Raw genomic sequence first — 111,838 nt, 5'->3', positions numbered from 1 at the left:
GGGCCTCTTCGGGGTTGTGTGGCGTGCGGCAGCCCCGCAGTTCCAGCACCAGCTCGTCGATGAAGGCGATGGCCAGCACGGCTGTGCCTATGGCCATGCCCAGTTGCGGAATCCACAATGGCGTGGCGTCGCTGCCCGTGGAAATGTCGTTAAAAACATGGGACTGCCACGCCAGCCGAGCGCTGTAGAAGGCAAACAGCAGGGTCAGAAAACTGGCTGCGCCCAAGGCCCATATCTCCAGCGCCTTGCGCCCGCCGCCGCGCAGGGCGTTGAGCAAAAGCGTGACGCGGATATGTTCGCCCCGCTTGAGCGTGTGCGCCAGCGCCAGGAACCCGGCGCCCGCCATCAGATAGCCGGCGTAGGCGTCGGTACCGGGTACGTGAAAGTGCAGTTGTCGGCTGGCAATCGACAACAGCACCATCCCCAGCAGCGCAACCATGAAAAGCGCCGCCAGGGCGGCGGCGCCGTTGTACAGGGCGTCTAGCAGACGGCGCATCGGCAGGCCGTGTGCTTACTTGCGGTAAGCGTCCACCAGGGCCTTGCCTTCGGGGCCGGCCTTTTCCTGCCATTCCTTGAGCATGGTCTCGCCCACCTTGGCCAGGTCGGCCTTGAGCTGGGGCGAGGGCGGCAGCACCTGCATGCCATTGGCCTTGAGCTTGGCCAGCGTATCGGCGTTGACCTTTTCGGCAGCGACCCAGCCGCGTGCTTCCGCGTCCATGCCGGCCTTGAGCAGGGCCTCTTGCGATCCCTTGTTCAGGCCATCGAACGCCTTGCGGTTCACGATGACGACATTCTTGGGCAGCCAGGCCTGCAGGTCGTAGTAGTACTTGAGGTGCTCGTACAGCTTGCTGTCCACGCCGGTGGCGCCCGAGGTCATGGTCGATTCGACCACGCCCGTGGCAAGCGCCTGCGAGAACTCAGCCGCCTGCACAGTGACAGGCTGTGCACCCACCAGTTCGGCGATACGCGCCGTGGCCGGGCTGTAGGCGCGCCACTTGATGCCCTTGAGGTCGGCCGCCGACTCGATAGGCTTCTTGGTATACAGGCCCTGGGGTGGCCATGGCACGGCGTACAACAACAGCATGCCTTGCTCAGCCAGCTTCTTCTCCAGCAGCGGCTTTTGGGCCTGGTAGAGCTTCTTTGACTCGGCAAAGCTGGTGGCCAGGAAGGGCAGGCCATCGGCGCCGAAAAGCGGCCATTCGTTCTGGAAGTTGGCGAGCAGGATCTCACCCATCTGCGCTTGCCCGCCCTGCACCGCGCGCTTGATCTCGGGTGCCTTGAACAGCGAGGCATTGGCGTGCAGCGTAATCTTGAATACACCGCCGGTGGTCTTGTCCATGTCAGCGACCAGCTGGGCCATGTTTTCCGTGTGGAAGTTGCCGGCGGGGTAGGCCGCGGCCAAGTCCCACTTGGTCTGGGCCATGGCAGGGGCGACAGACAGGCCGCAGGCCAGGGCCAGGCCAAGAGCTGTGGCGGTGAAGTTTCTACGCTGCATGGAAGGACTCCGCAAGGTGGTTGAACGAGGTAAAGAGGCTCTGGCACTGTAGCGGAAGGTGGCCGCGTCCACCTAGGTGTTTGTACTAAACGTTGACAAATTGTCGGCAAATTATTGTCTTGGTGCCTACAATCCAGACGGCCTTGCCGGCCTTTTTCGGCTGGGCCATCTTCGGAGCCCATCCCCATGAAACCTGCTTCCACAGCAAAGCCAGAGCATGCCCCCATTGTCTCGTCGGCGCACCTGGTGTCGGCGCACAGCGCCGAGATGAGCGAGTTCGAGTTCGGGCTCATCGTGGCGGGCAATGCGTTTCACCGCTGGGTGGTGCATTGCATGGCTGCTGCGGGTCTGAAGGAGCTGACACCGCTCGATGTGCTGGTGCTGCACCATGTCACGCACCGCGCCCGCAACAAGCGCCTGGCGGACATCTGTTTCATCATGAACGTGGAGGACACGCACCTGGTGAACTATGCGCTCAAGAAGCTGCAGGGCCTGGGCGTGGTGGCTTCGCAGAAAAATGGCAAAGAAGTGACCTATGCCGCCACCGAAGAAGGCCGCGCCCATGTGCAGCGTTACCGCGAAATCCGCGAGAGCTGCCTGATCGACGCCCTGAACGCCGACGACGCGCTCAACCGCGATATTGGCGAGCTGGCGCGCCTGCTGCGCGTGCTCTCGGGCATGTACGACCAGGCGGCGCGTGCGGCGGCATCACTCTGATAATTAAAGTAAAAATAGCTTCTAGCGCTTAATGGGTAAGCGCTAGAAGCTATAAAATATATAGCATACAATGACCATCTCACAGGTTTTGCAACCCACCCGCTGGCAGTTCTGGATCGACCGGGGCGGCACCTTCACCGACGTGGTGGGCAAGCGGCCCGACGGCCAGCTCGTCACGCACAAGCTGCTGTCGGACAATCCCGAGCAGTACCGCGACGCGGCGGTCGCTGGTATCCGCCACCTGCTGGGGCTGGCGCCCGGGGCGCCGGTCACGCCCGACCTAGTCGAGTGCGTGAAGATGGGCACCACCGTGGCCACCAATGCCTTGCTCGAACGCAAGGGCGAGCCCACGTTGCTGGTGACCACGCAGGGCTTTCGTGATGCGCTGCGCATCGCCTACCAGAACCGCCCGCGCATTTTCGACCGCCATATCGTGCTGCCCGAGCTGCTCTACAGCCGCGTCATCGAGGCGCAGGAGCGCATTGGCGCGCATGGCGATGTGATCGAACCCATCGACGAGGAGCACCTCAAGGAGCGTCTATGGGCCGCGTTTGATGCGGGCTTGCGCAGCGTGGCCATTGTCTTCATGCACGGCTACCGCTATACGCAGCACGAGCAGGTGGCTGCCCGCCTGGCGCGCCAGGCGGGATTCACGCAGATCAGCACCTCGCACGAGACCAGCCCGATGATGAAGTTCGTGGGCCGGGGTGACACGACCGTGGTGGACGCCTATCTCTCGCCCATCCTGCGCCGCTATGTCGAGCAGGTGGCGGGCGAGATGCCGGGCGTCAAGCTGTTCTTCATGCAGTCTTCGGGCGGCTTGACCGACGCCCAGGTGTTCCAGGGCAAGGACGCCATCCTGTCCGGCCCGGCCGGCGGCATCGTGGGCATGGCGCGCACCGCAGAGCTGGCAGGCCATGGGCGCGTGATTGGTTTCGACATGGGCGGCACATCGACCGACGTCAGCCACTATGCCGGCACGTTCGAGCGCGAGTTCGAGACCCAGGTGGCTGGCGTGCGCATGCGCGCGCCCATGATGAGCATCCACACGGTGGCGGCGGGTGGCGGTTCGCTGCTGGGTTTTGACGGGGCGCGCTTTCGCGTGGGCCCTGAGAGTGCGGGTGCCAACCCGGGCCCCGCCAGCTACCGGCGCGGCGGTCCGTTGGCCGTGACCGACGCCAACGTGATGGTGGGCAAGCTCCAGCCGGCGCATTTTCCGCGTGTTTTTGGGCATGCGGCCAACGAGCCGCTCGACAGCGATGTGGTCGCGCAGCAGTTTGGCGTCCTGGCGCAGCAAACGGGCCGCAAGCCCGAGGACGTGGCCCACGGTTTCATCGAGATCGCCGTGCAGCAGATGGCCAACGCCATCAAGAAGATTTCGGTGGCGCGCGGCTACGACGTCACGCGCTACACGCTGCAGTGCTTTGGCGGTGCCGGTGGCCAGCATGCCTGCCTGGTGGCCGACGCGCTGGGGATGCAGCAGGTGCTGGTGCACCCGCTGGCGGGGGTGCTGTCAGCCTATGGCATGGGCTTGGCAGACCAGAACGCCATCCGCGAGCAGGCGGTGGAGAGCCCGCTCACCGAGGCAGCGTTGCCCGCCGTGCAGGCCGCGCTGGATGCACTGGCCGCCGCCGCCCGCGCCGACCTGGTACGCCAGCAGGCCAGCGGCGGCGCAGTGACGGTGCTTCGCCGTGTGCATGTGCGCTACGAAGGCTCGGACGCCGCCCTGGTGGTCGGTTGCCCTGGCGACCTGTGCGCCCCTGCCGCCCAAGGCGTGGTGGACCTGGTGGCCGGGTTTGAGGCGGCCTACCGGCAGCGCTATGCTTTTTTGATGCAGGGCAAGGACTTGGTGGTGGAAGCTGTATCGGTGGAGGCGGTGGTGGCGGGGGATGCCCCTGACGAGCCGCGCCATGCGCTGAACCCGGTGCGCGAAGTGCCGCACCGGGGCATTGTGCGCATCTACAGCGCAGGGGTCGACGGGCGGGCCGCCTGGCACGATGCAGCCTTGGTCGCGCGCGAAGAAATGCGTCCGGGCGATGTGCTGCCCGGTCCCGCCATCATTGCCGAAAAGAACGCCACGACCATCGTCGAACCCGGATGGGAGGCGCAGCTGACCGCGCTCGACCACTTGCTGCTCGAACGCCGCGTGCCACGCCCGGTGCGCCATGCGGTGGGCACCACGGTCGATCCGGTGCTGCTCGAGGTGTTCAACAACCTGTTCATGAACATTGCCGAGCAGATGGGCCTGCAACTGCAGAACACGGCCTATTCGGTCAACATTAAGGAGCGGCTCGATTTTTCGTGCGCGCTGTTCGACGCCGAAGGCCATCTCATCGCCAACGCGCCGCACATGCCGGTGCATCTGGGGAGCATGGGCGAGAGCATCAAGACCGTGATCCTCGACAATGCGGGCCGCATGCAGCCGGGCGACGTATACGTGCTCAACGACCCCTACCACGGCGGCACGCACCTGCCCGACATCACCGTCATCACGCCGGTGTATGTGCAAGGCACGGCACAGCCCACCTTCTATGTGGGCAGCCGGGGGCACCACGCCGATGTGGGGGGCACCACACCGGGGTCGATGCCGCCGTTCTCTACGCGCATCGAAGAAGAGGGAGTGCAGATCCATAACTTCAAGCTGGTCGATGCGGGGGTGCTGCGGGAGGCGGAAATTTTGGCGTTGCTGGGTTCGGGTGAATATCCTTCGCGCAACCCGCAGCAGAATCTGGCCGACCTGAAGGCCCAGATCGCCGCCAACGAAAAAGGCGTGCAGGAACTGCGCCGCATGGTGCAGCAGTTTGGCCTGGAGGTGGTGCGCGCCTACATGGGCCATGTGCAGGACAACGCCGAAGAGTCGGTGCGCCGGGCCATCACGCGCCTGGCAGCGCGGCTGAAGGACGGGCGCTTCACGCTGCCGCTGGACAACGGCGCACAGATCCAGGTGGCGGTGCACATCAACGCGCAGCAGCGCAGCGCCGTGGTGGATTTCACGGGCACTTCGCCCCAGCAGCAGAACAACTTCAACGCACCCACAGCCGTGTGCATGGCTGCCGTGCTGTACGTTTTCCGCTGCCTGGTGGATGACGACATCCCTCTCAATGCCGGTTGCCTCAAGCCCATTGAGGTCATCATTCCGCCCGGCTCCATGCTCAACCCCAACCCACCGGCCTCGGTGGTGGCGGGCAATGTGGAAACCTCTACCTGCATCACCAATGCGCTGTTCGGGGCCCTGGGGGTGATGGCGGGCAGCCAGCCCACCATGAACAACTTCACCTTTGGCAACGCGCAGTACCAGTACTACGAAACCATTTCTGGCGGCAGTGGTGCGGGCGGGGTGTTTGACGACAGTGGTGCGCTGGTCGGTGGTTTCAGCGGCACCAGCGTGGTGCAGACGCACATGACCAACTCGCGCCTGACCGACCCCGAGGTGCTGGAGTTCCGTTTCCCGGTGCGGCTCGAGAGCTACGCCATCCGCCAGGGTTCGGGCGGCGCGGGGCGCTGGCAGGGGGGCAATGGCGGGGTGCGGCGTGTGCGCTTTCTGGAGCCGATGACGGCCAGCATCCTCTCGAATGGCCGTGTGCATGGCGCTTTCGGCATGGCCGGAGGGCAGGCTGGGCTACCGGGCATGAACCGTGTAGTGCGGGCCCAGGGCAGGGTGGAGAAGATCGCCCACCTGGGCCAGGCCGATATGCAGCCGGGGGATATTTTTGAAATCCATACGCCGGGTGGCGGTGGGTTTGGTGAGGCCTGATTTTTTAGGCGTGACGATCATGCCTTGTCCATTTCTGGAGTGATGGATTGGGGCCGCCTTCTTTTGCCTTGTTTTCTTGGCGAGACAAGAAAAGAAGGTGCCCCGCCGGGGGCACATCTCGGCCTCCACACTTGGTGCAAGCACTACATCCCGCACCCACAGCGGGCCGCCGCCTGCACTGTGCCGGCCGCAGGTAAGAACGACGTTTACGCCAGTTGTTCGAGGGGGAGAAAAATAAGCAAAACTGGCTTCAAGCGCTTACTGGATAAGCGCAAGCAGCTCTCGTTTCAGGAGTGATCTATCTGTGGTTCAACAGTTTGGGGAATCGTCTGGCTCACGCTGGCCGGTACGTTCTGTCCTGAGCGGCGGGCGCGGAACAGCGCGGCGCGCATCAGGAAAATATTGGTGACGGGTACCGTGATGGCCACGAACACGGCGATCAGCAGCGGATAGGCGGCAAAACCGTGGCCTTGCAGCGAGAAGAACAGCACCGACGCATGCATGATGCTCCAGCACCCCATGGTGGCGATCATGGCGGGCGCGTGCACCCGTTCGTAATAGTCTTTCAGGCGCAGCAGGCCCATCGAACCGATCAGCGCAATGACGGCGCCCAGCAGCACCAGGGCGGCAATGGTGATCTCGGCCCACAGGGCCAGGGGTTGATCGGTCATTCAATCACCTCCCCGCGCAACAAGAATTTAGCCATGGCCGTGGAGCCGACGAAGCCAAACAAGGCCACCAGCAGCGCTGCCTCGAAATAGTTGCTGCTGCCATTCACAATGCCCAGCACCAGCATGAGCAGCATGCCGTTGAGGTACATGCAGTCCAGCGCCAGCACGCGGTCTTGCGCGGTAGGCCCCTTGAGCAGGCGCACCAGCGTCAGCAGCATGGCCAGGGCCAGGATGACCAGGGCGAGGGGGAGCGCCCAGGCAAGGATGGGGTTCATTCAAAAATCTCCATCAAGGGCTTTTCATAGCACTGTTGCACATGGGCGATCAGGCTTTGCGGATCACCCACTTCCAGCACATGCAGCAGCAGCACGGAACGGTCCAGAGACAACTCTGCCCAGGATGTACCGGGCGTGATGCAGACGATCATGGCCAGCACGGCCAGGGCATTGGGGTCGCGCAGCTGCAGCGGAATGTGTACAAAACCCGAGGGGTGGCGCCGCAGGGACGGAAACACCAGAAGGCGTGCGGCGCCCAGGTTGGACTCCACCGTGTCCACCATCACCCGCAGCCCCAGACGCAGCACCGCCGTCGGTTTGCGTATACGCACGGGCAGCGGGCGCAGCCCCCGGGTGAGCACGGGCACGGCCAGGGCCAGGACCGTGGCCAGGAGCAGGTGGCCAGCGCTGAGTGAACGGGTGAGCAGCAGCCACAAAAAGAACAGGGCCAGCGACAGCAGCGGCGCAGGCAGCAGACGCTTCATGGGGCCTCCGGGAGTGGTGTGGCCGCGTTGGGCCGGGCGGGGTTGGGAACGGGCATGGCGGACAGCACGGCCTGCACATAGCGCGCGGGCTGGTGTAGCCCCTGGGCAGTGCGGTGGGCATAGTCCATTGCCGGTTGGGCCTGCAGCGTCAGGACTACGCAGCCGCCCAGCAGCAAGGCAATGGGCAGGCCCTCAAGCACACGCAACCGGGGCGCAGAGCGGCCGTAGCTGGCCCAGAAATGGCGAATACCTGTGCGCGTGAGCGTGATGAGTGCCAGCAGGCCGGTACCCACCATCAGGGCCAGCAGGGTCCAGCTCCAGGCGCTGAGAGGGGTATCGGCCGAGGCGCCCAGGCCCAGCGGGTTGAGCAGTGCGGTCAGCATGGCGAACTTGCCCACAAAACCCGACAGCGGCGGCAGGCCGGTGATGACCAGCGTGCACAGCAGGAACGACAGGCCGAGCAAGGCCGTGGCGGCGGGAATCACGCGGCCAATGAGTGCTTCTTCGTCATCGTCGGGCTTCAACCTTTCGGTGGGAACCAGTTCCGGGTTGAGAAACGGGGCATCGTCCCCCTGCTCGTGCGGAGCCTGGTGGGCGCCGTCGTTACGCCAGCGGTCGATCGGGTCGGCCAGCAGGAAAAGTGCGCTGACAGCCAGCGTGGAACTGGGCAGGTAGTACAGCAGCCCGGCGGTCAGCTGGGGCTGCCCAAAACCACCGGCAGCCAGCAGCGTGCCCGATGACAAAATGGCCGCAAACCCCGCCAGGTGGGTCAAGCGCTGGGCCCCCAGCATGCCGATGGCACCAAACGCCATGGTCACCATGCCGCCGCCTACCAGCCACAGGCTGCCATACAGGGCTGAAGGCCCCGCATCTACGCCAAACAGCAGCGTCCACAGGCGCAGCAGGGTGTAGACCCCCACCTTGGTCATCAGCGCGAACAGGGCGCCCACGGGCGCCGTGGCGGCACTGTAGGCGGGCACCAACCAGAAGTTTAGGGGCCAGACGGCGGCTTTGATGAGGAAGGCCGTGGCAAGAATGGCCGCTGCCGAGTGCAGCAGCCCGCGGTCGGCCGCTGCCACCGTGGGAATGCTGCGGGCCAGGTCGGCCATGTTCAGCGTGCCGGTGATGCCGTACAGCATGGACACACCAATCAGGAACAGCGACGAAGCGGCCAGGTTGATGGCGATGTAATGCAGGCCCGCCTTGATCCGCTGGCGACCCGAGCCGTGCAGCAACAGCCCATAGGACGCTGCCAACATGATTTCGAAAAACACAAACAGGTTGAACAGATCGGCCGTGAGGAATGCCCCGGCCAGCCCCATGAGCTGGAACTGGAACAGCGGGTGAAAGTGCACGCCTGCGCGGTGCCAGTGTGTGGCCGCAAAAAGGATGGATGCCAGCGCCACGCTGCTGGTCAGTACCAGCATCATGGCGGACAGGTGGTCGAGCACCAGCACGATCCCGAATGGCGCCGGCCAGTTGCCCGGCAGGTACACCCCCAGGGGAGCGGGTTCACCGCTGTGGTGCACCCATGCCAGCAGCAGCACCGCCACGACCAGCCCCAGCAGTGTGGAGAACAGGTTGACTGTGACTTTCAATCGTTGCTGATCCTCGCGCAGCAGCAGCATCAGTGCGGCGGTGAGCAAGGGCAGCGCAATGGGGGCCAGCAACAGGTGCGGCATGAGCAGCATCGCGAGCGTGTGCAAGGCGGTCATGGCATCTCCTGCACATCACGCGATGCGCTGCCATCCACATGGTCAGTTCCCGCAATGCCGCGCGACGCCAGCAGCACCACAAGGAACAGGGCCGTCATGGCAAAGCCGATGACGATGGCGGTCAACACCAGGGCTTGCGGCAGGGGGTCGGCATAGTGCAGCAGGTCTTGCGGCACGCCGGGCTGCAGTACGGGTTCCTTGTCGATGGCCAGGCCCAGGCGCCCCATGCTGAAGATGAACAGGTTGACGGCATACGACAGCAGCGACAGCCCCATGATGACCTGGAAAGTGCGCGGGCGCAGCAGCAGCCACACGCCCGAACCGGTCAGTACCCCAATGGCCAGGACGAGAACGATTTCCATCAGGAAGCCTCTTGGGGGATGGGTGCCTGGTGCGCGGCCGCTTCTTCGGCCAGGCGGGCGTGGTGGCGGTGGCCGCGCACCGACTGGTGGGCAATGGCCGTCAGAATGAGCAGGGTGGAACCCACCACGAGGGCAAACACGCCCATGTCAAAGAACGTGGCGCTGGCCACATGGATTTCGCCCACGACGGGCAGATGCAGGTGGGCGGTGTGGCTGGTGAGGAAAGGGTAGCCCAAGGTGACCGCGCCCAGGCCGGTAGCCAGCGCGCACAGCAGACCGAAGGCGATCCAGCGGCGCGGGCTGAGCGGTAAGTGGGCTTCAAACCACTGGGTGCCAGAAATGATGTACTGCAGCAGCAGTGCGACGGAGAGCACCAGCCCGGCCACGAAGCCGCCACCGGGTTCGTTGTGTCCACGCACGAACATGTGGGCCGCCACCACCACCGCAAACGGCAGCAGCAGGCGCACCAGCACGGCGGGCACCATGAGGTAGCCGACCGCCGTATCGCTGGCGTGGCGCGGGTTGATCAGGTCAGTCTGCAGGTCGGCGGGCCGGGCACGTTGTTGTGCGGGCAGGTCCATGGCCTCGTGCGCCGGGCGAAAGCGCCGCAGCAGCGCATACACCGTCAGTGCCACGATGCCCAGCACCACGATTTCACCGAAGGTGTCGAATCCGCGGAAATCCACCAGCATCACGTTGACGACGTTGGTGCCGCCCCCTTCGGTCAGTGCGCGCTCCAGGAAGAAGGTGGAGGTGCTTTGCGCAAAGGGGCGGCTCATCATGGCAAAGGCGAGCCAGGCCATGCCGCCGCCTGCCAGAACCGCTAGCGCCATGTCGCGCATGCGGCGCAGCCGGGTGCCGCGCTGCTCTGCACGGGTAGGCACGCGCAGGCTTTCGTCGCGCATGGGCAGCCAGCGCAAACCCAGCAGGATGAGGATGGTGGTCACCAGCTCCACCACGATCTGCGTGAGGGCCAGATCCGGGGCCGAGAACCACAGAAACGTTATGCACGTGGCCAGGCCAGCACCGCCTAGCAGCGTCAGCGCCGCCAGACGGTGGTATTTGGCCTGCCAGGCGGCCGCAATGGCACACACACCGCCCACGACCCAGAGCATTGCGAACGCCGGTGACAGTGGCAGCGGCAAGCGGTCTCCCCGTTGCAGGCCGTGCGTCCACAGGGGCATGAAACCGGCGACCAGGGCCGCCACGACCAGCCAGAGCATCTGCCATTGCAGCCGGTCCGTACCCAGCCAGTGCCGACCCTTGCGGCCGACTTGCGAGAGCAAGGCCAACGCGGCTTCGAACAACCGTTGGCCATCGACATGGTGTGAGAGCCAGGGGAAATCGAGGCGCCCCGCATTGCGCCAGCGGCGCAGCAGGGCATACAGCACAACCCCGCCGATCAGGGCCACCACGCTCATCAGGAAGGGGGTGTTCAGCCCGTGCCAGATCGCCAGGCTGAACACAGGCATGGACCCGCCGACCACAGGGCGTGCTGCGGCATTCAGGAAAAGCCCCACAGACCAGGCGGGCAGCATGCCTACCACCAGGCAGGTCAGCACCAGTAGTTCCACCGGCACGCGCATCCAGTGGGGCGGCTCGTGCGGCTGACGGGGCAGGTCGGTGGCGGGGGGGCCAAAGAACACATCCACGGTAAAGCGCAGCGAATACGCCACGCCAAACATGCCTGCCAGCGTGGCGGCAATGGGCAGGCCGACGCGCACCAGGGGTGCAGCATCGAGAAAAATGGTTTCAGCAAAGAACATTTCCTTGGACAGAAACCCATTGAGCAGCGGCACCCCCGCCATGGCTGCACTGGCCACCATGGCCAGCGTGGCAGTGATCGGCATCATGCTGCGCAGGCCCGACAGGCGCCGGATGTCCCGGGTGCCGGTTTCATGGTCCATGATGCCCGCCGCCATGAACAGCGAAGCCTTGAAGGTGGCGTGGTTCATGATGTGAAAAACGGCGGCCACGGCGGCCAGCGGGCTGTTCAGACCAAGCAGCAGGGTGATGAGCCCCAGGTGCGAAATGGTGGAATAAGCCAGCAGCCCCTTGAGATCGCTCTGGAACATGGCCAGGAAGCCACCCAACAGCAAGGTGCACACACCGGCCCCACCGACGAGCCAGAACCACTGTTCCGTGCCTCCCAGCACGGGCCAAAAGCGCGCCAGTAAAAAGACGCCTGCCTTGACCATGGTGGCCGAATGCAGGTAGGCGGAGACTGGTGTGGGCGCCGCCATGGCATGGGGCAGCCAGAAATGGAAAGGAAATTGTGCGCTCTTGGTCAGGGCGCCCAGCAGCACCAGCACGAGGGCTGTGAAATACAGCGGGTGCGCGCGCACTTGCAGACCGGCTGCCAGCACCTGGTCCAGGTCGTAGCTGCCCACGATGTGGCCGATGACCAGCATGCCCGCCAGCATGCACAGTCCGCCCGTGCCGGTGACAGTGAGCGCCATGCGCGCGCCGCGCCGTGCATCCTTGCGGTGGTGCCAGTAACCGATCAGCAGGAACGAGAACAGGCTGGTCAGCTCCCAGAAGAAGGCCAACTGGATGATGTTGCCCGAAAGCACCACCCCCACCATGGAGCCCATGAAGGCCAGCAGGAAGGAGAAAAAACGAGGTACCGGGTCTGACGGCGACATGTAGTAGCGTGCGTACAGCACCACCAGCGCGCCGATGCCCAGGATCAGCATGCAGAACATCCAGGCAAAACCGTCCATGCGCACCACAAAGTTCAGGCCCAGTGTGGGCAGCCATGCAATCTCTTCACGCAGCACGCTACCGTCGGCAATAGCGGGAAAACACAGTGCCGTTTGCACAGCACAGAAAAGAGCTATCAGACCCGCGAGGGTCGATTCCGCATTGCGCGCATTGGCGGGCATGACGGCCGCTAACAGGCTGCCGATGAAGGGCAGGAGCACGAGATACATCAGGGGCATGCGCGGAGGATCCTCAGGGTGGCCGTGGAATGCTGCTGACAGTGGTACAGGGGAGGAGGCCGACGAAAAAGCGGCCCCAAGCGACGCCAGACCGCGGGAATATTAGCGGCCTGTTGCAGGTTTGATTCTACGGGGCGCGTCTGGCGCTGGCGTCCCGTGCTTTCGGATGCCCTTGCAAAACCAGCGTCAGCGGGTGTCTTGCGCCGGTGCCGTGCCGCCCGGCTCAAAGGCGTGGCCGCCGACAGTCAGTCCAGCGGCGGACAATCTTGCGGCGCTGCCTTTGCCCACGCCGTTCACGCGCCTGATCAGATCAGCCCAGTCCTGGAAGGGGGTTTTCTGCCGTTCATGGAGGATTTTTTCGGTGGTGGCCGGGCCCAGGCCCTTGATGCTATCGAGCTCGGCCTCGGTGGCCTGGTTCACATCGATGGCGGCGCAGGAGAGAGCCATGCCGAACAGGGCTGCAAAGACCAAGGCTTGCTTGTGCATGGGGGTGCTCCGGTGAAGAATCCTTGCGGGTCTATCGTTGCGCGTTACTCACAACTCTTCCACGCGCCGTGCCGGGTAGCTGTCCCAGGTCTGGCAGCCAGGGCATTGCCAGAAATGCTGGCGCGCCTCGAAGCCGCAGGCCGCGCAGCGGTAGCGCATGAGGGGTTGCGCAGCATGGTCGAGGGCGCGCTGTACCAGCGTGTGGTGTTGCTCGTGCTCCAGCCGTTCTTGGGCCATCCATTTGGCTGCAGCCACCAGGGACGGTTCGGTCTCCAGGTGCCGCAGGTACCACTGGCGGCCCTGTGTCGCCTGTGATTCGGTCGGGGAGGTCAATGCGACGATGGCATCGAGCACATCCAGGGACGGCGCTGCCACGTAGTGCCGCTGCAGCACTTCTAGCGCCTGCGCTGTTTTTCCACTGGCCTGTGCGGTCTTGACCAGCAGGGTGGCCGCCAAGGGCAAGGCGGCGGGGGCCTCGGTTGCCAGGGCTTTGAGTGTTGCGATGGCGATGTCCGGCTGGCCCTGGGCCTGTGCCAGTCGGGCCAGTTCGATGCGTGGGCGAGGGGCTTCCGGCGCAATGGCGCGGGCCTTGTCCAGTAGCGCGCTCGCCTTGTCGATGTCGCCGTGTGCCACATGCTCCAGGGCTTGCTCGCACAGGTAGTGGGCCTGCCGTGTGCTGAAGTTGCCCTGGCCTGCGGCCTGCATCTGGCTGGCAATGGTGGCTGCACGGTGCCAGTCCCGCGAACGTTCGTAAATGGCGAGCAGCGCCAACCGCGCCTGCTCTTCGAAGGGCGTGCCTTCCAGGCGTGCCAGGGCGTCTTCGGCACGGTCCAGCAGCCCCGCTTTCAGGAAATCAAGCGCCAGGGCGTGCTGGGCGCGTTCGCGGTCCCGGGGGCCGAGGTCGCCGCGCGAGAGCAGGTGCTCGTGCACGCGCACGGCACGGTCGTATTCGCCACGGCGCCTGAAGAGGTTGCCCAGCGCGAAGTGCAGTTCCGAGGTATCGGGGTCGTTCTGCACGGCCTCGATGAAGACATCGATCGCTTTGTCTTGCTGTTCGTTGAGCAGGAAGTTCAAGCCCTTGAAATACGCCTTCGGGACGTTGCGGTTTTCAGCGCGCAACTGGCGCAGGTCCAGGCGCGATGCACCCCATCCCAGCACAAAGGCCAGCGGCAAACCCAGCAGCAGCCAGACGAGATCAAATTCCATGGGGCGGCTGGCTATCAACGTCCGGCGAAGGCGCGGCTGCTGCGGGTGCTGCAGTGGGTGCCGGCTTGGGCGTATGGCGGGCTGCTACGCGGTGCTTCCACCAGCGCGGCACCATGCCAAGCACGCCGGTCACCAACCCGGCTGCAAAAGCGGTCAGCACGACCAGCACCAGCGGCGCACGCCACTGGGTGCCAAAGAAGAAATGCACGGTGGCATCCTGCTGGTTGTTCAGCGCGAAAGCGAACAGGGTAAAAAAAAGGGCTGCCTTGAGCAGCCACAGGAGGTATTTCATGTGTCTCCCCGGTGGTGACGCCATTCTAAGAGGCGCAGTGTGCTGGGCCGGGTGGATGGAGAAAATTGAAAAAAATGGCCAAGCCGCAGATAGGTAAAGCGCTGCAAGCTATTGATTAAATAGCGCCAATCAACCCGTGCCTTCCAGCTCTGCGGTGCGTTTGTCTACGGCTTCGCGCAAGGCCTTGCCTGGCTTGAAATGGGGTACGCGCTTGGCGGGAATAGCCACGGCCTCGCCGCTGCGGGGATTGCGCCCCATGCGTGGGGGGCGGTGGTTGATGGAGAAGCTGCCAAAGCCGCGCACCTCAATGCGGTGCCCGCGTACCAGGGCTTCGCCGACAGCGTCGAGCAATGTCTTGACGGCGAATTCGGCATCGCGGTGCGTGAGCTGGCTAAAGCGGGCGGCAAGCTCTTCAACGAGATCGGATCGTGTCATAACAAAATGTTTCAATAAAAAAACCGGGTGGGCGCATTGTGCACCCACCCGGCCTTGCTTCAAACCGTTACGGGTTTTTTACTTCTCGGAATTGTCCAGTTTGGCACGCAACAGGGCGCCCAGGCTGGTCGTGCCAGCGCTTTCGCGGCTCGACTGCTGGCTCAGGTTGGCCATGGCACCTTGCTCGTCGATCATGTCCTTTTGCTTGATGGACAGCTGGATGTTGCGGGTCTTGCGATCCACGTTGACCACCACGGCCGTGACTTCGTCGCCTTCCTTGAGCACGTTGCGGGCGTCTTCCACGCGGTCGCGGGAGATTTCCGAAGCACGCAGGTAGCCGATGATGTCGTCACCGAGGTCGATTTCAGCGCCGCGGGCGTCCACGGTCTTGACCTTTCCGGTCACCGTCTGGCCCTTGTCGTTCACGGTCACGAAGGTCGTGAACGGATCGCCGTCGAGCTGCTTGATGCCCAGGGAGATGCGCTCGCGGTCCACGTCCACGGCCAGCACGATGGCTTCGACTTCCTGGCCCTTCTTGTAGTTGCGCACGGCGGCCTCGCCGGTTTCGTTCCAGGAGAGGTCAGACAGGTGCACCAGGCCGTCGATACCGGCAGCCAGGCCCACGAACACGCCGAAGTCGGTGATCGACTTGATGGGGCCCTTGACGCGGTCGCCACGCTTGGTGTCCTGTGCGAACTCTTGCCAGGGGTTGGCCTTGCACTGCTTCATGCCCAGGCTGATGCGGCGCTTGTCTTCGTCGATCTCGAGGACCATGACTTCGACTTCGTCGCCCAGGGTGACGAGCTTGGAAGGAGCGATGTTCTTGTTCGTCCAGTCCATCTCGGAGACGTGCACCAGGCCTTCGATGCCGGGCTCGAGTTCGACGAACGCGCCGTAGTCGGCAATGTTCGTGATCTTGCCGAACAGGCGGGTGCTTTGTGGGTAGCGGCGCGAAACACCCATCCATGGGTCGTCGCCCATTTGCTTGAGACCCAGCGAGACACGGTTCTTTTCGGTGTCGAACTTGAGGATCTTGGCCATGATTTCCTGGCCGGCGGTGACCACCTCAGAGGGGTGGCGCACACGGCGCCACGCCATGTCGGTGATGTGCAGCAGGCCGTCGATGCCGCCCAGGTCCACAAAGGCACCGTATTCGGTGATGTTCTTGACCACGCCTTGAACGATGGAGCCTTCTTTCAGGGTTTCCATCAGCTTGGCGCGCTCTTCGCCCATGGAGGCTTCCACCACGGCGCGGCGGCTCAGCACCACGTTGTTGCGTTTGCGGTCGAGCTTGATGACCTTGAATTCCATGGTCTTGTTTTCGTACGGCGTCAGATCCTTGATCGGACGGGTATCGATCAGCGAGCCGGGCAGGAAGGCGCGGATGCCGTTGACCAGAACGGTCAGACCGCCCTTGACCTTGCCGCTGGTGGTGCCGGTGACGAATTCGCCGGACTCCAGGGCCTTTTCCAGGCTCATCCACGAAGCGAGGCGCTTGGCGGTGTCGCGCGACAGGATGGTGTCGCCGTAGCCGTTTTCGATCGAGCCGATGGCGACCGAAACGAAGTCGCCTACCTGGACTTCAACTTCGCCCTTGTCGTTCTTGAACTCTTCCAGCGGCACGTAGGCTTCAGACTTGAGGCCGGCGTTGACCACGACGAAGCTGTGTTCCACGCGCACGACTTCGGCGGTGATGACTTCGCCTGGGCGCATTTCGGTGCGTTGCAGGGATTCTTCAAAAAGGGCGGCAAAAGATTCAGACATGTATTTCCTTGCCACGAACAGGTTTACGGCAACACGATTGCTGCGGTTTCAAAGACTGCGCGTGGCGGCTGGTGGTGCGGAAGAACCGCGGGTTCGTTAAAGAACCATACTGCCGGTGCGCTGCTGCGCGGGGCTGGCGGTATGGGCCGGTGTGAGGCACGAGGCCCCGTTTCAGTCTTGCGCGCTGGACGCGAAAGGCTGGCGCTGTTGCCACCAGCCAAGCACCTGATCCACGGCCTGTTCGATCGTGAGTTCGGAGTTGTCCAGTACCAGAGCGTCCTGCGCGGGCTTCAAGGGGGCGACGCGGCGGGACATGTCCCGGGCGTCGCGCGCCTCCAAGTCTGCGCGAAGGTCGGCTATTGTAGCGGCTAAGCCCTTGGCAATCAATTGCTGGTAGCGTCGCTCGGCACGGCACGCGGCACTGGCTGTCAGGTAAACCTTCAGCGGAGCATCTGGAAAAATGACCGTGCCCATGTCGCGCCCATCGGCGACCAGGCCGGGCAGGCGGCGAAAGCTGTGTTGCAGATCGACCAATGCAGTGCGCACGGCGGGCAGGGCTGACACACGCGAGGCGTTCATACCTGCTTCTTCGGTGCGGATGGCGTCGGTCACGTCGTCGTTGCCCAGCCACACCTGTCCGCCCTCGAAGCGCACCGGGAGTTGGCGGGCCAGGGTGGCGATTTGCGCTTCATGGCCGGCGTCGATGGGCAGTCCGGCGCGCGTGGCGGCCAGGGCCGTGATGCGGTACATCGCGCCCGAATCGAGAAACCGATAACCCAGGCGCTGTGCCACGGCAGCGGCCACGGTACCTTTACCCGAGGCTGTGGGGCCATCAATGCAGATCACGGGAATCTGCGCAGGCAGCGCCTGAGTGATGGAGAACAGGGCTTCAAAGTAGTCCGGAAAAGTCTTGGCAACGCACTGGGGGTCTTGGATGCGCACGGGCAGACCCGCCGGGTTGAAAGCCGCCAGCGAGAAGCACATGGCGACGCGGTGGTCGTCATAGGTGTGGATGCTGGCGGCGCGCCAGTCGCCCGGGGTGGCGGGCGGCGTGATGTGGATGGAGTCAGCTGTTTCCTCCACGGTGGCACCCAGCTTGCGCAGCTCGGTGGCCATGGCGGCGATGCGGTCGGTTTCCTTGACGCGCCAGCTGGCGATGTTGCGCAAGCTGGTGGTGCCTTGTGCATACAGCGCCATCACGGACAGCGTCATGGCGGCATCGGGGATGTGGTTGCAGTCCAGGTCGATGGCCTTGAGCGGCCAGGCGCCGCGCCCAATTTGCAGCCAGTTGGGACCGCCAGTAATGTGTGCGCCCATGGCCTGGGCCGCTTCGACAAAGCGGATGTCACCCTGGATGGAGTCGAGTCCTACGCCCAGAATTTTTATGCCATTTTGCATTCCACCGCCCGCTGCAATTGCGCCAGCAGCTATGAAATAGCTAGCGGAAGAGGCATCCGCCTCGACATGGATGCTGCTCGGTGAGCGGTAGCTGCTGCCCGCTGCTATGGTGAAACGCTGCCAGTTTTCGTGGTGCACCGTGATGCCAAAGCGTTCCAGCAGCTGCAGGGTGATGTGGATGTAGGGCTTGGAGATCAGCTCGCCCACCACCTCGATGACCACATCCTGGTGTGTAGCCGCCAGGGGCAGGGCCATGAGCAGTGCGGTCAGGAACTGGCTGGAAACGTCGCCACGCACGCGGATCGGGGTGGACAGTGCCAGGGCGGGCACGCCATCAGGCTGCGCAATGCGCAGCGGCGGGTAGCCGTCATTGCCCAGGTAGTCGATGTGGCAACCCAGCTGGCGCAAGGCGTCCACCAGGTCGCCAATCGGGCGCTCATGCATGCGTGCAATGCCGCTGAGTTCAAACACACCGCCCAGCAGGGCCAGTGCCGCCGTGAGGGGGCGCATGGCCGTGCCTGCGTTGCCCAGAAACAAGGTGGCGGGGGATGTGGGCTGGCGGCCACCCAGCCCGGTGATACGCGCCTGCGCGCCGTCTTCTTCAACGCCACAGCCCAGTTGGCGCAGGGCATCGAGCATGACGCGGGTATCGTCGGATGCCAGCAGGTCGTGCACCGTGGTGGTGCCCTGGCTCAGCGCTGCCAGCAGCAGTACGCGGTTGGAGATGCTTTTAGAGCCTGGCAGCTGCACGCTGCCCTGGGCCGACTGGAGCGCGGGGAGATCAAGAAAAGCGGTGGAATACATCGAAAGCTGTCCGGGGCAATGGCATACCGGTCGGCCGTTGGCCGGCCGCCAGGCGCCGGGTTAGCGGTTTTTGAGGGAGCGCTGTGCGCCCATGCGCCAGTGTGCACGGGTTTCGCTGGCCAGGGTGAGCATGTCCTCAATGGTCTGGGCGTTGTTGCTGAGCATGGCTTGCTCGAGGCGCTGCAAGGTTTGCTGGAACAGGCTGGATTGGGCCAGCAGCTCCTCGCGGTTGGACAGGAAGATGTCACGCCACATCTTGGGGTCGCTCGCCGCAATGCGGGTGAAATCCCGAAAGCCCGGGCCTGCCAGCGACAGGAAGGTGTCGGCATGTTCCTGTCCCGTGATGCTATTGACCATTGCGAAGGCCAGCAGGTGCGGCAGATGGCTGACGGCAGCAAAGGCGTTGTCGTGCGCCTCAGGCGACATGCTGGTGACGCGGCAGCCCAAGGCCGTCCAGACGTCCTGCGCGCGTTGCAGCTGCACCGTGAGAGTGCGTTCTGTAGGCGTCAGGATGACTTGGCGGCCGGTGTAAAGCTCGGCTTCGGCGTGCTCCACGCCCGAGACTTCGCGCCCCGTAATCGGGTGTGCCGGCACAAACGAGCCGACCTTGTCGCGCAAGGACCGCTCGGCGGCCTGCACCACATCGGCCTTGGTGGAGCCCACGTCCATCACCAGCATCTGGGGAGTCACCAGGTGCTTGATGGCCTTGAGGGTGGCTTCCGTGGCCGATACCGGGACTGCCAGCAGCACGATGTCGGCGCCGGCCACTGCCAGCAGAGCAGAAGGGGCTTCCACGTCGATCACGCCGAGCTGGCGGGCGCGATCCGTGGTGGAGGGGGATTTGCTATAGCCCACTACGCGCTGCACCAAGCCTGCACGCTTGAGGGCCAGAGCAAAAGAGCCGCCCATGAGGCCACAGCCGATCAGACCCAATTGTTCAAACATGGGGAGTCCTGGCTGTGTCGGGCGCTGCACGCGGCGCAATGAGGTGGGCAGGGCTGTGCAAGATCATGGCGTCACCGGGTAGGTGCCCAGCACTTTGTAGAAGGCGCACAAACTGCGCAATTCGAGGAGCGCGGCACTGACATGGGGCTGGCTCGGGTGGCCGTCGATGTCGATGTAAAAATAGTATTCCCACTGGCCGGTGCGTGCCGGGCGCGACTCGAAGCGCGTCATGGATACGCCGTGCTTTTTGAGCGGGACCAGCAGATCGTGCACGGCGCCGGGTTCGTTGGGTACGGAGACGATCAGGCTGGTGCAGTCGCGCGCCGACGGCGGCGGCGTGTCCAGCGTATGCGGCAAGCAGATGATGGCAAACCGTGTGCGGTTGTAGGCATCGTCCTGGATGGCGTGTGCCACGATATGCAGGCCAAACTGCGTTGCGGCGCGATCGCTGGCCAGGGCTGCCCAGGCCGGGTTGGTTGCAGCCAGACGTGCGCCTTCGGCATTGCTGGAGACAGGGCGGCGCTCGACATGCGGCAGGTGCTTGGACAGCCAGGCCTGGCATTGGGCCAGGGCCTGCGGGTGGGCCAAAACGGCCTCGATACCGTCGACGGAGGGGCTGGTGCGCAGCAGATTGTGCCGGACCAGCAGGCTGACTTCTCCCACGACATGCGTGGGGGTGTGCAAAAACAGGTCGAGCGAGCGCGTAACAACGCCTTCCACCGAGTTTTCAACACCGACCACGCCAAATTGGGCGCTTCCCGATGCTGTAGCGTGAAACACTTCATCAAAGTTGGCGCAATAAACGATGTCGGCAGCGCCGCCAAAGAATTCGATGGCGGCTTGCTCGCAGAACGTGCCTTCTGGTCCCAAGACGGCCACGCGCTGGGGCGATTCAAGTGCCAGACAGGCGGACATGATTTCGCGCCAGATAGCGGTGACATGGGCGCTTTTGAGCGGCCCAGGGTTGGCGGCCTGGATTTTTTCGATGACCTGCGCCACGCGGTCGGGGCGGAAGAAGGGCGTGCCCTCGCGCTTCTTGACTTCGCCGACGCGCTCGGCCACCAAGGCGCGCTGGTTCAGCAAAGTCAGCAACTGCTGGTCAATGTTGTCGATCTGGACGCGCAGGCTGGACAGGTCGGGGGAAGATTGCAGTGTATTCATTGAAGGGTGCGTGGGTCAGGCGTGCTGCTGCTCAAATTCTCGCATGTAGTCAACCAGCGCCTGCACGCCTGCCAAGGGCATGGCGTTGTAGATGCTGGCGCGCATGCCTCCCACGGACTTGTGGCCCTTGAGCTGCAGCAGGCCGCGCTGTTTTGCACCAGCCAGGAAAGCGTCGTTGCGGGTTTCGTCGCGCAGAAAGAAAGGGATGTTCATGCGCGAACGGCAGTTGGCGGCGACCTTGTTGACGTAGAAGCCAGAATTGTCGATCGCCTCATACAGCAACTGGGCCTTGGCAATATTGCGCAGCTCCATGGCGGCGATGCCATTGGCCGTGCCTTCGCGCTGGCGCTTGAGCCATTGAAAGGTCAGGCCCGCCATGTAGATGCCCCACGTGGGCGGGGTGTTGTACATGGACTGGTTGTCGGCCACGATTTTGTAATCAAACGCGCTCGGGCAGGTGGGCAGGGCATGGCCGAGCAGGTCTTCGCGCACCACCACCAGGGTGAGGCCCGCAGGGCCCAGGTTTTTTTGCGCACCGCCGAAGGCCAGGCCGATGCGCGACCAGTCCACCGGGCGCGATGCCACGTGCGAAGAAAAATCAATCACCAGGGGGGTGTCTACACCCAGGGCGCGCAGGTCGGGCAACTCGTGGAACTCCACGCCGTTGATGGTTTCGTTGCTGCACAGGTGCAAATAGCTGGCCCCTTTGCTGGGGCGCCATTGCGAGGGGTCTGGCAAGGTGGTGAAGCCCCTGTCTTCGCCCGACGCGATGATGTTTGCCTCGGCAGCGTATTTGCGCGCCTCTTTCTGCGACTTCTGGCTCCAGCTTCCGGTGACCACGAAGTCGACCGTGGCTGCGCGCGAGAGGTTGAGTGGCACGATGGCGTTTTCTGCCAAACCGCCCCCTTGCATGAACAAAATCTTGAAATGTGCGGGCACCGCCAGCAATTCGCGCAGATCGGCCTCGGCCTGTTCGTAGATGGAGATGAATTCCTTGCCCCGGTGGCTCATCTCCATGACGCCCATGCCGCTGCCATGCCAGTTCAGCATTTCAGCCGCAGCCTGTTCCAGAACTTCGGCAGGAATGGCCGCCGGACCGGCAGAAAAATTGTACGGACGTTGCATGGTTATTGGGCTCAAAAGTGGCTAAAACGCTTTATGAGTAAGCGCATCAAGCTATTGAATTAATAGCTATCAGGTGCCGTTCCGGGCTGCCGCCTCTCAGGCGTCGGCAGCCGGCGGTGTGGCATCTGGTGCGGAAGTGGGTTCGTCGTCCGTGGATTCGGAATCTGCAGGGTTGGCATCGTTTTCCACAATGCGCTGCAGTCCGCTGAGCTTGGAGCCTTCGTCCAGGGCAATCAATGTCACGCCTTGCGTGGCGCGGCCGAGTTCGCGGATTTCGCTGACGCGCGTGCGCACCAGAACGCCCTTGTCGGTGATGAGCATGATCTCGTCATCGGCATGCACCAGGGTGGCTGCCACGACCTTGCCGTTGCGCTCGGTTTGCTGGATGGCGATCATGCCCTTGGTGCCACGGCCGTGGCGGGTGTACTCGGTGATGCTGGTGCGTTTGCCGTAGCCGTTTTCGGTGGCGGTCAGTACGCTTTGGCTCTCGTCCTCGGCCACCAGCATGGCAATCACGCTCTGGCCTTCTTCCAGCATCATGCCGCGCACGCCACGGGCTTGGCGGCCCAGCGGCCGCACATCGTTTTCGTCAAAACGCACAGCTTTGCCGCCATCGGAGAACAGCATCACGTCGTGTTGGCCGTCCGTGAGGGCGGCGCCAATCAGGTAGTCGCCTTCGTCCAGATTTACGGCAATGATGCCGCCCTTGCGCGGGTTGGAGAACTCGTCCAGCGCAGTCTTCTTGACCGTACCCATGCTGGTGGACATGAAGACATACTGGTCGGCGGGAAAGCTGCGCTTTTCGCCGGTGAGTGCCAGCACGACGTTGATTTTCTCGCCTTCTTGCAAAGGGAACATGTTGACGATGGGGCGTCCGCGCGAGCCGCGCGAGCCGGCCGGTACTTCCCATACCTTGAGCCAGTACAAGCGCCCACGGTTGGAGAAGCACAGAATGTAGTCGTGCGTGTTGGCGATGAAGAGCTGGTCGATCCAGTCGTCTTCCTTGGTGGCCGTTGCCTGTTTACCGCGCCCACCGCGCTTTTGCGCGCGGTATTCAGACAGTGGCTGGCTTTTGATGTAACCCGTGTGGCTGAGTGTGACCACCATATCGGTGGGTGTGATCAGGTCTTCGGTGGAAAGGTCTTGGGCGCTGTATTCGACCAGGCTGCGGCGTGCGCCGAGCTTGCTTTGGCCAAACTCTGTCTTGATGGTGGTGAGTTCTTCGCCAATGATGGTCGAGACGCGTTCGGGTGTGGCCAGGATGTCGAGCAGGTCTTCGATGACTGCCATGACCTCTTTGTATTCAGCCACGATTTTGTCCTGCTCCAGGCCCGTGAGGCGCTGCAGGCGCATCTGCAGAATTTCCTGGGCCTGCGTTTCCGACAGGCGGTACAGGCCATCCTGGCCCATGCCAAACTCTTTTTCCAGGCCGTCGGGGCGGTAATCATCGGCATTGATGACACCGCCATCGGTGCGGGTGCGGGTGAGCATTTCACGCACCAGCTTGCTGTCCCATGAGCGGGTCATCAGCTCGGCCTTGGCCACCGGTGGAGTGGGCGCGTTGCGAATGATGGCGATGAAGTCGTCAATATTGGCCAATGCCACAGCCAAACCTTCGAGCACGTGGCCCCGCTCACGTGCCTTGCGCAACTCGAACACCGTGCGGCGGGTGACCACTTCGCGGCGGTGCTGCAAGAAGACGCTGACCAAATCCTTGAGGTTGCACAAACGGGGCTGACCATCGATCAGCGCCACCATGTTCATGCCGAAGGTATCCTGTAACTGGGTCTGCTTGTACAGGTTGTTCAGAACCACTTCGGGCACTTCACCGCGCTTGAGTTCAATGACGAGGCGCATGCCCGACTTGTCGGATTCGTCCTGGATATGGCTGATGCCTTCGAGTTTTTTCTCGTGCACCAACTCGGCCATGCGTTCCTGCAGCGTCTTCTTATTGACCTGGTAGGGCAGTTCGTCAACGATGATGGCTTGGCGCTGCCCCTTGTCGATGTCCTCGAAATGGCACTTGGCGCGCATGATCACGCGACCCCGGCCTGTGCGGTAACCGTCCTTGACACCGTTGATGCCGTAGATGATGCCTGCGGTCGGAAAATCTGGCGCAGGAATGATTTCCATCAAATCGTCGATCGTCGATTCGGGGTTGCGCAGCATATGCAGGCAGGCGTCCACCACCTCGTTCAGGTTATGGGGCGGAATATTGGTGGCCATGCCAACGGCGATACCTGCTGAGCCGTTGACTAACAAGTTGGGCAGTTTGCTGGGCAAAACCAGCGGTTCCTTTTCGCTGCCATCGTAGTTGGGGCCGAAATCGACGGTTTCCTTATCAATATCGCCCAGCATTTCGTGGGCAATTTTTGCCAGGCGGATTTCGGTGTAGCGCATGGCCGCGGCGTTGTCGCCGTCCACCGAACCGAAGTTGCCCTGGCCATCCACCAGCATGTGGCGCAACGAGAAATCCTGCGCCATACGCACAATGGTGTCGTAGACCGCGCTGTCGCCGTGCGGGTGGTACTTACCAATGACGTCACCGACGATACGCGCTGACTTCTTGTATGGGCGGTTCCAATCGTTGTTCAATTCGTGCATGGCGAACAACACGCGCCGGTGCACAGGCTTGAGGCCATCGCGCGCATCCGGCAGCGCCCGGCCTACGATCACGCTCATGGCGTAATCGAGATAACTGCGGCGCATCTCCTCTTCAAGGCTGATGGGCAGGGTTTCTTTGGCGAACTGGGTCATGGGATGGCGGTGAGACAGCAAAGGAGAGCCATTTTAGGCTCAAGCGCTTGTCGCAGTTATGCAACAGATTGGTGTGATTGCGCAATTGTCCTACGGGCACGGCAAACCTGGGGCGGTCACCCGTCGGTTACGTATGGCACAATCGATTTCAACGTTTTTGGTGATGGTCACCACAGACGTCCAAATTACGCAGCGCGGCTGCGGCTTTTTCGCCCCAGAGGAGAACCATGAAGAAACTGAACAAAGTGGCAATGTTGATTGCCTCCGCAGCGCTCGCAACTGCCGCCGGCGCACAAACCGTCGACAACTGGAAGAACGGCACCAACGAGCTGGTCTGGAAGAACGGCACCAACGAACTGTGCTGGCGCGATGCCTCGTGGACGCCTGCTACTGCAGCTCCCGACTGCGATGGCGCGTTGGCAGCTCCTGCTGCAGCTCCCGCTGCCGCTCCTGCGCCTGCAGCTCCCGCCGCCGCTGCACCTGCTGCACCAGCACCAGCACCAGCCATGGCCACCAAGGTGACCTACGCTGCCGACGCCTTCTTCGACTTCGACAAGTCGGTCCTGAAGCCAGAAGGCAAGGCCAAGCTGGACGACTTGGTATCCAAGGTCAAGGGCATTAACCTGGAAGTCATCATTGCCGTGGGTCACACCGACTCCGTCGGCTCTGATGCTTACAACCAGAAGCTGTCGGTGCGTCGCTCTGAAGCTGTGAAGGCTTACTTGGTGTCCAAGGGCATCGAGAAGAACCGTGTTTACACCGAAGGCAAGGGCGAAAAGCAGCCTGTGGCTGATAACAAGACCAAAGAAGGTCGCGCCAAGAACCGCCGTGTTGAAATCGAAGTGGTCGGCACCCGTGCCAACTGATCTTCTGTGATCGACAAAAAAGCCCCGGTAACGGGGCTTTTTTTATTGGGCATGCAGAAAGCTTGTCGGACAATACACCTCCATGAATAACACCTTGAATGTCGATCCAGCTGAGCTGGCCAAATTTTCAGAGCTAGCCCATCGGTGGTGGGATCAGGAAAGTGAGTTTCGGCCTTTGCACGAAATAAACCCGTTACGGCTGGACTGGATCAATACTTTGTCGCCATTGGATGGCCAAAGGGTGTTGGACGTCGGATGCGGCGGGGGAATTCTGGCGGATGCCATGGCCCGCAAAGGTGCGCAAGTGCTGGGCATTGATCTGGCGGGCAAGTCCTTGCGGGTCGCGCAGTTGCACGCCCTGGAAGCGCAGACACCCCGTGTTCAATACCGAGAAGTGAGCGTGGAGGCGTTAGCCGTCGAACAGCCTGCAAGTTTTGATACGGTGACCTGCATGGAAATGCTGGAGCACGTCCCCAACCCGGCATCGGTGATTCAGGCATGTGCTCAGCTGGTCAAGCCGGGAGGATGGGTCTTCTTTTCCACCATCAACCGCAATGCCAAAGCCTTCATGCTGGCTATTGTGGGTGCTGAATATGTGCTGAATATGTTGCCGCGCGGAACGCACGAATATGCTCGCCTCATTCGTCCAAGCGAGCTGGCTGCCAGCTGCCGGGCTGCCGGGCTGGACGTGAATGAAGCCCGGGGACTGGCCTATAACCCGTTGACACGCCGCTATTGGATGAATACCGACACCAGCGTAAATTACCTTTTGGCTGCACGCCGCCCTGCCTGAAAAGTTACCGCATGTTTCAAAATATCCAGGCCGTGCTCTTCGATCTGGACGGCACACTGATCGATAGTGCGCCCGACCTTGGCGCGGCTGCAGACAAAATGCGCACCGACCGGGGACTTCCATCGCTTCCATTGGAGCGCTACCGCCCCCTGGCGGGCGCTGGCGCACGTGGAATGCTGAGCGAAGCCTTTGGTATGACGCCAGAACACCCCGACTTTGCCTCCTATCGCGAGGAATTTTTCACCAATTACCAGAATTGCATGACATGTCGCACCCAAGTGTTCGATGGCGTGCATGCGCTGCTGGAAAGCCTTGTTGGCCGGGGATTGGCGTGGGGTGTAGTGACCAACAAGTCCATGCGCTTCACCGACCCGTTGACCCGTGCGATGCCACTATTCGCCAGTGCCGGTGCCGTGGTCAGCGGCGACACGACGCCACATGCCAAGCCTCATCCAGCACCGCTGCTCGAAGCCGCTAGGCTGCTGCATCTTGATCCTAGGCATTGTGTGTATGTGGGTGATGATGAACGCGACATCGTTGCGGGTCTGGCTGCTGGCATGGGCACGGTTGCCGCCACCTATGGGTATCTGGGTAGCGTGACCAACGTGCGGCAGTGGGGTGCCCATGCGGAGATTAATTTTCCGCTCGATCTCTTGCAATTGCTGAACCTGGCCTAAAATGACTTTTGAGGGGCTGTCCTGGTTTCGACGTGGGTTCGGAATCGGTGTGGTGCATGTCGAGCTTGAGTCACGCTCGTAAATCTCGATTTAAAAAACTAACTGCAAACGACGAACGTTTCGCACTCGCTGCTTAATTGTCAGTGAGCCTTGCAACAGTTGGCCGATGGGCTGGGCAAGGGGGTATCGAGCAATCGATGCCTCCCGGCTGCAAGGATAATTACATGGGCTGGTCCTGATCCGGGTACCTTGGGTTGGGGCGAGAAAATAGGGTGCTGGCGGCCGGTGTAGCGTGCGACTGCGCGACAACGGTGGCGAGACTCAAATCAGATCGCTAAACATGTAGATCTGCCCGATGAAGGCTTGCGGACGCGGGTTCAATTCCCGCCAGCTCCACCATTACGACGTCCAAGGGCGTTCACCAACATCCGGTGAACGCCCTTTTTCTTTGGTAAATCAATGGGTTACGGTGTGGTAGCGTCCGGAGCGATCTCCTGGCAGCCAGGCTGAGGCGGGGGAACAGACGGGGGAACAAAACCCGAAAAGGGTAGGCTGGCGGCATTTGTTCCCCCGTTTCAGAGGGGAAATCCTAGTGAAACCTGTGGAGGTGTTCCCCCATGTTGACCGACGCACAGTGCCGCAACGCCGTCTGTTCCCCTGCATCGAAGCGGGAGCGTTTATCGGACTCGGGAGGCTTGTATCTGGAAGTCGCTCCCGGGGGATCGAGGCGCTGGTTCTGGAAGTATCGGCATGAGGGCAAGGAAGGGCGTATGGCTCTGGGCAGCTATCCCTCGGTCAGCCTGACGGCAGCTCGCAAGGCTCGTGATACCGCCAGGCTGCAGAAATCGACAGGAATAAATCCTGTGCATGCCAGAAAGATGGAAAGGCTGAAGGCTTCTGCCAGTGCCGGGGATACCTTCAAAGCTGTCGCTCTGGAGTGGTACGACAAACAGAAGCCTCTATGGAGTGATTCTCATGCTGAGCGCTCGCTGCGCCAGTTCGAACGTGATCTCTTTCCTTGGCTAGGGGGGGCGTCGCCTAGCTGAGATTGAGCCGGTGGAACTGCTGGCAACCCTGCGCAAGGTGGAAGAGCGTGGGGCTGTAGAGACGGCCGATCGTGGATTGATGCTGGCTCGCCAGGTATGGCGTTACGGGGTCGCGACAGGCCGGGTAGGGCGGGACATCACGGGAGATCTCAAAGGCGCGTTGTCCCCGTACCGCGGCAAGCACTTCGCTGCCATTACCGAACCGGCCAAGCTGAGTGAGCTACTGCGTGCTATCCAGGCGTACAAGGGCGGGCCTATCGTGCGGGCGGCACTTCAGTTGGCGCCTTTGTTGTTTCAGCGTCCTGGCGAATTGAATCGCCCCGGGTTTCGCGGAGGCTCAACACTCTGAGAGGATTGAGCCATGAAGAAGACGAACAAGTTCTCGCCCGAGGTCCGTGAGCGCGCAGTGAGGATGGTGCAGGAGCAGCGCGGGGAGTACCCATCACTGTGGACAGCCATCGAATCCATTGCCCTCAAGATTGGCTGCGTGCCGCAGACCTTGAACGAGTGGATCAAGCGTGCCGAAGTTGATGCAGGCAAGCGCGAAGGCATCACCACAGCCGAAGCCCAACGCGTCAAGGAATTGGAGCGCGAGGTCAAGGAATTGCGCCGGGCCAACGAGATACTCAAGCTGGCCAGTGCGTTTTTCGCCCAGGCGGAGCTCGACCGCCGTCTGAAGTCCTGAAGAGCTTCATTGACCAGCATCGTCAGGCCTATGGGGTCGAGTCGATCTGCAGGGTGCTGCAGATCGCCCCGTCGGGCTATTGGCGCCATGCTGCCCATCAACGCAACCCCCAACTGCGCTGCACGCGCGCTCAACGTGACGACACCTTGGTGCCGCACATCGAGCGTGTCTGGCACGCCAACATGCGCGTCTACGGGGCCGAGAAGGTCTGGAGGCAAATCAACCGCGAGGGTTTCTCCATTGCCCGATGCACAGTCGAGCGGTTGATGAAACGCCTGGGCTATCTCAGCCCGATGCAGTTCGAGCAACGTTGGTACGACGCACAGCGCAAAAAGGCCGCGTGAATCGTGGGCTAAGAACTACATCAAACGAGGGCAAGGTCACGGCACGGAGTACCGGTCATCTCGTCTATCTTCCGACTTGTGCAGCAAAGCCATAGCTAAGCATTCTCTCGCAGTAGCGGGCTATCAGATCGATTTCTAGATTCACCTTGGAGCCAGTGCGCAGGTGGCCCAGCGCCGTGTTCTGCACGGTGTGCGGGATCAGGTTGATGCTGGCCTCGCAGCCACCGGCAAGGTCGGCGATGCGGTTCACGGTCAGGCTTACGCCGTTGATGGTGATCGAACCCTTGTAGGCCAGGTAGCGTGCAAGGTCACGCGGGGCCAGCACGCGCAGTTCCCAGCTCTCGCCCACCTGGGCAAAGTGCGTAACTTCGCCGATGCCATCCACATGGCCTGACACCATGTGTCCGCCCAGGCGGTCGTTGGCGCGCAGGGCTTTTTCCAGGTTGATGGGGCCGGGGGTGTCTAGCCCGGTGGTCTTGAGCAGAGACTCGGCCGAGATGTCGATGGTGAACTGCGGCGCGGCCGCGTCCATACTGGTGACCGTCATGCAGGCGCCATTGAGCGCAATGCTGTCGCCCAAACCGACATCGTCCAGATAGCCCGCAGGAGGGATGATGACCAGGCGTTTGCCATGCGCGGCCGTATCGCCAAGGGGTTGCACGGCGGCAATCTGCCCCATGCCGGTGATGATTCCTGTAAACATGGCGTGGATTGTGGCAGGGTTTGGGCCCAGGCCGCGTCGCACGCGGGCCTTAGAATTGGTCGTGCCCTTGCACCCGGGCGAGCACGCGCAGATCGGGGCCCACCTGTTCGATGCTATGAAAATCCAGTGCCAGCCCCTGCGCAAGGTCATTGAGCGGCGCTAGGTCGGCCATGCCCCGGCCCGGGCCCAGCAGGCGGGGGGCCAGATAGAGCAGCAACTCATCCACCAGCCCCGCACGCAGCAAGGCACCGTTCAGGCGGTGCCCCGCCTCGACATGCAGCTCGTTGATGCCGCGCTGGGCCAGGCTGTGCAGCAGGGCGGGCAAGTCCACCTGGCCGCCTGCACCGGGCAATTGCACTACTGTGGCGTCACGGGCCTCCAAAGCCGCTTTGCGGGTTGCAAAGCAAGTATTAAAATTGCCTGCAGCGTATATGGTGCAAGCGCGGCCAGCTATGAAAAGTGAAGCATTCAGCGGCGTTTGTAAACGGCTGTCCACCACCACCACCTGGGGCTGGCGCGGTGTGGCAAGTTCGCGCACGTCCATGCGCGGGTTGTCTGCCAGCACGGTGCCAATGCCCGTCAGCACCGCGCAGGCGCGCGCTCGCCAGGCATGGCCGTCGGCCCGGGCCGCGGGCGATGTAATCCACTGGCTGGCACCGTTGTGCAGCGCCGTGGTGCCATCGAGTGATGCCGCCACCTTGAGCCGCACCCAGGGCGTGCTACGCACCATGCGGCTGAAAAACCCAATGTTCAGCTCCCGTGATGCAGCAGCACCCGGCCCCACCTCCACGGTCACTCCGGCTGCGCGCAGCCGGGCAAAGCCCTGGCCTGCGACCAGGGGGTTAGGGTCTTCAAGCGATGCCACCACCTTGCCAATGCCAGCAGCGACAAGCGCGTCGCAACACGGTCCCGTGCGCCCCTGGTGGGCGCAGGGCTCAAGCGTCACATAAGCGATGGCGCCACGCACATCCTGTCCGGCCGCCGCAGCGTCGCGCAGCGCCATCACTTCGGCGTGCGGCCCGCCTGCCTGTTGGGTAAAACCCTGGCCCAGTACCCGGCCATCAGGCGCCGTAATTACGCAGCCGACACGGGGGTTGGGGCTAGAAAGAAAAAGCGCCTGGGCGGCGAGCCCAAGCGCTTGGTCGATAGGGTGGGGCGCAGTGGTTGTCATAGCGCCCGGGATGGTAACGCAGACGCTACTTGCCCCAACATTCGGTCACGATGTCACCGGTGGTGACTCCCTTAGCGCCACGTAGACCGGTGTTGGCCAGCGTGTAGTTGCCGCATTTGTCGCCCACTTGCGCGCCTTTGGGGGTGGCGGTCAGGGTGAAAGTGGCGCCATCCGCCGATGCGATAGAAACGTCGTACCGGTTATTGGGCACGGTTTTCAGTGCGGCTGGAAAGTCCGCCGCCAGTGGGTAAGTGCCTTTGGCCGTGGCCGCCCGCTCCATCCATTGGGCCGCTTGCAGCAACCCGGCCCGGGCCTCTGCCCGGTGACCGCGCCGGATGTACTCTGCATAGCTCGGGTAGGCCACTGCTGCAAGGATGCCGACGATGGCGACCACGATCATCAGCTCGATGAGCGTAAAGCCCTGGTGTTGGTGTCTCATGGTCCGTTGGTTCATTCAAGTTCTCCGGCGTTATTTCAGCTGGCGCCAGCTGGGGCGCAGGGATTGTTCGGGCATGCGGTTGAGCTCTTCGGCGCACTGCGTGGGATCCGTTTTGCACTTGCTCAGATCCTTGCCTGTGGCATCCAAAATCCGCTTGCCTTTGGTGATCAGCATGGGCGTACCCGTACTCACGGCTGCACGGGCAACTTTTTTGTCGTCGCCATCGTATATGTGATCACCGTTGATATCCACAAGCTGTACCTTGGGAATCTTCCCATCCATGATGTTGACCAAGGTACGGTATTGTGCGCCGGGTGCTGTGGCAATGGTGGAGGGCGAGCAGCTTTCATTGCTGGCACCGCCGCCACCTTCTGTCGTGCCGGTGGGGCTTTCGGAATACACCGCCAGGATGTTGCTGCCATCAAAGAACTGCATGGGTTTGAGCAGACGCTCGCCGGAGGCGGGTAAATCCAGGTACCAGCCGTTGTAGTCCTTCCAGGTGGAGGTTTTCAGTTCCTCTGTGGCGTTGACCGTGGCGTAGCTGCCGCTCACTGTTGCAATGGTTTGCTTGGCCAGCTTGGCCGCGGCTACACCTGCGCCCAGTGCGGCTGGGACAGGCACGCAATCCGGGCCGGTGGGGCAGGTGCCGCCGCCAGGGTGCACTTCTAAGTGGGTGCCATTTTTGCGGTAACGGGTGTTGTCCAAAACGGAATATAGGGTCTGGATGTTGGTGTTGGTGGTTTTGCGGTCGTCTTCCGTCAGGTTGCGGCCGGTGCCAAAGGCCACCATCAGCCCGCCTACGGCCACATCCTTGGCCGAGGCGCCGCTGCCGATCGTTTTTTGGCGGTCGTTCGCAGCCACAATGGGCGGTGCGGTAATGGGCTGGACTAGGTTGCGTGTGCCACCGATGGTGGCGGGGCCGCTGGCGGTGAACAGCGGCGTGTTGGTGCCAAAGGCCACCTTCCAGTCGGTGTCCACATCGCTGGTCAAGTCAAATTTCCACAGGTTGCCCAGGTTGTCGCCGGCGTACACCACGTCGGCGCGGCCATCGCCATTCACATCGACCACGGCAGGTGCGGCTAGGCCGTTGTCATTGGCATTGCCTGAGCCTGTGACGATGGTGCTGGGTATGGCATGGATGCGTTTGAGTTCCATGGCGCCATCCAGGTATTGCACCAGAAGCACCGGACGCTGGTTGGTGCTGTTGTACCCGTTGCCCATGATGACGGCCCAGCGGTCGTTGTTCATGCGCGTAATTTGGGTGGTTTGTTGCTGATTGCTGGCATTGCGCACCGGCGATGCCACGATATTGCCAATGTCTTCGTCCTCTTGCACGGTCACAAGGCAGGCGGCTTTTTCTGTGGCATCGCTCATGGCGCTGCAATTGGGCGCTACTTCGCTGTTGCCGCGGGTGCGGTCGCGTTTGATGAGATCGGCGGGACTGGCCGAGGCAAAATTGGCCGGATCGGTGACGTTGAGCACGAAATAACCTTTGCCCCCCGCACCCAGGGTGCCTACCAGCATGGTAGACCAGGTACCGGAGACGCTGACATCGCCCGTCATAGGGGAGCCATCCACATAGTATTGGTGGTTGTAGATGGGATCAGATAGGCTCTTGAGCTTTCCAATGAGTCCCCGTGGCACATAAGCGATTTTTTCGGTGCCATCGGTGGCAGAAAAGCCGTGCAACATGCCGTCGTTGCCGCCCACATAGAGCATGGGGGTGCGGGATTTGTGGGTGTTGGCAAAAGCCCCATAGCCGCTGAGCGAATAATTGCTGGTGGGCGTTCCGGTGTACCAAATTTCGGAGTTGACGATGTCCCCCTGGCGGCTCTTGCGCTCGCGGAAGGGGTCGGCGTCGGTATAACCCGAGGGGTCTACGCCTTCCAGGTCGCGCTCACCCCGGATGAAGTTCAAAACGTTCAGTCCCTTTTGCTTGGGTTTGGCGGTAGCAACACTGCTTTCCACCCCCAACAGGGCTTTTTGGTCTGCGCTGAGGTTGCTGTCGTCATCGGCCCACTTGAAGGGAACGCCGCCTTTGGGTTTGGTGGAGGCCCATTTATCGCTCCAGCTCAGAACCAGGCGGTTGGTCACACTGAAGCCCGGGGCGTCCAGCAGATCGGCGGTGGTTTTATTGTTCCAACCCGAGGTGGGGTCGGGGAACTTAGGGCAGGTTTTGCTGGGGTTTGCGGGCGTGGGGCAGGGCACGTTCTCCGGTTCGCGCACGGGCGATGCTTGCACCCAACCTTTCCAGGCCTGTTTGGGGCTGTAGACGGAATAAAAGGTGGCTACGTTGTTTTGCGAAACATTGGAACCGCTATTACCACCATTGCCGTTGACCGTGTCTGGCAAGGGGGCCGTTTCTTCGTTGATTTTTCCGATGATTTCCTTGAAAGCGTTCTTCAAATCATCTGCTGCTGTGACGGCATAGAACCGACCGCGGCCATTCAGTGCGGAATGCCAAAGATCCAATGCCCGGCGATCTTCATCATTCATTTCTGGCCATGTTTTTTTTCCAGTGACAAGACCTGGAAAATCACCATCGTACCCAAACGGATTTTGCGCGGTAGGGGAATTGATATTGTATTTTGTGTTGGTTCCAGTGAAATTTTTCTTCCAGGTCACAGCCTCTGTGCTGAAGCCAATGGTGTATGTCACCATATGTGGCCAGGTGGCTGGGTTGTATTCAGGGTTCCAGAATTTTTCCAGGGCGACAGTTTTGCCGCCATATGAGAAGGATTTCGTGGCAGGCGCTTCTTGGTATGATTTTGGGGTCTGGATTATGTCTGTTCCCGTTGCAAAACCAGTGGTCTTTAAAGGTTTGGCCCAGCTGTAGAACGCCCAGTCGGCCAGGGTATTCGTATTATTACTGTCGGAGCTGGTGTCGCGGTAGAGCGCGGTTTGCTCAATACCCGCAGCGGTGCCGCCATAAGTGGGTGCGCTGTTGGGTAAGGTGAGGTTGGTGGAGTTGTCGCGGTAATTCAAATCTGGAATGGCTACTGCGGTATTGTCGTTCCAGCGCCCGTCCGTCATCATGATGTGGTAGTTGCGGCGGCAGCCCAAAAAGGGTGCGCCCGTTGTGCCAGGTACGGAAGCCCAAGGGCTGTTGTCATCCATTGCGCCATCCCGCATGTATGTGTCGGCCTGGGCAAACATGGGGTGGGATGGCGTGCCATTTTGCGGTAGCAAATAGCTGACAAAGGATAGGAAATTGGCCCGGTGCGTGTCGTCGAGAATGCGCAATTTGTTTTTGTTGCCCGTTGTTGCTGTATTAAAATCGTTTGCGCCGGGGGTTTTTCCTTTGCCTGGATTGGAACCAGATCCATACCAATAATTTAAATCTTGATATTTTGATATGTTGTTTCCGTTATTGTGCATGGCTTGCCAGGCAATGCGCAGTTTTCCATTTTCTGTTAATGTGGTGTCGCTAAAAACCTGCGTCAGCGCATGTTTTAGAATATTCATGCGACGGCTGGTTGTAGGCCAGGCGCCAGCCACCGGGGCAGTTTCATTGGTTGCGCCACTGGTATTGGCTTGGTCCAAACGGAATCCCATACTGCCGGAGTCGTCGATGGAAATCAGCAGGTTGGGCGCAACAAACCCTGGTTTTGATGTGGGCAGCGGGGGGGCGTCCGCCAAATCGAGCGCCCAAACACCTTGGGGGATAAGTGCTGCGCTGGCAGCAAGGGCCAGAAGGCTTTTGGGGAAGCGCGGGGCATGGGTGCGGGGCATGGTGTGCTCCTTGGTTTGGGGCTAAATGGTATGGAATGGGAAAAGCGGCAAAATACGCAGAACGCGGTTTCAGTCTTTTAGGCGCTGGCGGGCATAGGTTTCTTGCAAAACCACTTGGGTGCCTGGTTTGCGTCCAAAGGCCAAGGCAGTAATGCGGTACACCACGTACACGTCCAAATTAAGCTTGAGCTGGTTGGAGGCGGCATCCACTACCAGGTTTTTGGTTTTGGCCGCGTCGCTGTAGGGCATGATTTCAATCCAGTACCAGCCGCCTTTGTCGTCGGCGCTGCGGTCGGCCAGAATCGGGTTGGCGGGGTTGCTGGTGTCGCCCAGCTTGGCCCCGGTGTATTGGCCAAAACGGGCGCCAATACCAGCTTTGGTCAGGTCTTCCAGGGGGACTTCGCCAGGTTGCGGGTTGCTGGGGGCCGGGCTGGTGGCGTTGGTGTAGTTCCAGAAGTCTTGCCGCCCGGTGCGTCGGGCGCACAGACCACTGCGGCATTTGGTGGGTTGCGCGTCCAGGGTGTTGATCACGGCGGTGATTTCCTTGGCTTCCAGGGGGAACCGGTCAGCAGCAAAGCTGCGGCAGATGTCGCCCCCTGCGCTGCAGTCCAGGTTGTCCATGGTTTTGCTGGTGGCGGTGTCGTAGTCGGCGGCGCGGATGTCGAGTTCGGCGTCTTGCAGCAGTGCCTGGGCGGCTTCAAAGGCGCGCTGGTAGTCGGCGTCGTTGCCCACCACCATTTCGTTGAACAGCGATGTGCGCGAGGCCCACAGCGCCAGCAGCATGGACAGCATGACGAAAACAAGAACCACGAACAGGGCCACGCCTTGTTGGCGCTGCGGCTGTGGTGCAAAGAGGGGGGGGGTGCGGGGCATGAAAAACCTCTTGGGGTGTTGTGCTGTCAGATCAGCCCTTGGCTGCGCAACTGGAAGGTGTTGCGAAACACCATGTGCATGCGTTTGGCGCGTTGGGCGCCAATGGCTTGGTTGTTCATGTCTTTGGAGGCAGCGTTGGACATGTCCACCTGTGTTGTGCCGTCGCAATCGGTGTATGTGGTGTTTGCGGGCATGTCGATAGGTTCGCTGCCGTAGAGCACCAGGCAGATTTCTACGCCTTGTACGGCGCGCCAGTTGGTGACGCTGCCTGCCGCCACGGGTTTAATCAGGCTGCCTTTGGCGCCCAGCGTTTGTTCCAGGTACGTAACGCGGAACTGCCCTACGTTTTGGATGATGGCCTGGGCTGCGGCGCCGTTGCCACCGCATTCCAACTGGGTGCCATTGAGTTGGAAGATGTTTTCAATTGCTTCGTCTGTGTTGGGGGTGGCGCCGTCGTCGTCGGGGCCGCCCAGGCAGTTGCGTACCAGGGATTGGGGGGTGGCGGCTGCGTACACCGCGTCTTTGTAACGGCGGTAGGTGGTGGTGAGGGATTTGGCGGCATCGTCACCTTTGATGGTGCTGTCTTGCGAAAAACTGAGGCCGACACCGCTGGTGGCATCGGTTTCAAAGGCAACGGCAGTCAAGGGGTCGGTGCCCACGGAGCCCACCACGGGGGTGGGGTTGAGGTAGAGCGACCCGGCCTGGCGCATTTGCTGGCCCATGACGCGCATGGCGTAGGCAGCTTGCTGCTGGATGGCACTGGCGTCGCTGACTGTGCCCGAGATGCCGCGTGAGACCATGAGTGAGCCTGTGGCCACGGCGACTACGAGCAGGCCGATGGCCAGGCCCACTAGCAGCTCGATCAAGGTCACACCTTGCTGCCGCTGGCAGGTCTTTGTACGGTGTTTGAACGCGGATTCGCCTGCAGGCAAAGCATGTGCAACGACGTTGTTGGATGTCATGGGGGCCACCATCACGAGCAATAAAACGAGGGAATGCCTGAGCCGTCGTCATACGGGGCGCAGCGGGCAGATACGGGGATGTACTGCAGGTGGCAGGTGCGGTCGGTAGGACAGGTGGCTGCCGTACCCGCACCGCCGCTGGCCGTGCCTTTGGTGGCGTCGATGGCATCGGTTTTGGTGCCAGCGCGCTCGTTTTCACGCCAGCTGACCATCACGCCGAGCTGGCGCCGGTTGGGGTCTGCAGCGGAGGAGCCTTCACCCATGGCCCAGAAGATGTTGGCCTGGCCTAGGGGGAGTGTGCTGGCCACGTTGGTTTTCCATTTTGCTAGGTCGAATTCGGCCAGGGCTTTGGCTTCGCAGCCGCTGTCGCAGGCGGAGGGGGTGAAGCTTGGTGTGGTACTGAAATCGGCCTTGAAGCTGTCTACCGCAGTCATTGCATTGGGATTGACTTTCATGCGCTCGCTCAAGTCTTCAATGAGGCGGATGGCCTGCGCCCGGCGGACTGTGGTGGAGGTATCGGTCAGGGTGCGCATTTGCACGCCCAATACTCCCATGATGCCCAGCGCCGTAACGACGATGGCAATCAGGGATTCAATGAGCGTTATGCCGCGCTGGAATTCTTGAGGGGACGAAGAGAGGGTTTTCATGACGTTCAACCAGTGCACGGAATATCTTGGGGGGGAATCACGCGGATGCGGCCACCGGAGGTCATGCAGACGCCGCGTGCGCCGGGGTGGGTGGTGGGTTTGTCGAGTGGCACCAGACTGAAACCCGGCCAGGCGCCATCCACCAGCCCCCAGCGGTTGAGCTTGATGCTGGCGCCGCCGCCGGTGCGGGACACTTGTACTTTGCTGGGGGTATCAATGCGTTGCAGTGCAGGCTCGCCGGCGTTGCACCTACCATTGCCGTTGGTGTCTTCGCACACCAACCAGCCACAATCCCAATCGCGTTTGCCGGAGGCGGTGGTGCAGCCATTGGTGTTGTTGGGGATTTTTTCTATGGCCACGCGCCCGCCGCGTTTGATGGCTTCCGAGCGGGCGTAGTGAAGGGTGGATTGCAATTGTTCGGTAGCCTGCCGCACGCGCCAGCTTTCGATCAGGGGAGTGAAGCTTGGGGCTGCCAGGGCGGCAAGAATGGCAATAATGGAAACCGCCACCATGAGCTCAATGGCCGTAAAGCCGACCATTGAGCGCGTGGACGCTTTGCAGGTGGGGCGTGGTGCGTGCATGGCAGGGTTCCTTGTGCGCTCAGGTCGGGCAGGCGGCGCCTTGCTGCTTTTGCAGAACGCGCCCACTGCTAGTCAGGCAAAGCCGGATGGCGCTGGCGTCGGTATCGGTTTTGCCTGCCGGGTAGATGGGAAAGCTCATGCCCATTGGGGCACCGCCACTGGTTTCGGAAAGCATGCCCCAACGGTCGATGTAGAGTACCGTTTTGCCATTGACTTGGGTGAGGGTGGTTTTTGTGGGGGCCGAATTTACTTGCAGATCGGTGGTGGTGCTGTTCTGGGTGTGGGTGACCTTCCAGCCCGTGCTCCAGCCACCCGAGGCGTCAATGGCCACGCCGCCGCCCCGTTTTATAGCTTCAGACCGCGCGTAGTAGATGGTGGAAGTGAGATTTTCAGCCGCCTGGCGCACACGCCAACGTTCAATCAGCGGAGTAAAGCTGGGCGCTGCCAGTGCCGCCAGAATGGCGATGATGGACACCACCACCATGAGTTCGATGGCGGTAAACCCAGTCTGGCGCGGAAAATACAGTGGTTTCAACGATGGCATGGAGTCATCCTAGGGGTATGGGCGCGCAAAGCGCGCTAGGCCCGGATGAGTGGCATTGTGGCCCGGATGGGCGGTAGCGTACGGCGGGCCTTGGGCTGTGGATGTCTTGCCACAACCCTATTTGCGCGTATACCCCCGGCAGGCACCCGCGTTGTGCATGCCTTTGCATTCGCGGTACATGCGGCGGTCGCGCTCGGCGGTGGTTTCTTCGGAGCTGCTGCGCTGGTAGGTGATTTTGGTCACGCCTTTCTTTTTGGCGCTGTCGTGGGTGCTGGATGCCGATCGCTTGGCGTTGGCGAGGTCCGGGCTGGCGAGCAGGGTCAATGCCAGGCAGGCGGCCAGCAGTGTCGTGATGGGTGTCCTGGCGCGGTGGTGGACGGAGGGGGAGCGTTGCATGGTGCGGTCTTTCTGGTTTTGCGCGTTGATCCTGCCATGCCCAGGGGCGGCTTTGTATGCGCGAAATCCCGCAGAACCGGGGCCATGTACAATTGAGGGGTTTTGCATGGTGCAAGACGCACGCCGGTGGCCCTTCCAGCTTCCGGCGCAAGTAAAACCAGTGCCCGCAGTGCTTCATGAGCGGCTGTAGGCCATATTCAGGAAAAATTCGAATGATCGCATCTTCAATCAAGGCCGAAGTTGTCAAGGCCAACGCCCGTGCTGCCAACGATACCGGTAGCCCGGAAGTGCAGGTGGCTTTGCTCACGGCACGCATCAATGAACTGATGCCCCACTTCAAACAGCACGCCAAGGATCACCATGGTCGCCGCGGTTTGCTGCGCATGGTGAGCCGCCGCCGCAAGCTGCTGGACTACCTCAAGGCCAAGGATGGCGAGCGTTACACCGCGCTGATTGCCAAGCTGGGTCTGCGCAAATAAACGCTGTTTGCATGCAAAAACGCCTGGGTTAGCGCGCTAGCTCAGGCGTTTTTTACTTTGCCGGTGTGCCAAACAGATCGAAGCTGTGTCATTCCACTGAACTCCGCGTGCGGTTTCAATGGAATGGCATCGACATCTAAATCGGCCTCTGGCGCTTTCTGGTAGTGCGCTGCCAGCTATTAAAATAGGAGCAATTATGAGCATTTTCAATAAAGTGACCAAGTCTTTCCAGTGGGGCGACAAGACTGTCGTCATGGAAACGGGCGAATTCGCACGCCAGGCCTCGGGCGCTGTGCTGGTGAACATTGACGATACCGTGGTGCTGGCCACCGTGGTGGCGTCCAAGGGCGCCAAGCCCGGCCAGGATTTCTTCCCGCTGACGGTGGACTACATCGAGAAGACGTACGCTGCGGGCAAGATCCCCGGCAGCTTCTTCAAGCGCGAAGCCAAGCCCAGCGAGCATGAAACGCTGACCAGCCGCCTGATCGACCGCCCGATCCGTCCGCTGTTCCCGGAAGGCTTCTTCAACGAAGTGCATGTGGTGATCCACACCGTTTCTTTGAATCCTGAAGTAGACGCCGACATCGCAGCGCTGATTGCATCGAGCGCCGCGCTGGCCATCTCGGGTATCCCGTTCAGTGGCCCCATTGGTGCAGCGCGCGTGGGCTACATCAACGGCGAATACGTGCTCAATCCCGGTCAGACGGCGCGTAAGAACAGCCAGATGGACCTGGTGGTGGCGGGTACCGAAGCGGCCGTGCTGATGGTTGAGTCCGAAGCGCAGCAACTGTCCGAAGACGTGATGCTGGGCGCCGTGGTGTTTGGTCACGAAGCAGGCAAGGTCGCGATCAACGCCATCCATGAACTGGTGCGCGATGCCGGCAAGCCCGTGTGGGACTGGCAGGCTCCTGCCAAGGACGAAGGTCTGATTGCCAAAGTGGGTGCATTGGCCGAGGAAAAGCTGCGCGCCGCTTACCAGATCCGCAATAAGCAGGCCCGTACGCACGCTTGCCGCGAAGCCTATGCCGTGGTGATGGCCGACCTGAAAGAGGCCGGTGTCGTGTTCGACGCGGTCAAGGTCGAAGGCATGCTGTTCGACATTGAAGCGCGTATCGTGCGCAGCCAGATTCTGGCGGGCGAGCCCCGCATTGATGGCCGTGACACGCGCACTGTGCGTCCCATTGAGATCCGCAATTCGGTTCTGCCCCGCACCCATGGCTCCGCCTTGTTCACGCGCGGCGAAACGCAGGCGCTGGTCGTGACCACGCTGGGCACCGAGCGCGATGCACAGCGCATCGACGCGCTGGCGGGCGAGTATGAAGACCGCTTCATGATGCACTACAACATGCCTCCCTTTGCCACCGGCGAAGTGGGCCGCATGGGTTCGACCAAGCGCCGCGAAATCGGCCACGGTCGCTTGGCCAAGCGTGCGTTGATTGCCGTTTTGCCCAGCAAGGAGGAGTTTCCCTACACCATGCGTGTGGTGTCCGAGATCACTGAATCGAACGGTTCGTCGTCGATGGCTTCGGTCTGCGGTGGCTGCCTGTCGATGATGGACGCTGGCGTGCCCATGAAGGCACACGTGGCCGGTATTGCCATGGGCCTGATCAAGGAAGACAACCGTTTTGCCGTGCTGACCGATATCCTGGGCGATGAAGACCACCTGGGTGACATGGACTTCAAGGTGGCAGGCACCACCAACGGCATCACCGCGCTGCAGATGGATATCAAGATCCAGGGCATCACCAAGGAAATCATGCAGGTCGCATTGGCCCAGGCCAAGGAAGCCCGCATGCACATTCTGGGCAAGATGCAGGAGGCCATGGGCGAAGCCAAGACCGAAGTGTCGAACTTCGCTCCCAAGCTGTACACCATGAAGATCAATCCCGAAAAGATCCGCGATGTGATCGGCAAGGGCGGCGCGGTCATTCGTGCGCTCACTGAAGAAACCGGCTGCCAGATCAATATCGAGGAAGACGGCACCATCACCATTGCGGCAACCGACAACGCCAAGGCTGACGAAGCCAAGCGCCGTATTGAGCAGATCACGGCGGAAGTCGAAATCGGCAAGGTGTACGAAGGCCCGGTCACCAAGATCCTGGACTTCGGCGCGCTGATCAACCTGTTGCCCGGCAAGGATGGTTTGCTGCATATCAGCCAGATCGCCCATGAGCGCGTGGAGAAGGTCAGCGACTACCTGCAGGAGGGCCAGATCGTGAAGGTCAAGGTCTTGGAGACCGACGAAAAGGGCCGCATCAAGCTGTCCATGAAGGCTCTGTCTGATCGTCCTGCCCATGGTGGAAGCGATCGTCCTGCACCCGCCGAGCGCCGCGAACCCCGTGAGCACCGCGAAACGGCGGCCGGTGAGCAGCAGCAACAGCAGGCCTTGCCCCTGGATGGGCAGGTGCAGGCCAACGGCTGATCTTTGAATGCTATTTGTTTTGTAGCTTCTCGCGCCCTATTGACGGGCGTTAGAGGCAAAAACAATGCTAATTCAACCCGCCTTATCCGAGACTGCCATGCAAGCCATTGAAATCACCGAATTTGGTGCACCTGAAGTGTTGCGCCTGGGTGAGCGTGCGCAGCCCGTGGCGGGCGTGGGTGAGGTGCTGATCCGCGTGAGCGCCAGTGGTATCAACCGCCCCGATGTCTTGCAGCGCAAAGGCCACTACGCACCGCCTCCGGGCGCCAGTGATGTGCCCGGGCTGGAGGTGGCCGGGGTCGTGCAGGGGGGGGATGCGGCTGCCATGGCGCAGGTGGGCCTGCGTGTGGGTGACCGGGTGTGCGCCTTGTTGGCCGGTGGTGGATATGCGCAGTGGTGTGTGGCTCCGGTGGAGCAGTGTCTGCCGGTACCCGCAGGGCTGAGCGACATCGAGGCGGCCTCTCTTCCCGAAACCTTTTTTACGGTGTGGAGCAATGTGTTTGACCGGGCGCGGCTGCAGCCCGGGGAAGCCCTGCTCGTGCAAGGTGGTGGTAGCGGCATTGGTGTCACGGCCATCCAGCTGGGGCGGGCTTTTGGTGCGACGGTCATCGTCACGGCGGGCAGTGACGAGAAGTGCGCGGCCTGTCTGGCGCTGGGTGCCCGCCATGCCATCAACTATCAAACGCAGGATTTTGTGGCCGAGGTGCAGCGCATCACGGCGGGCAAGGGCGTTGATGTGGTGCTGGACATGGTGGCTGGCAGCTATGTGGCGCGTGAGGTGGAGTGCCTTGCCGAAGATGGGCGCCTGGTCATCATTGCGGTGCAAGGTGGCGTGCAGGCTGCATTCAACGCGGGTCTGGTGCTGCGCAAGCGTCTGACCATCACGGGTTCGACGCTGCGGGCCAGGCCGGTCGCCTTCAAGGGGGCCATCGCCCGGGCTTTGCGTGAGCGGGTGTGGCCGCTGCTGGCATCGGGTGCGGTGCGTCCGGTGGTGCACAGCAGCTTTGCGGCCGCCGATGCGGCGCAGGCCCACGCTTTGATGGAATCGAATCAGCATACGGGCAAAATTGTTTTGACGTGGTGAACATGAACAAGAAACTCATTGCAGGCAACTGGAAAATGAATGGCAGCCTGGCTGCCAACGAGGCTTTGGTGCAGGCGTTGGTTGCTGGTCTGGGGGCGCAGCCGGGTTGCGACGTTGCCGTCGCTGTGCCCGCGCCGTATCTCGCGCAGGTGCAGGCGCTGGCGGCAGGCTCGCCTTTAGCGCTGGCGGCGCAGGATGTGTCGCAGCACGAAGCAGGGGCCTACACCGGAGAAAACTCTGCGGCCATGTTGCGTGAATTTGGTGTGCGCTATGTGTTGGTGGGACATTCGGAGCGGCGCCAGTACCACGGCGAGACCGATGTGCAGGTGGCGGTCAAGGCGCAGCGTGCGCTTGCGGCGGGCATCACTCCCATCGTTTGTGTGGGCGAGACGTTGGCGGAGCGTGAAGCGGGCGACACTGAGATGGTGGTGCGGCGCCAGTTGGCGGCTGTCATTCACTTCAATGGCCACTGCATTAGCGAGGTGGTGGTGGCCTACGAACCCGTCTGGGCTATTGGTACAGGCAAGACCGCTTCACCCGCACAAGCGCAGCAGGTACATGCCGTGCTGCGTGCGCAACTGGCAGCGGCCAGTCCGCGTGCGGGCAGCATTCGCTTGTTGTATGGCGGCAGCATGAATGCTGCGAATGCCGCGCAATTGCTGGGCCAGCCCGACATTGACGGCGGTCTGGTGGGTGGTGCATCGCTTAAGGCGGCAGAATTTCAACAAATTATCGCAGCAGCCCAATAAATACGGGCGCTACTAGCTATTAAATCAGGAGTATTAAAAGAATGGGAATGCTTGTAAACGTAATCTTGACGGTGCAGATAATGACCGCTCTGGGCATGATTGGACTGATCTTGATCCAGCACGGAAAAGGTGCCGACATGGGGGCTGCATTTGGCAGCGGTAGTTCCGGCAGCCTGTTTGGTGCCAGCGGCAGCGCCAACTTTCTCTCGCGTACGACCGCCGTGCTGGCAGTGATTTTCTTTGTCAGCACCCTGGCGCTGGCTTACTTTGGTAACGCACGACCTGCCAGCACCGGCAGTGTGCTGGAAGGCCCTGTGGCCACGACTGCGCCAGTGGCTCCGGCACCTGAAGCGGGTTCGGCTGCCACCATTCCCGGCAATGCAGCGCCCGCTGCGGCTGAGAGCCCAGCCCCAGCGGTTGCGGCCTCTGGTGCAGGGCAGATTCCTGCGAAGTGAGTGACTGCGGCAGCGTGGCGTTGGGGTCGAAAACACCGCGTTGCTGCTCCTTTGGATTCCAGTCTTTCGTGGGTCTGACAAAGAGCAGGGAGAGTCGCCCCAGTCAACGCCAGCAATGTGCGTGCCAAGCGACGAAATGATCAATAAATCCTCTGCAGAGCCCGGTAACAGGGTTTTTCCGGAGTAGAATCTTGGATTGTCTGGGAAGCCAAAACCAAATGGTTCCTCATGCCACCCAGACATGACAAAGCCGTCGTGGTGAAATTGGTAGACACGCTATCTTGAGGGGGTAGTGGCGAAAGCTGTGCGAGTTCGAGTCTCGCCGACGGCACCAGACAAAAACAGGCCAGCCCGCATGTTCCGCTTGCGGTCATGATGGGCGAGGCCTCAGCGATGAGCGCATCCTAAAGATGAACCTCGATCAATATCTCCCCGTCCTCCTGTTCATCTTGGTCGGTATTGGGGTCGGTATCGTTCCCATAGCGCTGGGATACATCCTGGGCCCCAATCGGCCTGATCCCGCAAAAAATTCCCCCTACGAATGTGGCTTCGAAGCCTTCGAGGATGCGCGCATGAAGTTCGACGTGCGCTATTACCTCATCGCGATCCTGTTTATTCTTTTCGATCTGGAGATCGCCTTTCTGTTTCCCTGGGCTGTGACGCTGCAGGACGTGGGACTGACGGGTTTCGTCGCCGTCGTCATTTTCCTGACGGTTCTGCTTGTGGGCTTTGTCTACGAGTGGAAAAAGGGCGCCCTGGAGTGGGAATGAGCGGCTTGAACAAGGATTGACGCAATGATTGAAGGCGTAATGAAGGAAGGCTTTATCACCACGAGTTACGACTCGGTGGTGAACTGGGCCAAGACAGGTTCGCTTTGGCCCATGACCTTTGGTTTGGCCTGCTGTGCGGTCGAGATGATGCATGCGGCGGCTGCGCGCTATGACATTGGCCGTTTTGGCGCTGAAGTGTTTCGTGCCAGTCCCCGCCAGTCCGACCTGATGATTGTGGCCGGTACCCTGTGCAACAAGATGGCGCCTGCGCTGCGCAAGGTGTACGACCAGATGAGCGAGCCACGGTGGGTGCTCTCCATGGGTTCATGCGCCAATGGTGGTGGCTACTACCACTACAGCTATTCGGTGGTGCGCGGTTGTGATCGCATTGTTCCGGTGGATGTGTATGTGCCGGGCTGCCCGCCTACGGCAGAGGCCCTGATTTACGGCATCATCCAGCTGCAGCAGAAGATTCGCCGCACCAATACTATTGCGCGTGCCTGAAGGGGGTTTCATGACAACTTTTGCCATTCGCCCCGAAGAGCTCAAAGACGCCATCATGGCGGTGCTGGGTGACAGAATCCGCGAAGCGCACATTGCGCTGGGCGAGCTCACGGTGGTGGTTCCTGCTGCCAATTACCTCGAAGCCATGCAGTTGCTGCGCGATGCGCCCGGTTGTCGTTTTGAGCAACTGGTGGATTTGTGCGGTTTGGATTATTCAACCTATGGCGACCGTGAGGCCGAAGGCGCACGCTATTGCGTTGTAAACCATTTGTTGTCGGTCAGCCTGAACCAGCGCGTGCGCGTCAAGGTGTTCTGCCCTGAGGATGATTTCCCTGTGGTGCCTTCGGTGACCGGGCTGTGGGCATCGGCCAACTGGTATGAGCGCGAGGCGTTCGACTTGTACGGCATCGTGTTCGACGGTCACAATGATCTGCGCCGTATCTTGACCGACTACGGCTTTATCGGCCATCCGTTCCGCAAGGATTTCCCTCTCTCGGGCCATGTCGAGATGCGTTATGACGCAGACCAGCGCCGAGTGGTCTATGAGCCGGTCAGCATCGAGCCGCGCGAGATCACTCCGCGCATCATTCGCGAAGATAAATACGGAGGACTGCACTGAGACCTGACGGTCTTCTGCGGTGAACCATGGCCGAAATCAAGAACTATTCCCTGAATCTGGGGCCGCAACACCCTGCAGCCCACGGTGTATTGCGCCTTGTGTTGGAGCTCGATGGCGAGGTTGTGCAGCGCGCCGATCCGCACATTGGATTGCTGCACCGCGCCACTGAAAAGTTGGCCGAGCACAAAACCTACATTCAGTCGCTTCCGTATATGGATCGACTGGATTACGTGTCCATGATGTCCAACGAGCATGCGTACTGCCTGGCCATCGAAAAGCTTTTGGGTCTTGAAGTGCCTATTCGGGCGCAGTACATCCGGGTGATGTTTTCCGAAATCACGCGCCTGCTGAACCACCTGATGTGGCTGGGTTCGCACGGTAATGACTGTGGTAGCTCGACCATTCTGATCTACACCTTTCGCGAACGTGAAGACCTGTTCGATATGTACGAGGCTGTGTCGGGTGCGCGCATGCACGCGGCGTATTTCCGTCCGGGCGGCGTGTACCGCGACCTGCCCGAGAGCATGCCGCAGTACAAGGCGAGTAAGGTGCGCAATGCCAAGTCGTTGGAGCAGCGCAACCAGAACCGCCAGGGCTCCCTGCTTGATTTTATTGAGGACTTCACCCGCCGTTTTCCCGGCTACGTGGATGAATACGAAACGCTGCTGACAGACAACCGGATCTGGAAACAGCGTACCGTGGGGGTGGGTGTGGTTACGCCAGAGCGCGCACTCAATCTCGGTATGACCGGCCCCATGCTGCGTGGCTCCGGTATTGCTTGGGATCTGCGCAAAACCCAGCCTTACGAAGTGTACGACCGGGTCGATTTCGATGTGCCTGTGGGCAAGACGGGTGATTGCTACGATCGGTATTTGGTGCGCGTGCAGGAAATGCGCGAGTCCAATCGCATTATTCAGCAATGTATTGCCTGGCTGCGTGCCAACCCCGGCCCGGTGATTACTGATAACCACAAGGTCGCACCACCGAGCCGCGAGATGATGAAGACAGGTATGGAAGACCTGATCCACCATTTCAAGCTGTTTTCGGAGGGGATGCATGTGCCTGAAGGTGAGGCTTATGCCGCCGTGGAGCACCCCAAGGGAGAATTTGGTATTTACCTTGTGAGCGACGGTGCCAACAAGCCATACCGCCTGAAGATCCGCGCACCAGGGTTTGCACACCTGGCAACCATGGATGAAATGGCCCGAGGCCACATGCTGGCCGACGTGGTTGCCATCATTGGCACCATGGATATCGTGTTCGGAGAAATTGACCGATGATTTCTGAAGCGACCAAGGCGCGTTTTGCGCGTGAAGTGGCCAAATACCCGGCCGACCAGAAGCAGTCCGCCGTGATGGCCTGCCTTGCCATTGTCCAGCAGGAGCAGGGCTATGTCAGCGAGGCCAGCGAGGCGGTAGTTGCCGACTACCTGGGTATGCCGCAGATTGCCGTCCACGAAGTGACGACCTTCTACAACATGTACAACCAGCATGCAGTGGGCAAGTACAAACTCAACGTCTGCACCAATCTGCCATGCCTGCTGCGCGAAGGCGGCAAGGCGCTGGAGTATCTGGAGCACAAGCTGGGGATCTCGATGGGTGAGACCACACAGGACGGCTTGTTCACCCTGCAACAATGCGAATGCCTTGGCGCCTGTGCCGATGCGCCTGTGATGCTGGTGAACGACCGCCACATGTGTAGCTTCATGGGCAACGATAAGCTCGATCAGCTGGTCGATAGCCTGCGCGCAGCGGAGGGCAAGTGATGACCACGGCAACCCAGGTGCTTTTGCAATTTCAGGCCGCCGGTATTGAGACCTGTTTTCATGACCGCCATATCGAGCCCCAGATCTATGCGGGCCTCAATGGTTCGAACTGGAGTATCAAGGACTACGAGGCGCGCGGTGGCTATCAAGCCCTGCGCACGATGCTCGGCAAAAACGGCGGCGAAGCGCTGACGCAGGACCAGGTCATTGCGACCGTCAAGGAATCAGGCCTGCGCGGTCGCGGCGGTGCCGGTTTCCCCACGGGTTTGAAGTGGAGCTTCATGCCCCGCCAGTTTCCTGGTCAGAAGTACCTGGTGTGCAATTCCGATGAGGGAGAACCGGGCACCTGCAAGGACCGCGACATCCTGATGTACAACCCGCACTCCGTCATCGAGGGCATGATCATTGCGGCCTACGCGATGGGCATCACGGTGGGGTACAACTACATCCACGGAGAAATTTTCCAGGTATACGAGCGCTTCGAGGCGGCCTTGGAAGAGGCCCGTGCGGCCGGTTATCTGGGTGACAACATTCTCGGCAGCAGCTTTACGTTCCAACTGCATGCACACCATGGTTTTGGTGCCTACATTTGCGGCGAGGAAACAGCTTTGCTGGAGTCGCTGGAAGGCAAGAAGGGTCAACCCCGCTTCAAGCCGCCGTTTCCGGCCAGTTTTGGCCTCTACGGCAAGCCGACCACGATCAACAACACCGAAACCTTTGCGGCCGTGCCGTGGATCATTCGCAATGGTGGCGCTGCCTACCTTGCCTGTGGCAAGCCCAATAACGGTGGAACCAAGATTTTCTCGGTGAGCGGTGATGTGGAGTGCCCAGGCAACTACGAGGTTCCGATGGGTACGCCGTTTTCTCGGTTGCTGGAGCTCGCTGGTGGCGTGCGTAAAGGTAGGCAGCTCAAGGCGGTGATCCCTGGCGGTTCTTCTTCGCCCGTGCTGCCCGCGTCGATCATCATGGAATGCACCATGGACTACGACTCGATCGCCAAGGCTGGCTCGATGCTTGGTTCAGGCGCGGTCATTGTCATGGACGACAGCCGTTGCATGGTCGAGTCGCTCAAGCGTCTTTCCTATTTTTACATGCACGAGTCCTGCGGTCAGTGCACACCCTGCCGTGAGGGTACAGGGTGGCTGTGGCGCCTCGTGGATCGCATTCACCGTGGCGACGGACGACCCGCCGACATGGACGTGCTCGACTCCGTGGCGAGCAACATCATGGGACGCACCATCTGCGCCCTGGGGGATGCGGCAGCGATGCCTGTACGAGCCATGCTCAAGCATTACCGGCCGGAGTTCGCTGCAATGATCCGGAAACCGAATCCTCAGGCCGCAACTTCTGCCTGATCGCGAGAAAAGCATATGGTTGAAATTGAACTTGACGGTCAGAAAGTGGAAATTGCCGAAGGCAGCATGGTGATGCATGCAGCCGAGAAGGCAGGCACTTACATTCCCCACTTCTGCTACCACAAGAAACTGTCCATCGCCGCCAACTGCCGTATGTGCCTGGTGGATGTGGAGAAGGCGCCCAAGCCCATGCCAGCATGCGCGACCCCTGTCACCCAGGGCATGATCGTGCGTACCAAGAGCGACAAGGCCATCCAGGCCCAGAAGTCGGTCATGGAGTTTTTGCTGATCAACCATCCCTTGGATTGCCCCATCTGCGATCAAGGTGGCGAGTGCCAGCTGCAAGATCTGGCCGTGGGCTACGGCGCATCTTCTACGCGCTACGAAGAAGAAAAGCGCGTAGTGCACTTCAAGGATGTCGGTCCGCTCATTTCCATGCAGGAAATGACCCGTTGCATCCATTGCACACGTTGCGTACGTTTTGGCCAGGAAGTCGCCGGCGTCATGGAGCTGGGCATGATCCATCGGGGTGAGCACTCCGAGATCACCACGGTGGCGGGCGACACCATTGATTCGGAGTTGTCGGGCAACATGATCGATATTTGCCCAGTCGGTGCGCTGACCAGCAAGCCTTTCCGCTACAGCGCCCGCACCTGGGAGCTTTCGCGTCGGAAGTCTGTCAGTCCGCACGACTCCACAGGCGCCAATCTGATCGTTCAGGTCAAGAACCATAAGGTCATGCGTGTCCTGCCGTTCGAGAATGAAGACGTCAACGAATGCTGGATCGCCGATCGGGACCGTTTTTCGTACGAGGCTCTTGCCAGCGAAGAACGCCTGATGCACCCCATGCTCAAGCAGGGTGGCGAGTGGGCCGAGGTGGATTGGCAGACGGCCCTGGAATATGTGGCCAATGGCCTGCGGTGCATACAGAAAGAGCAGGGCGCCCAGAGCATCGGTGCACTGGTGAGTCCGCACAGTACGCTGGAAGAGTTGTACCTGGCCGGTGCGCTGGTGCGCGGCCTGGGAAGCAGCAATATCGACCACCGTCTTCGCCATGCCGACTTCACCGCGCCCGAGGGTGTGCGCTGGTTGGGCCGGTCGATTGCGTCGCTGTCCACACTTCAATCGGTGCTGGTCGTGGGTTCTTCTCTGCGCAAAGACCATCCTTTGTTTGCGCAGCGCATTCGCCAGGCAGCCCGTAAGGGTTGTACGGTCATGGCTATTGATGCAGTAGCGCGTGACTGGGCTATGCCCGTTGCGCAGACACTGTTGGCCGCGCCCGGCGCTTGGGCGCATGCCCTGGCCGACGTTGCTGCGGTCGTGGCCCAGGAAAAAGGCGTTACTGCTCCCGTGAATGAGGGGCGCTCGGACAACGAAACCGCACGTGCGATTGCCTTGGCGTTGCTGTCTGGAGAGCACAAGGCTGTGCTGTTGGGCAACGCCGCTGCGCACCATGCACAGGCGACAAGTCTGCTGGCACTGGCCAACTGGATTGGCGCGCAAACAGGCGCTACGGTGGGTTATCTCACCGAAGCCGCCAACACGGTTGGTGCGCAGTGGGTTGATGCCATGCCCGGAAAGGGAGGCTTGAACGCCGCCCAGATGTTGGAGGGTGGGCTCAAGGGCTTGTTCTTGCTGAACAATGAACCCGTATATGACAGCGCTGCTGGCGCTCAGGCGGTTGCTGCTTTGTCCAAGGTGGACATGGTGGTCACCCTGAGCCCCTTTAAGACCAATATGGAATTCAGCGACGTACTGTTGCCCATTGCCCCCTTCACGGAAACTTCTGGCAGCTTTGTCAATGCCGAGGGGCTCTTGCAGAGTTTCCATGCAGTTGTTCGCCCCCTGGGCGAAACACGCCCGGCATGGAAAGTGTTGCGCGTGCTGGCCAATTTGATGGATCTGCCGGGCTTTGACTTTGAGACATCCCAGGATGTGCTGTCCAAAGCCACTGGAGCGAGTGCAGGGCTGGTTAATGCAGTGCCTGCCGAGCGGTTGGGCAATGCAACGCAGGTCACCCCGCACGTGGCAACGGGCGCCGTGGCCGAGCCCGTGGTGGCATCCATTTACCAGCTCGACGGGCTGGTGCGGCGTGCAAGTTCCCTGCAGCTGACGGCAGATGCCCGTCTGGGCCGTGAAGGAGCGCCAGCATGATTGATGCCATCTACAACTTTGGTCTGAACCTTCTTGCGCAGGGTTGGTGGACGGGGACTGCATGGCCCGTGCTCTGGATTCTGATCAAGATCGTTGTTCTGCTGCTGCCTTTGATGGGCGCTGTCGCCTATCTCACGCTGTGGGAGCGCAAGCTGCTGGGATTCATGCAAGTGCGCCATGGCCCCAACCGCGTAGGGCCGTTGGGATTGCTGCAGCCCATTGCCGATGCGGTGAAGCTTCTGACCAAGGAAATCATCCAGCCATCTGCAGCTTCCAAAGGATTGTTCGTGCTGGGGCCCATCATGGCCATCATGCCGGCGCTCGCTGCCTGGGTCGTGATTCCTTTTGGCCCCGAAACAGCCCTCACGAACGTCAATGCAGGTTTGCTGCTGGTGATGGCCATCACTTCCATCGAGGTGTATGGCGTGATCATTGCAGGTTGGGCGTCCAATTCGAAATACGCCTTCCTCGGCGCCATGCGTGCTTCGGCGCAGATGGTGAGTTACGAAATTGCGATGGGATTCTGTTTCCTGGTCATCATCATGGTGTCGGGCAGCATGAATCTCACCGAAATCGTCATGGGCCAGAACAAGGGAACATTTGCCAGCATGGGCGTTTCTTTCCTGTCCTGGAATTGGTTGCCGCTGCTGCCCATTTTCATCGTCTACCTGATCTCCTGCGTGGCTGAGACCAACCGCCACCCGTTCGACGTTGTTGAAGGCGAAGCCGAGATTGTGGCAGGCCACATGGTCGAGTATTCGGGCATGGGCTTTGCCATCTTCTTCCTGGCTGAATATGCCAGCATGTGGCTGGTGTCGATTCTGGCGGTGCTGATGTTCCTGGGGGGCTGGCTTTCGCCGGTGGCCGCACTGGACTTCATCCCCGGCTGGATCTGGCTCGGTATTAAAACCTTTGTGGTGGTATCCATGTTCATCTGGATTCGCGCCACCTTCCCCCGGTTCCGCTATGACCAGATCATGCGTTTGGGTTGGAAGATCTTCATACCAGTCACCCTGGTGTGGCTGCTTATCGTCGGGGGCTGGTTGCTCTCGCCGTGGAACATCTGGAAATAAAGCGGGGACACACGAATGGCTGCCGTTGCTGCTGCATCTTTTTCCATCCGGGACTTTTTCAAAAGTTTTCTGCTGGTTGAACTCGTCAAGGGTATGTCCCTGACAGGTCGCTACGCTTTTCGCCGTAAGGTGACAGTGCAGTTCCCAGAAGAAAAGACACCCGTTTCTCCGCGCTTTCGCGGCCTGCATGCCTTGCGCCGTTATGACAATGGCGAGGAGCGCTGCATTGCCTGCAAGCTGTGCGAAGCGGTTTGCCCGGCCATGGCGATCACCATCGAGTCGGATGTCCGCGACGATGGCTCACGCCGGACGACCCGTTATGACATCGACCTGACCAAGTGCATTTTCTGCGGTTTCTGCGAAGAGAGTTGCCCGGTCGATTCCATCGTCGAAACGCATATTTTTGAGTACCACGGCGAAAAGCGTGGCGACCTGTATTTCACCAAAGACATGTTGCTGGCCGTGGGTGACCGCTATGAAGGCGAAATTGCTGCCGCCAAGGCCGCAGACGCCAAGTACCGCTGAAGCGGCGCGCATCCCTACGCCAGACCTCTACAAAGAACCGATTCATGGACGCCAAGACTGGTTTTTTCTATCTGTTTTCGGTCGTGCTGCTTTATGCAGCCTTCCGGGTTATTTCTGCACGCAATCCGGTGCACGCCGTGTTGCACCTGATCCTCGCGTTTTCGCAAGCATCCGGCTTGTGGCTGCTGCTCAAGGCTGAATTCCTGGCAATTGCCCTGGTGCTGGTGTACCTGGGAGCCGTGATGGTGTTGTTCCTGTTCGTCGTGATGATGCTCGATATTGATGTCGAGGGTCTGCGCGAAGGGTTCTGGAAACACTTTCCCTTGGCCGCCGCCGTGGGTGCGCTCATCGCCTTGGAAATGGCCGCAGTTCTCATGGGCGGTTTCCGTGGCATTGAAGAACCCAAGGCGATGGCGGCGGCGGTCGATGCGGCAGGCAATGCGGTTGCGTTTTCCAATGCCAAGGCATTGGGTCAACTCATGTATACGCGCTATCTGTATCCGGTGGAAATTGCATCCGTGATTCTGTTGGTGGCCATGATTTCTGCCATCGCGCTGACCCTGCGCAACCGCAAGGAGAGCAAGGCCATCAATCCGGCAATGCAAGTCCGGGTGCGCGCAGCCGATCGGTTGCAGGTGGTCAAGATGGCGGTCACACAAAAGGCACCAGAAAGTGCGCCAGTCGTGCCTGCTGCCGAGGAGAAAAAAGCATGACACCGACGCTGGGACATTTCTTGACCGTGGGAGCCATGCTGTTCGCAATGGCTGTCATTGGTATCTTTCTGAATCGCAAGAACCTCATTGTTTTACTGATGGCCATTGAGCTAATGCTGTTGGCGGTCAACATGAACTTTGTGGCCTTCTCACATTACCTTGGCGATATGCACGGGCAGGTGTTCGTTTTCTTCATCCTGACCGTGGCTGCAGCCGAGTCGGCCATCGGCTTGGCCATCTTGGTTCTGTTGTTCCGCAACAAGTCCAACATCAATGCGGACGCTCTCGACACCCTGCAGGGTTGAGACGCCAGACACGCAAGGTTCTCCACAATGAGTCAAACCCTTTCTGCTTCAACGCTACTGGCCGTTCCACTGGCACCGCTGGCGGGCGCCGTGCTGGCCGGTGTTTTCGGTACGACCTTCGGGGGCAACTGGATCGGCCGTCGGCTGAGCCATACGCTTACCATTCTGGGCGTGCTGGCGGCATTCATCCTCTCTGCCATGACCCTCAAGAGCGTGGCGCTGGATGGTGCCCGCTTCAATGAAACTATCTACACCTGGATGGTGGTGGGTGGCCTGAAAATGGAAGTCGGCTTTCTGGTCGATGGGCTGACAGCCATGATGATGTGTGTGGTGACCTTTGTGTCGCTGATGGTGCACATCTACACCATCGGCTACATGGAAGAAGACGACGGTTACAACCGCTTCTTCGCCTATATCTCGCTGTTCACCTTCTCCATGCTCATGCTGGTGATGAGCAACAACCTGCTCCAGCTGTTCTTTGGCTGGGAAGCCGTTGGCTTGGTGTCCTACCTGCTGATTGGCTTCTGGTTCAACAAGCCCTCGGCCATCTTTGCCAATATGAAAGCTTTCCTGGTCAACCGTGTGGGTGACTTCGGCTTCATTCTGGGCATTGGGTTGATTGCGGCTTATGCTGGAACCCTCAATTACGCTGAGGTGTTTGGCAAGGCAGGTGAGTTGGGTGCGCTGTCGTTCCCGGGCACCGACTGGATGCTGATCACCGTGGTCTGTATCTGCCTGTTCATTGGTGCCATGGGCAAGAGCGCGCAGTTTCCGCTGCATGTCTGGCTGCCCGACTCGATGGAAGGCCCGACCCCCATTTCTGCGCTGATCCACGCGGCTACCATGGTGACGGCGGGCATCTTTATGGTGGCGCGCATGTCGCCCCTGTTTGAGTTGTCCGATACGGCGCTCAATTTCATTCTGATCATTGGCTCCATCACGGCGCTGTTCATGGGTTTTCTGGGCATCATCCAGAATGACATCAAGCGAGTGGTGGCCTATTCGACGCTATCGCAGCTCGGCTATATGACCGTGGCCTTGGGTGCTTCCGCCTACTCGGTTGCCGTGTTCCACCTGATGACGCACGCATTCTTCAAGGCGTTGTTGTTCCTTGCTGCGGGCTCGGTCATCATCGGTATGCACCACAACCAGGACATCCGCTGGATGGGCGGCGTACGCAAGTACATGCCCATTACCTGGATCACCTCGCTGCTGGGATCGCTGGCGCTGATCGGCACCCCGTTGTTCGCTGGCTTTTACTCCAAGGACAGCATCATCGAGGCTGTGCATTTCAGCCATTTGCCGGCAGCAGGTTTTGCACACTTTGCGGTGTTGGCCGGGGTTTTCGTTACCGCGTTCTATTCGTTCCGCCTGTATTTCCTGGTGTTCCACGGCAAGGAACGCTTTGACCAGAACCCGGACGCGCACCACCATGATGGTCATGGTCACGACGACCATCACCACAAAGAGCCGCACGAATCCCCTTGGGTGGTGACGGTGCCGTTGGTGCTGCTGGCCATTCCGTCGGTGGTGATCGGCTTCATGACGATCCAGCCGATGTTGTTCGGTGAATTTTTCAAGGATGCAATTTTCGTCAACACAGCTTTGCATCCTGCCATGGCCAAGCTGACAGAGATTTTCCATGGCCCCGTGGGCATGGCGCTGCATGGTTTGCAGACGGCGCCGTTCTGGCTGGCGGTGGCAGGTGTTGCCCTGTCGTACTACATGTACATGGTCAACCCGGCTTTGCCTGCTGCCATCAAGCGCGCTTTCCAGCCGATCTACACCTTGCTGGAAAACAAATACTACCTTGACTGGATCAATGAGAACATCCTCGCTCGTGGCGCCCGTGCACTGGGCGTTGGACTGTGGAAGGGTGGCGACCAGGCCTTGATCGATGGTGTGCTGGTGAATGGTTCCTGGAAGGTTGTGGGTTGGGTGGCCGGCATCGTGCGCAAGGTGCAGACCGGTTTTGTCTACCACTACGCTCTGGTAATGATTTTGGGCATCTTCGTGCTCATGACGTATTTCGTCTTGCTCAACAAGTAGGAGAAGAACAAAAATGGGTTTGTTGAGTCTTGCTATCTGGACGCCCATCGCGTTCGGCGCGCTGTTGCTGGCTTTTGGCAGCGACAAGCATGCGGGGGCCGTGCGTTGGTTGGCCCTGATTGGTGCTTTGGCGGGGTTTGCAGTGACCTTGCCGCTCTATGAGGGTTTCAAGCTCGGCACTGCAGCGATGCAGTTTGTTGAGAAAACCCCCTGGATCGAAGGTTTCAACATCTTCTACCACCTTGGTGTAGATGGCATTTCGTTCTGGTTTGTGCCCCTGACGGCGTTCATTACCGTCATCGTGGTGATTGCCTCCTGGGAGTCGATCACGGTGCGGGTGAACCAGTACATGGGGGCCTTCCTGATTTTGTCGGGCCTGATGATCGGTGTTTTTGCGGCTCTCGATGGAATGCTGTTCTATGTGTTCTTCGAAGCCACGCTGATTCCGATGTATCTCATCATCGGTATCTGGGGTGGGCCGAACAAGATCTATGCTGCGTTCAAGTTTTTCTTGTACACGCTGCTGGGCTCTTTGCTGATGCTGATCGCGCTGATCTACCTGTACAACCAGTCGGCAGGCAGCTTCGATATCGCCACCTGGCATACGCTCCCCCTGGATGGGCGCACGCAAACATTGTTGTTCTTTGCTTTCCTCGCGGCCTTTGCCGTGAAGGTGCCAATGTGGCCGGTGCACACCTGGCTGCCTGACGTGCACGTCGAGGCGCCCACTGGTGGTTCTGCTGTGCTGGCCGCCATCATGCTCAAGCTCGGCGCCTATGGTTTCCTGCGCTTCTCGTTACCCATTGCCCCCGATGCCTCACGCGAGTGGGCCTGGTTGATGATCGCGTTGTCGCTCATTGCCGTGGTCTACGTGGGTCTGGTGGCCATGGTGCAAAAGGACATGAAAAAACTCGTGGCCTACTCGTCTGTGGCGCACATGGGTTTTGTGACCCTGGGCTTCTTCGTCTTCAATGACCTGGGGGTGTCGGGAGGCATCGTGCAGATGATCGCGCATGGTTTTGTCTCGGCTGCCATGTTCCTTTCGATTGGTGTGCTGTACGACCGCATGCATTCGCGTGAAATTGCCGACTATGGCGGTGTGGTCAACACCATGCCAAATTTTGCTGCCTTTGCCTTGTTGTTCACCATGGCCAACTGCGGTTTGCCGGGTACTGCGGGTTTTGTGGGTGAGTGGATGGTGATTCTGGCTGCCGTGAAAGCCAATTTCTGGATCGGCCTGGCTGCGGCCTCGGCGCTGATCTGGGGTGCTGCCTACAGTCTGTGGATGTTTAAGCGGGTGTATCTGGGGCCGGTCGGCAACAGCAATGTCAAAGCCCTGCTGGACATCAGCAGCCGCGAATTTTTCGTGCTGGCCCTGCTGGGCTTCGCCGTGCTGTATATGGGTCTGTACCCACGCCCCTTCACCGACGTGATGGATGCTTCCGTGGCCGAGCTGCTCAAGCATGTGGCCTTGTCCAAGCTGAACTGACCAGACTGAACTGAGAGACACGAGATGATAGACAACATCAGTTGGCTTGCGATTTATCCGGAGATCCTGCTTCTGGTCATGGCCTGCGTGATTGCGCTGGTGGATCTGGGCGTCTCCAGCCCACGGCGCACCGGCACTTATGTGCTGACCATGCTCACGTTGGCAGTGGTCGCCGTTTTGCAGGGTGTGTATGCCAGTAGCGGCAACACCTTCTATGGTTTTGGCAACATGGTTGTCAGCGACGCCATGGGCAACTGGCTCAAATGCTTTGCCACCCTGGCGATGATGGTGACCCTGGTGTACGGCAGGCCCTATGCAGGCGATCGCGGCATGCTGCGTGGCGGCGAATTGTTCACCCTGGGCATGTTCTCACTGCTGGGCATGTTCATCATGATTGGTGGCAACAATTTCCTGGTGATTTATCTGGGCCTGGAGTTGCTGACCCTGTCGAGCTATGCCCTGGTGGCGCTGCGCCGGGACCATGCGACTGCGACCGAAGCCGCCATGAAGTACTTTGTGCTTGGTGCCATGGCCAGCGGTTTCTTGCTGTATGGCCTGTCCATGCTGTATGGTGCCACTGGATCGCTGGACATTGGCGAAGTTTTCAAGGCTGTCAACTCAGGCCAGATTCGCCACCAGGTATTGGTGTTCGGCGTGGTCTTCGTGGTCGCAGGCCTCGCGTTCAAGCTGGGGGCTGTGCCATTCCACATGTGGGTGCCTGATGTCTACCACGGTGCGCCGACGGTAGTCACTTTGATGATCGGTGGTGCGCCCAAGCTGGCCGCCTTTGCCATCGTGATGCGCTTGTTGGTCGATGGTCTCTTGCCCCTGGCGATTGACTGGCAGCAGATGCTGGCAGTGCTGGCGATTGGTTCGCTGCTGGTGGGTAACCTGGCAGCCATTGCACAGACCAATCTCAAGCGTATGCTGGCGTACTCCACCATCTCCCAGATGGGTTTTGTGCTGCTGGGTCTGATGTCCGGCGTCGTCCATGGCCATGTAGATGCTGCCACGGTCGAGGCTGCCTACAGCGCTTCCATGTTCTATGTGGTGACCTATGTGTTGACCACGTTGGCTGCTTTTGGCGTGATCCTGCTGTTGGCGCGCGAGGGCTTCGAGAGCGAGGAAATCGCTGACATGGCGGGCCTGAACCAGCGCAGTCCGCTTTACGCCGGTATCCTGGCCTTGTGTCTGTTCTCCATGGCGGGTATCCCTCCGATGGTGGGCTTCTATGCCAAGCTGTCGGTGCTGCAGGCTCTGCTGGCATCGGGCCAGACTCCGTACATCGTCATGGCGGTTTTTGCGGTGCTGATGTCCTTGGTAGGTGCGTTTTACTATCTGCGCGTTGTCAAGGTCATGTACTTTGATGCACCGCTCACGACGGGGGCCATTTCGGCGCCTCTGGACGTGCGCATGGTGCTGACGCTCAATGGTGCTTTGCTGCTGGTGTTGGGTTTGTTGCCTGGCGGTCTGATGACGCTGTGCGCGGACGCCATCATGCGCTCCTTGTCGTCCTGAGTCGTAGTCTGTCGTGTCGCAATCCGGTCTGGTATGGCTCGTGATTTTGGTCGCCTGCGTGGCGGCCAATCTTCCTTTTGTGAACCAGCGCGTTCTGGTCGTGGGGCCCGCCCTGGTGCCCCACAAGAAGCTGCTGTTACGGCTGATAGAGCTTGTCGTGCTGTACTTTTTAGTGGGCGGATTGGCACTGCTTCTGGAGAAGGGCGTCGGCCAGATTGCACCCCAGGGTTGGGAGTTTTACGCTGTTACCGGGGCCATGTTCATCGTGCTGGCCTTTCCGGGGTTTGTGTTCCGCTATCTGCTGCGCCGCCGTAGATAAGTCGGGTGTACTGAAGGCCGAAGCGGCAGTCCCCCATGAAAGTGCTCGATCTGCACTGTCAGAACGACCATGCCTTTGAAGGCTGGTTTGGGAGCGAGCAAGATTTTCAGAGCCAATTGCAGCGGGGTTTGCTGACCTGCCCGCTGTGTGGCGATGCACAAGTGCGCAAGGCGCTTAGCGCGCCGCGTATCAACCTGGGTGCGCGCGAGCCCCCTGCGACAACATCTCCGCGACTTGATGCCGCAGAGCCATCACGGGTCTCCGATCCCGCACAAGTGTCGATGCCGACCGCTGCCAGCGTGCTGCAGTGGGCGCGCCAGGCCGCAGCACAGGCTGAAGATGTGGGTTCCCAGTTTGCCGAAGAAGCGCGGCGCATCCACCGAGGTGATGCGCCCGAGCGAGCAATCAAAGGCCAGGCCAGTGCGGACCAGACTTTGCAGTTGCTGGAAGAGGGCGTGCCGGTGTTGCCGCTCCCCCAGGCTGTGACCGAAACTTTGCACTAAGAGCGACCAAGCAAACGTTTCTGGCGTTGTTGCCGCGTCTTGTCGTACGACTCGTACCGCCTGCGACGTAGCGCCTCGCCAGAACCGCTTCTCTGCGTTTTGTTATCCGCTCTAAGTTCCTCGCGTCTATCCGCCACGCCCTTGTCGGTGGGTAGACACTGCGCCGCTACACCGTAAATTGCAGTGCCGCAAGGCGTGCATACACCCCATTGCGCGCCAGTAACTCCACGTGCCGACCCTGTTCCACGATGCGCCCATGCTCCATCACCACGATGCGGTCGGCGTTCTGCACTGTGGCCAGGCGGTGGGCAATTACCAGAGTGGTGCGCTGACCTGCCTGGCTTTGCATGGCCGAGTCCAGTGCTGCCTGGACCATGCGCTCGCTTTCAGCATCCAGGGCGCTTGTGGCCTCGTCAAGCAGGAGCAGAGGTGGATTTTTGAGCATGGCGCGTGCAATGGCGATGCGCTGGCGCTGACCACCCGAAAGCCGCACTCCGCGCTCGCCCAAAAAAGTGGCGTAGCCTTCAGGTAAGGCTTGGAGAAAGTCATGGGCGAAGGCAACGCGGGCGGCTGCCATGACTTCATCGTCTGAAGCACTTGGCCGTCCATAGCGGATATTCTCCAACGCGCTGGCTGAAAAGATCACGGCATCCTGAGGGACGGTGCCGATGCTGCCGCGCAGGGTGTCGAAAGACAGTGCGCGGATGTCCACGCCGTTCAAGCGGATGGCCCCTTGTCCTAGATGTACACAGTCAATGTCATAGAAGCGCTGCAGCAGCTGGAAAACGGTGGTCTTGCCAGCACCGCTGGCCCCTACCAAGGCGACTGTTTCACCGGGTTGCAGCGACAGCGTAAAGTCCTGCAAGGCAGCCTGGCCAGGCCGGGACGGATAGTGAAAACCCACATGATCAAACTCCACGGCCAGGCCTTGATTGGTTTTTGGTAAGGGCACGGGCTGAGCGGGGGAGGCCACGGGGGAGTCGCTGGCCAGCAATTCCATCAGGCGCTCGGTGGCGCCTGCGGCGCGCAGCAGGTCACCGTACACCTCGCCCAGCACCGTGGCAGCCCCGGCCAGCAGCATCACGTACACGACCGTCTGACCCAGATGGCCGTAGCTCATATTGCCATCCAGAACGGACTGTGTGCCCTGGTACAGGCCCCATAGCAGCAAGGCCGCGTTGGCGATGATGATGAAAGCCACCATGGCAGCGCCTGCTCTGGAGCGGCGCACGGCGGTCTCAAAAGCGCTCTGGGTGGCTTGGCTGAAGCGCTGGGATTCGCGTTCCTCTGCCACGTAGCTTTGCACCACGGGAACGGCGTTGAGGATTTCGGCTGCGATGGCGCTGGAGTCCGCTACGCGGTCCTGGCTGGCGCGCGAGAGGCGGCGCACCCGCCGCCCGATCCATAGCGCGGGCAGCACGACGACGACCAGCATCAGCAGTACGACGGCCATGACACGCGGGTTTGTCCATACCAGCATGATGATGGCGCCCGTGCCGACGACTGCGTTGCGCAACCCCATTGATAGCGACGAGCCCACTACGGTTTGCACCAGCGTGGTGTCGGTGGTCAAGCGTGACAACACTTCACCGCTTTGTGTGGTTTCAAAAAACTGCGGGCTTTGCCGCAATACATGGGCATACACGGCATTGCGCAGGTCAGCTGTCACACGCTCGCCGAGCCAGCTCATCAGATAAAAACGTGCCGACGAAAAAATACCAAGCATCACCACCACACCAAACAGCGCGGTGAATTTGCCGCGCAAGGCCATGGCCTGTGTGCCTCGGTCCGAAGAGGCCAAACTGCTGTCGATCAGGCCGCTCAGGGCGAGAGGAATGGCAAGCGTGGCCGCTGCCGCCAAGAATAAAAAAACAAAGGACAGAGCAATGCGCGTGCGATACGGGCGCAGAAACGGAAGCAGGCCCCCCAGCGCACGGGGTGCACCGGGGGCGGGAGGAGCAGTTTGCGTTGTAGCCATGATGAGAGTGTAGGGGGCGCCTGCTGGCACCCGAGGTAGAGGGGTTTCGCAGCAATTTATTTCAAAAAACATAGCTGCTACCGCTTGTTGAATAAGCGGCTTTGGCGGTTTTTCTTGGATTTTTATGTGTAGATACCGCAGCCAGGGCCGGGCGGGGATAGGCGGTATTACATAGGGCTTACACCTTGTACGGACTACTACCTAGGAGAAAGCACCGGTAGGTAATTGCGTGGCATCAACTTAAAGTCCGCTCCAGCACAAACATTCATGCTGGTTGTGGCCGCCTCATAAACGACTGACCAGCCATCCACGGAGCATCCAAGGCGCAATGAGCGACGTCATTCTTGAAACCACCCACCTGACCAAGGAGTTCAAAGGCTTCACAGCGGTCAGTGATGTCAACCTGGCCGTGCGCCGGGGGTCCATCCACGCCCTGATCGGGCCGAACGGGGCCGGTAAGACCACATGCTTCAACCTGCTCACCAAGTTTCTGGTGCCGACCTCGGGCGTTATCCGCTTTAACGGGCAGGACATCACGCAGGAGCAGCCTGCACAGATTGCCCGCCGTGGTGTGATCCGTTCGTTCCAGATTTCTGCCGTGTTTCCACACCTCACCCTGTTGGAAAACGTTCGCTTGGGCCTGCAACGCAAGCTGGGTACGTCTTTTCATTTCTGGCGCAGCGAGCGCACCCTGCGCCAACTGGACGACCGTGCCATGCAGTTGCTCACCGAAGTGGGCCTTGAAGACCTGGCCGACGAAGTCACTGTCAATCTCCCCTACGGACGCAAGCGCGCCCTGGAGATTGCCACCACGCTGTCGATGGAACCCGAGCTGATGCTGCTCGACGAGCCCACGCAGGGCATGGGCCACGAAGACGTGGACCGTGTCACCCAGCTGATCAAGAAAGTCTCTGCTGGCCGCACCATCCTGATGGTGGAACACAACATGAAGGTGGTCTCCACCATTGCCGACTGCATCACGGTGCTGCAGCGTGGCGCCGTTCTGGCCGAAGGGCCTTACGCCGAAGTTTCAAACAACCCGCAAGTGATGGAAGCCTACATGGGCACGACCGACGGCCAATTGCAGGGGGCGCACTGACATGGCTACCGCTGCTTCGAATACTCCCGCTCTCGAAATCCGCAACCTGGAAGCCTGGTACGGTGAATCGCATGTGCTGCATGGTGTGAACATCGCCGTGCAACCCGGCGAAGTGGTGACGCTGCTGGGGCGCAATGGCGCAGGCCGTACCTCCACCATGCGCGCCATCATGGGATTGACGGGTTCTCGCAAAGGCTCCATCAAGATCAACGGCGTGGAAACCGTGGGCATGGCCACGCACCGCATTGCGCACCTGGGCGTGGGCTACTGCCCTGAAGAGCGCGGCATTTTCTCCAGCCTATCGTGCGAAGAAAACCTGCTGCTGCCGCCAGCCCTCAAGACAGGTTCTGCGGGCATGTCGGTGGAAGAAATCTATGACATGTTCCCCAACCTGGCCGAGCGCAAGAACAGCCAGGGTACCCGCCTGTCGGGCGGCGAGCAGCAGATGCTGGCCGTGGCCCGCATCCTGCGCACCGGCGCCAAGCTGCTGCTGCTCGATGAAATTTCCGAGGGCCTGGCCCCGGTCATCGTTCAGGCACTCGCACGGATGATCACCATGCTGCGCAAAAAGGGCTACACCGTCGTGATGGTGGAGCAGAACTTCCGCTTTGCAGCCCCCTTGGCCGATCGTTTTTATGTCATGGAGCACGGCTGCATCGTCGAGAGTTTTGGCTCTGGCGAACTGCAGGAAAAAATGCCGGTGCTCAACCAGTTGCTGGGCGTCTGACGCGCTTTTTCCGCACTATTTTCCCCCACCCTCCCTTTACTTCAGGAGACAAGCATGAAAAACAAACTAACCGTCCTCACCGTGATGCTGGGCGCCGCAGGCCTGGTCGCGCCCGTTGCGCACGCTCAAGACAAAGTCAAGATCGGTTTCATCACCGACATGTCCAGCCTGTATGCCGACGTGGAAGGTAAGAACGGCGCTCTGGCCATCCAGATGGCCATCGATGACTTCGGTGGAAAGGTTCTGGGCAAGCCCGTGGAACTGATCAGCGCTGACCACCAGAACAAGGCGGACATCGCTGCTTCCAAAGCACGCGAGTGGATCGATACCGAAGGCGTGACCATGCTGTTCGGCGGCACCAATTCGGGTACCGCTCTGGCAGCTGCCAAGGTGGCCGCCGAGAAGAAGCGCGTGTATGTCAACAGCGGCGCCGGTTCTTCGGCACTGACGAACGAACAGTGCACACCCTACACCGTGCATTACGCCTATGACACCGTGGCGCTGGCACGCGGTACCGGTTCGGCCATTGTGGATGCCGGCGGCAAAAGCTGGTTCTTCCTGACTGCCGACTATGCCTTTGGCCAAGCACTGGAAAGCGACACCGCTGCGGCTGTCAAAGCCAAGGGCGGCACGGTCGCCGGTTCGGTGCGCCACCCGCTCAACGCATCTGACTTCTCCTCGTTCCTGCTGCAGGCGCAAAACTCCAAGGCACAAATCCTGGGCCTGGCCAACGCCGGTGGCGACACCATCAATGCCATCAAGGCAGCCAAGGAGTTCGGCATCGACAAGACCATGAAGATGGCCGGTCTGCTGCTGTTCATCACCGACATCCACAGCCTGGGCCTGCGCAACACAGCGGGCCTGCAGTTCACCAGCAGCTGGTACTGGGACCTGAACGACGACACGCGCAAGTTTGCCAACCGTTTCTTCGAGAAGACCAAGCGCATGCCTACGTCGATCCAGGCCGCTGATTACTCTGCGACCACCAACTACCTCAAGGCCGTCGAAGCAGCCAAGAGCACGGATGCTGACAAGGTCATGACCGCATGGCGCGGCATGAAGATGAACGACTTCTACGCTTCGGGCGTTCTGCGTCCAGACGGTCGTTACGTGCACGACATGTATCTGCTCGAAGTGAAGAAGCCTGCTGAGTCCACCAAGCCTTGGGATTACTTCAAGGTGGTCAAGAAAATTCCTGGCGAGCAGATCTTCACCACCAAAGCCGAGAGCAAGTGCGCTCTCTGGAAGTAACTGACTCCTGTCCCGTATATGTGCTGTGGGCGTTGCTGGCCAAGCCAAGCAACGCCTTCGCATGCATGCGGGACCACTGACCAAAGCTCCAGCCCCTGATTTGCCCACTGACCTCTGCTAACCCATTCCCATGGAAATTTTTGGTGTCTCCCTGCCAGCCATGCTGAGCCAGCTCCTTTTGGGGTTGGTCAATGGCTCGTTTTACGCAATTCTCAGCCTGGGGTTGGCCGTGATTTTCGGCCTGCTCAACGTCATCAACTTCGCGCACGGTGCGCTGTTCATGATGGGGGCCGTGACCACCTGGATGGCCATGAATTACCTGGGCATCAACTACTGGCTGATGCTGGTGCTGGCGCCCTTGGTGGTGGGAATTTTCGGTGTGTTGATCGAGCGCCTGCTGCTGCGCTGGATCTACAAGCTCGACCACCTCTATGGCCTGCTGCTGACGCTGGGGCTGACGCTGGTGATCGAGGGCGTGTACCGCTCCGTCTATGGCGTTTCGGGCCTGGGCTACGACACGCCCGAGCTGCTGCAAGGCGCCACCAACCTGGGCTTCATGATTTTGCCCAACTACCGTGCCTGGGTCGTCGTGGCTTCGGTCGTGGTGTGCATCGCCACCTGGTTCGTGATTGAAAAGACCAAGCTGGGCGCCTACCTGCGCGCTGGCACTGAAAACCCGCGCCTGGTTGAAGCTTTTGGTGTCAACGTGCCCGTGATGATCACGCTCACCTATGCCTTTGGCGCCGCACTGGCGGCCTTTGCCGGGGTGCTGGCGGCTCCGATCTACCAGGTTTCGCCCCTGATGGGGCAGAACCTCATCATCGTGGTGTTTGCCGTGGTGGTGATTGGCGGCATGGGCTCCATCATGGGCTCCATCCTGACGGGTTTGGGCCTGGGCATTATTGAAGGTTTCACCAAAGTGTTTTACCCCGAGGCGTCCTCCACCGTGGTGTTTGTCATCATGGTCATCGTTCTCCTGATCCGCCCCGCCGGCCTGTTCGGCAAAGAGAAATAAGGGGCAGCACACATGAACTCCAAGAAAATCTCCGCCATTGGCTACGGCCTGCTGCTGGCCGGCCTGCTGCTGGCCCCGATGCTGGGTGCCTACCCGGTGTTTGTGATGAAGCTGATGTGCTTCGCACTGTTTGCCGCTGCTTTCAACCTGCTGCTGGGCTATACCGGCATGCTGTCTTTCGGTCATGCAGCCTTCCTGGGTGGCGCAGCCTACGTGGCGGGCCAGTCAATGAAAGTATGGGGCTTTACGCCTGAAGTCGGCCTGCTGCTGGGCACCCTCAGTGGCGGCTTTTTGGGCCTGATCGTCGGCTTCTTTGCCATTCGCCGCGAAGGCATCTACTCGACGATGATTACGCTGGCGCTGGCGCAGATGCTGTTCTTCGTCTGCTTGCAAGCCCCTTTCACCGGTGGTGAGGACGGCCTGCAGGGCGTACCACGCGGCAAGCTGCTGGGCCTGATCGACCTGAAAGACGATCTGGTGATGTACTACGTTGCCCTGACCGTGGTCGTGGCAGGTTTCCTGGTCATTGTGCGCACGGTGCATTCGCCCTATGGCCAGGTGCTCAAGGCCATCAAGGAAAACGAACAGCGGGCCATCTCGCTGGGCTATGACACCAACCGTTTCAAGTTGCTGGCCTTCGTGCTGTCTGCAGCCCTGTCGGGTCTGGCCGGTTCGCTCAAGACGCTGGTCCTGGGTTTTGCAACACTCAGCGATGCCCATTGGACCGCTTCTGGCCACGTGGTGCTGATGACCCTTGTCGGCGGTCTGGGAACGCTCTCAGGCCCTCTGGTCGGGTCTGCGGTCGTGGTGCTGCTGGAGAACAAGATCGGTGATTTGGGCGACATGCTGGCCCGCGTGTCTGGCATCGAATGGTTCCATACGCTGGGCGAGTCGGTCACCATCGTTACCGGCCTGATCTTCGTGGTATGCGTGCTGGCATTCCGCCGCGGCATCATGGGCGAGATCATCGCCTGGATGGACCGTCGCCGTGCCGGGAGCGCGGCCAAATAAGGTATTGACCTTGGGCGGCCCTCTCGGGCCGCCACTTGCATCGCATACAGCCGCTGCAGCCTTTACAGGCGCAGCGGCTTTTTGTATCCCGTCATTTCCAGGTACCCCCGGCCCACGGTTTGCCCGGTGCTGGCCTGCAGCTCTGACAGGCCTTCCCAGTAAATGGCGCCGGTAGATCCGCTGCTGTCCAGCTCCTGGTCGTCCAGCACCGCGTTCACCTGGAAACGCCCCGCCGGGGTGTGCACCTGCCACTGCACCGGGTAGCGCGCGCCGCTGTGTGGGCTGGTCCAAAAGCGCTGGGCCGTGAAGACCACAGCATCCGCACCAAACACCTGCACCGCCTGGCCCGGGGCACGAAACGACCCCCCCGCCCACAGGGTCGAGCCATCGGCGCGCCGCAGGCGGAACGCCGTGAGTGCGTTGCCATCGTGCAGGTTCATGCCGATCCAGTCCCAGCCCACGGCCTCGGGGTGCATCAGGGCTTCGCTCCATTCGTGGTCCAGCCAGGCGTGGGCCTGGGCCGTGTCGATAGCCATGCGCTGGCCCTGCAGCACGATGCTGCCGCGCACGGCCAGTTGCGGCTGGCTGTAGTAGTAGCTGGCTTGTTCGGGCTGGGGCCCCTTGCGCGAGAGCCCCTGCTGGCCTTGCAGCAGCAGCGGCTGGGTGGTGTCAAAAAGCAGGTCCAGCCCGAAGTCGGCACCCTCGATGCGGGCGGCATACCGGCTGCCCTGGGCCGGGTCTGACGGCAGGCCCGAGCGCGCCAGCGACCAGTCCTGCAGGCGCACCAGGGTGTCGGCCTCGCTCGCCTGTGCCACACCAAACCCTGCGCGGGCAATGCGCTGGTCGTGCAGCAGGCGCCGGCCCCGCACGTCGGTCAGGGCGGCATGGGCAAACAGCAGTTGTTTGGCCGCAAAGGCCGAGCGCAGGCCTTGCGTCGCATCCACGCGGGAGCGGAAGAACGTCACCTGAAAGCCCCACTGGCGCCCCGCCGCCTCGGCATGGCCGGTGATGTACCACCACTCGGTGCGCAGCTCCGGGTGGCTGCCATGGTCGCGCGGAAATTGCAATGGTCGCGCGGGCAAGCCCGGCGCGGCGCCCGGCCACAGGCCCAACGCGCCCAGTCCCAGCAGCGCCCTGCGGCGCAGGCCGGGTGGCAGAAAGGGCGGGGCAGTGTGCATGGCGGGAGCAGCGCTCAGCCGAGGAGCGCGTCGATCTTCTGCTGCGCTGCCGTGCAGTCGCCAAAGCTGCGCGCCACCCAGTCTGCGTCGCAATACGTGGGCAGGTAGCGCTCGCCCGCATCGCACAGCAGCGACAGGATGGAGCCGCTCTCGCCGCGCGTGCGCATCTCGTCAGCCAGCGCGAGCATGGCGACAAAATTGGTGCCCGTGGACGGCCCCACGCGCCGCCCCAGAAGTTGCGAGAGCGCACGCATCGCCGCAACCGACTCCACATCGGGCACCTCCACCATGCGGTCCACCAGCGTGCGGATAAAGCTCGGCTCCACGCGCGGGCGGCCAATGCCCTCGATGCGCGAACCCGGCGCCGTGAGCGCGGCATCGCCCGTGCGGTGGTACGCGCTGAACACCGAGCCCGCCGGGTCGGCCACGCACACCTGCGTGGCATGGCGCTGGTAGCGCACATAGCGGCCAATGGTCGCGCTGGTGCCGCCCGTGCCCGCGCCCACCACGATCCAGCGCGGGACAGGGTGCCGCTCGCGCTGCATCTGCGTGAACATGCTCTCGGCAATGTTGTTGTTGCCGCGCCAGTCGGTGGCGCGCTCGGCGTAGGTGAACTGGTCCATGTAGTGCCCACCGGTATCGTGGGCAATGGCGCGGGCGGCGTCGTACACCGCGCCCGCGCTGTCCACGAAATGGCAGCGCCCGCCATGGAACTCGATCTGCGCCACCTTCTCGGGCGAGGTGCTGCGCGGCATCACCGCCACGAAGGGCAGGCCCAGCAGGCGCGCAAAGTAGGCCTCGCTTACCGCCGTGGAGCCGCTTGACGCCTCGACGATGGTCGAGCCCTCGCGCACCCAGCCGTTGCACAGCGCGTAGAGGAACAGCGAGCGCGCCAGCCGGTGCTTGAGGCTGCCCGTGGGGTGGGTGGATTCGTCCTTGAGGTACAGGTCGATGCCGCTTTGCTCAAAGGCGGGCAGGCGCAGCGGGATCAGGTGGGTGTCGGCGCTGCGCTGGTAGTCGGCCTCGATGCGGGCTATGGCTTCGTGGAGCCAACGGGAAGAAGTGCACGCATCCGAAGATGGGGCAAAGGGTGCGAGGGGCTGATGCTTCATGCACCAGATTGTCGCAGCCCGCCGCAGCCCCTGACCCACCACGGATCGGCGACTGGATGGAGTGGTGGGCGCCGTTACTGAGCGCTTTCCAACCACCAGGCAACTTCGCCATTGGGCTCTGTGACGGCGTATTTGCCATCCTGCTTGACGAAGCTGACACAGCGATCTTCAAGCCTGCGTTTGTTCCAACGCACGCAGTAGCCGTTATCGCCTTGGCGGCGCCAGGGACCCACGTCGTTGTAGCCTTGGCTGGCAGTGGCGTAACCGTCAGCCTTCAAATGGATTTCAACAACCAGGCCACTCTTGATGTTGGTGACCTTGAAGGGGGTCGCGATGATCCGGTCGAATTCATCTTTGGACACGTAAGTATCCGCAGCGTAGCTGCTGCTCGCGAGCAGTGCAGCACAGAGGAGAGCACGGTGGATGTACATCGCTGACCCTTTCCTTGTTGATGAATGTTGGACGCTATCCGGTTGGCCAATAGCAGTCAATTGGAAAGACCCCGGCAGTTTGAACCTACCAATCCTCCTTCACCGCCAACACCGCATCCCGCCCCGCCGCCGCCCGCCCAGCCACCCAGGCCGTCACCGTCCCCGCCAGCACCACAGCAGCGCACAGCGCCAGCAGCCGCTCCACCGGCACCCGCAAATCCATGGTCCAGTGGAAGCTCTGCGGGTTCACCACACGCACCAGCACCACCGACACGGCCAGGCCCAGCAGCAGGCCGGCGGCGGCGCCCACGCCGGTCCAGGCGGCGCCTTCGCCGGCCACCACGGCCAGGATCTGGCGGCGCGTCAGACCCAGGTGGGCGAGCAGGCCGAATTCCTTGCGCCGCGCCAGCACCTGTGCGCTGAAGCTGGCCGCCACGCCAAACAGCCCGATGCCGATGGCCACGGCCTGCAGCCAGTAGGTGACGGCGAAGCTGCGGTCGAAGATGTGCAGCGAGCGCGCGCGGATGGCGCTGGCGGAGACAAACTCCAGCCGGGGTGCGTCGCCCGCCGCCGCCTCGTGCGGCAGCAGCGCCTCGATGGCCTGGCGCAGCGCGGCGGTGTCCGCGCCCGCCTGGGGCCACAGCGCCAGGTCGCTGGGGCGCGCGTCGCCCGTCAGGCGCTCGTAGTCGGCCTGGTCCATCGCCACGGCACCGGCCTGGCGCGCATAGTCACGCCAGACGCCAGCTATGAAAAAAGGAGCTGATAGCGCTTGCCCCGATTGCCCTGGAGCACTAAAAGACTGTGAAAGCGCAGGCCAGCCCATGCCGGGCCGCAGGCCGTATAGGTCCACCACCGCCTCGCTGATGTAGATGCCGATGTGCCCCGGTGGCACGGGCAGGGTGGCATCCACCAGTGGCAGGCGCCGGGCCGGGTCGTTGCCCAGCGGACGGGCCAGCAGCGTGAGGGCGGGGCGTGCCGCGTCCAGCTGCAGCGGACTGGCACGCAGGGGCTCCACCTGCGCCACACCGGGCAGGCGGGCTACGTCGCGGGCCAGCGTGGCGGGCAGCAAAGCCGCATCGCCCCCGGCGGCGTACAGCGCCGATCGCAGGTACAGCGGTGCGGGCAGCACAGCGTCCAGCCATTGCAGCACCGAGCCGCGAAAACTCGCCACCATCACCGTCAGCGCCACGGCCAGGCTCAGGCTGGTAACCACGCCGCCCACGGCAATGGCAGCGGCGCCGCGCATGCGGCGTGCGCGCTCCAGCGTCAGCAGCGGCAGCAGCCGCCGCACGGCCAGGGGCCGCAGAGCGCGCAGCAGCCCAGCCACGGCCCAGGGCAGCAGTGCCATGCCGCCTACCAGCAGCAAGCCCACCGACACATAGGCCGCCAGAGGTATGCCAAAAATGGGCGGAGCAACCGCCAATAAAGCGCCAGCAGCTATTAAAAAGATACCAATCCAGCCATACCCGGCCCGGCTGCCCAGCGTGCCCAGGCCCTTGAGGGTTTGCGCCGGGGGCAGGGCCTGCGCGCTGCGCGCCGGCCACCAGCCTCCGGCCAGCGCTGCCGCCACGCCCAGGGCGCCGTACAGCAGCGCGGCCGTGCCGCTCCAGCGCAGTGGCGGCTCTACCCCGGCGAAGTAGCCGCCGCCCAGGTCGCCGCCCAGCAGGCGCAGCGCGGCGGCGGCCAGCAGCGTGCCCAGCGCGATGCCGGTGGCGCTGCCTGCCAGCCCCAGCAGGCCCGCTTCGGCCAGCACCAGGCCCAGCCGCTGGCGCGGCGTGGCGCCCAGCACGGCCAGCAGCGCAAACTGCGGCGCGCGCTGGGCCACGCTCAGCGCCAGCACCGAAAACACCAGAAAGGCCCCGGTGAACAGCGCCACCAGCGCCAGCACCGTGAGGTTGACGCGGTAGGCGCGCGAAAGGTTGCTGATGCGCTCGGCCGCGTCGCCGGGTTCGGTCAGCAGGGTGTTGGCGGGCCAGTCGGGCTGCTGGCGCAGGGCCAGTGCAAACGCCAGCTGGTCAGTGCCGGGGCGCAGTTGCAGGTCGATGCGGCTGAGCTGCCCTGCGCGGCCGAACAGGTCTTGCGCAGCGCCAATGTCCATCACCGCCAGGGGCGCGCCCGCCGCAGCCACCGTACCTGCCACCGTGACTGGCAGGCGTTGCTGGCCCGCCAGCAGCGTGAGGGTGACCCGGGTGTCCGTACCCTGTGCAGGCAACCCCAGCGCCTGCAGCGCAGCGCTGTTCAAAAACACCGTGGCCGGGGAAAAAATGGCCAGGCGGTCGGCGTCGCTGCCGGGGCGCGGCATGAGCGCGGGGGCCATGGCGGGCAGCAGCAGGGCGTCGGCCCCCAGCACGCGCAGGGGCACGCGCTCGGCCGGGTGGGCGCCGTCGGCCGCTGCCAGCACCGTCAGCTCCAGCAGCGGGCTGGCGCGTGCCACATCGGGGTGCGTGGCCAGGCGGCCGTAGAGCGCCTCGTCCAACGGGCCCTGCATGGCGCGCACTTCCAGGTCGGGCTGGCCGTTGACCGTGCGCACGGCCTGTGCAAATTCATCCAGCGCCGAGGTGTTGATGAGCTGCACCGCAAATGCCAGGGCTACGCCCAGCATCACGGCCGTCACCGCTGCCGCGCTGCGCCAGGGGTGGCGCAGCAGGTCTTGCCACGAGAAGGTGCGAAGCAGTGCCAGCATGGCCCGCATTGTGCGCGGGCGTGCACAAGCCCTTGAAGTTTTGCCGCCAGCACTTATCTGAAATACAGGGCTGGCGCTCCGTGGCTGGCCCGGTTTCAACACCCATTTCACAGGAGCCAAAACCATGAACTCTCTCGTATCGCGTGGCAGTTTGTTCGACGATTTCTTCAAGGACATCGCGCCCGGTTTCTATGTGCGGCCGCTGCATGGCGACAACCTGCCTGCGCCGTCGCAGATCAAGGTGGATGTGAAGGAAACCGATGGCGGCTACACCGTGCAGGCCGAGGTGCCGGGCGTGCCCAAGGAGGATATCCACGTCTCCATCGACGGCAACGTGGTGAGCCTGCGCGCCGAGGTGCGCCAGCTGGACCAGCAGACCGAGGGTGAGAAGGTGCTGCGCTCGGAGCGCTACTTCGGCTCGGTGGCGCGCAGCTTTCAGCTGCCCGCTGACATCGACGCCGGCCAGGCCAAAGCCAAGTACGACAACGGTGTGCTGACCTTGAACCTGCCCAAGAAGCTGAGCAACGCCGCCCAGCGCCTCAACATCGAATAAGCCGTTAGTCGATGCCGTCGCTGCGCAGGCGCAGCACCCGGTCGGCCCGGGCCGCGGCGGCGTCCGAGTGGGTGACCAACACCAGCGAGGCGCCATGCGTGCGTGTCTGGGCGACCAGCAGCTCCATCACGCGCGCTGCGGTGCCGGGGTCGAGGTTGCCCGTGGGCTCATCGGCCAGCAGCAGGGCGGGGCGGTGCACCAGGGCGCGGGCAATGGCCACGCGCTGCAGCTGCCCGCCGCTCAGTTGCTGCGGCAGCCGCTCGCCCAGTCCGTCCAGGCCCACGGCACACAGCATGGCCGCTACGCGGGAGGGGTCGTGCTGCTCCAGCAGCATCAGCGGCAACGCCACGTTCTGCGCCACGTCCAGGTGCGGCAGCACGTGGAAGGCCTGGAACACAAAGCCCACGTTCGCACGGCGCCACAAGGCGCGCTGCGTGTCGTCGAGCGTGCCCAGGTCGGTATGGCCTTGTACGATGCGCCCGGCGTCCCAGTGGTCCAGCCCGGCCATGCAGTTGAGCAAGGTGGACTTGCCCACGCCCGAGTCCCCCACGATGGCGACAAACTCACCCGGCTGCACGCGCAGGTGCACTCCCTCAAACACCGTTGCATCGCCATAGCGCTTGGCCAGGCCATCCACGACCAGCGCGTTCATGGTGCGGGGCCGTTCAGCCGCTGCAGTACGGCCTGTATGAGTTTTTCCACGGCACCGGGTTGATCGCAAGCGATTGCGTGGCGCCGGGGCATGCTGCGCAGCCAGGTGATCTGGCGTTTGGCCAGTTGGCGCGTGGCGGCAATGCCGCGCTCGCGCAATGCAGCCAGGTTCAGCGGGGTGCCTGCGGGTTGCGAAGTCTGCCGGTCGAGTTCTTCCCACGCTTGGCGGTAACCCACGCAGCGCATTGCGGGCAGATCAGGGTGCAGGTCGCCGCGCGCACGCAGTTGCCGCACTTCGTCCACAAACCCGGCGGCCAGCATGGCGTCAAAGCGCTGCGCGATGCGCTCGTGCAGCCAGGCGCGGTTCTCGGGTTCTAAAGAAAAAAGGGCTCCAGCGCTCATGGGGCTTGCGCTGGTAGCTCCTTTTTTTGCAGTGTGAAAGCTCGATAGCGGGCGGCCAGATACCTGCCATACCTCCAATGCGCGCTGAATGCGTTGGCTGTCGCCGGAGGCCAGCCGGGCGGCGGTGGCTGGGTCCACCAGGGCCAGCTCGGCGTGCAGTGCGGGCCAACCCTGCTCGGCGGCCTGGGCTTCCAGGCGCGCGCGCACGGTGGGGTCGGCGGCGGGCATGTCGTCAATGCCGTCGAACAACGCCTTGAAGTACAGCATGGTGCCGCCCACCAGCAGCGGCAGCGCGCCGCGTGCGCGGATCTCGCCCACCAGCCGCGTGGCATCCTGCACGAATTCGGCGGCGCTGTAGGCGTGTAGCGGGTCGCGGATGTCGATCAGGTGGTGCGGCACGAAGGCGCGCTCTTGCAGCGTGGGCTTGGCCGTGCCGATGTCCATACCCCGGTACACCAGGGCCGAATCCACGCTGATGATCTCCACCGGCATGCGCCGTCCCAGCACAGCGGCCAGCGCCAGCGCACCAGCGGTTTTGCCCGAGGCGGTGGGCCCGGCCAGGGCAATGAAAGGCAGGTGCTCAGGCGTGCTCACGCGGTTCCCCAAATTTTTGTACCAACGTCCAGGCAATAGCGGCGAGCAGCACCGACCAGAACAGCACGCCGTGCACCAGGGGCCAGACCGTGCCGTTGAGGTGCGTGCCCACCCAGCCTCCAATGGCAAAGGCCGCCAGCATCATCATGAAGCCATTGAGCGCCGAGGCTACGCCCGCCGCCTGCGGAAACGGCCCCACCGCACCCGTCTGCCCGCAGGGCTGGTGGATACCGTGGCCCAGCATGAACAGATAAAAAGGCAGCAGGAGCGCCCAGGGCTGGTGCCAGCCCATGGCGGCGACCAGGGCCATCAGCGAGCCCCCGCTCAGGCTCAGCACCCCGGCCAGCGCTACGGTACGCCGCAGGCCGTGGCGTACCAGCAGATAACGGCAGACAAAGGTTCCCACAAAGTAAGCCAGTGCCGTGGACAGCAGCACCCAGCCGTACTGCGTGCGCGTCAAACCCAATACCTCGATGAATACGAAGGAGGATGCCGCCAAAAAGGTAAACAGCCCGCCATAGGCCGCCGTGGTGAGCAACGAAAAAGCCCAGAACGTGGGGTGGCGCAGCACCAGCGCCCAGGTGCGCAGCAGCGTGCCGGGCTGCAGGGCGCGTGGATTGCGCTGCACCAGCGTTTCGGGCATGCGCAGCGCCACCAGGGCGAGCGTGCCCAGGGCGTAAGCGGTCAGCGCCATCAGCGCCGCACGCCAACCCAGCCACTCGGTCAGCAGACCGCCCAGTGGCGCGCACAGGCACGCCACCAGACCCAGCCCGGTCAGTGCTTTGGACATAGCGCGTGCCCCGGCCAGCGGGGTATACAGATCGCGCACGATGGCGCGGGCACACATGACCACCGCACCCATGGCGGCGCCCTGGGCGGTGCGCCAGGCGATCAACAGGGCCATGGAAGGCGCCAGGGCGCTGCCCAGGGAGGCCAAGACATAAATGAACAGCCCGGCCAGCAATACCGGGCGCCGGCCAAAGCGGTCCGCCAGCGGCCCCCACACCAGTTGCGAGCAGCCAAAGGCCAGCAGCAGCGCACTGAGTGTGAGCTGCCCCGCTGCCACGGGTGCGCCCAGGGCGCGCGTGAGCGCGGGTAGTGCGGGCAGGTAGAGGTCGGTGGTGACGGGCTGGATGCTCAGCAGCAGAGCCAGCACCACCACGGCCAGCCCCGGCGGCACAGGCGTGGCGCCGGCGGATGCCACCGGTGCTGCAAGGGGAGAAGAAGACATGTTTTCGAGCGTACCAGACGACGGGCCTGTCGCTGCTCTGCGCGTCCGCGGCGATAGCGCCTGGCACCAGTATATGGGGTAAGATTATCTATTTAATATATTTTGAATATGGACATTGATACTCGAATGTGTTATGGTGTGTCTCGTTGATTTGATCAGCGATCCCTTTTCTTGCTTCGTTTGCAAGCATTTGCGGCATTTTCCTGTGCGGAGAATGCGCGCTTCTGGTTATTTTCCTTCAATATTCACTGGCCGTATCCATTCGCTCTCATCGGGTGCTATGCGTGCTATTCCCTTTGGAGTATCCCTCGACGATGCAGCAAGTTCTTGATCTCTCTTTTGCCGGTAACGATGTACTGGCCTGGGCACGTGCCGCGCTATGGATTCTGGGCGCCGTCGCCCTGATGAAATTTTTGTTGCCGGTGGTCATTCGGCGCATTTCCCGGTGGGCGGTTGGCACCACGACGCACCTTGACGACGCCGTGGTCAAAGCCCTGGGTGCTGTGCGCTGGTGGATGGTGGCGCTGGTGGCGTTGTACCCGGCCAGCCATGAACTGGCGCTGCGCGCTGCGACGACGCGCTGGCTCTCCAGCTTGGCTACAGTGGCCTTCTTTTTGCAGCTGGCGCTGTGCGCCAGTGCCTTCATCAGCGCCTGGTTCATCAACCTGCGGCAGGACTCGTTGGAGAAGGATCCGTCCACCACCAGCGCACTGTCCATTCTGAATTTTGTCAGCCGAGTGGTGGTGTGGGCTATTTTGCTGCTGCTGTTGCTGGACAACCTGGGCTTTGATGTCAATGCGCTGGTGGCCGGTTTGGGTATTGGTGGTATTGCCATTGGTCTGGCATTACAGAATATCTTGGGTGATTTGTTTGCCAGCCTGAGTATCGTGCTTGACAAGCCTTTCCAGGTGGGTGATTTCGTGGTGATCGATGATTTCAGCGGCACGGTCGAGAATATCGGCCTCAAAACCACGCGCCTGCGCAGCCTGAGTGGCGAAGTGCTGGTGTTCTCCAACGGGGATTTGACCAAGTCGCGTCTGCGCAATTACAAGTTGATGAAAGAGCGGCGCATTCCGTTCACCTTTGGCCTCACCTTCGACGCCACGCCGGAGCAGATCGAGCAGGTGCCGGGCGCCATCCAGAAGGTGATTGGTGCGCAAACACAGGCCCGGTTCGACCGTGCCCACTTCACCGGCTTTGGGGGCTCCAGCCTTGATTTTGAAGTGGTGTACTGGATGCTCACGCCCGACTACACCGCCTACCGTGATGTGCAGCAGGCCATCAACCTGGGAATGATGCGCGCATTTGCCGCCATCGGCGTCGAGTTCGCATTCCCGGTGCGCACGCTGGTTGTCGGCAAGCAGAACCCGCTGGCCGTGTCACTGGCTCAAACCTCTGGTGCTCAGGCAGCCGCTCACGGCGTATCGCCTGGCGCTTAGTCGCCAGGGTCACGGGCCTTGCGGCCGTGGCCTTTTCACACTTTTTGTCTGGCAGGCATTTCAAGCGGCAGCGGCTTTGCCATCTGCCCGCCACGCTGCCGGACTTCGCCCACCCTTCACCAAAGGAGCGCCCATGCACCCAACCATCCTCGCCACCGACCTCGATGGCACTTTTCTGGGCGGTAATGCCCACGAGCGTGCCGCGCTCTACGACTGGATTGGCCAGCGGCGCGATGAGATCGTGTTGATCTATGTGACTGGGCGCAGCTTGACCACCATGCGCGATGTGCTCGATGGGTTGCCGCTGCAACCCGACCACATCATTTCCGACGTGGGCACGGCCGTGTATGCCGGAGCCGCCCGCACGCCGCTGCCCGCGCTGGAGCGCTGGCTGGACGAGGGCTGGCCGCAGCACACCCCAGCAATGGTGCGCAGCATTCTGGCGCGCCACCCGCACCTGCAAGAGCAGCCCGTGGTGGAAGGGCGGCGCGTGTCCTGCTTCTATTCCGATGTAGAGCTCGCCAGCGCAGCGCGCACCGAGCTGGTGGCAGAGGGTTATGACGTGCTGTTGTCGGCCGAGCGTTATTTTGATGTGCTGCCGCGCGGCGTGCAAAAAGGTCCCACGCTGCTGCGCACCCTCGATGCGCTGAACCTGTCGCCCGAGCGCACCTTGGTGGCGGGCGACACCCTGAACGATCTCTCGCTGTTCCAGACCGGCTTGCAAGGGGTCATCGTCGCCAACCGTGAACCGCTGCTGGCCGAGGCCGCAGCAGGCTTGCCCAACGTGCACTGGAGCGCAAAAGAGGGCGCTGCCGGCGTGCTTGACGCTTTGCAGCGCATTCACTGAAAGAAAGGACACGCATGAACACGCTCGCCTCCCAAGATCTCAAGAACGAACTCGTCGTTGTTTACCACCGCCAGCCCTACGAGGAGGTGGTGGAAGACGGCAAGACGGTGATGCGCGAGCCGCGCAGCCCCAACGGCATCATTCCAGCCATCAAGGGTTTTTTCAGCCACGTCGACAAGGCTGTGTGGGTCGCCTGGAAGAAAAAGCCAACGACCGGCAAGGCGCAGGATTTTGAGCGCCGTATCACGGTGAGCGACAGCTACGGCAACTACGACGTGATGCGCCTGCCGCTGGAGGCCGCCAAGATTCACCAGTTCTACCATGTGACCTCGAAAGAGGCGCTCTGGCCGGTGATCCACACCTTCCCCTGGCTGTATTCCACCGAAAACATCCACTGGGCCGATTTTCGCGAGGTGAACCGCCGCTTTGCCGAGGCAGCGTGCGCCGAGGCGGCGCACGGCGCCGTGGTCTGGGTGCACGACTACAACCTGTGGCTGGTGCCGGGCTTCATCCGCTCGATGCGGCCAGATCTGAAGATTGCGTTCTTTCATCACACGCAGTTCCCGGGGCCTGATGCCTTCAATATCCTGCCCTGGCGCGATGAGATCATCAACAGCCTGCTGTGCTGCGACCTGGTGGGCTTTCACGTGCCGCGTTTTGCACAGAACTTCTGCGCCGTGGTCGAGAGCCTGCGCAGCAGCGTGGTGCGGCACGAGGCGCCTGTCAGCTTGCCGATCATTCAGCGCGCCTGCGCCTTGTCCGAGCCGCGCGTCACGGTGCAGCTCGATATGCAAGGGCGCAGCATCGTCATCGATACCTGCCCCATTGGTACGGCGCCCGCGCTCATCGCCAAGGCGGTGAACTCGCCCGAAGGCAAGGCGCGCACCGAGCGCATCCGTAAAGACATGAACACCGAAACGCTGATCGTCTCGGTGAGCCGCGTGGACTATGCCAAGGGCGGGCGCCAGCAGCTTGAAGCCTTTGAGCGCCTGCTCAAGCGCCGCTCCGACCTGCACGGGCGGGTGAAGTTGCTGCTGGTCACGGTGGCGGCTGCTGAAGGCATGGAGATCTACCGCGCTGAGCAGCAAAAAATAGAGCAACTGGTGGGCCGCATCAACGGCCACTTTGGCACGCTGCACTGGCTGCCCATCCACCTCTCGACCACGCCGCTCGCGTTCGAGGAAGTGGTGTGTGCCTACCGAGCCGCCGACATTGCCTGGATCACACCGCTGCGCGACGGCCTGAACCTGGTGGCCAAGGAATTCGTGGCGGCCAAGCAGGGCGAGGCGGGTGTGCTGGTGCTGTCCGAGTTTTCGGGTGCTGCCATGGAACTGGAAGACGCCGTCCTGGTCAACCCCTTCAGCCGCAGTTCGCTGGACGACACGCTGGATGAAGCCCTGGCCATGGGCGAGGGCGAACAGCGCGAGCGTATGGGCCGCATGCTGGCGCAGGTGCAGCGTTATGACATTGGCTACTGGACGCGCCATGTCCTCGGGCGTTTTTCGGCGCTGTCCGAAACGCCTGTGCATCCCCTGGTGGCGGAGGAGCCCAAAGCGGCATAAAAAAGGGACCCGAGGGTCCCTTTCGCTGGAGGTATTAGCCGCCGCTCAGAGAACGCCCTGCGCCATCATGGCATCGGCCACCTTGACGAAGCCGGCCACGTTGGCGCCGTCGATGTAGCTCACCGAGCCATCAGCGCGCGTGCCGTGCTTGAGACAGGCGGCGTGGATACCTTGCATGATCATCAAGAGGCGGTTGTCCACCTCTTCGGCCGTCCAGTTCAGGCGCATGGCGTTCTGGCTCATTTCCAGACCCGAGGTGGCGACGCCACCGGCGTTGCTGGCCTTGCCCGGTGCGTACAGCACGCCAGCGGCTTCGAACGCCCGGGCGGCCTCGTTGGTCGAAGGCATGTTGGCGCCTTCGGCCACGCACAGCACGCCGTTCTTGATGAGGGTGGCGGCGTCTTTGTCATCCAGCTCGTTTTGCGTGGCGCAGGGCAGGGCCACGTCCACCGGCACGTGCCATGGGGTCTTGCCGGCTTCAAACTTCACACCGGTGCGCTGGGCGTAGTCGCTCACGCGGCCATAGAGGTGGTTCTTCACCTCCATCAATTCGGCCAGCTTGGCGGTGGTGAAGCCGTCTTCATCGACGATGGTGCCGCTTGAATCGGACACCGTGACCACCTTGGCGCCCAGGGCCATGGCTTTTTCGACCGCGTACTGGGCCACGTTGCCCGAGCCCGATACCGAGACGCGCAGGCCATCGAACGACTTGCCGCGGGTCTTGAGCATTTCATCAGCGAAATACACGGTGCCATAGCCGGTCGCTTCGGGGCGGATCAGCGAACCGCCAAAAGACAGGCCTTTGCCCGTGAACACGCAGTCGGCACGGTTGCTGAGCTTTTTGTACATGCCAGCAATAAAGCCCACTTCGCGGCCGCCCACGCCGATGTCGCCCGCAGGCACGTCGGTGTCGGCACCGATATGGCGGAACAGTTCGCTCGCAAACGCCTGGCAGAAGCGCATGACTTCGGCCGGGCTCTTGCCCTTGGGGTCAAAGTCAGAGCCGCCCTTGCCGCCGCCCATGGGCAGCGTGGTCAGTGCGTTCTTGAAGGTCTGTTCGAACGCCAGGAATTTGAGCACCGAGAGATTGACCGAGGGGTGAAAGCGCAGGCCGCCCTTGTAAGGGCCAATGGCCATGCTGTGCTGGATGCGGTAGCCGCGGTTGACCTGCACAGTGCCGTGGTCGTCCATCCAGGACACGCGGAACATGATGACGCGCTCAGGCTCCACCAGCCGCTCAAGCAGGCTGTGTTCAGCGTAACGGGGATTCTTTTGAATGAAGGGCCAGAGGCTTTCCATCACTTCGGTGACGGCCTGGAGAAACTCAGGTTGACCGGGGTTGCGCTGTGCTACTTGCTCGAGGAAGCTGCCTACGGACTCGTACTTCATATTCAGAGGACCTTTTGGATGGAAAAGCGGGCAATGCGGCACCGCAACATCAGCATTATGCCAAAAGATCATGACCGCATGCGCCAAAACTATGCGTTGAATCAAATTTGGTGCATCAGCGCCCGAAATCGGTGCGGATCCTGTCTTTCATGGTGCGTTTCAGGCCTTCATGCCCCTGTCTCATTCCATGTCTAAACCATCCGTGTCGTTGTTGCTTCGCCTTGCCGTGCTACAGCACTGATCGTAGGCTTCGCGCCTGGACACGAATGATCTGGAAACAGAATCACGGGCCGGCACAGTGCGAAGCCTGAACCATTCCAAGCGCAGAAAAACATGCACACACACTTTGCGGCAACTGGTTTGCTGGCCTTGGTTTTTGTACTGGGCTGTCAGCCTGCGCGCCATACCGCTTTGGGTTGATCGCGACCCGCAATTCAACGGCCAGATCCAGATTCCGACCTTCGTGGAGGTGCTGGCCCGGTACGGCTGCGCCACCAAGGCATCGCCCGTTATCGTGCAGTCGTTTGAAGTGGCCCAGCGGAAGAGCCTGTGCAGCAAGACACAGGTGCGCCTGGGCGCCGATAAAAACCCGCAAAGGCGGGTTTTTGGGGGTGGAGGGGCTGCTTTAGCGGCCCCGTAAAAACAGTGCGTCCAGCTCCCGCATGCTGAGCTGCCGCCACGTCGGCCGCCCATGGTTGCACTGGTCCGACCGTTCAGTGGTTTCCATCTGTCTCAGCAGGGCATTCATCTCGTCGATGGTGAGTTTGCGGTTGGCCCGCACGGCGCCGTGGCAGGCCATGGTGCCGAGAATTTCGTTCTGCGCGCGCTGCACCACGGTGCTGGCGTCGTGCGTGCTGAGTTCAGCCAGCACGCTGCGCGCCAGCTCCACGGCATCGCCTTGGGCCAGCGTGGTGGGCACGGCGCGCACGGCCAGGGTTTTGGGCGAAAACGGCACCACCTCCAGGCCCAGCAAGGCCAGGGTCTCGTGGCAGGTTTCGGCGGTGGCTACCTCTTCGGGGGTGGCGGCAAAGGTGGCCGGGATCAGCAGGGGCTGGCTGGCAATGCGGGCACTGCTGTCGATCTGGGCCTTGAGGCGCTCATAGACGATGCGTTCGTGTGCGGCGTGCATGTCCACCAGCACCAGACCCTGGGTGTTTTCCGCCAGGATGTACACGCCGTGCAACTGCGCCAGCGCCCGGCCCAGGGGCCAAGGGGTGCCGTTGGCGGTGCCGGGCTGGGCCAGAAAGGACACGGTGGCGTTGGAGGGCTGGCCGCTTTCTGCCATGGCGGCTTGCAGCGGGGGAGTCCAGGCCTGCGCTGGTAGGGCCGTGGGCAGGCTCAAGGGCTGATCGGTGGGGTTGGGCGCTGTGCCCCACAAGGCGCCCAGGTCAGAAACCTTGTGGCCTACTCTTTCATCGAATTTGATAGCTGATTGCGCTTGATGGGTGGGCGTTGGAGGCCATTTTTTCTCTAAATTCTCTGTCGAAACGGCGGGCGCAGGTGCCGCCATCAGCGCTGCAGCGCGGGGGACAGCCAGGGCGTTTTCCACCGCGTGGCGCACCGCCTGGTGCACTTCGCGGCTGTCGCGAAAGCGGACCTCGATCTTGGTCGGGTGCACGTTCACGTCCACGCGCGCCGGGTCGATGTCGATGTACAGCGCATACACCGGCTGGCGCTGACCGTGCAGCACGTCTTCGTAGGCGCTGCGCGCGGCGTGCGTGATGACCTTGTCGCGCACAAAGCGGCCGTTGACGTAGCAATACTGCTGGTCGGCACGCGAGCGTGCGGCGCTGGGCAGGCCCGCACGGCCGGTGATGGTGAGCCGTCCCTCGCTGTGTTGTACCGGCACCGATTGCGCCACGAAATCCTCGCCCAGCACATCAGTCAGGCGGCGTGCCAGGGCATGGCCCTGGTCGGGCTCGCCCTGTACCAGCGTGGCGCGCCACTGTTCCACCAGCTTGCCTTCGTGCCAGATGGCAAAACCTACGTCGGGCCGCGCCAGCGCGTGGCGGCGCACGGCTTCCACGCAATGGGCCAGCTCGGTGGCATCCTGCTTGAGAAACTTGCGCCGTGCCGGGGTGCTGAAGAACAGTTCTTTCACTTCAACGGTAGTACCGCTGCTGCGGGCCACGGGGCGCAGCTCACCGCTGCGCGCATCGAGCAAAAAAGCGCTTGCCTGCGCAGCGGGGCGCGAGAGCAGGGCCATTTCTGATACCGAGGCAATGGCGGCCAGTGCCTCGCCCCGAAACCCCATGGTGGCCACGGTTTCCAGGTCGTGCAGATTGGTGATCTTGCTGGTCGCATGGCGGCGCAGTGCCACGGGGAGTTCGCTTTGCGGAATACCGCCGCCGTCGTCCTCCACTGCAATCAGCCGCACGCCGCCTGCCAGCAGCCGCACGGTGATTTGTGTGGCACCGGCGTCCAGGGCGTTGTCTACCAGTTCTCGCACCACCGAGGCAGGGCGCTCCACGACTTCGCCGGCCGCAATCTGGCTGATGAGTTCGTCGGGCAGGTCGCGGATGGGGCGGCGGGCGGGAGGAGTGGAATCGGTTGGGGTCACCCAGCCGATTTTAGAAGGCCAAAGATTGCTGGGGATAATGCGGCCCAATCCTTAGAGAGCCCCATGGAAATCATTGCCTTCCTGATCGACTTCATCCTGCATGTGGACAAACACCTTGAAGCCTTTGTGGTGGCCTATGGCGTGTGGGTGTATGCGCTGCTGTTTCTCATTGTTTTTGTGGAAACCGGCGTGGTCGTCATGCCCTTCTTGCCGGGCGATTCGTTGCTGTTCATCGTGGGCGCGCTGTGCGGCGCCGGGCTGATGGAGTTCGTGCCTGCCGTGGTTGTGCTCTTGGCGGCCGCCGTTCTGGGCGACCAAAGCAACTACAGCATTGGCCGCTACTTTGGGCCCAAAGTGTTCCAGTGGGAGAACTCGCGCTGGTTCAATCGCCGTGCGTTCGACCAGGCACATGCCTTTTATGAACGCTACGGCGGCATCACCATCGTGTTGGCGCGCTTTATGCCGTTTATCCGCACCTTTGCGCCCTTTGTGGCGGGCGTGGCTGCCATGGAGCGGGGCAGGTTCACTGCCTTCAACGTGGGTGGCGCTGTGCTGTGGGTGGTGGGCATCTGCACGGCGGGCTACTTTTTTGGCAACCTGGCCTGGGTGCGTGAACACCTGGACAAGATCATCTGGGCGCTGATCTTCATCCCCGGGTTGATTGCCCTGTTTGGTGCGTGGCGCGGCTCCAGGGCCAAAAGCGCATAAGAATTCTCAGCGACGAGGGGCGCGGCGCTGATCCCGGTCCTCACCCAGCTCATGGCCCACCAGGGCGCCACCGGCAGCGCCGGCAATGGCGCCGCCTGTGCCAAGCAAGGCTCCACCGGCGACGCCGCCGACCACTGCGCCAACGCCAGTGCCGATCTGCGTGTTGGTGGGGTTAGAGGAGCATGCGCCCAGACCCAGGGTGGCGGTGAGGGCGATGGCAAGAGCAAAGTGACGGGACATCATGGCGTGGGCCTTTCTGCGAAGTGGAACACTGGCGCCACAAACGAAATGTTTGCGCGCCAAGCCGATGCATCCACTATCGTGCGGTTCCGGCGGCGTGCGTGTAGGACGCCCATCGCATCAGGTGTCAGCGGGCGGCGCTGTCAGCCGGGCAGACCGTCGCGCGCCGTACATAAGCTGATCGTCAACAGCAGCGAGGCATCGGTGTGCCCCGTGAGCGCGTGCGCTGCGCCACCCCGCAGGTGCACGAAATCACCCGCCGCCAGTACCTGCGCCGCCCTTTCGGTTTGCAGTTCCACCTCGCCCTCGATGCAGTAAAACGTGATCTCACCTGGTACCTGATGCTGTGGCAGGGTTTTGCCCTTGGGCACCACGATGCGGATTACCTCCAGCTCATTGGCCTTCAGGATGGCGCTGGTCACGGCGCCTGCAAGCGCGGTTCCGAGCGGTGCGATGCGAACGATTTCGGAGGAGGCAGTGTGCGGCAGGGCCATGGCGGTTTCCTTCAAAAAAGACCGAGCGTGTCAGTCTCTCAAACCTTAGAGTGCCATGCAAGCGAACGTTGGACGAAATGTCCGACCCCCTCGGGCTTCAGGGCGAGGCGATGTCCAGCGCAGCCTGCACCTGTGCAAAAGTCATCACGTCGGCATATTTTGCTTGCAGGTCAAACAGGCTGGTCTCGTGTGGAGCAGGGTGCCGGTCGCCGCAGGCGTCGGCCACGACGATGGGGATGAAGCCATTTTGAAGCGTGTCCAGTGCTGTGGCCCGCACGCAGCCGCTGGTACTCATGCCCGCAATCAGCACGCAATCCACGCCCAGGGAGCGCAGAGTGCTCGCGAGCGAGGTACCGAAGAATGCGCTGGCGTACTGTTTGGTTACGACGGGTTCGCCAGGCAAGGGCTGCGCTGCAGGCGCAAAGTCGCCCAGTGGGTTTCCGACGCAGAACACTTTCAGCGCCGGCACTTTGCGGAAGAAGTAACCGCCATTGACGCCCAGGGCGTCGTATTCCACGCGGGTGTGCAATACAGGCAGGCTGCGGCTGCGGGCCCAGGCCAGCAGTGCACTGGCGCCCTCAAGGGTTTGCGGTGCCTCGGCGTACAGAGGCGAACCCTGCTCGAAGTAGGCTTGGGCGAAATCCACCATCAACACGGCCTGGCGGGTTCCGGTGCCCAGACCTGCCCCGAAAGCGCCCTGGGCGGCATAGTTGGCAATCAGATCATCTCGGTTCATGGCAAGGATCCAGCGATAGCTGGTGCTTTTGGGTGGAGGATGGCGTTCTTGGCGGCATGGATGTGGCATCGCATGATGGCGACTGCCCAGTCGTGGTCGTGGGCCTTGAATGCGTCGATCAGCTCGCGGTGCTGAGAAAAGCTGCGCTGCATTTGCTGCGGGCTGTAACTGCGGAAGGTGCGGTGCACCACCGGCACCTCGATGGCCTTGGCCAGTACGGCCGCCATGCGCTCCTGTTGGCTCGCCACGGCGATGAGATCGTGGAACTCTCTGTTCAAGCGACTCACCCGCGTCGTGTTGGCCTCGCTGTTGTCGGTGCCTTCAAGCTCGATAGCATCCTGCAGTACGCACAAACGGTCGATTTGCTCTGCGTTGATGTGCAGCGCTGCGTTGCCACAGATATCGGCTTCGAGGCGTGCGCGAAGGCGAAAAATCTCCAGTAATTCCGCCACGCTCCAGGAGCGCACTACCGTGCCGCTGTTGGGCCGGAAGACCACGTAGCCTTCGGATGCCAGCAGTCGGATGGCTTCCCGAACGGGAGTGCGCGAGGCCTCGAACTCGTCGGCAAAGCTCTGCTCGGTGAGGCGCTGGCCCGGATGGTAGGTGCCATCGATGATCCGTTCCTTGATCACCGCATAGATGCGGTGCGGTGCTGTCGACTTGGAGTTCGACGAGGCAATGTCGGGGGCGTTCATGGTGTGTGGAATTTTGGTGTTAGTGCTTTTCGAGCAGGGAGCCGAAACCCGCCATCTTGTCCTCGATGCCTGACGAGCGCAATGCATCCCAGTAGATGGCCGTGTTGATGGCCACCACCGGTTTGTCCAGCCAAAGTTCTGCCTGGGCTGCCAGTCGCGCCATGGCGAGATTGGTGCCGACCTGGATGATGCCGTCGATGTCGTCGCCATCGATCTCGCGCAGGGCACGGGTCAGCTCCCGTTCGCTGACGTGGGCAATCTTTACGGGGCTCTCGCACTTCAGCCCCTTGATGCGTTTGACGCGAAAGCCCGCTTCTTCAAAAAAGCGCACCACGTTTTCATCGCCCACGGGCTGGTAGGGCGTGAGCACGGCAATGGTTTTGACGCCCAGGCGCTCGAACGCGCGGCCACAGGCCTCGGAACCCATGGAAACCGGGAGCTGGGTGCGCGCTTCGAGTTCGGCCTTGAGGCGGACGCTGGCCTGCAAGCCGTCCCAGAAGGTCTCAGCCGAAATGCCCAGCACCAGACGCGTGGGCTCGCAGGACATCACTGCGTCAACGGCCTCGTTTTGCGCTCCCGCGATGAGCTCGATCAGGCGATTGAAGTCTTCGTTGGTATGCAGCGGGATATTGGGAATGCGGATGCGGCTGATGTGGTTCGTCACGCCCACCGGCCGCATCGCGTCGAACTCGGGTTGTACCGAGGTGTTGGTGGAGGGAATCAGAACTGCGAATTTTTGGCGCCAGCCCAGTGAATCGGTCATATGCTCATTTCTGCGGAGTGCTTGCCCCGCTGTTTTTTGCTGCTTGGGGATCGCATTACCGAGGGGTGGATGCGGCGCCCGCCTGCGCTGCCGAGGGCCTCGCCAATGCAGGCAGGTTTTGGCGGATCCAGCGCAGGCTGCGGCCCCCCACGGGGTATCCCACCAGGGTTTCGGCCACGTCGATGGCCCGCACCAGTGCCTCCATGTCGAGTTGTGTGTCCAGACCCGCCTGTGCACACAAGAGCGCCAGGTCCTCGGTGGCGAGATTGCCTGCAGCGCCTGGCGCAAACGGGCAACCCCCCAGCCCGCCAATGCTGGCGTCGAACCGGCGCACGCCCATCTGCAGGCCCTGCCAGGCATTGGCCAGGGCCATGCCGCGGGTGTCGTGCAGGTGCAGGCCCAAGGTCTGCGCCGGCAGGGATGCGAGAAGGGCTTGCACCACGCGCTGCACGTCGCAAGGCGCGGCCGCGCCGATGGTGTCGGCAACCACGATTTCGCCGGCTCCGGCTTCGGCCATGGCCACGCTCAGAGCGTGAACCCGATCCGTAGGCGTGTTGCCTTCGAAAGGGCAGGCAAAGGCCACGGCGATGTAGGCGCGCGTCGCCAGGCCTTGGGCTTGGGCGTCGCGCAAGGTGTCGCGCGCCGTGGCGATGGCCTCATCCAGCCCCATGCGGATGTTCCGCTGGTTCATGGTTTCGGTGGCCGAAAGGACGACGGCAATTTCGCGGCAGCCCGCCCGCAGCGCGCGCTCGAGGCCGCGTTGGTTGGGCACCAGCGCCGAAAGGCTGCGTCCCGCCGGCACGGCGATAGCGGGCAGCAGCGCATCCGCGTCGGCCATCTGCGGCACGGCCTGGGGCGAGACAAAGCTGGTCGCTTCGATGGCAGGCATGCCCGCCCCCCACAGCGCCTCAATGAGGGCCAGCTTGCCAGCCACGGGCACCAGGGTTTTCTGGCTTTGCAAGCCGTCGCGTGGGCCCACGTCGGTGATGCGCACCTGTTCGGACGCCATGATCATGCCCACACCCCGAGGGCGCCGCTGCCTGCCAGTTCGCTGATCTTGGCGTCGCTGTAGCCGAGAAGCTCGCGCAGCACGGCTTGCGAGTCTTCGCCCACGCGCGGCGGCGCGGTGAAATACTGCGCATGGGTGGAGGAGAACTTCATGGGCACCCCCGTGGTGGGGATTTCAGCACCACCGACCAAGCGCATCTTCTTGACCATGTCGCGTGCAATGACTTGCGGATCGGAAAGCGCCTGCGCGAAGTTGTTCACCGGACCGCAGGGAATGCGGTGGCTGCGCAGCCGCTCCAGCCAATGGGCCGTGGACTCCCGTTGGAAAGCCGCGCCAATCGCCGCGTCGATCTTTTCCTTGTCGCGCAGGCGTGCGGGCTGCTTTTCGTATTCCGGGTTCTGCAGTTCCGGCAGCGGCAACATCTCGAGAAAGCGGGCAAAGAACCCGTCGCCGATGCAGGCCACCACGACGTAGCCGTCCTGCGTGGGATAGACGTTGTAGGGCACGTGCACGAAGTGGCTGTTTCCGATGCGCTGCGGCACGTCACCCGACATCAGGTGCATGGTGGCCATGTAGTTGAGCAGCGAGATCTGCACGTCGAGCATGGACACGTCCACGTGTTGGCCTTCGCCCGTGCGTTCGCGGGAGATTACGGCCGCGAGCACGCCCATGGCGCCAAAAATGCCACCGCCCAGGTCGCCCATGGGAATGCCCGAGCGGGTCGGCAGGCCTGCGCCATCGCCGGTGATCGACATGCCGCCCCCCATGGCCTGCACCACCTGGTCAAAGGCGGGGCGCTGCGTGTCCGGGCCGGTTTCACCGAACCCGGTGACGGTGCAGGTGATGATGCGCGGGTTGATTTTCGAGAGCGTGGCGTGGTCGATGCGCAGGCGTTGCGTGACGCCTGCACTGAAGTTGTCGAACACGATGTCGGCATGGCGCACCAGGTCGTAGAAGACCTGCAATCCTTCTTGGCTCTTGAGGTCGAGTGCCACACTTTCCTTGCCGCGGTTGAGGGTCAGGAAGTACGCGCCCATGCCATCGCGTGAGTACGCCGGCGTGTCCGCCAGCAGCTGGCGCGTGCCCTCGCCCTTGCCCGGGGGCTCTACCTTGATCGTGCGCGCACCCAAATCCGACAAGGTCATGGTGCCGTAGGGGCCCGACAGCATGTGTGTCAGGTCCAGCACCACGAGGCCGGATAGGGGGGCATTGGTCTTTTTAATCGTCATCTTTCTTGCTACATTCACAAAAAGGTGGGGCGCCGAAGGGGCGGTTCACTGCGGCGAAAATGGCGCTGGGTTGAGCAACTCGTTGTGCATTTCCTGGATCAGCGGCAGCACCTTGGGCACGAAGGCAGTCCATTCGGGCGATGCCGCCAATTGCGCGCGGCGCTGCTGGCGGTCTTCAAAGGACGCGTAGCGCCAGAGGTGGATGACTTTGTTGATAGCGCCGATTTCGGTGCTGTAAAAGCCCAGCATCTCGCCCAAGACGGGGCGTTCTATGCCAATGCCTTCGCTGCCCATCAGGCGCATGAACTCGGGCAGGGCGCCGGGGCGCAGCACGTAAGAGCGCATTTCCACGATCACGGCATCTGCTCCTTCAAGCCCACAGAACGAGTCGGTTGTCGGGCATGCGTCCGACAAACGAGCCGATCGACACGCGGCTGCCGCCCGGCTTGGCGGTGCCGGGCGCGATCTCGTGCGGGTTGCGGGTGTTGAAAATCACCACGTCGCCCGTGGTGGCGCGGTAGACGAAGTTGGGCACGCCTTCGGTAAGGGCGCGGTCCAGTCCATAGCTCTTCGGGATTTCGCCCGCCGCGACTTCGGGGTTCCACGGGTTGTTGTGGACCGTGGTGTGGCCACCGGATTCGAGCTCTTCGGCAAAGAAGTTCCAGCCAAGTTGCGCATCGATGGCGCCAATGGCGTAGTCCGGCGAGTTCACGGGAGCCCAGTCCACGTGCAGATCGATCTTGTCGCTGGTGGAGCGGATGATTCCGGCGAAATACTCACGGCCGTCCTCGTTGGCCAGTTCCACCGGCTGGGGCCAGACGGCGCGCAGCCGCTCCATCAGACGGGTCAAAGCGTCAAAGGAGTCGTTGAACACGGCTTGCACGTCCGCTTGGGCCTTGACGGCGTCGTCCAGAAACTCCTGCTTGGTCTTGGTCCAGCGGTACTGGTATTGCGCCAGCCCGATGAAGCCGATCCGGTCGCTCACGTTGTAGTACTGCATGTTTCCCTGTTTCGCAGCCGCGGCGAAGCGGGTGCACTCCTCGGGCGTGGCAAAGCCACGAATGCGGATGGCCGCGATCTTGTTGTCAAGCAACAAGCGCAGATTTTCTTCAGTGAGTTCGTACTCCTGGGCACTGGTCCAGGTGGACATGGGGGACTCCTTGGTGGTCATGGCAGGAAGCATTTATTTGCCGGCGACGGCCTTGAGGTCGACGACCTTGCCGACGCTGTCGTTCCAGTTCTTCACGCAGGCTTCGCCGCAGCGCGCGGCCCAGCGTGGCAGAACGCGCTCCAGCAGGGCCTTGCGGCGCAGTTCCAGGTCCGCGGGCTTGACGTCGACCAGCACCATGGAGGCGGCAGGACCTTCGGGGCAGTTGCCCTTGCCGGTGTTGCAGGCGATGCCGATTTCGTTCTCACGCACGTTCTGCGCGTAGACATCTTTTTCCAGCTTCTGGTACTGGTCGGTGATGACTTTCTGTGCGGCGGGGCTGAGCTTGTTCCAGGATTTCATGTTCGCGGCGGAAAAACTCGCGGCGAAATTGATAGGGAGGCGATAGAGGTGGGTAGCGCCCTCGTACCACTTGGCCTTGTAGCCGCCAAGGATGCCGGTGATCGCGCAGTCGAGTACACCGTTTTGCAGGGCCTGCTGCACGTCGCCGAAGGGCATGTTGATGCCCGATCCGCCAAAATACTCAACAAAATCCGCCTGCGAGGAACCGGACACGCGCACCTTGCGGCCCTTCAGATCGGCCAGACCGTTGAACTCCTTGCGGCAGAAAAAGACCTGGTCTCCATAGCTCGTGACGCCTATCACCTTGACCTGCTGGTTCTTGGCGTAGTACTCATCGAGATGGGGGCGGAACGCCTTGATGGCGTCCTGCGCCATATCGATGGAGGTGGACACACCGGCCAAGTCGAGGGCGTCGTTGATGGCCGCCTCGCCGGCCAAGAAACCCAACACCGTGGTTCCGACATCAAAAAGTCCCTGCCTCAGCAGCTTGATCACTTCCCCGCCCTTGAGACCCATTTCGTTCCAGGGCTTGAAGGTGACGGTGATGGCTCCGCCTGAAGCGGCAGGAATGCCCTGTGTCCACATGGGCGCTTCCAGCTCTTTTGATTGGGTCGTAATACCGAGGTTGCCCACCACATTCAAGGTGGCTTTGGGCATGGCTTGGGCCAGCGCCGCGCCGCTGAAGACCAGGCAACTGGCAGCGAGCAGGGTGCGAATCGGGAAGGTGGTCATGGTTGTCTCCTCTGGAGGGTTTGGGGGAATCCGAAAGCAAGAGGGCGCCGCAGCCAGCCGGGATCGGCGGCGCGGGTCACGGTTATTTGAGAGCGTTGTAGGTCTTAGGCAGCCAGGTGGCGAGCTCGGGGACGGCCAGCAGCAGGAAGATGACGCCCAGCATCACAGCGGCGAACGGCAGCGAGCCAAGCGCCACGTCGCGGAATGCGCCGCTGGTGCGCACCGACTGCACGACGAACAGGTTCATGCCAATGGGCGGAGTGATCAGGGCCAGTTCGATCAGGATCACGAAGACCACGCCAAACCAGACCGGGTCGTAACCCAAAGCAACCACGATGGGAACGATGATGGGCGTTGTGGCGACCATCAAGGTGAGCGTTTCAACAAAGCAGCCCAGCAGCAGATACACCGCCACGATGGCCAGCATGACGTAGAGGGGATCCCAGGTCAGCGAGCCCACTGCCTTGACGGCGATGTCGGTGAGTCCGATGGTGGACATCACAAAGTTCAGGAAGTACGCGCTGATCACGATGAGCATGACCATGGCAGTGGTGCGCACCGTGCCTTCCAGCGCCGTCCACAACCGCTCCCAGCTGAACTTGCCAGTGGTCACTACGTACAGGAAGGTACCGACCACGCCGAGCGCGGAGGCCTCGGTGGGAGTGGCCCATCCGAGATAGATGGATCCGACCACCAGCATGAACAGGTAGAGCGGTGGGCCGAGCGCCCACAGTGCGCGCAGCCGTTCCCCCCACGACGCGCGCGGCTTGCGCGGGGCGAGTTTGCGGTTGACCACGCAGGCGATGAAGACCAGCATAGAAAACAGCAGCGCCATCAACAGCCCCGGAATGAAGCCTGCCAGGTACAAATCCGACACCGATGTCTCGGACAGAGCGCCATACAGCACCATGTTGATGCTCGGCGGAATCAGGATGCCCAGCGTGCCGCCAGCGGCGATGGAACCCAGAAACAAGGCCGGGCGGTAGCCGTGCTTGTGCATGTTCGGAATCGACACCGTGCCGACCGTGGCGGCCGTGGCCACGCTGGAGCCCGAGGTGGCGGCGAACAGTGTCGAGGCGGCGATGTTGGTGTGCATGAGCCCGCCCGGGATGTGGCCCACCCACTTGTCGAGCGCGTCAAACATCTTTTCCGCCAGACCGGAACGCAGCAGCATCTCCCCCATCAGAATGAACATCGGGACGGCCACCAAGGTGAAATCGGACGAGGTTCCCCACGCCATTTCGCCCACACCGCGCATCAGCGGCAGGGTGGAGTACAGGCTTGAAAGCGACGCACCGAGCACGCCGATGGCTGCGCCGACATAGAGGCTGCTGGCGATGAAGAGCAGCAGAAGAATAGTGGAGACAAGCAACATGTCAGGCTCCTGCCCGGGCAGGGGATGCGCACGCGGCCATATCCGGACCGTGCGTAACCTTGACCCCGGTCCCATCCATGGACGCTTCGACCTCTTCCGATACGGTCGCAATACCGAACATTTCCTGCACCTCACGGTGCCGACCGCGCGCCACCGCATTCGCTGCCACCACCAGAAGCATGGCGGCGCACACCGCGAACCATGCCAGGCCCAGCAGCCACAGGCCTTGCGGAATGGCCAGCGGCACATGCAGCGTTGAGTTGGAGCGCGCGTCCAGTTCCCAGTTGTCCAGCACGACGAGGGCGCCGTAGTAAACCAGCACAGCCGCGACCACCGAAAGCGTAGCCAGGGCGCAGATGTCAAGGTAGGCGCGTGGTTTGATACCCAGCATGTTGTAGAGCACCTCGATGCGGATGTGTGCCTTGGTGATGAGTGCCCAGGACAGGCCAAACGCGGTGGCCAGCGCGATGCCGTAACCGGTCAGCTCGTAGCTCTCGAAAATGGCCAGTTTGAAGACGTTACGGAATACAACGTCCAGCGACACCAGGAAGGCGCAGACGAGGATCAACGCTCCCCCCAGTCGCGCCAGAAATCGCGATACCGCGGTGGCGAATTGCACGCTCATGTTCATGTGGTGCTCCGTTCTAGGGGTTACTCGCTGACCCAGGTCTTGGTGGGCGGCGACTTGATTTCCAGCTGCTCGCAGTCTTCCAGTGCTTCGCTGAAATGCTCCACACCAACGGGGTGGATCCATGAAGTGCCGGGCCCTGCGATGAACTCCTTGCCGCCAATCACCAAGCGCAGCTTGCCGCGGATCAGGTAGGCCACCGTTTCGTGGTCCATATGTTTGTGCACGGGGTCGATCAGGCCCTTCTCACGGAATACATGCAGCATCAGTATTTCGTTGCCCACCATCGCGCGCCGCACTTCCACAACGCCTTTGGGCTTGACGCCTTCGACCGCGGCAAGGCGCTCCACAGGAAGTTCGTCCTTGATGGTGAAGTAGCCCTCGGTCAGGGGAAGGGTGCGGTTTGAATTGATCATAAAAGCTCCTGTGTAAATTTGGGCCGCCCGTTGGTGAGCGGCTCTGCGTAGGGGTGTAAATACCTTGGTTTTCGAAGAAGAGGTCTAACGCTTGCTGCCAAGATTGTGTGCAATGCATAAATTCTCAGCGCTGAAATACCTCAAAGTAAGGGGGTTTACCCTATAAATTTATCTGAAAACCTATATTCCAAAAAATAGTTGTACACAATAACGGTTTTTGCTGAGTGCGCGGGCAGAAGGCATCTCATGGCATCCCTGCTTTTGGCGCGTGACATGGGCACGCTCTGCGTCGATGAGGGCTTGAGGTAGGGCGATTTCGCAGCCGTTAGCACGTGATTTTGGTAAACAGGCGTTTGCCGCAATCTGCGAGGGGCGCAGGGCCAGTAGGCGATCGCTTTGGTATGCGCGTTTGAGTCGTCACCGTTTACAGGCGACGGCGCGAAAGCTAGAAGGAAGAGAAATGCAGGGCGTCGGTCGCCGTCTCAGACCGAACGACTGCGTGCCAGCGGCGGGTTTTTGGCAAAGTAGCGGACGATGCCGCGCATCAGCGCATCGGCCAGTTGCTCCTGGTAGGCGCTGGTGCGCAGGCGCGCCTCTTCCTGGGGGTTGCTGATGAAGGCCGTCTCCACCAGCACGCTGGGGATGTCGGGCGCCTTGAGCACGGCAAACCCGGCTTGTTCGACGCGCGGCTTGTGCAGCTTGCCGACGTTGCCGATCTCGCCCAGCAGCACGCTGCCGAGCTTGAGGCTGTCGTTGATTTGTGCGGTGGTGCTCATGTCCAGCAGGGCACGCTGCACATGCTGGTCTTTGGCGCGCACGTTCAGGCCTCCCACCAGGTCGGCCCGGTTTTCCTTGTTGGCCAGCCAGCGTGCCGCCGAGCTGGAGGCGCCGCTTTGGCTGAGTGCAAACACGCTGGCGCCGCGTGCTTCGGGGTTGGTGAAGGCGTCGGCGTGGATGCTGACGAACAGGTCGGCCTGCACACGCTGCGCCTTTTGCACGCGCGTACCCAGGGGAACGAAATAATCGCCATCGCGTGTGAGGTAGGCACGCATGGGGTTGCCGCCCACGGTGGTGGCGTTGATGCGTTCGCGCAGCAGGTGGGCCACTTTGAGCACCACGTCTTTTTCGCGTGTACCGGCGGGACCGACGGCGCCGGGGTCTTCGCCGCCATGGCCGGGGTCCAGGGCGATGATGATGAGCCGGTCCGTGTGCTGCGCCTTGAGGGTGATCGGTGCCGCAGGTTCGGGCTTGGCAGGAATGATGGCCGGTGCGGTGGTTTTGCGCGGGGTGTCGGCGCGGGCAATCAGCTCGCCCAGCGGGTCGGCCGCCTCCAGGTTCCAGGACTGGGCGTCGGGAGCGTGGTGGGGGCCGGTGGGGGTGATTTCACCGGTCTCGCGCAAGCGCTCGGCAATCAGTGCTTCGAGCGGGTCGATCGCGTTCTCGGGGTACAGGTCGAACACCAGCCGGTGTCCGTAAGCGGCCACAGGGGCGAGCGAGAACACCTGGGGCACAGCGGCCTGTTTCAGGTCAACCACCAGGCGCACCACGCCGGGGGCGTTCTGGCCAACGCGGATGCCCGCAATGTTGGGGTCGTCGGGCTGCACCTTGGCGACCAGTTCGCGCAGCTCGGGGCTCAGGTCCAGCCCCTCGATGTCTACGGCCAGGCGCGGCGGCGTGCTGATGAAGAATTTCTTGGCGCGCAGTGGCTGATCGGATTCGAGCGTGACGCGCGAGTACTCGGGGGCGGGCCACACGCGCACGGCCAGGATGGTTGCGCCGCGCGCAATGTGCTGCGTGCCCAGCAACAGCACCAGGCTGCCGACCTGCAACACAGTGCGGCGCGTGGGCAGGGTGGGGTGGGCGTTGTGCAGCGGTGGTGGGTTCATGCGCTCAATCCTTGCAGCAGTTGCTGACCAAGAGCGGTGTGCGCCTGTAGTTCGACTTGGCGGGAGCTCTCGTCTGGTGCTTCAATGTGGATAGCAACATCCGCAGCAGGAATCAGCGCTGCGGCCTTTTCTGGCCATTCTGCCAGTTTCAGGCCGGGGCTGGCAAATACATCGCGAAAACCCGCGTCTTCCCATTCGCGCGGATCGCTGAAACGGTAGAAATCGAAGTGCCAGATCGCCAGGCCAGGTGCCTCGTGCGGCTCCACCACGGCATAGGTTGGGCTCTTGATACGGCCCTGCACGCCCAGGGCGCGCAGCAGGTGGCGCACCAGCGTGGTTTTGCCTGCACCCAGGTCGCCGTGCAGGGTGATGAAGGCGTTGGCCAGAAGGGGCTGCGCCGCCAGTTGCTGGGCAAAAGCGGCAGTGTCATCCTCACTGTGCCAGGTGGCTTGCCGTACTGCCAGCGCGGAGGCACTTTCTACAATGGGGCGATGGTGATCAGCAGCAGTCAATGGGTTCCTCAAATTCAACAATGGGCGCGCGAACTGGGATTCTCCCAAATCGGCGTGGCGGGCGTGGATTTGTCTTCGGCCGAGCATGGGTTGATGCAATGGCTGGAGCAAGGGTTCCATGGCGAGATGCATTACATGGCGGCGCATGGTCTTAAGCGCGCGCGCCCGGCCGAGCTGGTGCCCGGCACGGTGAGCGTGATCACGGCGCGCATGGATTACTTGCCCAGTGATACCCCCATCGACATGCCCCCAGGTTGGCAGGCTGTGGAGTTTGCGCGCCTGCAGCGCCCGTCCGAGGGCATCGTATCGGTCTATGCCCGGGGGCGGGACTACCACAAGGTCTTGCGCGCCCGGCTGCAAAAGCTGTGCGACCGTATTGCCCAGGCGGTAGGCCCGCTGGGACACCGGGTGTTTACCGATTCCGCGCCAGTGCTGGAGGCCGAGCTGGCCCGGCGCAGCGGCCAGGGCTGGCGCGGCAAGCACACGCTGGTGCTCAACCGCGAGGGTGGCTCGATGTTCTTTCTGGGCGAGATTTATGTGGACATGCCGCTCGAGCCCAGCGAGCCTGTCACAGCGCATTGCGGGTCGTGCCAGGCCTGCATCGACGTGTGCCCCACGCAGGCCATCATCGCGCCCTACCGGCTCGATGCGCGGCGCTGCATCTCGTACCTGACCATCGAGCATGCGGGGCCGATCCCGCTGGAGATGCGGCCGCTGCTCGCCAACCGCATCTACGGCTGCGACGATTGCCAGCTGGTCTGCCCCTGGAACAAATACGCCCAGCCCAGCCAACTGCCCGACTTTGATGCCCGGGCCGGTCTGACGGGCCAGCAGTTGGTGCACTTCTTTGCGTGGGATGAGGCGACCTTTCTGCGCCTGACCGAAGGCGGCCCGATCCGCCGCATTGGCCACGAACGCTGGCTGCGCAACGTGGCTATCGCGCTGGGCAATGCACTGCGCGCCACGGGCGATGCCGGTGTGCGCGCTGCGCTGCAGGCGCGGGCCGAAGATGCCAGCGACCTGGTGCGTGAGCATGTGGCCTGGGCACTGCAGGTGAAATCTAACTAAAAAGTGCCTCTAGCGCTTGTACAGTAAGCGCTGACAGCTATATAAATGATAGTTTTTTGTTCAACCCAGCAAACCCAAGGCCAGCGCAAGACTGGCCGGGCCCAGCAGGGTCGAGAGCGTAACCAGGCCTGCCACATACGGGCCGTTGTAGCCCATGCGCGCTGCCAATACATAGCAGCTTGACGCGGTGGGCAGCGCAGAAAACGCCAGCAGCACCGCCGTTTGCACTGGGTCCAGACCGAGCAAGCGTGCGATACCCCAGGCAATCAGAGGCTGCAGCAGGTGGCGGATGGACAGCACCGATACCGTCAGCAGCTTGCCGCGTTGCAACAGGCTGAATTGCATGCCGGCGCCCGCCGCCATCAGGCCCAGCGCCAGCGAGGCGGCGCCAATGCGGTTCACGGTGGGCTGCATCCATTCCGGGAGTTGCAGGCCCGCCAGGTTGGCCGCCAGGCCCGTAGCGGTGGCCAGGATCAAGGGGTTGCGCAGCAACTCGCGGCCAAAATGGTGCTCGCTTTGGCGCGCCATGGGCCACACGGCGGCCACGTTGAGCAGCGGCACGCACACACCAATCAGCACCGCAATCATCAGCAGGCCCTGGCTGCCCGCCAGGCGTTCGGCCAGCGCCAGGCCAATGAAGGAGTTGAAGCGGAAGGCCACCTGCGCCGCAGCAGCGTGGTCGCGCAGGTCGATGCGCTGCCCCAGCCAGGGCAGGTAGGGCAGGACGTACGACAGGCCAATACCCGCGCCGCTCAGCAGCAGCCCCGCCAGCATCAGGCCTGAGGCCGAACTGGTGTCGATGGGGCTTTTGATGATGGACTGGAACAGCAGTACCGGGAACAGCAGGTAGTACACCAGGCTCTCCACGGGCTGCCAGACGCTGCGGTTGAGCGCTGTGTAGCGGCAAATGAGATATCCGCACAGGATGAGCGAGAAATCCGGAAGAAGAAGTTGCGCGTAGTTCACGGTTCAAACTTATCAAAGGGGCTACCGGTTGGGCTGTCCGTCCGGTGACCCGTTGCAGGCAGTCAGCAACGTGATGCCGCCATCCGAGCGTAACCAGTGGCCCATGGGCTGGCAGCGGCCTTGCAAACACAGTTCGAAATCGGCGGTGAATTCTGAGCGTGTCAGGCGCAGCGCGGCGGGTTGGTGTTCTAGCGGCTGGTACTGGTACCAGCCATCAACCAGCTGCGCGTCCCCCGGGGGCTCCATGCCGGCGGCCGAGCCCCGCACCCGGGCTGCCAGCGCCTGCAGCACGGGCGGCGTCTGTGCAGTGGCGCCGGGTTGCACGGCGTAGTCTTCCTCCCAGCGCTGCTTTTCGATGGAATGTGTCCACGCCAGCGTTACCTGCTGCGCCGCGATAAATACCGGCGGCGCGGCTCCCGCCGTAGCCGCCAGGGCCAGACAAATGCCCAGCAAGGCTCAGGCCGCCGGGCTGCGGCGCGCAGCACGGGTGCGCCACACATGCCACGCCACGAATGCAGCCACGGCGGCCAAGCCGATCTCGTCGGTCATGGGCAGGGCAACCACCAGGAAGCTGGCAGCCACAATGGCGGTCAGCCGTTCCAGCAGGTTGAGCGGGCCGAGCAGAAAGCCGATGGCACCGGCGCCCCACATGCCAATGGCGATCAGGGCCTTGAGCACCACATAGGCCGTGGCCAGGGCGCCGCCGCCCTGCAGCATCAAGGCTGGGCTGTAGACCGCCATGAAGGGCACAATGAACCCGGCAATGGCCACCCGCAGGGCCTGCAGGCTGATCTTCAGGCCGCTCTCGCGCGCTATGGGGGCCGCGGCAAACGCGGCCAGAGCGACGGGCGGCGTCAGGTCGGCCATGATGCCGAAATAAAACACGAACATGTGCGAGACGATGAGTGGCACGCCCAGTTCTAGCAGTACCGGGGCTGCCAGCGAGCTGGTGATGATGTAGTTGGGAATCGTGGGAATCCCCATGCCCAGCACCAGGCAGGTGACCATGGTCAGCAGCAGCGCCAGGAACAGGCTGTTGCGTCCAATGGCGATGATGTGGCCACCCAGCTCGGCCGCCACGCCGGTGAGGTTGATGATGCCGATGATCACGCCTACCAGCGCGCAGGCAATGGCCACGGGCAGTGCATGGCGTGCACCGTCCACCAGGGCCTGCACCGCCAGGGTGCGCGCGTCCGCGCCCACGCGGCGCAGGTAGGTGATGGCGACCAGCAGCGCCGCAAGGACAAAGAAAGTGCCGACGCCAAACTCAAAGAAGCCCGCACAGGCCAGGCCCAGCAGCACCCAGAAGACCGCGCGCAGGCCCAGGCCCTGCACCCCGGTCAGCACCGCTGCGCCGAAGATCAGGATCACCGTCAAGCCCAGGCCCACGGTGCCCGAGAACAGTGGTGTGTAGCCCGAGAACAGCAGCGCCACGAGGCCCACCAGGGGTAGCAGCAGGTACCAGCGCAGGCGCACGGCGGTCCAGGGGTTGGGGCATTCGTCCTTGGGCAGGCCGAGCAGGCCCTTGCTCCCGGCTTCCAGGTGCACCATCCAGAAGGCTGTGACAAAGTACAGGATGGCCGGGATCAGAGCGGCCTGGACGATGGCGATGTAGGGCACATTGATCGTCTCGGCCATGATGAATGCCACCGCCCCCATCACCGGCGGCATGATTTGTCCGCCCATGCTGGAGGTGGCTTCCACGCCGCCAGCGAATGCGCTGCTATAGCCAAAGCGTTTCATCAGCGGAATGGTGAACTGACCGGTGGTGACCACGTTGGCCACGCCCGAGCCGTTGATGGTGCCCATGAGGCCCGATGAAATCACTGACACCTTGGCCGGGCCACCGCGTGTGTGGCCCACCGTGCCCATGGCGAAATCGTTGAAAAGCTGGATCATGCCGGCCTGTTCGAGAAAGGCGCCGAACAGGATGAACAGAAAGATGTAGGTCGACGACACATAGGTGGGCGTGCCGTAGATGCCTTCGGTGCCAAAGCCGAGGGCACTGACCACCTGGTCCATGCCAAAGCCGCGGTGCGCCAGTGCACCGGGCAGGTACTGGCCGAACAGGCCATAGGCCAGGAAGATGCCGCAGATGATGGGCAGGCCCCAGCCCATGACGCGCCGGGCGGCCTCGAATACGAGGGCGATGGTGACCACGCCGATGACCCAGTCCATGGGGATGAGTTCGCCTGCGCGCTGCGTCAGGTCGGCCTCGTACGCCCAGTGGTACAGGCTGAAGACGAAGCCGGTCAGGCCAAGGGCCCAGCCCAGTACCTTGCCTGCAGTGCGCAGCGCGCCCCCATTGCGGTGAAAAGGCGGGTGCATGGCAAATACCAGCAGGATGACGAAGCCCACGTGGATGGCGCGCACCACCTGGCTGGACAGGGGGCTGAAGGCCGCTGTGATGAGTTGAAAGCAGGAAAAGGCGATGGCGATCCAGAAGATGGCGCCACTGAGCTGGCCGGGTTTCGTCTCGTTGTCGTTGTGCATGGGAAACTCATTGAGAGGGGGAAGCCGCCCCTGTGTCGGGTGGCCCTGGCAGCGCCCCAGGCCCGGGAGCGCTATCGTCTTATTCGATCTGTGGACGTCGACGCAATGGAACCATGGAGATGCGCGACAAGGTGCAGGGGCACGCCAACACGGAAATAGGGGGCGCGAAGGCCCCGCCTAGCCGGTGGCACAGCCTGGGAGGCCCATGCCACTGCCGCAGGCAATTACTTGATCAACCCGACCTCGCGGTAGTACCGTTCTGCACCAGGGTGCAGGGGCACGGGCATGCCCTTGATCGCGTTCTCGCGCTTGATCGCCTTGGCAGCGTTGTGCGCAGCATAGAGCGTGTCGATGTTTTCATACATCTGCTTGGCCATCTGGTAGGCCAGTTCGTCAGACACCCCGGAATGCGTGACGAGGAAGTTGGGAATGGCCGCTGTGGGCACATCCTGCGTCTGGCCGGTGTAGGTGTTGGCGGGAATCACGGCCGTCTGGTAGGCGGCATCGCCCACCTTGGCCACCACATCGGCGGGCACGGGCACCACGACGATCTTCACCGAAGTGGACAGATCACGGATCGACGCCACACCCAGACCGGCCGACTGCAAAGTGGCATCGAGCTGGCGGTTCTTGATCAGCTCGACCGACTCGCCAAAAGGCAGGTACTCCACCTTGGCCAGATCAGCGTAGGTCAAGCCAGCAGCCTTGAAGATGGCGCGCGCGTTCAGCTCGGTGCCCGACTTGGCCGCGCCCACGGAAATGCGCTTGCCCTTGAGGTCGGCCAGGGTCTTGATCCCTGAGTCGGCATTGGCCACGATCTGGATGTAATTGCTGTAGGTGCCCGAGAGGCCGCGCAGTTTGTCGAGCTTTTTGGGAAACCCGGCCTCGGCTTCGCCCTTCCAGGCGTCAGAAACCGAATCGGCCAGGGCCAGGGCCAACTCGCCGCGCCCAGCTTGCAACAGGTTGAGGTTCTCCGCTGAAGCCTTGGTCACCTGGGCCGTCGCACGCACATTCGGGATGGCCTTGGCATAGATTTGCGACAGGGCCACGCCCAGTGGGTAGTACACGCCGCTTTGGCCACCCGTCAGGATGTTGACGAACTGTTGTTGCTGGGCATGAACAACACCGGCAACGAGGGCCGTTGTCAGGCTTAAGCCCAAACCGATTTTGTGAATCAAACGCATGGATAGGTCTCCTGTTCGAGGGTGAAAGCCAAACGGGCAGAATAACGCAAGTTACCGTGCGACCGCGCCTGCGGACGCTGCTTGCCGCAGAAGGGTTTACCCGGAATTGCGCTGTATGCATGAGCGGTTTTCTATGCTTTTTTCCGATGTGATGCCTTCTCCTGCCGTACCTGACGCTCCAGAACACGGGCCGCACCCAGTGGCCAGCCGTGCCATTGTCCAGGCCTTTGTCGATGCGTTGTGGCTGGAGGAGGGGCTGTCGCGCAACACGCTGGACGCCTATCGGCGCGATCTCACCTTGCTGGGTGCGTGGTTGGGCAGCCACGGCAAGGATGTGTTGCAGGCCAATGAAGCCGACCTGAATGCCTACTTTTCCCACCGGCACAGCCAGACCCGCGCCACTACGGCTAATCGGCGTCTGACGGTTTTCAAGCGTTTCTTTCGCTGGGCTTTGCGGGAGCGTCAGATCCCCACCGATCCCACCGTGCGCATGCAGTCTGCACGCCAGCCCCTGCGGGTGCCAAAAACCTTGACGCAAGCCCAGGTGGAGGCCTTGCTGGGTGCGCCCGACCTTGCCACCCCGCTGGGACTGCGCGACCGCGCCATGCTGGAATTGATGTACGCCAGCGGCTTGCGCGTGTCCGAACTGGTCATGCTCAAGACTTGGAACGTGGGCATGAACGAAGGCGTTCTGCGTGTCATGGGCAAGGGTGGCAAGGAGCGCCTGGTGCCGTTTGGCGAGGTGGCGCAGCAGTGGCTTGAAACCTATCTGCGCGACGCGCGCACCGCTATCCTGGGCGGGCAACAAACCGATGACCTGTTTGTGACGGCGCGCGGCAGTGGCATGACGCGCGTGATGTTCTGGATGATCGTGAAAAAGTATGCGCTGGTGGCCGGTATTACTTCGCCGCTGTCACCGCATACCTTGCGCCACGCCTTTGCCACGCATTTGCTCAACCATGGGGCCGACCTGCGTGTGGTGCAACTGCTGCTCGGGCATGCCGACATTTCCACCACCACCATCTATACCCATGTGGCCCGCGAAAGGCTGCGCCAGATCCATGCACAGCACCATCCCCGAGGGTAATTCCATTTCTAAATCATCCGTGTCGTTGTTGCTTCGCCTTGCCGCGCTGCAGCACTGTCTGCGGCTTCGCGCCTAGACGCGAATGATTTGGAAATGGAATATGGGGGCTTGTTGCGCGTTATTCTGCGCCGAGGCTATCGGCCCAGGCCAGGGCCTGCAAGTGGGCCATGTTCACCTGGTGGTTCGAGAGGTGCAGTAACTCGGTGTTGTGGGCGAAAGCCGCTTCGTCGCCACTTTCGCAGGCCTTCGTCAGGGCCAGGAAGGGAGCAAAAATCCCCTTGTTGTGCAGCAGAGCATCGAGCACCGGCTCTGGCAGGGCGACTGATTCAAGGGCTTCCTCCAGAGGAATGCCGAGCATGGCATCGAGCAGCGAGAACACCCCCACGACAAAAGCGTTGTCGCACTCTTCAGCCGGCAGCATCTCTTGCGCCAGCAATTCCATCAGGCGCCCGCGCACCACAGCCGTGGTTCCGATGGCGGGGGCGGTTCCGCTGGCGCGGGAAGTGGTGAGCAGCAGGGCGGCCCAGCGGAACAGCTTTTTCAGGCCCAGGATCATCACCGCATGGCGGAACGACGTGATCTCGCAGGACAGACCAAACCCCGAGGAATTGATGAAGCGCAGCAGGTTGAACGAGAGAGTGGGGTCCTTCTTGAGAAGGTCCTCGATTTCGGCCGAAGTGGCCTGTTTGCGCACCAGGTTGATCAATTGGATGATGATGGCCTGAGACGGACGGATGGTTTTGGTCTTGACCAAGGAAGGTTTGGCAAACCAGAATCCTTGGAAAAGCTTGACGCCCAGGTCTGCCATGAGCTGGAACTGTTCGGCCGTTTCCACCTTTTCGGCCACCAGATCTGCCTTGGTATTGGTGCGTGCAAATTTCACCAGCGGCGCTGCCATTTCAGGCTTGAAGGCCATCATGTCGAGCTTGATGAATGCGGCCAAGGGCAGCCATTGGACATAGGCGCGGCGCAGTACGTTTTGGCTGAAGGCCAAGCGAAAGCCCCGCTTGGTCAGTGACGTCAAAAGCTCTACCGCGTGTTCGATTTCTTCGGGGCTGGCGCCTTCGGGCAGCGTGGGCACCTCCAGCACCACCTTGTCGGGGTGGATCAACTCCAGGTGGCCGGACGCCAGGCTTTCGTGCGTGCAGTTGATGAAAATGATTTTCTTGCCCACCAAGGCTTCGGTGTCGCCATGCGAGAGTGCGTTGAACAGCAGGGCGGCATCGCTGGCGGCGGTGTGGGTGGCCAGCGCGGTGGAGCGGTCATACAACTCATAGCCGAACACGGAGCGCTCTGCGTCCACGATGGCCTGGCGGGCGATCAAGGCGGCGCCGCTTTCGTGCTCAAGGGTGGGGGAGAGGGCTTGCTCGGGCGTGCTGGACATGAGGTTGGTATGGTGTTGAGAGGCTATTTTAGGGCCGTTACCCGTCGATGTGATCGGCCCAGGCCAGTGCCTGAAGGTGTGCGCCGTTGATTTGTTGGCTGGTCAAATGTACGTTGCTGGCCGCCCGGTTGAAAGCGTCGTCATCGCTGGACTCGCAGGCATTGACCAGGGTCAGCAGATCGCCCAGATGGCCTTCACGGCGCAACAGCGCCGCGCTGACGGCCTCGGGCACGCTCAGCAGGTCCAGGGCTGCGGGCATGGGCATGCCCAGCATGGCGTCCAGCAGCGAGAAGATGCCCACCACAAACGCTTCGTCGGCTTCTTCGCGGGACTGGGTTTCCAGTGCCAACAGTTCCATGAGCCGCCCCCGCACCACGGCGGTCTGCCCGACGGATGAGGGCGGGCCACCCGTGCGCGAGACGGTGAGCAACAGCGCCGCCCAGCGGAACAGCTTTTTCAGGCCCATGAGCATGACTGCCTGGCGGAAAGACGTGATCTCGCGTGTGAGGCCAAACCCCGACGAGTTGATGAGGCGCATCAAGTTGAAGGCCAAGCCCGCATCCTTTTTGAGCACATCTTCGATCGCGTCGGTGCTGGCCTGCTTGCGCACCAGGTTGATGAGTTCAAGAATGCTGGCCTGCGAGGGTGATACCAGCTTGGCTTGCACGACTGAAGGGCGTGCAAACCAATAGCCCTGGAACATTTGTATGCCCTTGCTCGACGCCATGTCGTACTGCTGGGCCGTCTCTACCTTTTCGGCGATCAGGTCGGCTTCGGAGTGGCGGTTGGCGTAGCTGATCAGCACGGCCAATTGGTCGGGGGCCAGTGCGGAAAGATCGAATTTAATGTAGTCGGCCAGGGGCAACCAGGAGGCATAAGCCGACTGCAACACCGTGTGGTTGAACGCCAGATGGAAACCGCGCTCACGCAGTGCCATGAGGATGGGCAGCCTTGTCGTGACCTCCTCTGTGGCCACATGGCCCAGCGGGGGAATTTCCAGCACCACTTTTTCGGGGTCCACCAACTCCAGGTGGCCGCCGGTCAAACTCTCATGCGTGCAGTTGACAAAAATCAGCTTCTTGCCCACCAGCTCTTCGGTACCGGCATGGGAGAGGGCGGTAAAAACCAGCGCCACATCCGTGGCTGCAGTGTGCGTGGGGCCTGTACGGGAACGGTTGAAAAGCTCGTAACCAATCACGGCCTGCTGAGCGTTCACGATAGCTTGGCGGGCAATGAGTGCCACGGATGGCTGTGGGTCGTCTTGGAAGGAGGGGGCAGAGCTTCCAGAGCTGGAGTGGCTCGGCATGTCGGAGGGCATGGGTGTCAGGGAGGTGGTCTAAGGGGCTAGGGCGATCATTGTAGGAAGCTTTGCCTTGGCCAGGCTGTCTTATGCGCTTTCCAGCCATTGCAACTCGGTTTCGCTGAAGCCCGCCAAGCGGCGTGCGGCGCGGTTGAGGGGCGGCTTGGGGCGGGGGGCCTGGTAATGTTCGATCAGGGTCGCATAGTGCGCTTCGGGTTCCACGCCCTGGCGTTTGCACAGCCAGCGGTACCAGTGGTCACCGATGGCGACATGGCCCACTTCCTCGCGCAGGATCACATCCAAAATGTCGGCCGCCGCCAAGGCATCGGGCGTGCCCACTTGCCGCAGCTTGCGCTGGATGAGGGGGGTAGCGTCCAGCCCCCGGGCCTCCATGGTACGGGGCACCAAGGCCATCCGGGCTGTGGCGTCGTGGGCGGTTTTCTCGCACAGCGTCCACAGCCCCTGGTGGGCCGGGAAGTCGCCGTAGTCATATCCTTGTTTTTGCAAATGTGCGCGCAGCAGGCTGAAGTGTTGCGCTTCTTCGGCTGCCACGCGAAGCCAGTCAAGGTAAAACGGGCGCGGCATGCCATCGAAACGCCAGATGGCGTCCAGTGCGAGGTTGATGGCATTGAACTCGATGTGCGCGATGGCGTGCAGCAACACGGCACGCCCTTGCGGTGTGGCGGGGGAGCGGCGGGCCATTTCGGTGTAGCTGCGCAGCTCGGGCCGCTCGGGGTGGCCGGGCAAGGCCTGTGTCTCGGTGGGTGGCGCAGGCGCGTTATCTGCTATTGAAAGAAGAGCTGCTTGCGCTTGCATGGCAAGCGTTTGCTGCACTTTTTGCTCAATATCAGTAAGACACAAGACCTGCAATGCACGGTGGCGGAGCTCCATCCTTACAATTCTAGGTGCTGCCCTGTGCCGCAAGCCTGCGGCTTTGTGTAACCAAAGGCAGCATCTTTTTTTCGGGAAACTATCTGCATGGCAATTTATGAACTCGACGGCGTTGCGCCGCAGGTGTCCGATTCAAGCTGGGTGGCCGACAGCGCCCAGGTGATGGGCCGGGTGGTGCTGGGCGAGGACGCCAGCATCTGGTTCGGCACAGTGGTGCGGGGTGATACCGAGAGCATCACCATCGGCGCGGGCTCCAATATCCAGGATGCCAGCGTGTTGCATGCCGATTTTGGCAAACCCCTGGTGGTGGGTGAGCGCGTGACGGTGGGGCACCAGGTGATGCTGCACGGCTGCACCATCGGCGACGAGACGCTCATCGGCATTGGCGCAGTGGTGCTCAATGGCGCCAAGATCGGCAAGAACTGCCTGGTGGGCGCGGGCGCGCTGGTCACCGAGGGGAAAGAGTTCCCCGATGGTTCCATGATCATCGGGAGCCCCGCCAAGGTGGTGCGCCAGCTCACGCCGGAGCAAATGGATGGCCTGCGCATGAGTGCGCTGCATTACATCGAGAACGCCCGCCGCTTCAAGAACGGCCTGCGCAAGCTCATCTGATTTTTTTTGGAACCCCTGCGTGTCTGAACTTCACAAGTTTCTCTTCGATGGCCTGCCCGTGCGCGGCATGCTGGTGCGCCTGACCGACGCCTGGACCGACATCCTGGCGCGCCGCGCCGGCAACACTGCCACCGGCCCTTATCCGGCGCCGGTGCGCGAACTGCTGGGCGAGATGGCGGCCGCGGCCGTGCTCATGCAGTCGAACATCAAATTCAACGGCGCGCTGGTGCTGCAGGTGTTTGGCGACGGCCCCGTCAAGCTGGCGGTGGCCGAGGTGCAGTCGGATCTGTCCTTGCGTGCCACGGCCACGATCGTTGGCGAAGTGCAGGACGGTGCGCGCCTGAGCCAGATGGTCAACGTGGGCGGCGGCGGGCGCTGCGCCATCACGCTCGACCCGAAAGACCGTCTGCCCGGCCAGCAGCCCTACCAGGGCGTGGTGCCGCTGCATGGCGACCAGCATGAAAAGCTCGAACGCCTGTCCGATGTGTTGCAGCACTACATGCTGCAGTCCGAGCAACTCGACACCGTGCTGGTGCTGGCGGCCGACGACAAGGTGGCGGCGGGCCTGCTGATCCAGCGCATGCCCCTCAAGGGCACCGGCAACCTGGGGGGGCAGCTGAGCCACAGCGAGAACGAAGACCAGATCGGCCGCAACGAAGACTACAACCGCATCGCGCACCTGGCCTCCAGCCTGACGCGCGAGGAGCTGCTGACGCTCGATGTGGACACCATCCTGCGCCGCCTGTTCTGGGAAGAGAAGCTCCTGCGTTTCGAGCCGCAGCAGGGCCAGGACGGCCCGCGCTTTGCCTGCACTTGCTCGCGCGAGCGCGTGGGCCGCATGCTGCAAAGCCTGGGTGCGGCCGAGGTCGAGAGCATCCTGGCTGAGCGGGAAAACATCGAGGTAGGGTGCGAATTCTGTGGTCAGCAGTACCACTTCGACGCCGTGGATGCCGCAGGGCTGTTTGCGGCGGCACCCGTGGCACAGGCCCAGGACTCACCGGCTTCGCCCACGCTGCACTGAAACCAAGCCAGTTGCTTGAAATGGGCGCGGTCCCAGGCCAGCGGCCACCGCGCAAGGGCCGCCAATACTCTGCTGTTCGGGCGCTGGTGGCATCCCCCTTCCCGGCGGAGCCGAGAGGGGGAAGGCGCGCGCAGCGCCACAGGGGGTTGTTCTCTATCTTGCCGGGGTGTACTGGACGTAGATCTCGCCCTGTTTGACCATGCCCAGCTCGCTGCGGGCCTTTTCCTCGACCATGTCGAGGCCTTCCTTCAGGTCATGCACTTCGGAAGCCAAGCGTTCATTGGCTTCTCCTGCCCGTGCGTTCGCCGCCTTTTGCTCATCCAACTGGCTTTGCATGGCCGCAACGCGCGGAATGCTGCCGCGGCCCAGCCAAAGCTGGGCCTGCAGGGCTGCCAGAAGGGCCAGCAGCACGGCCAGCAGGAGACGGGAGCGCACGGCTGCCTGCCTGGTCAGCGCAGATTGTAGAAGGCGCGTCGGCCAGGGTAGTGGGCGATGTCGCCCAGGTCTTCCTCGATGCGCAGCAGCTGGTTGTACTTGGCCATGCGGTCCGAGCGGCTCAAGGATCCGGTCTTGATCTGGCCCGCGTTGGTGCCGACGGCGATGTCGGCAATCGTGCTGTCCTCGGTCTCGCCCGAGCGGTGGCTGATGACGGCGGTGTAGCCGGCGCGCTTGGCCATCTCGATGGCGGCGAATGTCTCGGTCAGCGTGCCGATCTGGTTGATCTTGATGAGGATCGAATTGGCAATGTTTTTCTCGATGCCTTCCTGCAGGATCTTGGTGTTGGTGACGAACAGGTCATCGCCCACCAGCTGCACGTTTTTGCCCAGGCGGTCGGTCAGAATCTTCCAGCCGTCCCAGTCGCCCTCGTGCATCCCGTCTTCGATGCTGATGATGGGGTATTTGTCGCACCAGGTGGCGAGCATGTCGGTCCAGGCCTGAGCGCTCAGGGCCAGGCCTTCGCCGGCCAGGTGGTATTGGCCGTCACGATAGAACTCGCTGGCGGCGCAATCGAGGCCCAGGGCGATCTGTTCGCCGGCGGTGTAGCCGGCGGCGTCGATGGCTTGCAGGATCAGTTCGATGGCTGCTTCGTGGTTGGCCACGCTGGGGGCAAAGCCGCCTTCGTCGCCCACGGCGGTGCTCATGCCCTTGTCGTTGATGATCTTTTTCAGCGCATGGAACACTTCGGCGCCCCAGCGCACGGCTTCGCGAAAGCTTGGTGCGCCCACGGGGATGATCATGAACTCCTGGATGTCGAGCGTGTTGTTGGCATGTGCGCCGCCGTTGATCACGTTCATCATCGGTACGGGCAACTGCATGCCGCCCATGCCACCCAGGTAGCGGTACAGCGGCAGGCCCGATTCCTCCGCTGCGGCACGCGCCACGGCCATGGAAACAGCCAGCATCGCGTTGGCGCCCAGGCGGCTCTTGTTGTCCGTGCCGTCCAGGTCGATCAGGGTCTTGTCGAGGAAGGCCTGCTCGGACGCATCCAGCCCCAACACCGCTTCGCTGATCTCGGTGTTGATGTGCTCCACCGCCTTGAGTACGCCCTTGCCCAGGTAGCGGCTCTTGTCACCGTCGCGCAGCTCAATGGCTTCGCGCGAGCCGGTCGATGCGCCGGACGGCACAGCTGCGCGGCCCATCACGCCCGACTCGAGCAGCACGTCGCATTCGACGGTGGGGTTGCCTCGGCTGTCGAGGATCTCGCGGCCTACGATGTCAACAATGGCACTCATGGTTTTCCTTATGCAGAAGTTTTAAATCAAATGCGCCTCAAACGCTCATTCAGCAAGCGCTGGAAGCTATGAATAATGGAGCGGTTTTCAGAGGCCTTCCACGCACACCAGCCGCATGATGGCCGCGCCCTCGCGCGCTGCGCGGGCCTTGCCGTACTCGGGTGAATGGTAGAAGGCTTTGGCTGCTTCAAAGCTTTCGAATTTGGCGATCACTACGCGATCGGGCGTCCAATCGCCTTCCATGACTTCCACCTGGCCGCCGCGCACGCAGATTTCCGCGTTGTGCGAAGTAAACGCCGCGGTGGACCACTTTTTGTATTCCTCGTACTGCGCGGGATTGGTGACGCGGACATTGGCGATGACGTATCCACTGGGCATGTTCAAGCTCCAAAGTTGTTTTCGAGAAAGCCGTTCTTTTTGGTCACGGCATCGAGCGCGAGCAGCGTTTCCAGCAGCGCACGCATGTGTTTCAGGGGAACGGCATTCGGGCCGTCGCTCATGGCGTTGGCCGGGTCGGGATGCGTTTCCATGAACAAGCCTGCCACGCCCACGGCCACGGCCGCGCGGGCCAGCACCGGCACCATCTCGCGCTGGCCGCCGCTGCTGGTGCCCTGGCCGCCAGGCAGTTGCACGCTGTGCGTGGCGTCGAACACGACGGGAGCACCCGTCTCGCGCATGATGGCCAGACTGCGCATGTCGCTCACCAGGTTGTTGTAGCCAAAGCTGGCGCCGCGCTCGCAGGCCATGAAGTTGTCCTCGGGGAGCCCTGCTTCCTTGGCGGCAGCCCGGGCCTTGTCGATGACGTTCTTCATGTCGTGTGGTGCGAGAAATTGGCCTTTCTTGATGTTCACCGGCTTGCCCGACTGGGCCACCGCGCGGATGAAATCCGTCTGGCGGCACAGGAAGGCGGGCGTCTGCAGCACGTCCACTACCTTGGCCGCCTCGACGATGTCTTCTTCGGTGTGCACATCGGTGAGCACGGGCAACTGCAGTTCGCGCCGGATCTTGGCCAGGATCTCCAGGCCTTTCTCTCGGCCTGGGCCCCGAAAGGTGCTGCCCGATGAGCGGTTGGCTTTGTCGAAGCTGCTTTTGAAAATGAACGGGATGCCCAGGCTGGAAGTGATTTCCTTGAGCTGGCCCGCCACGTCCATTTGCAACTGCTCGGACTCGATCACGCAAGGGCCGGCAATGAGGAAGAGGCGGTGTTCCAGACCGATGTCGAAGCCGCAGAGTTTCATGGCGGTGTTTCCTTTGCTTACGCTGCGGCCTTGGCGGCCTTCTGGTGTTCCACGGCCGCCTTGATGAAGGCGTTGAACAGCGGGTGGCCGTTCCAGGGCGTGGACTTGAACTCGGGG

Annotated in this window: 109 protein-coding genes, 1 tRNA gene, 1 other RNA gene, 1 pseudogene and 1 other annotated feature (2 of these 113 only partly in view); of the genes and pseudogenes, 47 read left to right on the top strand and 65 right to left on the bottom strand. The window is 62.0% G+C overall.

Annotated elements, in window-relative coordinates:
- Together C8D04_RS07295 and C8D04_RS07290 are read right to left on the bottom strand one after the other, a co-directional pair.
- Positions 1-496, bottom strand: the 5' portion of a protein-coding gene (locus C8D04_RS07295) for a TRAP transporter small permease subunit (protein WP_116004254.1). 14 nt of this gene lie to the left of the window's left edge; 496 of the gene's 510 nt are visible here — the first part of the coding sequence; it begins with the start codon at positions 494-496; its stop codon lies off the left edge, out of view.
- A 15-nt stretch (positions 497-511) separates the two neighbouring features.
- Positions 512-1,495, bottom strand: coding sequence for a TRAP transporter substrate-binding protein (locus C8D04_RS07290; RefSeq protein ID WP_116004253.1), 984 nt, complete (start codon positions 1,493-1,495; stop codon positions 512-514).
- A 186-nt stretch (positions 1,496-1,681) separates the two neighbouring features.
- Here C8D04_RS07290 and C8D04_RS07285 point away from each other — a divergent pair, with 186 nt between their 5' ends.
- Positions 1,682-2,212: a winged helix DNA-binding protein gene (locus tag C8D04_RS07285; RefSeq protein WP_116004252.1), complete on the top strand. Its 531-nt coding sequence runs from the start codon at positions 1,682-1,684 to the stop codon at positions 2,210-2,212.
- A gap of 70 nt (positions 2,213-2,282) precedes the next feature.
- Positions 2,283-5,966, top strand: a complete 3,684-nt coding sequence (locus C8D04_RS07280; RefSeq protein ID WP_116004251.1) for a hydantoinase B/oxoprolinase family protein — start codon at positions 2,283-2,285, stop codon at positions 5,964-5,966.
- A 287-nt stretch (positions 5,967-6,253) separates the two neighbouring features.
- Here C8D04_RS07280 and mnhG read toward each other — a convergent pair whose 3' ends face one another.
- The 16 genes from mnhG to gyrA all read right to left on the bottom strand — a co-directional run bounded on the left by mnhG (position 6,254) and on the right by gyrA (position 24,789).
- The gene (gene mnhG, locus C8D04_RS07275; protein ID WP_116004250.1) at positions 6,254-6,637 is read right to left on the bottom strand and encodes a monovalent cation/H(+) antiporter subunit G; all 384 of its coding nucleotides are present in this window, start codon (positions 6,635-6,637) and stop codon (positions 6,254-6,256) included.
- Complete coding sequence (locus C8D04_RS07270; RefSeq protein ID WP_116004249.1) at positions 6,634-6,912, bottom strand: K+/H+ antiporter subunit F; 279 nt, start codon at positions 6,910-6,912, stop codon at positions 6,634-6,636. Before C8D04_RS07270 ends, mnhG begins: the two co-directional genes overlap by 4 nt.
- Entirely contained in the window at positions 6,909-7,397 is a 489-nt protein-coding gene (locus C8D04_RS07265) for a Na+/H+ antiporter subunit E (RefSeq protein WP_116004248.1), read from the bottom strand. The genes C8D04_RS07270 and C8D04_RS07265 overlap by 4 nt, the downstream gene beginning before the upstream one ends.
- Positions 7,394-9,112 (bottom strand): monovalent cation/H+ antiporter subunit D, encoded by a 1,719-nt coding sequence (locus C8D04_RS07260; RefSeq protein ID WP_233521133.1) that lies wholly within the window; start codon positions 9,110-9,112, stop codon positions 7,394-7,396. The genes C8D04_RS07265 and C8D04_RS07260 overlap by 4 nt, the downstream gene beginning before the upstream one ends.
- Positions 9,109-9,474 carry a Na+/H+ antiporter subunit C gene (locus tag C8D04_RS07255; RefSeq protein ID WP_116004247.1) on the bottom strand — a complete coding sequence of 122 codons (366 nt, stop codon included), beginning with the start codon at positions 9,472-9,474 and terminating at the stop codon, positions 9,109-9,111. The genes C8D04_RS07260 and C8D04_RS07255 overlap by 4 nt, the downstream gene beginning before the upstream one ends.
- Positions 9,474-12,416, bottom strand: coding sequence for a monovalent cation/H+ antiporter subunit A (locus C8D04_RS07250; protein WP_116004246.1), 2,943 nt, complete (start codon positions 12,414-12,416; stop codon positions 9,474-9,476). Before C8D04_RS07250 ends, C8D04_RS07255 begins: the two co-directional genes overlap by 1 nt.
- Positions 12,417-12,602: 186 nt before the next feature.
- On the bottom strand, positions 12,603-12,902 hold the full coding sequence (locus tag C8D04_RS07245) for a helix-hairpin-helix domain-containing protein (protein ID WP_116004245.1): 300 nt from the start codon (positions 12,900-12,902) through the stop codon (positions 12,603-12,605).
- A 48-nt stretch (positions 12,903-12,950) separates the two neighbouring features.
- Positions 12,951-14,108, bottom strand: a complete 1,158-nt coding sequence (gene lapB / locus C8D04_RS07240; RefSeq protein ID WP_116004244.1) for a lipopolysaccharide assembly protein LapB — start codon at positions 14,106-14,108, stop codon at positions 12,951-12,953.
- The gene (locus C8D04_RS07235) at positions 14,098-14,400 is read right to left on the bottom strand and encodes a LapA family protein (RefSeq protein ID WP_116004243.1); all 303 of its coding nucleotides are present in this window, start codon (positions 14,398-14,400) and stop codon (positions 14,098-14,100) included. The genes lapB and C8D04_RS07235 overlap by 11 nt, the downstream gene beginning before the upstream one ends.
- A 129-nt stretch (positions 14,401-14,529) precedes the next feature.
- Positions 14,530-14,835: an integration host factor subunit beta gene (locus C8D04_RS07230; RefSeq protein ID WP_116004242.1), complete on the bottom strand. Its 306-nt coding sequence runs from the start codon at positions 14,833-14,835 to the stop codon at positions 14,530-14,532.
- 78 nt (positions 14,836-14,913) lie between these two features.
- Positions 14,914-16,599, bottom strand: coding sequence for a 30S ribosomal protein S1 (gene rpsA, locus C8D04_RS07225; RefSeq protein ID WP_116004241.1), 1,686 nt, complete (start codon positions 16,597-16,599; stop codon positions 14,914-14,916).
- Positions 16,600-16,770: 171 nt separating this feature from the next.
- Positions 16,771-18,801: a bifunctional 3-phosphoshikimate 1-carboxyvinyltransferase/cytidylate kinase gene (locus tag C8D04_RS07220; RefSeq protein ID WP_116004240.1), complete on the bottom strand. Its 2,031-nt coding sequence runs from the start codon at positions 18,799-18,801 to the stop codon at positions 16,771-16,773.
- 60 nt (positions 18,802-18,861) lie between these two features.
- Positions 18,862-19,746 carry a prephenate dehydrogenase/arogenate dehydrogenase family protein gene (locus C8D04_RS07215; RefSeq protein WP_116004239.1) on the bottom strand — a complete coding sequence of 295 codons (885 nt, stop codon included), beginning with the start codon at positions 19,744-19,746 and terminating at the stop codon, positions 18,862-18,864.
- 63 nt (positions 19,747-19,809) lie between these two features.
- Entirely contained in the window at positions 19,810-20,907 is a 1,098-nt protein-coding gene (gene pheA, locus C8D04_RS07210; protein ID WP_116004238.1) for a prephenate dehydratase, read from the bottom strand.
- Between the two features lie 15 nt (positions 20,908-20,922).
- Entirely contained in the window at positions 20,923-22,032 is a 1,110-nt protein-coding gene (gene serC, locus C8D04_RS07205) for a 3-phosphoserine/phosphohydroxythreonine transaminase (RefSeq protein WP_116004237.1), read from the bottom strand.
- 96 nt (positions 22,033-22,128) lie between these two features.
- Entirely contained in the window at positions 22,129-24,789 is a 2,661-nt protein-coding gene (gene gyrA / locus C8D04_RS07200) for a DNA gyrase subunit A (protein ID WP_116004236.1), read from the bottom strand.
- Positions 24,790-25,016: 227 nt separating this feature from the next.
- Here gyrA and ompA point away from each other — a divergent pair, with 227 nt between their 5' ends.
- The 7 genes and pseudogenes from ompA to C8D04_RS07170 all read left to right on the top strand — a co-directional run.
- Entirely contained in the window at positions 25,017-25,655 is a 639-nt protein-coding gene (ompA, locus tag C8D04_RS19110; protein ID WP_116004235.1) for an outer membrane protein OmpA, read from the top strand.
- An 82-nt stretch (positions 25,656-25,737) separates the two neighbouring features.
- Positions 25,738-26,448 carry a bifunctional 2-polyprenyl-6-hydroxyphenol methylase/3-demethylubiquinol 3-O-methyltransferase UbiG gene (gene ubiG, locus C8D04_RS07190; RefSeq protein WP_116004234.1) on the top strand — a complete coding sequence of 237 codons (711 nt, stop codon included), beginning with the start codon at positions 25,738-25,740 and terminating at the stop codon, positions 26,446-26,448.
- 11 nt (positions 26,449-26,459) lie between these two features.
- Positions 26,460-27,125, top strand: coding sequence for an HAD-IA family hydrolase (locus tag C8D04_RS07185; RefSeq protein WP_116004233.1), 666 nt, complete (start codon positions 26,460-26,462; stop codon positions 27,123-27,125).
- A 12-nt stretch (positions 27,126-27,137) separates the two neighbouring features.
- Positions 27,138-27,524: a transfer-messenger RNA gene (gene ssrA, locus C8D04_RS07180) on the top strand.
- A gap of 218 nt (positions 27,525-27,742) precedes the next feature.
- Positions 27,743-28,171 carry an Arm DNA-binding domain-containing protein gene (locus C8D04_RS18930; protein WP_233521132.1) on the top strand — a complete coding sequence of 143 codons (429 nt, stop codon included), beginning with the start codon at positions 27,743-27,745 and terminating at the stop codon, positions 28,169-28,171.
- Between the two features lie 10 nt (positions 28,172-28,181).
- The gene (locus C8D04_RS18925) at positions 28,182-28,520 is read left to right on the top strand and encodes a hypothetical protein (RefSeq protein ID WP_233521131.1); all 339 of its coding nucleotides are present in this window, start codon (positions 28,182-28,184) and stop codon (positions 28,518-28,520) included.
- A 12-nt stretch (positions 28,521-28,532) separates the two neighbouring features.
- A pseudogene (locus C8D04_RS07170) lies at positions 28,533-29,137 on the top strand (IS3 family transposase); the annotation flags it as partial.
- Positions 28,811-28,927 (top strand) — a sequence feature (AL1L pseudoknot). It overlaps the preceding pseudogene by 117 nt.
- Positions 29,138-29,264: 127 nt before the next feature.
- On the opposite strand, the gene C8D04_RS07165 reads toward C8D04_RS07170, so the two are convergent.
- The 4 genes from C8D04_RS07165 to C8D04_RS19185 are packed head-to-tail and all read right to left on the bottom strand — an operon-like array spanning position 29,265 to position 33,919.
- Positions 29,265-29,903, bottom strand: a complete 639-nt coding sequence (locus tag C8D04_RS07165; protein WP_116004232.1) for a riboflavin synthase — start codon at positions 29,901-29,903, stop codon at positions 29,265-29,267.
- Positions 29,904-29,952: 49 nt separating this feature from the next.
- Positions 29,953-31,074, bottom strand: a complete 1,122-nt coding sequence (ribD, locus tag C8D04_RS07160; protein ID WP_116004231.1) for a bifunctional diaminohydroxyphosphoribosylaminopyrimidine deaminase/5-amino-6-(5-phosphoribosylamino)uracil reductase RibD — start codon at positions 31,072-31,074, stop codon at positions 29,953-29,955.
- A gap of 25 nt (positions 31,075-31,099) precedes the next feature.
- On the bottom strand, positions 31,100-31,513 hold the full coding sequence (locus C8D04_RS07155; protein ID WP_199563044.1) for a type IV pilin protein: 414 nt from the start codon (positions 31,511-31,513) through the stop codon (positions 31,100-31,102).
- A 30-nt stretch (positions 31,514-31,543) separates the two neighbouring features.
- On the bottom strand, positions 31,544-33,919 hold the full coding sequence (locus C8D04_RS19185) for a PilC/PilY family type IV pilus protein (protein ID WP_347708415.1): 2,376 nt from the start codon (positions 33,917-33,919) through the stop codon (positions 31,544-31,546).
- A gap of 51 nt (positions 33,920-33,970) precedes the next feature.
- Here C8D04_RS19185 and C8D04_RS19180 point away from each other — a divergent pair, with 51 nt between their 5' ends.
- Positions 33,971-34,246 (top strand): hypothetical protein, encoded by a 276-nt coding sequence (locus C8D04_RS19180; RefSeq protein ID WP_347708414.1) that lies wholly within the window; start codon positions 33,971-33,973, stop codon positions 34,244-34,246.
- 1,068 nt (positions 34,247-35,314) lie between these two features.
- Here C8D04_RS19180 and C8D04_RS07145 read toward each other — a convergent pair.
- The 6 genes from C8D04_RS07145 to C8D04_RS07120 all read right to left on the bottom strand — a co-directional run bounded on the left by C8D04_RS07145 (position 35,315) and on the right by C8D04_RS07120 (position 39,248).
- A complete protein-coding gene (locus C8D04_RS07145) occupies positions 35,315-36,118 on the bottom strand; it encodes a PilX N-terminal domain-containing pilus assembly protein (RefSeq protein WP_116004228.1) in 804 nt (267 codons plus the stop codon).
- A gap of 26 nt (positions 36,119-36,144) precedes the next feature.
- Positions 36,145-37,080 (bottom strand): PilW family protein, encoded by a 936-nt coding sequence (locus C8D04_RS07140; RefSeq protein ID WP_116006073.1) that lies wholly within the window; start codon positions 37,078-37,080, stop codon positions 36,145-36,147.
- Between the two features lie 11 nt (positions 37,081-37,091).
- Positions 37,092-37,727 carry a type IV pilus modification protein PilV gene (gene pilV / locus C8D04_RS07135; RefSeq protein ID WP_116004227.1) on the bottom strand — a complete coding sequence of 212 codons (636 nt, stop codon included), beginning with the start codon at positions 37,725-37,727 and terminating at the stop codon, positions 37,092-37,094.
- Positions 37,728-37,732: 5 nt separating this feature from the next.
- A complete protein-coding gene (locus tag C8D04_RS07130; protein ID WP_233521130.1) occupies positions 37,733-38,308 on the bottom strand; it encodes a GspH/FimT family pseudopilin in 576 nt (191 codons plus the stop codon).
- A gap of 19 nt (positions 38,309-38,327) precedes the next feature.
- The gene (locus C8D04_RS07125; protein WP_116004225.1) at positions 38,328-38,852 is read right to left on the bottom strand and encodes a GspH/FimT family pseudopilin; all 525 of its coding nucleotides are present in this window, start codon (positions 38,850-38,852) and stop codon (positions 38,328-38,330) included.
- A 117-nt stretch (positions 38,853-38,969) separates the two neighbouring features.
- Positions 38,970-39,248 (bottom strand): hypothetical protein, encoded by a 279-nt coding sequence (locus tag C8D04_RS07120; RefSeq protein WP_116006072.1) that lies wholly within the window; start codon positions 39,246-39,248, stop codon positions 38,970-38,972.
- A 212-nt stretch (positions 39,249-39,460) separates the two neighbouring features.
- Here C8D04_RS07120 and rpsO point away from each other — a divergent pair, with 212 nt between their 5' ends.
- From rpsO to C8D04_RS07010, 22 genes are all read left to right on the top strand, one after another.
- The gene (rpsO, locus tag C8D04_RS07115) at positions 39,461-39,727 is read left to right on the top strand and encodes a 30S ribosomal protein S15 (RefSeq protein WP_116004224.1); all 267 of its coding nucleotides are present in this window, start codon (positions 39,461-39,463) and stop codon (positions 39,725-39,727) included.
- A gap of 196 nt (positions 39,728-39,923) precedes the next feature.
- Complete coding sequence (gene pnp / locus C8D04_RS07110) at positions 39,924-42,149, top strand: polyribonucleotide nucleotidyltransferase (RefSeq protein WP_116004223.1); 2,226 nt, start codon at positions 39,924-39,926, stop codon at positions 42,147-42,149.
- Between the two features lie 97 nt (positions 42,150-42,246).
- On the top strand, positions 42,247-43,233 hold the full coding sequence (locus tag C8D04_RS07105; RefSeq protein ID WP_116004222.1) for an NAD(P)H-quinone oxidoreductase: 987 nt from the start codon (positions 42,247-42,249) through the stop codon (positions 43,231-43,233).
- 2 nt (positions 43,234-43,235) lie between these two features.
- Positions 43,236-43,982: a triose-phosphate isomerase gene (tpiA, locus tag C8D04_RS07100; protein WP_116004221.1), complete on the top strand. Its 747-nt coding sequence runs from the start codon at positions 43,236-43,238 to the stop codon at positions 43,980-43,982.
- Positions 43,983-44,023: 41 nt separating this feature from the next.
- Complete coding sequence (gene secG, locus C8D04_RS07095; RefSeq protein ID WP_116004220.1) at positions 44,024-44,437, top strand: preprotein translocase subunit SecG; 414 nt, start codon at positions 44,024-44,026, stop codon at positions 44,435-44,437.
- 249 nt (positions 44,438-44,686) lie between these two features.
- Positions 44,687-44,771: transfer RNA gene (locus C8D04_RS07090), tRNA-Leu, on the top strand.
- 76 nt (positions 44,772-44,847) lie between these two features.
- Entirely contained in the window at positions 44,848-45,207 is a 360-nt protein-coding gene (locus tag C8D04_RS07085) for an NADH-quinone oxidoreductase subunit A (RefSeq protein WP_116004219.1), read from the top strand.
- A gap of 24 nt (positions 45,208-45,231) precedes the next feature.
- Complete coding sequence (locus tag C8D04_RS07080; protein ID WP_005793239.1) at positions 45,232-45,711, top strand: NADH-quinone oxidoreductase subunit B; 480 nt, start codon at positions 45,232-45,234, stop codon at positions 45,709-45,711.
- Positions 45,712-45,721: 10 nt separating this feature from the next.
- Entirely contained in the window at positions 45,722-46,330 is a 609-nt protein-coding gene (locus C8D04_RS07075; RefSeq protein ID WP_116004218.1) for an NADH-quinone oxidoreductase subunit C, read from the top strand.
- 26 nt (positions 46,331-46,356) lie between these two features.
- Positions 46,357-47,610, top strand: a complete 1,254-nt coding sequence (locus C8D04_RS07070; protein WP_116004217.1) for an NADH-quinone oxidoreductase subunit D — start codon at positions 46,357-46,359, stop codon at positions 47,608-47,610.
- On the top strand, positions 47,607-48,095 hold the full coding sequence (gene nuoE, locus C8D04_RS07065; RefSeq protein WP_116004216.1) for an NADH-quinone oxidoreductase subunit NuoE: 489 nt from the start codon (positions 47,607-47,609) through the stop codon (positions 48,093-48,095). Before C8D04_RS07070 ends, nuoE begins: the two co-directional genes overlap by 4 nt.
- A complete protein-coding gene (gene nuoF, locus C8D04_RS07060) occupies positions 48,095-49,450 on the top strand; it encodes an NADH-quinone oxidoreductase subunit NuoF (protein WP_116004215.1) in 1,356 nt (451 codons plus the stop codon). The genes nuoE and nuoF overlap by 1 nt, the downstream gene beginning before the upstream one ends.
- A gap of 15 nt (positions 49,451-49,465) precedes the next feature.
- Positions 49,466-51,604 carry an NADH-quinone oxidoreductase subunit NuoG gene (gene nuoG / locus C8D04_RS07055; RefSeq protein WP_116004214.1) on the top strand — a complete coding sequence of 713 codons (2,139 nt, stop codon included), beginning with the start codon at positions 49,466-49,468 and terminating at the stop codon, positions 51,602-51,604.
- Positions 51,601-52,677: an NADH-quinone oxidoreductase subunit NuoH gene (nuoH, locus tag C8D04_RS07050; protein WP_116004213.1), complete on the top strand. Its 1,077-nt coding sequence runs from the start codon at positions 51,601-51,603 to the stop codon at positions 52,675-52,677. Before nuoG ends, nuoH begins: the two co-directional genes overlap by 4 nt.
- Before the next feature lie 15 nt (positions 52,678-52,692).
- A complete protein-coding gene (gene nuoI, locus C8D04_RS07045) occupies positions 52,693-53,202 on the top strand; it encodes an NADH-quinone oxidoreductase subunit NuoI (RefSeq protein ID WP_116004212.1) in 510 nt (169 codons plus the stop codon).
- A gap of 44 nt (positions 53,203-53,246) precedes the next feature.
- Positions 53,247-53,915 carry an NADH-quinone oxidoreductase subunit J gene (locus C8D04_RS07040; protein ID WP_116004211.1) on the top strand — a complete coding sequence of 223 codons (669 nt, stop codon included), beginning with the start codon at positions 53,247-53,249 and terminating at the stop codon, positions 53,913-53,915.
- Positions 53,912-54,220, top strand: coding sequence for an NADH-quinone oxidoreductase subunit NuoK (gene nuoK / locus C8D04_RS07035; protein WP_116004210.1), 309 nt, complete (start codon positions 53,912-53,914; stop codon positions 54,218-54,220). Before C8D04_RS07040 ends, nuoK begins: the two co-directional genes overlap by 4 nt.
- 27 nt (positions 54,221-54,247) lie before the next feature.
- A complete protein-coding gene (gene nuoL, locus C8D04_RS07030; RefSeq protein WP_116004209.1) occupies positions 54,248-56,269 on the top strand; it encodes an NADH-quinone oxidoreductase subunit L in 2,022 nt (673 codons plus the stop codon).
- 13 nt (positions 56,270-56,282) lie between these two features.
- Entirely contained in the window at positions 56,283-57,758 is a 1,476-nt protein-coding gene (locus C8D04_RS07025; RefSeq protein WP_116004208.1) for an NADH-quinone oxidoreductase subunit M, read from the top strand.
- Between the two features lie 24 nt (positions 57,759-57,782).
- Complete coding sequence (gene nuoN, locus C8D04_RS07020; protein WP_116004207.1) at positions 57,783-59,276, top strand: NADH-quinone oxidoreductase subunit NuoN; 1,494 nt, start codon at positions 57,783-57,785, stop codon at positions 59,274-59,276.
- A gap of 13 nt (positions 59,277-59,289) precedes the next feature.
- On the top strand, positions 59,290-59,595 hold the full coding sequence (locus tag C8D04_RS07015) for a DUF2818 family protein (protein ID WP_116004206.1): 306 nt from the start codon (positions 59,290-59,292) through the stop codon (positions 59,593-59,595).
- Positions 59,596-59,630: 35 nt separating this feature from the next.
- Positions 59,631-60,098: a DUF1178 family protein gene (locus C8D04_RS07010; RefSeq protein ID WP_116004205.1), complete on the top strand. Its 468-nt coding sequence runs from the start codon at positions 59,631-59,633 to the stop codon at positions 60,096-60,098.
- Positions 60,099-60,264: 166 nt separating this feature from the next.
- On the opposite strand, the gene C8D04_RS07005 is transcribed toward C8D04_RS07010, so the two are convergent.
- Entirely contained in the window at positions 60,265-62,076 is a 1,812-nt protein-coding gene (locus C8D04_RS07005; RefSeq protein WP_116006071.1) for an ABC transporter transmembrane domain-containing protein, read from the bottom strand.
- 328 nt (positions 62,077-62,404) lie between these two features.
- On the opposite strand from C8D04_RS07005, the gene C8D04_RS07000 reads away from it, so the two are divergent.
- From C8D04_RS07000 to C8D04_RS06980, 5 genes are all read left to right on the top strand, one after another.
- Complete coding sequence (locus C8D04_RS07000) at positions 62,405-63,175, top strand: ABC transporter ATP-binding protein (protein ID WP_116004204.1); 771 nt, start codon at positions 62,405-62,407, stop codon at positions 63,173-63,175.
- A gap of 1 nt (position 63,176) precedes the next feature.
- The gene (locus tag C8D04_RS06995; protein ID WP_116004203.1) at positions 63,177-63,902 is read left to right on the top strand and encodes an ABC transporter ATP-binding protein; all 726 of its coding nucleotides are present in this window, start codon (positions 63,177-63,179) and stop codon (positions 63,900-63,902) included.
- 54 nt (positions 63,903-63,956) lie between these two features.
- Complete coding sequence (locus C8D04_RS06990; RefSeq protein ID WP_116004202.1) at positions 63,957-65,153, top strand: ABC transporter substrate-binding protein; 1,197 nt, start codon at positions 63,957-63,959, stop codon at positions 65,151-65,153.
- A gap of 130 nt (positions 65,154-65,283) precedes the next feature.
- On the top strand, positions 65,284-66,168 hold the full coding sequence (locus C8D04_RS06985; protein WP_116004201.1) for a branched-chain amino acid ABC transporter permease: 885 nt from the start codon (positions 65,284-65,286) through the stop codon (positions 66,166-66,168).
- A 12-nt stretch (positions 66,169-66,180) separates the two neighbouring features.
- Positions 66,181-67,179: a branched-chain amino acid ABC transporter permease gene (locus tag C8D04_RS06980; RefSeq protein WP_116004200.1), complete on the top strand. Its 999-nt coding sequence runs from the start codon at positions 66,181-66,183 to the stop codon at positions 67,177-67,179.
- A gap of 62 nt (positions 67,180-67,241) precedes the next feature.
- Here the strand turns inward: C8D04_RS06980 and C8D04_RS06975 are convergent, their stop codons facing one another.
- From C8D04_RS06975 to C8D04_RS06960, 4 genes are all read right to left on the bottom strand, one after another.
- Complete coding sequence (locus C8D04_RS06975; RefSeq protein WP_116004199.1) at positions 67,242-68,357, bottom strand: carotenoid 1,2-hydratase; 1,116 nt, start codon at positions 68,355-68,357, stop codon at positions 67,242-67,244.
- A gap of 14 nt (positions 68,358-68,371) precedes the next feature.
- Positions 68,372-69,469, bottom strand: coding sequence for a PLP-dependent cysteine synthase family protein (locus C8D04_RS06970; protein WP_116004198.1), 1,098 nt, complete (start codon positions 69,467-69,469; stop codon positions 68,372-68,374).
- A gap of 74 nt (positions 69,470-69,543) precedes the next feature.
- Entirely contained in the window at positions 69,544-69,900 is a 357-nt protein-coding gene (locus tag C8D04_RS06965; protein ID WP_116004197.1) for a hypothetical protein, read from the bottom strand.
- 85 nt (positions 69,901-69,985) lie between these two features.
- Entirely contained in the window at positions 69,986-72,592 is a 2,607-nt protein-coding gene (locus C8D04_RS06960) for an FtsX-like permease family protein (protein WP_116004196.1), read from the bottom strand.
- Between the two features lie 115 nt (positions 72,593-72,707).
- Here C8D04_RS06960 and C8D04_RS06955 point away from each other — a divergent pair, with 115 nt between their 5' ends.
- Positions 72,708-73,136 carry an Hsp20/alpha crystallin family protein gene (locus C8D04_RS06955; RefSeq protein WP_116004195.1) on the top strand — a complete coding sequence of 143 codons (429 nt, stop codon included), beginning with the start codon at positions 72,708-72,710 and terminating at the stop codon, positions 73,134-73,136.
- A gap of 4 nt (positions 73,137-73,140) precedes the next feature.
- Here C8D04_RS06955 and C8D04_RS06950 read toward each other — a convergent pair whose 3' ends face one another.
- Genes C8D04_RS06950 through C8D04_RS06940 form a run of 3 tightly spaced genes read right to left on the bottom strand, consistent with a single transcriptional unit; the run spans position 73,141 to position 76,014 of the window.
- Positions 73,141-73,788: an ABC transporter ATP-binding protein gene (locus C8D04_RS06950; RefSeq protein WP_116004194.1), complete on the bottom strand. Its 648-nt coding sequence runs from the start codon at positions 73,786-73,788 to the stop codon at positions 73,141-73,143.
- Positions 73,785-74,783 carry a tRNA (adenosine(37)-N6)-dimethylallyltransferase MiaA gene (gene miaA / locus C8D04_RS06945; protein ID WP_116004193.1) on the bottom strand — a complete coding sequence of 333 codons (999 nt, stop codon included), beginning with the start codon at positions 74,781-74,783 and terminating at the stop codon, positions 73,785-73,787. The genes C8D04_RS06950 and miaA overlap by 4 nt, the downstream gene beginning before the upstream one ends.
- On the bottom strand, positions 74,770-76,014 hold the full coding sequence (locus C8D04_RS06940; RefSeq protein WP_116004192.1) for a multidrug effflux MFS transporter: 1,245 nt from the start codon (positions 76,012-76,014) through the stop codon (positions 74,770-74,772). Before C8D04_RS06940 ends, miaA begins: the two co-directional genes overlap by 14 nt.
- 314 nt (positions 76,015-76,328) lie before the next feature.
- Here C8D04_RS06940 and C8D04_RS06935 point away from each other — a divergent pair, with 314 nt between their 5' ends.
- The 3 genes from C8D04_RS06935 to ggpS all read left to right on the top strand — a co-directional run bounded on the left by C8D04_RS06935 (position 76,329) and on the right by ggpS (position 79,862).
- On the top strand, positions 76,329-77,453 hold the full coding sequence (locus C8D04_RS06935) for a mechanosensitive ion channel family protein (protein ID WP_199562982.1): 1,125 nt from the start codon (positions 76,329-76,331) through the stop codon (positions 77,451-77,453).
- A gap of 133 nt (positions 77,454-77,586) precedes the next feature.
- Entirely contained in the window at positions 77,587-78,300 is a 714-nt protein-coding gene (locus C8D04_RS06930) for an HAD-IIB family hydrolase (RefSeq protein ID WP_116004191.1), read from the top strand.
- 14 nt (positions 78,301-78,314) lie between these two features.
- A complete protein-coding gene (gene ggpS, locus C8D04_RS06925) occupies positions 78,315-79,862 on the top strand; it encodes a glucosylglycerol-phosphate synthase (protein WP_116004190.1) in 1,548 nt (515 codons plus the stop codon).
- Between the two features lie 45 nt (positions 79,863-79,907).
- Here ggpS and gdhA read toward each other — a convergent pair whose 3' ends face one another.
- Complete coding sequence (gdhA, locus tag C8D04_RS06920) at positions 79,908-81,251, bottom strand: NADP-specific glutamate dehydrogenase (RefSeq protein ID WP_116004189.1); 1,344 nt, start codon at positions 81,249-81,251, stop codon at positions 79,908-79,910.
- A gap of 376 nt (positions 81,252-81,627) precedes the next feature.
- Between gdhA and C8D04_RS06915 the strand changes: the two genes are divergently transcribed.
- The gene (locus C8D04_RS06915; protein WP_116004188.1) at positions 81,628-81,891 is read left to right on the top strand and encodes a hypothetical protein; all 264 of its coding nucleotides are present in this window, start codon (positions 81,628-81,630) and stop codon (positions 81,889-81,891) included.
- On the opposite strand, the gene mutL is transcribed toward C8D04_RS06915, so the two are convergent.
- Positions 81,877-83,811: a DNA mismatch repair endonuclease MutL gene (gene mutL, locus C8D04_RS06910; protein WP_116006069.1), complete on the bottom strand. Its 1,935-nt coding sequence runs from the start codon at positions 83,809-83,811 to the stop codon at positions 81,877-81,879. The genes C8D04_RS06915 and mutL overlap by 15 nt on opposite strands.
- A gap of 63 nt (positions 83,812-83,874) precedes the next feature.
- Between mutL and C8D04_RS06905 the strand changes: the two genes are divergently transcribed.
- Complete coding sequence (locus C8D04_RS06905; RefSeq protein WP_116004187.1) at positions 83,875-84,519, top strand: DedA family protein; 645 nt, start codon at positions 83,875-83,877, stop codon at positions 84,517-84,519.
- 6 nt (positions 84,520-84,525) lie between these two features.
- Here C8D04_RS06905 and C8D04_RS06900 read toward each other — a convergent pair whose 3' ends face one another.
- From C8D04_RS06900 to tsaE, 15 genes are all read right to left on the bottom strand, one after another.
- On the bottom strand, positions 84,526-84,762 hold the full coding sequence (locus C8D04_RS06900) for an osmotically inducible lipoprotein OsmB (protein WP_116004186.1): 237 nt from the start codon (positions 84,760-84,762) through the stop codon (positions 84,526-84,528).
- A 140-nt stretch (positions 84,763-84,902) separates the two neighbouring features.
- A complete protein-coding gene (locus C8D04_RS06895; RefSeq protein ID WP_116004185.1) occupies positions 84,903-85,253 on the bottom strand; it encodes a cupin domain-containing protein in 351 nt (116 codons plus the stop codon).
- Between the two features lie 97 nt (positions 85,254-85,350).
- On the bottom strand, positions 85,351-85,989 hold the full coding sequence (locus C8D04_RS06890; RefSeq protein WP_116004184.1) for an isochorismatase family protein: 639 nt from the start codon (positions 85,987-85,989) through the stop codon (positions 85,351-85,353).
- Complete coding sequence (locus tag C8D04_RS06885; protein ID WP_158550290.1) at positions 85,986-86,684, bottom strand: GntR family transcriptional regulator; 699 nt, start codon at positions 86,682-86,684, stop codon at positions 85,986-85,988. Before C8D04_RS06885 ends, C8D04_RS06890 begins: the two co-directional genes overlap by 4 nt.
- Positions 86,685-86,703: 19 nt before the next feature.
- Positions 86,704-87,447, bottom strand: coding sequence for an arylmalonate decarboxylase (locus C8D04_RS06880; RefSeq protein ID WP_116004182.1), 744 nt, complete (start codon positions 87,445-87,447; stop codon positions 86,704-86,706).
- 55 nt (positions 87,448-87,502) lie between these two features.
- The gene (locus tag C8D04_RS06875; protein WP_116006068.1) at positions 87,503-88,456 is read right to left on the bottom strand and encodes a hydroxymethylglutaryl-CoA lyase; all 954 of its coding nucleotides are present in this window, start codon (positions 88,454-88,456) and stop codon (positions 87,503-87,505) included.
- Positions 88,457-88,458: 2 nt separating this feature from the next.
- Positions 88,459-89,685: a CoA transferase gene (locus tag C8D04_RS06870; protein WP_116004181.1), complete on the bottom strand. Its 1,227-nt coding sequence runs from the start codon at positions 89,683-89,685 to the stop codon at positions 88,459-88,461.
- Positions 89,686-89,730: 45 nt separating this feature from the next.
- On the bottom strand, positions 89,731-90,042 hold the full coding sequence (locus tag C8D04_RS06865; RefSeq protein ID WP_116004180.1) for an NIPSNAP family protein: 312 nt from the start codon (positions 90,040-90,042) through the stop codon (positions 89,731-89,733).
- 13 nt (positions 90,043-90,055) lie between these two features.
- Positions 90,056-90,835, bottom strand: a complete 780-nt coding sequence (locus C8D04_RS06860) for a hypothetical protein (protein WP_133243610.1) — start codon at positions 90,833-90,835, stop codon at positions 90,056-90,058.
- 33 nt (positions 90,836-90,868) lie between these two features.
- Positions 90,869-91,927, bottom strand: a complete 1,059-nt coding sequence (locus tag C8D04_RS06855; protein WP_199562980.1) for a TRAP transporter substrate-binding protein — start codon at positions 91,925-91,927, stop codon at positions 90,869-90,871.
- An 82-nt stretch (positions 91,928-92,009) separates the two neighbouring features.
- Positions 92,010-93,302, bottom strand: a complete 1,293-nt coding sequence (locus tag C8D04_RS06850; RefSeq protein WP_116004178.1) for a TRAP transporter large permease — start codon at positions 93,300-93,302, stop codon at positions 92,010-92,012.
- Position 93,303: 1 nt separating this feature from the next.
- Positions 93,304-93,933 carry a TRAP transporter small permease gene (locus C8D04_RS06845; protein ID WP_158550289.1) on the bottom strand — a complete coding sequence of 210 codons (630 nt, stop codon included), beginning with the start codon at positions 93,931-93,933 and terminating at the stop codon, positions 93,304-93,306.
- Positions 93,934-93,953: 20 nt separating this feature from the next.
- Positions 93,954-94,346, bottom strand: a complete 393-nt coding sequence (locus C8D04_RS06840; protein WP_116004176.1) for a cupin domain-containing protein — start codon at positions 94,344-94,346, stop codon at positions 93,954-93,956.
- A gap of 482 nt (positions 94,347-94,828) precedes the next feature.
- Positions 94,829-96,232 (bottom strand): N-acetylmuramoyl-L-alanine amidase, encoded by a 1,404-nt coding sequence (locus tag C8D04_RS06835; protein ID WP_116004175.1) that lies wholly within the window; start codon positions 96,230-96,232, stop codon positions 94,829-94,831.
- Positions 96,229-96,744 carry a tRNA (adenosine(37)-N6)-threonylcarbamoyltransferase complex ATPase subunit type 1 TsaE gene (tsaE, locus tag C8D04_RS06830; RefSeq protein ID WP_116004174.1) on the bottom strand — a complete coding sequence of 172 codons (516 nt, stop codon included), beginning with the start codon at positions 96,742-96,744 and terminating at the stop codon, positions 96,229-96,231. Before tsaE ends, C8D04_RS06835 begins: the two co-directional genes overlap by 4 nt.
- A 12-nt stretch (positions 96,745-96,756) precedes the next feature.
- Between tsaE and queG the strand changes: the two genes are divergently transcribed.
- Entirely contained in the window at positions 96,757-97,812 is a 1,056-nt protein-coding gene (gene queG, locus C8D04_RS06825; protein WP_116006066.1) for a tRNA epoxyqueuosine(34) reductase QueG, read from the top strand.
- Between the two features lie 60 nt (positions 97,813-97,872).
- Here the strand turns inward: queG and C8D04_RS06820 are convergent, their stop codons facing one another.
- The 4 genes from C8D04_RS06820 to C8D04_RS06805 form a co-directional block, all read right to left on the bottom strand.
- Positions 97,873-98,778 carry an AEC family transporter gene (locus C8D04_RS06820; RefSeq protein ID WP_116004173.1) on the bottom strand — a complete coding sequence of 302 codons (906 nt, stop codon included), beginning with the start codon at positions 98,776-98,778 and terminating at the stop codon, positions 97,873-97,875.
- Between the two features lie 21 nt (positions 98,779-98,799).
- Positions 98,800-99,231, bottom strand: coding sequence for a DUF1850 domain-containing protein (locus tag C8D04_RS06815; RefSeq protein WP_199562979.1), 432 nt, complete (start codon positions 99,229-99,231; stop codon positions 98,800-98,802).
- A gap of 3 nt (positions 99,232-99,234) precedes the next feature.
- Positions 99,235-101,271: a TRAP transporter permease gene (locus C8D04_RS06810; protein WP_116004172.1), complete on the bottom strand. Its 2,037-nt coding sequence runs from the start codon at positions 101,269-101,271 to the stop codon at positions 99,235-99,237.
- Positions 101,272-101,495: 224 nt separating this feature from the next.
- Positions 101,496-102,455 (bottom strand): TAXI family TRAP transporter solute-binding subunit, encoded by a 960-nt coding sequence (locus C8D04_RS06805; RefSeq protein WP_116004171.1) that lies wholly within the window; start codon positions 102,453-102,455, stop codon positions 101,496-101,498.
- A 151-nt stretch (positions 102,456-102,606) separates the two neighbouring features.
- Between C8D04_RS06805 and xerD the strand changes: the two genes are divergently transcribed.
- Complete coding sequence (xerD, locus tag C8D04_RS06800) at positions 102,607-103,542, top strand: site-specific tyrosine recombinase XerD (protein WP_116006064.1); 936 nt, start codon at positions 102,607-102,609, stop codon at positions 103,540-103,542.
- A 118-nt stretch (positions 103,543-103,660) separates the two neighbouring features.
- Here xerD and C8D04_RS06795 read toward each other — a convergent pair whose 3' ends face one another.
- The 3 genes from C8D04_RS06795 to C8D04_RS06785 all read right to left on the bottom strand — a co-directional run bounded on the left by C8D04_RS06795 (position 103,661) and on the right by C8D04_RS06785 (position 107,117).
- Positions 103,661-104,926 (bottom strand): HDOD domain-containing protein, encoded by a 1,266-nt coding sequence (locus C8D04_RS06795; RefSeq protein WP_116004170.1) that lies wholly within the window; start codon positions 104,924-104,926, stop codon positions 103,661-103,663.
- A gap of 37 nt (positions 104,927-104,963) precedes the next feature.
- The gene (locus C8D04_RS06790) at positions 104,964-106,244 is read right to left on the bottom strand and encodes an HDOD domain-containing protein (RefSeq protein WP_116004169.1); all 1,281 of its coding nucleotides are present in this window, start codon (positions 106,242-106,244) and stop codon (positions 104,964-104,966) included.
- A 69-nt stretch (positions 106,245-106,313) separates the two neighbouring features.
- Positions 106,314-107,117, bottom strand: a complete 804-nt coding sequence (locus C8D04_RS06785) for a ferritin-like domain-containing protein (RefSeq protein WP_116004168.1) — start codon at positions 107,115-107,117, stop codon at positions 106,314-106,316.
- 87 nt (positions 107,118-107,204) lie between these two features.
- Here C8D04_RS06785 and C8D04_RS06780 point away from each other — a divergent pair, with 87 nt between their 5' ends.
- Both C8D04_RS06780 and C8D04_RS06775 read left to right on the top strand, forming a co-directional pair.
- Positions 107,205-107,729, top strand: a complete 525-nt coding sequence (locus C8D04_RS06780; protein WP_116004167.1) for a gamma carbonic anhydrase family protein — start codon at positions 107,205-107,207, stop codon at positions 107,727-107,729.
- A gap of 19 nt (positions 107,730-107,748) precedes the next feature.
- Entirely contained in the window at positions 107,749-108,750 is a 1,002-nt protein-coding gene (locus C8D04_RS06775; protein ID WP_116004166.1) for an Hsp33 family molecular chaperone HslO, read from the top strand.
- A 153-nt stretch (positions 108,751-108,903) separates the two neighbouring features.
- On the opposite strand, the gene C8D04_RS06770 is transcribed toward C8D04_RS06775, so the two are convergent.
- From C8D04_RS06770 to C8D04_RS06750, 5 genes are all read right to left on the bottom strand, one after another.
- Entirely contained in the window at positions 108,904-109,185 is a 282-nt protein-coding gene (locus C8D04_RS06770; protein WP_116004165.1) for a septum formation initiator family protein, read from the bottom strand.
- A gap of 14 nt (positions 109,186-109,199) precedes the next feature.
- Entirely contained in the window at positions 109,200-110,483 is a 1,284-nt protein-coding gene (gene eno, locus C8D04_RS06765; protein WP_116004164.1) for a phosphopyruvate hydratase, read from the bottom strand.
- 87 nt (positions 110,484-110,570) lie between these two features.
- Positions 110,571-110,861: a DUF1330 domain-containing protein gene (locus tag C8D04_RS06760; protein ID WP_116004163.1), complete on the bottom strand. Its 291-nt coding sequence runs from the start codon at positions 110,859-110,861 to the stop codon at positions 110,571-110,573.
- 2 nt (positions 110,862-110,863) lie between these two features.
- The gene (gene kdsA / locus C8D04_RS06755) at positions 110,864-111,721 is read right to left on the bottom strand and encodes a 3-deoxy-8-phosphooctulonate synthase (protein WP_116004162.1); all 858 of its coding nucleotides are present in this window, start codon (positions 111,719-111,721) and stop codon (positions 110,864-110,866) included.
- A gap of 17 nt (positions 111,722-111,738) precedes the next feature.
- On the bottom strand, positions 111,739-111,838 hold the final stretch of the coding sequence (locus C8D04_RS06750; RefSeq protein ID WP_116004161.1) for a CTP synthase. 1,559 nt of this gene lie beyond the right edge of the window; the window shows 100 of its 1,659 coding nt (coding positions 1,560-1,659); its start codon lies off the right edge, out of view — the gene reads right to left on this strand; it ends in the stop codon at positions 111,739-111,741.

Source organism: Simplicispira sp. 125 (assembly GCF_003096555.1).
Classification (GTDB): Bacteria; Pseudomonadota; Gammaproteobacteria; order Burkholderiales; family Burkholderiaceae_C; genus Simplicispira.
The sequence above is the reverse complement of the archived record's forward strand: the minus strand, read 5'-3'. Positions and strand labels throughout refer to the sequence as shown.

Coding starts and splice junctions, on each gene's coding strand:
- C8D04_RS07290 (WP_116004253.1), bottom strand. CDS start 1,495: ATGCAGCGTAGAAACTTCACCGCCACAGCTCTTGGCCTGGCCCTGGCC.
- C8D04_RS07285 (WP_116004252.1), top strand. CDS start 1,682: ATGAAACCTGCTTCCACAGCAAAGCCAGAGCATGCCCCCATTGTCTCG.
- C8D04_RS07280 (WP_116004251.1), top strand. CDS start 2,283: ATGACCATCTCACAGGTTTTGCAACCCACCCGCTGGCAGTTCTGGATC.
- mnhG (WP_116004250.1), bottom strand. CDS start 6,637: ATGACCGATCAACCCCTGGCCCTGTGGGCCGAGATCACCATTGCCGCC.
- C8D04_RS07270 (WP_116004249.1), bottom strand. CDS start 6,912: ATGAACCCCATCCTTGCCTGGGCGCTCCCCCTCGCCCTGGTCATCCTG.
- C8D04_RS07265 (WP_116004248.1), bottom strand. CDS start 7,397: ATGAAGCGTCTGCTGCCTGCGCCGCTGCTGTCGCTGGCCCTGTTCTTT.
- C8D04_RS07260 (WP_233521133.1), bottom strand. CDS start 9,112: ATGACCGCCTTGCACACGCTCGCGATGCTGCTCATGCCGCACCTGTTG.
- C8D04_RS07255 (WP_116004247.1), bottom strand. CDS start 9,474: ATGGAAATCGTTCTCGTCCTGGCCATTGGGGTACTGACCGGTTCGGGC.
- C8D04_RS07250 (WP_116004246.1), bottom strand. CDS start 12,416: ATGCCCCTGATGTATCTCGTGCTCCTGCCCTTCATCGGCAGCCTGTTA.
- C8D04_RS07245 (WP_116004245.1), bottom strand. CDS start 12,902: ATGCACAAGCAAGCCTTGGTCTTTGCAGCCCTGTTCGGCATGGCTCTC.
- lapB (WP_116004244.1), bottom strand. CDS start 14,108: ATGGAATTTGATCTCGTCTGGCTGCTGCTGGGTTTGCCGCTGGCCTTT.
- C8D04_RS07235 (WP_116004243.1), bottom strand. CDS start 14,400: ATGAAATACCTCCTGTGGCTGCTCAAGGCAGCCCTTTTTTTTACCCTG.
- C8D04_RS07230 (WP_116004242.1), bottom strand. CDS start 14,835: ATGACACGATCCGATCTCGTTGAAGAGCTTGCCGCCCGCTTTAGCCAG.
- rpsA (WP_116004241.1), bottom strand. CDS start 16,599: ATGTCTGAATCTTTTGCCGCCCTTTTTGAAGAATCCCTGCAACGCACC.
- C8D04_RS07220 (WP_116004240.1), bottom strand. CDS start 18,801: ATGTATTCCACCGCTTTTCTTGATCTCCCCGCGCTCCAGTCGGCCCAG.
- C8D04_RS07215 (WP_116004239.1), bottom strand. CDS start 19,746: ATGTTTGAACAATTGGGTCTGATCGGCTGTGGCCTCATGGGCGGCTCT.
- pheA (WP_116004238.1), bottom strand. CDS start 20,907: ATGAATACACTGCAATCTTCCCCCGACCTGTCCAGCCTGCGCGTCCAG.
- serC (WP_116004237.1), bottom strand. CDS start 22,032: ATGCAACGTCCGTACAATTTTTCTGCCGGTCCGGCGGCCATTCCTGCC.
- gyrA (WP_116004236.1), bottom strand. CDS start 24,789: ATGACCCAGTTCGCCAAAGAAACCCTGCCCATCAGCCTTGAAGAGGAG.
- ompA (WP_116004235.1), top strand. CDS start 25,017: ATGAAGAAACTGAACAAAGTGGCAATGTTGATTGCCTCCGCAGCGCTC.
- ubiG (WP_116004234.1), top strand. CDS start 25,738: ATGAATAACACCTTGAATGTCGATCCAGCTGAGCTGGCCAAATTTTCA.
- C8D04_RS07185 (WP_116004233.1), top strand. CDS start 26,460: ATGTTTCAAAATATCCAGGCCGTGCTCTTCGATCTGGACGGCACACTG.
- C8D04_RS18930 (WP_233521132.1), top strand. CDS start 27,743: ATGTTGACCGACGCACAGTGCCGCAACGCCGTCTGTTCCCCTGCATCG.
- C8D04_RS07165 (WP_116004232.1), bottom strand. CDS start 29,903: ATGTTTACAGGAATCATCACCGGCATGGGGCAGATTGCCGCCGTGCAA.
- ribD (WP_116004231.1), bottom strand. CDS start 31,074: ATGACAACCACTGCGCCCCACCCTATCGACCAAGCGCTTGGGCTCGCC.
- C8D04_RS07155 (WP_199563044.1), bottom strand. CDS start 31,513: ATGAGACACCAACACCAGGGCTTTACGCTCATCGAGCTGATGATCGTG.
- C8D04_RS19180 (WP_347708414.1), top strand. CDS start 33,971: ATGCCAAAGATCCAATGCCCGGCGATCTTCATCATTCATTTCTGGCCA.
- C8D04_RS07145 (WP_116004228.1), bottom strand. CDS start 36,118: ATGCCCCGCACCCCCCCCCTCTTTGCACCACAGCCGCAGCGCCAACAA.
- C8D04_RS07140 (WP_116006073.1), bottom strand. CDS start 37,080: ATGACATCCAACAACGTCGTTGCACATGCTTTGCCTGCAGGCGAATCC.
- pilV (WP_116004227.1), bottom strand. CDS start 37,727: ATGAAAACCCTCTCTTCGTCCCCTCAAGAATTCCAGCGCGGCATAACG.
- C8D04_RS07130 (WP_233521130.1), bottom strand. CDS start 38,308: ATGCACGCACCACGCCCCACCTGCAAAGCGTCCACGCGCTCAATGGTC.
- C8D04_RS07125 (WP_116004225.1), bottom strand. CDS start 38,852: ATGCCATCGTTGAAACCACTGTATTTTCCGCGCCAGACTGGGTTTACC.
- C8D04_RS07120 (WP_116006072.1), bottom strand. CDS start 39,248: ATGCAACGCTCCCCCTCCGTCCACCACCGCGCCAGGACACCCATCACG.
- rpsO (WP_116004224.1), top strand. CDS start 39,461: ATGATCGCATCTTCAATCAAGGCCGAAGTTGTCAAGGCCAACGCCCGT.
- pnp (WP_116004223.1), top strand. CDS start 39,924: ATGAGCATTTTCAATAAAGTGACCAAGTCTTTCCAGTGGGGCGACAAG.
- C8D04_RS07105 (WP_116004222.1), top strand. CDS start 42,247: ATGCAAGCCATTGAAATCACCGAATTTGGTGCACCTGAAGTGTTGCGC.
- tpiA (WP_116004221.1), top strand. CDS start 43,236: ATGAACAAGAAACTCATTGCAGGCAACTGGAAAATGAATGGCAGCCTG.
- secG (WP_116004220.1), top strand. CDS start 44,024: ATGGGAATGCTTGTAAACGTAATCTTGACGGTGCAGATAATGACCGCT.
- C8D04_RS07085 (WP_116004219.1), top strand. CDS start 44,848: ATGAACCTCGATCAATATCTCCCCGTCCTCCTGTTCATCTTGGTCGGT.
- C8D04_RS07080 (WP_005793239.1), top strand. CDS start 45,232: ATGATTGAAGGCGTAATGAAGGAAGGCTTTATCACCACGAGTTACGAC.
- C8D04_RS07075 (WP_116004218.1), top strand. CDS start 45,722: ATGACAACTTTTGCCATTCGCCCCGAAGAGCTCAAAGACGCCATCATG.
- C8D04_RS07070 (WP_116004217.1), top strand. CDS start 46,357: ATGGCCGAAATCAAGAACTATTCCCTGAATCTGGGGCCGCAACACCCT.
- nuoE (WP_116004216.1), top strand. CDS start 47,607: ATGATTTCTGAAGCGACCAAGGCGCGTTTTGCGCGTGAAGTGGCCAAA.
- nuoF (WP_116004215.1), top strand. CDS start 48,095: ATGACCACGGCAACCCAGGTGCTTTTGCAATTTCAGGCCGCCGGTATT.
- nuoG (WP_116004214.1), top strand. CDS start 49,466: ATGGTTGAAATTGAACTTGACGGTCAGAAAGTGGAAATTGCCGAAGGC.
- nuoH (WP_116004213.1), top strand. CDS start 51,601: ATGATTGATGCCATCTACAACTTTGGTCTGAACCTTCTTGCGCAGGGT.
- nuoI (WP_116004212.1), top strand. CDS start 52,693: ATGGCTGCCGTTGCTGCTGCATCTTTTTCCATCCGGGACTTTTTCAAA.
- C8D04_RS07040 (WP_116004211.1), top strand. CDS start 53,247: ATGGACGCCAAGACTGGTTTTTTCTATCTGTTTTCGGTCGTGCTGCTT.
- nuoK (WP_116004210.1), top strand. CDS start 53,912: ATGACACCGACGCTGGGACATTTCTTGACCGTGGGAGCCATGCTGTTC.
- nuoL (WP_116004209.1), top strand. CDS start 54,248: ATGAGTCAAACCCTTTCTGCTTCAACGCTACTGGCCGTTCCACTGGCA.
- C8D04_RS07025 (WP_116004208.1), top strand. CDS start 56,283: ATGGGTTTGTTGAGTCTTGCTATCTGGACGCCCATCGCGTTCGGCGCG.
- nuoN (WP_116004207.1), top strand. CDS start 57,783: ATGATAGACAACATCAGTTGGCTTGCGATTTATCCGGAGATCCTGCTT.
- C8D04_RS07010 (WP_116004205.1), top strand. CDS start 59,631: ATGAAAGTGCTCGATCTGCACTGTCAGAACGACCATGCCTTTGAAGGC.
- C8D04_RS07005 (WP_116006071.1), bottom strand. CDS start 62,076: ATGGCTACAACGCAAACTGCTCCTCCCGCCCCCGGTGCACCCCGTGCG.
- C8D04_RS07000 (WP_116004204.1), top strand. CDS start 62,405: ATGAGCGACGTCATTCTTGAAACCACCCACCTGACCAAGGAGTTCAAA.
- C8D04_RS06995 (WP_116004203.1), top strand. CDS start 63,177: ATGGCTACCGCTGCTTCGAATACTCCCGCTCTCGAAATCCGCAACCTG.
- C8D04_RS06990 (WP_116004202.1), top strand. CDS start 63,957: ATGAAAAACAAACTAACCGTCCTCACCGTGATGCTGGGCGCCGCAGGC.
- C8D04_RS06985 (WP_116004201.1), top strand. CDS start 65,284: ATGGAAATTTTTGGTGTCTCCCTGCCAGCCATGCTGAGCCAGCTCCTT.
- C8D04_RS06980 (WP_116004200.1), top strand. CDS start 66,181: ATGAACTCCAAGAAAATCTCCGCCATTGGCTACGGCCTGCTGCTGGCC.
- C8D04_RS06975 (WP_116004199.1), bottom strand. CDS start 68,357: ATGCACACTGCCCCGCCCTTTCTGCCACCCGGCCTGCGCCGCAGGGCG.
- C8D04_RS06970 (WP_116004198.1), bottom strand. CDS start 69,469: ATGAAGCATCAGCCCCTCGCACCCTTTGCCCCATCTTCGGATGCGTGC.
- C8D04_RS06965 (WP_116004197.1), bottom strand. CDS start 69,900: ATGTACATCCACCGTGCTCTCCTCTGTGCTGCACTGCTCGCGAGCAGC.
- C8D04_RS06960 (WP_116004196.1), bottom strand. CDS start 72,592: ATGCGGGCCATGCTGGCACTGCTTCGCACCTTCTCGTGGCAAGACCTG.
- C8D04_RS06955 (WP_116004195.1), top strand. CDS start 72,708: ATGAACTCTCTCGTATCGCGTGGCAGTTTGTTCGACGATTTCTTCAAG.
- C8D04_RS06950 (WP_116004194.1), bottom strand. CDS start 73,788: ATGAACGCGCTGGTCGTGGATGGCCTGGCCAAGCGCTATGGCGATGCA.
- C8D04_RS06940 (WP_116004192.1), bottom strand. CDS start 76,014: ATGTCTTCTTCTCCCCTTGCAGCACCGGTGGCATCCGCCGGCGCCACG.
- C8D04_RS06935 (WP_199562982.1), top strand. CDS start 76,329: ATGCAGCAAGTTCTTGATCTCTCTTTTGCCGGTAACGATGTACTGGCC.
- C8D04_RS06930 (WP_116004191.1), top strand. CDS start 77,587: ATGCACCCAACCATCCTCGCCACCGACCTCGATGGCACTTTTCTGGGC.
- ggpS (WP_116004190.1), top strand. CDS start 78,315: ATGAACACGCTCGCCTCCCAAGATCTCAAGAACGAACTCGTCGTTGTT.
- gdhA (WP_116004189.1), bottom strand. CDS start 81,251: ATGAAGTACGAGTCCGTAGGCAGCTTCCTCGAGCAAGTAGCACAGCGC.
- C8D04_RS06905 (WP_116004187.1), top strand. CDS start 83,875: ATGGAAATCATTGCCTTCCTGATCGACTTCATCCTGCATGTGGACAAA.
- C8D04_RS06900 (WP_116004186.1), bottom strand. CDS start 84,762: ATGATGTCCCGTCACTTTGCTCTTGCCATCGCCCTCACCGCCACCCTG.
- C8D04_RS06895 (WP_116004185.1), bottom strand. CDS start 85,253: ATGGCCCTGCCGCACACTGCCTCCTCCGAAATCGTTCGCATCGCACCG.
- C8D04_RS06890 (WP_116004184.1), bottom strand. CDS start 85,989: ATGAACCGAGATGATCTGATTGCCAACTATGCCGCCCAGGGCGCTTTC.
- C8D04_RS06885 (WP_158550290.1), bottom strand. CDS start 86,684: ATGAACGCCCCCGACATTGCCTCGTCGAACTCCAAGTCGACAGCACCG.
- C8D04_RS06880 (WP_116004182.1), bottom strand. CDS start 87,447: ATGACCGATTCACTGGGCTGGCGCCAAAAATTCGCAGTTCTGATTCCC.
- C8D04_RS06875 (WP_116006068.1), bottom strand. CDS start 88,456: ATGGCGTCCGAACAGGTGCGCATCACCGACGTGGGCCCACGCGACGGC.
- C8D04_RS06870 (WP_116004181.1), bottom strand. CDS start 89,685: ATGACGATTAAAAAGACCAATGCCCCCCTATCCGGCCTCGTGGTGCTG.
- C8D04_RS06860 (WP_133243610.1), bottom strand. CDS start 90,835: ATGTCCACCTGGACCAGTGCCCAGGAGTACGAACTCACTGAAGAAAAT.
- C8D04_RS06855 (WP_199562980.1), bottom strand. CDS start 91,927: ATGACCACCTTCCCGATTCGCACCCTGCTCGCTGCCAGTTGCCTGGTC.
- C8D04_RS06850 (WP_116004178.1), bottom strand. CDS start 93,302: ATGTTGCTTGTCTCCACTATTCTTCTGCTGCTCTTCATCGCCAGCAGC.
- C8D04_RS06845 (WP_158550289.1), bottom strand. CDS start 93,933: ATGAACATGAGCGTGCAATTCGCCACCGCGGTATCGCGATTTCTGGCG.
- C8D04_RS06840 (WP_116004176.1), bottom strand. CDS start 94,346: ATGATCAATTCAAACCGCACCCTTCCCCTGACCGAGGGCTACTTCACC.
- C8D04_RS06835 (WP_116004175.1), bottom strand. CDS start 96,232: ATGAACCCACCACCGCTGCACAACGCCCACCCCACCCTGCCCACGCGC.
- C8D04_RS06810 (WP_116004172.1), bottom strand. CDS start 101,271: ATGCACAACGACAACGAGACGAAACCCGGCCAGCTCAGTGGCGCCATC.
- C8D04_RS06805 (WP_116004171.1), bottom strand. CDS start 102,455: ATGCGTTTGATTCACAAAATCGGTTTGGGCTTAAGCCTGACAACGGCC.
- xerD (WP_116006064.1), top strand. CDS start 102,607: ATGCCTTCTCCTGCCGTACCTGACGCTCCAGAACACGGGCCGCACCCA.
- C8D04_RS06795 (WP_116004170.1), bottom strand. CDS start 104,926: ATGTCCAGCACGCCCGAGCAAGCCCTCTCCCCCACCCTTGAGCACGAA.
- C8D04_RS06790 (WP_116004169.1), bottom strand. CDS start 106,244: ATGCCCTCCGACATGCCGAGCCACTCCAGCTCTGGAAGCTCTGCCCCC.
- C8D04_RS06785 (WP_116004168.1), bottom strand. CDS start 107,117: ATGGAGCTCCGCCACCGTGCATTGCAGGTCTTGTGTCTTACTGATATT.
- C8D04_RS06780 (WP_116004167.1), top strand. CDS start 107,205: ATGGCAATTTATGAACTCGACGGCGTTGCGCCGCAGGTGTCCGATTCA.
- eno (WP_116004164.1), bottom strand. CDS start 110,483: ATGAGTGCCATTGTTGACATCGTAGGCCGCGAGATCCTCGACAGCCGA.
- C8D04_RS06760 (WP_116004163.1), bottom strand. CDS start 110,861: ATGCCCAGTGGATACGTCATCGCCAATGTCCGCGTCACCAATCCCGCG.
- kdsA (WP_116004162.1), bottom strand. CDS start 111,721: ATGAAACTCTGCGGCTTCGACATCGGTCTGGAACACCGCCTCTTCCTC.